Annotated in this window: 93 protein-coding genes, 2 pseudogenes and 1 CRISPR repeat array (1 of these 96 cut by a window edge); of the genes and pseudogenes, 72 read left to right on the plus strand and 23 right to left on the minus strand. The window is 64.1% G+C overall.

Going from position 1 to position 115,343, the window contains the following annotated elements:
• The first annotated feature begins 35 nt into the window (after positions 1-35).
• From HG421_RS19855 to HG421_RS19880, 6 genes are all read left to right on the plus strand, one after another.
• A complete protein-coding gene (locus tag HG421_RS19855) occupies positions 36-374 on the plus strand; it encodes a P-II family nitrogen regulator (RefSeq protein ID WP_002808480.1) in 339 nt (112 codons plus the stop codon).
• A gap of 22 nt (positions 375-396) precedes the next feature.
• Positions 397-1,839: an ammonium transporter gene (locus tag HG421_RS19860; protein WP_169707849.1), complete on the plus strand. Its 1,443-nt coding sequence runs from the start codon at positions 397-399 to the stop codon at positions 1,837-1,839.
• Between the two features lie 268 nt (positions 1,840-2,107).
• Positions 2,108-3,163 carry a two-component system sensor histidine kinase NtrB gene (locus HG421_RS19865; RefSeq protein WP_169707850.1) on the plus strand — a complete coding sequence of 352 codons (1,056 nt, stop codon included), beginning with the start codon at positions 2,108-2,110 and terminating at the stop codon, positions 3,161-3,163.
• Positions 3,156-4,580, plus strand: coding sequence for a nitrogen regulation protein NR(I) (gene ntrC, locus HG421_RS19870; RefSeq protein WP_169707851.1), 1,425 nt, complete (start codon positions 3,156-3,158; stop codon positions 4,578-4,580). Before HG421_RS19865 ends, ntrC begins: the two co-directional genes overlap by 8 nt.
• Positions 4,581-5,580: 1,000 nt before the next feature.
• Positions 5,581-6,180, plus strand: coding sequence for a superoxide dismutase family protein (locus HG421_RS19875; protein ID WP_169707852.1), 600 nt, complete (start codon positions 5,581-5,583; stop codon positions 6,178-6,180).
• A 46-nt stretch (positions 6,181-6,226) separates the two neighbouring features.
• The gene (locus HG421_RS19880; RefSeq protein WP_169707853.1) at positions 6,227-6,874 is read left to right on the plus strand and encodes a superoxide dismutase family protein; all 648 of its coding nucleotides are present in this window, start codon (positions 6,227-6,229) and stop codon (positions 6,872-6,874) included.
• A 126-nt stretch (positions 6,875-7,000) separates the two neighbouring features.
• On the opposite strand, the gene HG421_RS19885 is transcribed toward HG421_RS19880, so the two are convergent.
• Together HG421_RS19885 and HG421_RS19890 are read right to left on the minus strand one after the other, a co-directional pair.
• Positions 7,001-7,396, minus strand: a complete 396-nt coding sequence (locus HG421_RS19885; RefSeq protein WP_429001927.1) for a VOC family protein — start codon at positions 7,394-7,396, stop codon at positions 7,001-7,003.
• Between the two features lie 38 nt (positions 7,397-7,434).
• The gene (locus HG421_RS19890; RefSeq protein WP_169707855.1) at positions 7,435-8,319 is read right to left on the minus strand and encodes a hypothetical protein; all 885 of its coding nucleotides are present in this window, start codon (positions 8,317-8,319) and stop codon (positions 7,435-7,437) included.
• A gap of 88 nt (positions 8,320-8,407) precedes the next feature.
• Between HG421_RS19890 and HG421_RS19895 the strand changes: the two genes are divergently transcribed.
• On the plus strand, positions 8,408-9,703 hold the full coding sequence (locus tag HG421_RS19895; protein ID WP_169707856.1) for an acetyl-CoA C-acetyltransferase: 1,296 nt from the start codon (positions 8,408-8,410) through the stop codon (positions 9,701-9,703).
• Positions 9,704-9,817: 114 nt separating this feature from the next.
• Positions 9,818-10,363 (plus strand): hypothetical protein, encoded by a 546-nt coding sequence (locus HG421_RS19900; protein ID WP_169707857.1) that lies wholly within the window; start codon positions 9,818-9,820, stop codon positions 10,361-10,363.
• A 194-nt stretch (positions 10,364-10,557) separates the two neighbouring features.
• On the opposite strand, the gene HG421_RS19905 is transcribed toward HG421_RS19900, so the two are convergent.
• From HG421_RS19905 to HG421_RS19915, 3 genes are all read right to left on the minus strand, one after another.
• Positions 10,558-11,823, minus strand: coding sequence for a heme biosynthesis protein HemY (locus tag HG421_RS19905; RefSeq protein WP_169707858.1), 1,266 nt, complete (start codon positions 11,821-11,823; stop codon positions 10,558-10,560).
• Positions 11,820-12,797 carry a uroporphyrinogen-III C-methyltransferase gene (locus HG421_RS19910; protein ID WP_169707859.1) on the minus strand — a complete coding sequence of 326 codons (978 nt, stop codon included), beginning with the start codon at positions 12,795-12,797 and terminating at the stop codon, positions 11,820-11,822. Before HG421_RS19910 ends, HG421_RS19905 begins: the two co-directional genes overlap by 4 nt.
• 103 nt (positions 12,798-12,900) lie before the next feature.
• Positions 12,901-13,692 (minus strand): uroporphyrinogen-III synthase, encoded by a 792-nt coding sequence (locus HG421_RS19915; RefSeq protein WP_169707860.1) that lies wholly within the window; start codon positions 13,690-13,692, stop codon positions 12,901-12,903.
• Positions 13,693-13,880: 188 nt separating this feature from the next.
• On the opposite strand from HG421_RS19915, the gene HG421_RS19920 reads away from it, so the two are divergent.
• The 6 genes from HG421_RS19920 to HG421_RS19945 all read left to right on the plus strand — a co-directional run bounded on the left by HG421_RS19920 (position 13,881) and on the right by HG421_RS19945 (position 18,044).
• Complete coding sequence (locus tag HG421_RS19920) at positions 13,881-14,690, plus strand: glycosyltransferase family 25 protein (protein ID WP_169707861.1); 810 nt, start codon at positions 13,881-13,883, stop codon at positions 14,688-14,690.
• 259 nt (positions 14,691-14,949) lie between these two features.
• Entirely contained in the window at positions 14,950-15,420 is a 471-nt protein-coding gene (locus HG421_RS19925; protein WP_169708279.1) for a YiiD C-terminal domain-containing protein, read from the plus strand.
• A gap of 28 nt (positions 15,421-15,448) precedes the next feature.
• Positions 15,449-15,871, plus strand: a complete 423-nt coding sequence (locus HG421_RS19930) for a hypothetical protein (protein WP_169707862.1) — start codon at positions 15,449-15,451, stop codon at positions 15,869-15,871.
• A 75-nt stretch (positions 15,872-15,946) separates the two neighbouring features.
• Positions 15,947-16,381 (plus strand): rhodanese-like domain-containing protein, encoded by a 435-nt coding sequence (locus HG421_RS19935; protein ID WP_064507946.1) that lies wholly within the window; start codon positions 15,947-15,949, stop codon positions 16,379-16,381.
• A gap of 109 nt (positions 16,382-16,490) precedes the next feature.
• The gene (gene secB, locus HG421_RS19940; RefSeq protein WP_010370592.1) at positions 16,491-17,003 is read left to right on the plus strand and encodes a protein-export chaperone SecB; all 513 of its coding nucleotides are present in this window, start codon (positions 16,491-16,493) and stop codon (positions 17,001-17,003) included.
• Between the two features lie 15 nt (positions 17,004-17,018).
• On the plus strand, positions 17,019-18,044 hold the full coding sequence (locus HG421_RS19945; RefSeq protein WP_169707863.1) for an NAD(P)H-dependent glycerol-3-phosphate dehydrogenase: 1,026 nt from the start codon (positions 17,019-17,021) through the stop codon (positions 18,042-18,044).
• 427 nt (positions 18,045-18,471) lie between these two features.
• Here HG421_RS19945 and HG421_RS19950 read toward each other — a convergent pair whose 3' ends face one another.
• A complete protein-coding gene (locus HG421_RS19950; protein WP_064507944.1) occupies positions 18,472-19,068 on the minus strand; it encodes a diffusible signal factor-reguated Ax21 faimly virulence factor in 597 nt (198 codons plus the stop codon).
• A 294-nt stretch (positions 19,069-19,362) separates the two neighbouring features.
• Here HG421_RS19950 and HG421_RS19955 point away from each other — a divergent pair, with 294 nt between their 5' ends.
• From HG421_RS19955 to HG421_RS20145, 38 genes and pseudogenes are all read left to right on the plus strand, one after another.
• Entirely contained in the window at positions 19,363-19,920 is a 558-nt protein-coding gene (locus tag HG421_RS19955) for a tetratricopeptide repeat protein (RefSeq protein WP_248279426.1), read from the plus strand.
• Between the two features lie 5 nt (positions 19,921-19,925).
• Positions 19,926-20,312: a hypothetical protein gene (locus HG421_RS19960; protein ID WP_169707864.1), complete on the plus strand. Its 387-nt coding sequence runs from the start codon at positions 19,926-19,928 to the stop codon at positions 20,310-20,312.
• 6 nt (positions 20,313-20,318) lie between these two features.
• Complete coding sequence (locus HG421_RS19965; RefSeq protein ID WP_248279427.1) at positions 20,319-21,143, plus strand: glycosyltransferase family 9 protein; 825 nt, start codon at positions 20,319-20,321, stop codon at positions 21,141-21,143.
• Positions 21,144-21,238: 95 nt separating this feature from the next.
• Positions 21,239-34,642 carry a LysM peptidoglycan-binding domain-containing protein gene (locus tag HG421_RS19975; RefSeq protein ID WP_211161756.1) on the plus strand — a complete coding sequence of 4,468 codons (13,404 nt, stop codon included), beginning with the start codon at positions 21,239-21,241 and terminating at the stop codon, positions 34,640-34,642.
• A gap of 678 nt (positions 34,643-35,320) precedes the next feature.
• Complete coding sequence (locus HG421_RS19985) at positions 35,321-36,460, plus strand: hypothetical protein (RefSeq protein ID WP_248279428.1); 1,140 nt, start codon at positions 35,321-35,323, stop codon at positions 36,458-36,460.
• 199 nt (positions 36,461-36,659) lie between these two features.
• Positions 36,660-37,310, plus strand: a pseudogene (locus HG421_RS21660) (tetratricopeptide repeat protein); the annotation flags it as partial.
• 3 nt (positions 37,311-37,313) lie between these two features.
• Positions 37,314-37,817 (plus strand): hypothetical protein, encoded by a 504-nt coding sequence (locus HG421_RS21665; protein WP_429001928.1) that lies wholly within the window; start codon positions 37,314-37,316, stop codon positions 37,815-37,817.
• 28 nt (positions 37,818-37,845) lie between these two features.
• Positions 37,846-38,091 carry a flagellar biosynthetic protein FliQ gene (locus HG421_RS19995; RefSeq protein WP_169707866.1) on the plus strand — a complete coding sequence of 82 codons (246 nt, stop codon included), beginning with the start codon at positions 37,846-37,848 and terminating at the stop codon, positions 38,089-38,091.
• 2 nt (positions 38,092-38,093) lie between these two features.
• Positions 38,094-38,864: a flagellar biosynthetic protein FliR gene (locus HG421_RS20000; RefSeq protein WP_169707867.1), complete on the plus strand. Its 771-nt coding sequence runs from the start codon at positions 38,094-38,096 to the stop codon at positions 38,862-38,864.
• Positions 38,864-39,937 carry an EscU/YscU/HrcU family type III secretion system export apparatus switch protein gene (locus HG421_RS20005; protein ID WP_169707868.1) on the plus strand — a complete coding sequence of 358 codons (1,074 nt, stop codon included), beginning with the start codon at positions 38,864-38,866 and terminating at the stop codon, positions 39,935-39,937. Before HG421_RS20000 ends, HG421_RS20005 begins: the two co-directional genes overlap by 1 nt.
• Positions 39,934-41,997: a flagellar biosynthesis protein FlhA gene (locus HG421_RS20010; protein WP_169707869.1), complete on the plus strand. Its 2,064-nt coding sequence runs from the start codon at positions 39,934-39,936 to the stop codon at positions 41,995-41,997. The genes HG421_RS20005 and HG421_RS20010 overlap by 4 nt, the downstream gene beginning before the upstream one ends.
• On the plus strand, positions 41,994-42,665 hold the full coding sequence (locus tag HG421_RS20015) for a flagellar hook basal-body protein (RefSeq protein ID WP_169707870.1): 672 nt from the start codon (positions 41,994-41,996) through the stop codon (positions 42,663-42,665). Before HG421_RS20010 ends, HG421_RS20015 begins: the two co-directional genes overlap by 4 nt.
• A gap of 13 nt (positions 42,666-42,678) precedes the next feature.
• Positions 42,679-43,446 (plus strand): flagellar hook-basal body protein, encoded by a 768-nt coding sequence (locus tag HG421_RS20020; RefSeq protein ID WP_169707871.1) that lies wholly within the window; start codon positions 42,679-42,681, stop codon positions 43,444-43,446.
• Positions 43,446-44,153 (plus strand): flagella basal body P-ring formation protein FlgA, encoded by a 708-nt coding sequence (locus tag HG421_RS20025; RefSeq protein ID WP_169707872.1) that lies wholly within the window; start codon positions 43,446-43,448, stop codon positions 44,151-44,153. The genes HG421_RS20020 and HG421_RS20025 overlap by 1 nt, the downstream gene beginning before the upstream one ends.
• The gene (locus HG421_RS20030) at positions 44,143-44,727 is read left to right on the plus strand and encodes a flagellar basal body L-ring protein FlgH (RefSeq protein ID WP_248279431.1); all 585 of its coding nucleotides are present in this window, start codon (positions 44,143-44,145) and stop codon (positions 44,725-44,727) included. Before HG421_RS20025 ends, HG421_RS20030 begins: the two co-directional genes overlap by 11 nt.
• On the plus strand, positions 44,724-45,839 hold the full coding sequence (locus HG421_RS20035) for a flagellar basal body P-ring protein FlgI (RefSeq protein WP_169707873.1): 1,116 nt from the start codon (positions 44,724-44,726) through the stop codon (positions 45,837-45,839). The genes HG421_RS20030 and HG421_RS20035 overlap by 4 nt, the downstream gene beginning before the upstream one ends.
• Before the next feature lie 7 nt (positions 45,840-45,846).
• Positions 45,847-46,224, plus strand: a complete 378-nt coding sequence (locus HG421_RS20040; protein WP_169707874.1) for a hypothetical protein — start codon at positions 45,847-45,849, stop codon at positions 46,222-46,224.
• On the plus strand, positions 46,221-46,604 hold the full coding sequence (locus tag HG421_RS20045; protein ID WP_169707875.1) for a flagellar basal body rod protein FlgC: 384 nt from the start codon (positions 46,221-46,223) through the stop codon (positions 46,602-46,604). The genes HG421_RS20040 and HG421_RS20045 overlap by 4 nt, the downstream gene beginning before the upstream one ends.
• A complete protein-coding gene (fliE, locus tag HG421_RS20050; RefSeq protein WP_169707876.1) occupies positions 46,604-46,900 on the plus strand; it encodes a flagellar hook-basal body complex protein FliE in 297 nt (98 codons plus the stop codon). Before HG421_RS20045 ends, fliE begins: the two co-directional genes overlap by 1 nt.
• Before the next feature lie 10 nt (positions 46,901-46,910).
• Complete coding sequence (gene fliF / locus HG421_RS20055; RefSeq protein WP_248279432.1) at positions 46,911-48,290, plus strand: flagellar basal-body MS-ring/collar protein FliF; 1,380 nt, start codon at positions 46,911-46,913, stop codon at positions 48,288-48,290.
• A complete protein-coding gene (locus HG421_RS20060; protein ID WP_211161758.1) occupies positions 48,277-48,741 on the plus strand; it encodes a hypothetical protein in 465 nt (154 codons plus the stop codon). The genes fliF and HG421_RS20060 overlap by 14 nt, the downstream gene beginning before the upstream one ends.
• Positions 48,738-49,382 (plus strand): FliH/SctL family protein, encoded by a 645-nt coding sequence (locus HG421_RS20065; RefSeq protein ID WP_169707877.1) that lies wholly within the window; start codon positions 48,738-48,740, stop codon positions 49,380-49,382. The genes HG421_RS20060 and HG421_RS20065 overlap by 4 nt, the downstream gene beginning before the upstream one ends.
• On the plus strand, positions 49,382-50,707 hold the full coding sequence (locus tag HG421_RS20070) for a FliI/YscN family ATPase (protein ID WP_169707878.1): 1,326 nt from the start codon (positions 49,382-49,384) through the stop codon (positions 50,705-50,707). Before HG421_RS20065 ends, HG421_RS20070 begins: the two co-directional genes overlap by 1 nt.
• Entirely contained in the window at positions 50,700-51,161 is a 462-nt protein-coding gene (locus tag HG421_RS20075; protein ID WP_169707879.1) for a hypothetical protein, read from the plus strand. Before HG421_RS20070 ends, HG421_RS20075 begins: the two co-directional genes overlap by 8 nt.
• Positions 51,151-51,894, plus strand: coding sequence for a hypothetical protein (locus HG421_RS20080; protein WP_248279433.1), 744 nt, complete (start codon positions 51,151-51,153; stop codon positions 51,892-51,894). The genes HG421_RS20075 and HG421_RS20080 overlap by 11 nt, the downstream gene beginning before the upstream one ends.
• Positions 51,884-52,300: a flagellar hook assembly protein FlgD gene (locus HG421_RS20085; protein WP_115552603.1), complete on the plus strand. Its 417-nt coding sequence runs from the start codon at positions 51,884-51,886 to the stop codon at positions 52,298-52,300. The genes HG421_RS20080 and HG421_RS20085 overlap by 11 nt, the downstream gene beginning before the upstream one ends.
• Positions 52,301-52,310: 10 nt before the next feature.
• Entirely contained in the window at positions 52,311-53,474 is a 1,164-nt protein-coding gene (locus HG421_RS20090) for a flagellar hook-basal body complex protein (protein WP_169707880.1), read from the plus strand.
• A 3-nt stretch (positions 53,475-53,477) separates the two neighbouring features.
• The gene (locus tag HG421_RS20095) at positions 53,478-54,221 is read left to right on the plus strand and encodes a FliM/FliN family flagellar motor switch protein (protein WP_169707881.1); all 744 of its coding nucleotides are present in this window, start codon (positions 53,478-53,480) and stop codon (positions 54,219-54,221) included.
• Between the two features lie 34 nt (positions 54,222-54,255).
• On the plus strand, positions 54,256-54,504 hold the full coding sequence (locus HG421_RS20100) for a FliM/FliN family flagellar motor switch protein (RefSeq protein ID WP_248279434.1): 249 nt from the start codon (positions 54,256-54,258) through the stop codon (positions 54,502-54,504).
• 8 nt (positions 54,505-54,512) lie between these two features.
• Positions 54,513-54,836, plus strand: a complete 324-nt coding sequence (locus tag HG421_RS20105; RefSeq protein ID WP_169707883.1) for a hypothetical protein — start codon at positions 54,513-54,515, stop codon at positions 54,834-54,836.
• Positions 54,836-55,585, plus strand: a complete 750-nt coding sequence (gene fliP / locus HG421_RS20110) for a flagellar type III secretion system pore protein FliP (protein WP_169707884.1) — start codon at positions 54,836-54,838, stop codon at positions 55,583-55,585. Before HG421_RS20105 ends, fliP begins: the two co-directional genes overlap by 1 nt.
• 6 nt (positions 55,586-55,591) lie before the next feature.
• A complete protein-coding gene (locus HG421_RS20115; protein WP_169707885.1) occupies positions 55,592-56,251 on the plus strand; it encodes a sigma-70 family RNA polymerase sigma factor in 660 nt (219 codons plus the stop codon).
• A gap of 230 nt (positions 56,252-56,481) precedes the next feature.
• A complete protein-coding gene (gene poxB, locus HG421_RS20120) occupies positions 56,482-58,191 on the plus strand; it encodes a ubiquinone-dependent pyruvate dehydrogenase (protein ID WP_211161873.1) in 1,710 nt (569 codons plus the stop codon).
• Between the two features lie 49 nt (positions 58,192-58,240).
• Positions 58,241-59,683, plus strand: a complete 1,443-nt coding sequence (locus HG421_RS20125; RefSeq protein WP_169707887.1) for a sensor histidine kinase — start codon at positions 58,241-58,243, stop codon at positions 59,681-59,683.
• A complete protein-coding gene (locus HG421_RS20130; protein WP_169707888.1) occupies positions 59,668-61,014 on the plus strand; it encodes a sigma-54-dependent transcriptional regulator in 1,347 nt (448 codons plus the stop codon). The genes HG421_RS20125 and HG421_RS20130 overlap by 16 nt, the downstream gene beginning before the upstream one ends.
• A gap of 185 nt (positions 61,015-61,199) precedes the next feature.
• Positions 61,200-61,943 (plus strand): hypothetical protein, encoded by a 744-nt coding sequence (locus tag HG421_RS20135; RefSeq protein ID WP_169707889.1) that lies wholly within the window; start codon positions 61,200-61,202, stop codon positions 61,941-61,943.
• A 98-nt stretch (positions 61,944-62,041) separates the two neighbouring features.
• On the plus strand, positions 62,042-62,656 hold the full coding sequence (locus HG421_RS20140) for a hypothetical protein (protein ID WP_169707890.1): 615 nt from the start codon (positions 62,042-62,044) through the stop codon (positions 62,654-62,656).
• 104 nt (positions 62,657-62,760) lie between these two features.
• Positions 62,761-63,984 (plus strand): MFS transporter, encoded by a 1,224-nt coding sequence (locus tag HG421_RS20145; RefSeq protein WP_169707891.1) that lies wholly within the window; start codon positions 62,761-62,763, stop codon positions 63,982-63,984.
• Between the two features lie 39 nt (positions 63,985-64,023).
• Here the strand turns inward: HG421_RS20145 and HG421_RS20150 are convergent, their stop codons facing one another.
• Complete coding sequence (locus HG421_RS20150) at positions 64,024-64,500, minus strand: tRNA (cytidine(34)-2'-O)-methyltransferase (protein WP_169707892.1); 477 nt, start codon at positions 64,498-64,500, stop codon at positions 64,024-64,026.
• A 26-nt stretch (positions 64,501-64,526) separates the two neighbouring features.
• On the minus strand, positions 64,527-65,000 hold the full coding sequence (locus tag HG421_RS20155) for a hypothetical protein (RefSeq protein ID WP_169707893.1): 474 nt from the start codon (positions 64,998-65,000) through the stop codon (positions 64,527-64,529).
• Between the two features lie 383 nt (positions 65,001-65,383).
• On the opposite strand from HG421_RS20155, the gene HG421_RS20160 reads away from it, so the two are divergent.
• The 4 genes from HG421_RS20160 to HG421_RS20175 all read left to right on the plus strand — a co-directional run bounded on the left by HG421_RS20160 (position 65,384) and on the right by HG421_RS20175 (position 69,092).
• Positions 65,384-65,704 carry a DUF4156 domain-containing protein gene (locus tag HG421_RS20160; protein ID WP_169707894.1) on the plus strand — a complete coding sequence of 107 codons (321 nt, stop codon included), beginning with the start codon at positions 65,384-65,386 and terminating at the stop codon, positions 65,702-65,704.
• 101 nt (positions 65,705-65,805) lie between these two features.
• Positions 65,806-66,822 carry a 3-oxoacyl-ACP synthase III gene (locus HG421_RS20165; RefSeq protein WP_104541163.1) on the plus strand — a complete coding sequence of 339 codons (1,017 nt, stop codon included), beginning with the start codon at positions 65,806-65,808 and terminating at the stop codon, positions 66,820-66,822.
• 83 nt (positions 66,823-66,905) lie between these two features.
• Entirely contained in the window at positions 66,906-68,045 is a 1,140-nt protein-coding gene (gene fic, locus HG421_RS20170; RefSeq protein WP_169707895.1) for a protein adenylyltransferase Fic, read from the plus strand.
• Between the two features lie 144 nt (positions 68,046-68,189).
• Positions 68,190-69,092, plus strand: a complete 903-nt coding sequence (locus HG421_RS20175; RefSeq protein ID WP_169707896.1) for an alpha/beta fold hydrolase — start codon at positions 68,190-68,192, stop codon at positions 69,090-69,092.
• Between the two features lie 245 nt (positions 69,093-69,337).
• Here HG421_RS20175 and HG421_RS20180 read toward each other — a convergent pair whose 3' ends face one another.
• Positions 69,338-69,721: a YkgJ family cysteine cluster protein gene (locus tag HG421_RS20180; protein WP_169707897.1), complete on the minus strand. Its 384-nt coding sequence runs from the start codon at positions 69,719-69,721 to the stop codon at positions 69,338-69,340.
• Positions 69,722-70,027: 306 nt separating this feature from the next.
• Here HG421_RS20180 and oleC point away from each other — a divergent pair, with 306 nt between their 5' ends.
• The 3 genes from oleC to HG421_RS20195 all read left to right on the plus strand — a co-directional run bounded on the left by oleC (position 70,028) and on the right by HG421_RS20195 (position 73,013).
• Positions 70,028-71,680: an olefin beta-lactone synthetase gene (oleC, locus tag HG421_RS20185; RefSeq protein ID WP_169707898.1), complete on the plus strand. Its 1,653-nt coding sequence runs from the start codon at positions 70,028-70,030 to the stop codon at positions 71,678-71,680.
• A 99-nt stretch (positions 71,681-71,779) separates the two neighbouring features.
• Positions 71,780-72,790: a 2-alkyl-3-oxoalkanoate reductase gene (gene oleD / locus HG421_RS20190; protein WP_169707899.1), complete on the plus strand. Its 1,011-nt coding sequence runs from the start codon at positions 71,780-71,782 to the stop codon at positions 72,788-72,790.
• 64 nt (positions 72,791-72,854) lie between these two features.
• The gene (locus HG421_RS20195; protein ID WP_003468167.1) at positions 72,855-73,013 is read left to right on the plus strand and encodes a DUF1328 domain-containing protein; all 159 of its coding nucleotides are present in this window, start codon (positions 72,855-72,857) and stop codon (positions 73,011-73,013) included.
• A gap of 116 nt (positions 73,014-73,129) precedes the next feature.
• Here HG421_RS20195 and HG421_RS21575 read toward each other — a convergent pair whose 3' ends face one another.
• Together HG421_RS21575 and ddlA are read right to left on the minus strand one after the other, a co-directional pair.
• Entirely contained in the window at positions 73,130-73,351 is a 222-nt protein-coding gene (locus tag HG421_RS21575) for a GNAT family N-acetyltransferase (RefSeq protein WP_429001901.1), read from the minus strand.
• A 258-nt stretch (positions 73,352-73,609) separates the two neighbouring features.
• The gene (gene ddlA / locus HG421_RS20205; RefSeq protein ID WP_169707900.1) at positions 73,610-74,716 is read right to left on the minus strand and encodes a D-alanine--D-alanine ligase; all 1,107 of its coding nucleotides are present in this window, start codon (positions 74,714-74,716) and stop codon (positions 73,610-73,612) included.
• Positions 74,717-75,044: 328 nt separating this feature from the next.
• Between ddlA and HG421_RS20210 the strand changes: the two genes are divergently transcribed.
• The 3 genes from HG421_RS20210 (at position 75,045) to HG421_RS20220 (ending at position 78,219) form a co-directional block, all read left to right on the plus strand.
• Entirely contained in the window at positions 75,045-75,689 is a 645-nt protein-coding gene (locus tag HG421_RS20210; protein ID WP_169707901.1) for a ubiquinone biosynthesis accessory factor UbiJ, read from the plus strand.
• A complete protein-coding gene (gene ubiB / locus HG421_RS20215) occupies positions 75,686-77,359 on the plus strand; it encodes a ubiquinone biosynthesis regulatory protein kinase UbiB (RefSeq protein ID WP_169707902.1) in 1,674 nt (557 codons plus the stop codon). Before HG421_RS20210 ends, ubiB begins: the two co-directional genes overlap by 4 nt.
• Before the next feature lie 89 nt (positions 77,360-77,448).
• On the plus strand, positions 77,449-78,219 hold the full coding sequence (locus HG421_RS20220; protein ID WP_169707903.1) for a pseudouridine synthase: 771 nt from the start codon (positions 77,449-77,451) through the stop codon (positions 78,217-78,219).
• Between the two features lie 476 nt (positions 78,220-78,695).
• Here the strand turns inward: HG421_RS20220 and HG421_RS20225 are convergent, their stop codons facing one another.
• Positions 78,696-79,271 (minus strand): DUF2059 domain-containing protein, encoded by a 576-nt coding sequence (locus HG421_RS20225; RefSeq protein WP_169707904.1) that lies wholly within the window; start codon positions 79,269-79,271, stop codon positions 78,696-78,698.
• Positions 79,272-79,325: 54 nt separating this feature from the next.
• Here HG421_RS20225 and arfB point away from each other — a divergent pair, with 54 nt between their 5' ends.
• The 5 genes from arfB (at position 79,326) to dcp (ending at position 84,167) form a co-directional block, all read left to right on the plus strand.
• Positions 79,326-79,757: an alternative ribosome rescue aminoacyl-tRNA hydrolase ArfB gene (gene arfB, locus HG421_RS20230; RefSeq protein ID WP_169707905.1), complete on the plus strand. Its 432-nt coding sequence runs from the start codon at positions 79,326-79,328 to the stop codon at positions 79,755-79,757.
• A 2-nt stretch (positions 79,758-79,759) separates the two neighbouring features.
• Positions 79,760-80,389, plus strand: a complete 630-nt coding sequence (locus HG421_RS20235) for a lysophosphatidylcholine acyltransferase (protein WP_169707906.1) — start codon at positions 79,760-79,762, stop codon at positions 80,387-80,389.
• A 72-nt stretch (positions 80,390-80,461) separates the two neighbouring features.
• Complete coding sequence (locus HG421_RS20240; RefSeq protein ID WP_169707907.1) at positions 80,462-80,740, plus strand: hypothetical protein; 279 nt, start codon at positions 80,462-80,464, stop codon at positions 80,738-80,740.
• 74 nt (positions 80,741-80,814) lie between these two features.
• Positions 80,815-81,825 (plus strand): isoaspartyl peptidase/L-asparaginase family protein, encoded by a 1,011-nt coding sequence (locus tag HG421_RS20245; protein ID WP_169707908.1) that lies wholly within the window; start codon positions 80,815-80,817, stop codon positions 81,823-81,825.
• A 161-nt stretch (positions 81,826-81,986) separates the two neighbouring features.
• Positions 81,987-84,167, plus strand: coding sequence for a peptidyl-dipeptidase Dcp (dcp, locus tag HG421_RS20250; protein ID WP_169707909.1), 2,181 nt, complete (start codon positions 81,987-81,989; stop codon positions 84,165-84,167).
• A gap of 388 nt (positions 84,168-84,555) precedes the next feature.
• Positions 84,556-95,807: a CRISPR direct-repeat array (repeat unit 28 nt; unit sequence TTTCTGAGCTGCCTACGCGGCAGTGAAC).
• 129 nt (positions 95,808-95,936) lie between these two features.
• Here the strand turns inward: dcp and cas6f are convergent.
• The 8 genes from cas6f to HG421_RS20290 all read right to left on the minus strand — a co-directional run bounded on the left by cas6f (position 95,937) and on the right by HG421_RS20290 (position 105,878).
• Positions 95,937-96,503 carry a type I-F CRISPR-associated endoribonuclease Cas6/Csy4 gene (gene cas6f / locus HG421_RS20255; protein WP_169707910.1) on the minus strand — a complete coding sequence of 189 codons (567 nt, stop codon included), beginning with the start codon at positions 96,501-96,503 and terminating at the stop codon, positions 95,937-95,939.
• A gap of 4 nt (positions 96,504-96,507) precedes the next feature.
• Complete coding sequence (gene csy3 / locus HG421_RS20260; RefSeq protein ID WP_169707911.1) at positions 96,508-97,545, minus strand: type I-F CRISPR-associated protein Csy3; 1,038 nt, start codon at positions 97,543-97,545, stop codon at positions 96,508-96,510.
• Positions 97,546-97,571: 26 nt separating this feature from the next.
• Positions 97,572-98,585, minus strand: a complete 1,014-nt coding sequence (gene csy2 / locus HG421_RS20265) for a type I-F CRISPR-associated protein Csy2 (protein WP_169707912.1) — start codon at positions 98,583-98,585, stop codon at positions 97,572-97,574.
• The gene (gene csy1 / locus HG421_RS20270; protein ID WP_169707913.1) at positions 98,582-99,943 is read right to left on the minus strand and encodes a type I-F CRISPR-associated protein Csy1; all 1,362 of its coding nucleotides are present in this window, start codon (positions 99,941-99,943) and stop codon (positions 98,582-98,584) included. The genes csy2 and csy1 overlap by 4 nt, the downstream gene beginning before the upstream one ends.
• A 75-nt stretch (positions 99,944-100,018) precedes the next feature.
• Positions 100,019-103,408 carry a type I-F CRISPR-associated helicase Cas3f gene (cas3f, locus tag HG421_RS20275; RefSeq protein ID WP_169707914.1) on the minus strand — a complete coding sequence of 1,130 codons (3,390 nt, stop codon included), beginning with the start codon at positions 103,406-103,408 and terminating at the stop codon, positions 100,019-100,021.
• Complete coding sequence (gene cas1f, locus HG421_RS20280) at positions 103,405-104,394, minus strand: type I-F CRISPR-associated endonuclease Cas1f (protein WP_169707915.1); 990 nt, start codon at positions 104,392-104,394, stop codon at positions 103,405-103,407. Before cas1f ends, cas3f begins: the two co-directional genes overlap by 4 nt.
• A 198-nt stretch (positions 104,395-104,592) precedes the next feature.
• Positions 104,593-104,814, minus strand: coding sequence for a hypothetical protein (locus tag HG421_RS20285; RefSeq protein WP_169707916.1), 222 nt, complete (start codon positions 104,812-104,814; stop codon positions 104,593-104,595).
• A complete protein-coding gene (locus tag HG421_RS20290; protein ID WP_169707917.1) occupies positions 104,811-105,878 on the minus strand; it encodes an MBL fold metallo-hydrolase in 1,068 nt (355 codons plus the stop codon). The genes HG421_RS20285 and HG421_RS20290 overlap by 4 nt, the downstream gene beginning before the upstream one ends.
• Before the next feature lie 95 nt (positions 105,879-105,973).
• On the opposite strand from HG421_RS20290, the gene HG421_RS20295 reads away from it, so the two are divergent.
• Entirely contained in the window at positions 105,974-106,606 is a 633-nt protein-coding gene (locus HG421_RS20295) for a TetR/AcrR family transcriptional regulator (protein ID WP_169707918.1), read from the plus strand.
• A gap of 27 nt (positions 106,607-106,633) precedes the next feature.
• On the opposite strand, the gene HG421_RS20300 is transcribed toward HG421_RS20295, so the two are convergent.
• From HG421_RS20300 to HG421_RS20310, 3 genes and pseudogenes are all read right to left on the minus strand, one after another.
• Positions 106,634-106,996 (minus strand): VOC family protein, encoded by a 363-nt coding sequence (locus tag HG421_RS20300; protein WP_169707919.1) that lies wholly within the window; start codon positions 106,994-106,996, stop codon positions 106,634-106,636.
• A 73-nt stretch (positions 106,997-107,069) separates the two neighbouring features.
• Positions 107,070-107,796, minus strand: a pseudogene (locus tag HG421_RS20305) (helix-turn-helix domain-containing protein).
• Positions 107,797-107,888: 92 nt separating this feature from the next.
• On the minus strand, positions 107,889-108,845 hold the full coding sequence (locus tag HG421_RS20310; RefSeq protein ID WP_169707920.1) for a LysR family transcriptional regulator: 957 nt from the start codon (positions 108,843-108,845) through the stop codon (positions 107,889-107,891).
• 119 nt (positions 108,846-108,964) lie between these two features.
• Between HG421_RS20310 and aceB the strand changes: the two genes are divergently transcribed.
• From aceB to HG421_RS20330, 4 genes are all read left to right on the plus strand, one after another.
• A complete protein-coding gene (gene aceB, locus HG421_RS20315; RefSeq protein ID WP_169707921.1) occupies positions 108,965-110,581 on the plus strand; it encodes a malate synthase A in 1,617 nt (538 codons plus the stop codon).
• Between the two features lie 161 nt (positions 110,582-110,742).
• Entirely contained in the window at positions 110,743-112,038 is a 1,296-nt protein-coding gene (gene aceA / locus HG421_RS20320; protein WP_169707922.1) for an isocitrate lyase, read from the plus strand.
• 192 nt (positions 112,039-112,230) lie between these two features.
• Entirely contained in the window at positions 112,231-113,307 is a 1,077-nt protein-coding gene (locus HG421_RS20325) for a GGDEF domain-containing protein (RefSeq protein ID WP_169707923.1), read from the plus strand.
• A gap of 3 nt (positions 113,308-113,310) precedes the next feature.
• Positions 113,311-115,343: the 5' portion of a putative peptide modification system cyclase gene (locus tag HG421_RS20330; RefSeq protein WP_169707924.1), read on the plus strand. Its footprint extends 493 nt past the window's final position; 2,033 of the gene's 2,526 nt are visible here — the first part of the coding sequence; the start codon lies at positions 113,311-113,313; the stop codon falls past the right edge of the window.

The raw sequence follows: 115,343 nt of genomic DNA on the forward strand, positions 1-115,343 counted from the left end.
GCCGGCCGGTTCCTTCCACCTTTCGGGGTATGCGCATGAAATTGATCACCGCCATCATCCGGCCGTTCAAGCTCGACGAGGTCCGCGAGGCCCTGTCCGCCGCTGGCGTGTCGGGCATCACCGTCACCGAGGTCAAGGGCTTCGGGCGTCAGAAGGGCCACACCGAGCTGTATCGCGGCGCCGAATACGTCGTGGACTTCCTGCCCAAGATCAAGATCGAGACGGTGGTGACCGACGACCGGCTCGATGCCGTGGTCGAAGCGATCCAGAACGCCGCCGGCACCGGCAAGATCGGCGACGGCAAGATCTTTGTCACTGCGATCGAGCAAGTGGTGCGCATCCGCACCGGCGAGATCGGCGCCGATGCGCTCTGAGTCCACCCCCTCCGGAGTTCGTATGAAGACACCTCTGTTTGCCGGGTGGAAAGCCCGGTTCTATAGCGTGTGCATGCTGATGCTGTTCAGCGCGCTGATGGTGGGCGGCCTGGGCAGCGCGCACGCGCAGTCCACCCCGCAGGTCACTGCGCTCCCGACCGAGCCGGTCACCACCGAGCCGCTGCCGTCAGCGCAACCTGCCCCCGCGCCGGTGGCTGCCGCCGAGGCCGCACCGGTGGTCGACAAGGGCGACGTCGCCTGGATGCTGACCTCCACCCTGCTGGTGCTGATGATGGTGGTGCCGGGCCTGGCGCTGTTCTACGGCGGCATGGTGCGCGCCAAGAATGTGTTGTCGGTGCTGATCCAGGTCGCCACGGTCTTTTCGCTGCTGACCATCCTGTGGGTGCTGTACGGCTACAGCCTGGCGTTCTCCGGCGAAGGCGCGTGGATCGGCAATCTGGACAAGGCGCTGCTCAAGGGCGTAACCATCGAGACCCTGTCGGCCACCTTCACCAAGGGCGTGAGCCTGCCGGAATACGTGTTCGTCGCCTTCCAGGCCACCTTTGCCGGCATCACCGGCGCGCTGATCGTCGGCGCCTTTGCCGAACGCGCCAAGTTCGCCGCGGTGCTGCTGTTCTCGGTGATCTGGTTCACCTTCGGCTACCTGCCGCTGGCGCACATGGTTTGGGCCACCGGTGGCTATCTGTTCGGGCTGGGCGCGCTGGATTTCGCCGGCGGCACGGTGGTGCATATCAACGCCGGTATCGCCGGCCTGGTGGGCGCCTACTTCGTCGGCAAGCGCGCCGGGCTGGGGCGTGAGGCGATCAAGCCGCACAACGTGACCCTGACCTTCGTGGGTGCCTCGTTGCTGTGGGTGGGCTGGTTCGGCTTCAACGCCGGTTCCAACCTGGAAGCCAATGCCGGTGCGGCGCTCGCCTTCCTCAACACCTTGCTGGCCACCGCGGCCGCCATCCTGGGCTGGTCGCTCACCGAGAAGATCATCAAGGGCAAGTCGTCCGCCCTGGGCGTGGCCTCGGGCATGGTCGCCGGCCTGGTCGGCATCACCCCGGCCTGCGGCACCGTGGGTCCGTTCGGTGCGATCTTCATTGGTTTGGCGGCCGGCGTGCTGTGCGTGTGGGGCGTCACCGGTCTGAAGCGCCTGCTCGGTGCCGACGACAGCCTGGACGTGTTCGGCGTGCATGGCCTGGGCGGCATCATCGGCGCGATCCTCACCGGCGTGTTCTCGGCGGCCTCGCTGGGCGGCCAGAAGGGCGGCGATTACGACATCGTGCACCAGGTCGCTATCCAGGCCCTGGGCGTGGGCATCACCGTGGGCTGGATCGGCGTGGTGTCGGTGGTGGGCTTTGTGGTGGCCAAGCTGGTGTTCGGCCTGCGCGTCACCGAAGAAGCCGAGCGCGAGGGGTTGGACATCACCTCGCACGGCGAAGCCGCGTACGAGTCCTGAGCATGCACACCCGCGGCGACATCGCCGCGGGTGGCGTAACGACCGGCCGGCACGGCCTGTGCCGGGTCGGTTTTCTTCCGCGGTCGGTGCTGCCGCGGGTCCACTGCCAAGGTGCCTGCATGACCAGCCCCTCGCCCGTCACTATCGGCGCGGATGCGCGCCCGGTCGGCGCAGTGCACCGCCGACCGGCCTGGCAACCGTCTTCGACGCAAGCTTCGTCTGGCGCGCCAACCGCGCACGCCGATGCTGCTTGCACTAAATTGGTGCAATGCGGATGACGACCTCCATCCCGTCGCTCGACAGCCTGGGCACCCCGGTGGCCTGGGCCGACCGCGAAGGCCGCGTGCTGGGCGTCAATCCGGCCTTCGCGCGCTGGCTCGGCGTCAGTGCCCGGCGACTGGTCGACCAGCCGTTGGCTGCGCTGGAAGTGCAGGGCGATGCGCTGGCGCGGTTCCTGCTCAACGACGAGCGCGACGTGCTGCGCCTGCATCGGCTGGCGCTGGGCCTGCCCAACGACGCCCCGCGGTTTGCCGAAGGCTGGCTGTCGCGGCTGGACGACGGTGGCTGGTTGCTGGAGACCCACCCGGTCGACGAATTTCCTGCGCTCGACCCCACCCATGCCCTGCCCAATGCCCTGAGCGCTGCGCTCAAGGGCCTGGCACACGAACTGCGTAACCCACTGGCCGGCCTGAAGGGTGCCGCGCAGCTGCTGGCGCGCCGCGCGGCCGGGCGCGACGAGGACGAGCGCGAACTGATCGAGCTGATCGGCACCGAGATCGAGCGCCTCAATACCTTGCTCGAACGCCTGCTGTCGCCCTCGCCCCTGCGCCCGCACGATCGCCTCAACATCCATGTGGTGCTCGAACGGGTGCTGCGCCTGGCCGAGGCCGAAGGCGGCTGGTCGGTGCAGGTGCAGCGCGACTACGACCCCAGCATTCCGGACATCCTCGGCGATGTGGACCGGCTCACCCAGGCGGTGTGGAACCTGGTGCGCAACGCCTTCCAGGCCGGCGCCACCCGGGTGACCCTGCGCACCCGCGTCGAACACGGCCAGCGCATCCGCGACCGCGTGCATGCGATGTCGCTGCGGCTGGAGATCATCGACGACGGCGGCGGCGTGCCCGAAGAGCTGGCCGAACACCTGTTCCTGCCGCTGGTCAGCGGCCGCGCCGAAGGCAGCGGGCTGGGCCTGGCGCTGGCCCAGCAGGTCTCGCGCGAACACCACGGCACGCTGACCTACCGCTCGCGTCCGGGCCATACCGTTTTCACCCTGCTGCTGCCCGAGCTGGCCGGCGATCACGACAAGGAGCATCTGCATGGCTGAGGCCGCCGCCGCATCCCACCATATCTGGGTGGTCGACGACGACCGTTCGGTGCGCTTCGTGCTGTCCACTGCGCTGCGCGATGCCGGTTACGCCGTCGATGGTTTCGACAGCGCCGCCGCCGCGCTGCAGGCGCTGTCGATGCGGCCCACGCCGGACCTGCTGTTCACCGATGTACGCATGCCCGGCGAAGACGGCCTGACCCTGCTGGACAAGCTCAAGTCCAGGCACCCGCAGCTGCCGGTGATCGTGATGTCGGCGTACACCGATGTCGCCAGCACTGCCGGCGCCTTCCGCGGCGGCGCGCATGAATTCCTGTCCAAGCCCTTCGACCTGGACGATGCGGTGGCGCTGGCCGCCCGTGCCTTGCCCGATGCCGATGCGGCCGCCGACGACGGCATCATTCCACTGGCCGAAGGCTCGGCCGCATTGATCGGCGACACCCCGGCGATGCGCGCGCTGTTCCGCGCCATCGGCCGGCTGGCGCAGGCGCCGCTGTCGGTTCTGATCAACGGCGAAACCGGCACCGGCAAGGAGCTGGTCGCGCGCGCGCTGCACAACGAATCGCCGCGCGCGCGCAAACCCTTCGTGGCGCTCAACACCGCCGCAATCCCGGCCGAATTGCTGGAAAGCGAGTTGTTCGGGCACGAAACCGGTGCCTTCACCGGCGCCACCAAACGCCATATCGGCCGCTTCGAACAGGCCGACGGCGGCACCTTGTTCCTGGACGAAATCGGCGACATGCCGCTGCCGTTGCAGACGCGCCTGCTGCGCGTGCTGGCAGAGAACGAATTCTTTCGCGTCGGCGGCCGCGAGCTGATCCGCGTCGATGTGCGCGTGATTGCTGCCACCCATCAGGACCTGGAAGCGCTGGTCGAGCAGGGCCGCTTCCGCGCCGACCTGTTGCACCGGCTGGACGTGGTGCGCCTGCAACTGCCGCCGCTGCGCGAGCGTCGCGGCGACATCGCGCAACTGGCGGAGAACTTCCTGGCCATGGCCGGGCGCAAGCTCGACATGCTGCCCAAGCGGCTGTCTTCAGCCGCGCTGGAAGACCTGCGTCAGTACGACTGGCCGGGCAATGTGCGCGAACTGGAAAACGTCTGCTGGCGCCTGGCTGCGCTGGCCACGGCCGACGTCATCGATGTGGTCGACGTGGACGCCGCCCTGGCCCGCGGCCGCCAGCGCGCCGGCCGTAGCAGCGTCGGGCAATGGGACGACATGCTGTCCAGCTGGGCCGCGCAACGCCTGAGCGAAGGTGCCCAGGGTCTGCACGCCGAAGCGCGCGAACGCCTGGACAAGACCCTGCTCGAAGCCGCCCTGCAACTGACCCAGGGCCGCCGCGCCGAAGCCGCCGCGCGCCTGGGGCTGGGCCGCAATACCGTCACCCGCAAGTTGGGGCCGGGGCGCAAACGGCGTTGACTACCCGCATGCGCGGTCGAGCCCCTCTCCCGCCTGCGGGAGAGGGGTTGGGGTGAGGGGGAGTCTGCGAAGATCCGTACTGCCAGGTGTTGGAGCCAGGCAGCGAAACGGCGAGCTTGACGGGCATTCCTGCGGCAAGCGTGCATGAGCCTGCCGTTTTTGCTCGCACGCGCCACTGTGTCGATTATCTGGCGGTGCACGACGCCCCCATCCGCCCTTCGGGCACCTTCCCCCGCACGCGGGAGAAGGCAAGGCAGGCGGGCAAGGCAGACATCAACAGTCGCAGTCGAGCCCCTCTCCCGCCCGCGGGAGAGGGGTTGGGGTGAGGGGCGCCTGCGAAGATCCATCCTGCGCGCGCAGGTGTTGGAACCGGGCAGCGCGTCGGCGAGCATGACAAGCCTGACGACGGTAAGCGTGTTTGCGCCCGCCGCTCTGCGCGCACGCGCCGCCGTCTCGATCATCTGCTGGCGCACGACGCCCCCATCCGCCCTTCGGGCACCTTCCCCCGCACGCGGGAGAAGGCAAGGCAGGCGGGCAAGGCAGGCATCAACAGTCGCAGTCGAGCCCCTCTCCCGCCCGCGGGAGAGGGGTTGGGGTGAGGGGCGCCTGCGAAGATCCGTCCTGCGCGCGCAGGTGTTGGAACCGGGCAGCGCGTCGGCGAGCATGACAAGCCTGACGACGGCAAGCGCGTTTGCGCCCGCCGCTCTGCGCGCACGCGCCGCCGTCTCGATCATCTGGCGGCGCACGACGCCCCCATCCGCCCTTCGGGCACCTTCCCCCGCACGCGGGAGAAGGCAAGGCAGGCGGGCAAGGCAGACATCAACAGTCGCAGTCGAGCCCCTCTCCCGCCTGCGGGAGAGGGGTTGGGGTGAGGGGCGCTTTTTGCACATATCCCGGCTCGCAACACCAGCCCCGTAAACTACTTGGCTGCCCAAGCGCATTTCATGACATGTGAACATGCACCCGCATAGGTTCCCAACCTGATCAGGAGAACAGCTCGATGCGTTATCGGTCGTCCACGATCGTTGCCCTCACCGCTCTGGCGCTTGCCGCCTGCAGCAGCACGCCACCGGCGCCTCCCGCGCCGCCACCGGCTGCGCGTGTCGTGCCGGTGCGCCCGGTGCAACAGGCCGAAGCCGCGCTGGCCTCGGCCTCGGGCAGTCTGGTCAGCGGCCGGGTGGTGCTGGTGCCTGCGTTGCAGGGCATCCGTATCACCGGCACGGTCGGCGGGCTGCGTGCCGGTGCGGTGGCCGGCTTCCATGTCCATGAGCGCGGCGATTGCAGCGCCGCCGATGCCAGCAGCGCCGGGGCGCATTTCAATCCCGCCGGGGCGCCGCACGGGCGGGCCGGCAACGGCGCGCATCACCTGGGCGATATGGACAACCTGCGCGCCGATGCCGACGGCGTCGCGCATCTGGACATGATTCTCTCCGGCATCAGCTTGGGCGACGGCGCGCCCAGCGACGTGGTCGGCAAGGCCCTGGTCGTGCATGCCGATGCCGACGATTACCGCAGCCAGCCCAGCGGCAATGCCGGCGCACGCCTGGCCTGCGGCGTCATTCGCGTCACCCAGTGGCGTTCACCCCCTTCGCAGCCCTGAGTCGGGGCATCCACGGCCGTATCCGCGGTCTCTACAGGAGCTTTCCATGCGCATTCTTCCCACCACGTTGTTTCTGGCCACCGCCCTGGCATTGAGCGCATGCAAGCGCGAGGAGCCCGCACCGGCCGATCCCGCCCCCGCGCCGCAGGCAGGCACGCCGGCGGAAGCGGCGCATGGTGGCGAGCATGCCGCGGCCATGGTCACCGAAGCGGCGGCCACCACCACGGCCACCGCCGAGCTGAAGCCGACCAAGGGCAGCGAGGTCAAGGGCACGGTGACCTTCAAGACCGTGGACGGCGCGCTGCGCGTCACCGGCCAGCTCAGCGGGCTCAAGCCCAACAGCGAACACGGCTTCCATATCCATGAAAAGGGCGACTGCAGCGCGCCGGACGGCAGCAGTGCCGGCGGCCACTTCAATCCGGCCCAGTCCGACCACGGCAACGTCAGTTCCGACCCGCATCACGGCGGCGACATGCCCAACATCACCGCCGACGCGCAAGGCAATGCCAGCATCGACGGGCCGGTATCGAGCAACGTCAATCTCGGCAAGGCCGACCAGTTCGACATCGCCGGCCATGCCGTGATCGTGCATGCCGATGCCGACGACTACAAAACCCAGCCCACTGGCAATGCAGGTGGCCGCCTGGCTTGCGGGGTGATCACCACCGACAACGCGCAGGCCCCCACCAAGTAAGACCGGCCATCGCGCCGCGGCCAGTGCCGCGGCGCGATGGCGACCACCGGTTGCATCGTGCCCGCGCCGCTCGCGTCAGGCGCGAGCAGGAACGTCGGACCCCACGCATCCCCGCAACGCGTGCACTCAGTAATTCGGCCACAAACCCGGCGTCGCCAGTTCGACCAGATGCTGGTCGGGGTCGCGGAAATAGAGGCTTTCACCGCCGCCCGGCCAGTGGGTGCGGCCTTCGATGGTCACCGCGCAGGCCTGCAGATGCGCCTCCCAGGCCGGCAATGCATCGGTAGCGATCGCCAGGGCGAAATGCAGGCGCCCCTGGCCGTCATGCGGTGGAATGGTGCCGCCGGGCAGGGTGACGGTGGTTGCGGTGCTGCCCTGCAGGAACAGCAGCAGGACCTGTCCCGGGGCGATTGCATAGGCAGCCATGCGTGTATCGCGGTGCATGGGCTGCAGGCCAAGCACCCGCGAGTAGAACGCGCAGGCACGCTCCAGATCCGCCACATACACGCCGGTTTCCAGCATGCCCTGCATGGCAGGGGGCGTGGAGTCCGGCGCCTGCGTCATGCGGCCAACGCCTGCCGCGGATCCTGATCCGGCTCCACATGCACGTAGAGCACCGGTAGCCCGTGCGCCTCCAGCACCGCGGCCATCTGCCGCTGGCGCGAGAGGAATTGTTCGTAGACCCCACGCAGGCGCTCGCAGTGTTCGCGGTCGTGGGCGTAGTAATCGCACCAGCCGGCTGGATCGAACAGGGCAATGCGCACTTCGCCATCGACATAGCGCAGGACCGGTTCCGGCGCCTGCTCCAGCCACTCTTCGCTGGTGGGCGCGAGCAGGGCGGCTTCGATCAGCGGCCACAGCGGCGCCAGGCCCTGGTTGTCGTACTGCATCGACATCATCGCCGCCAGATCGTGCGCGGTGAGATACCGGGCATGTTCGATGCGCGCGCCGAAGCTCTCCTGCGCCAGTAGCGCGGTATCGGCCTGGGCCATGCCCTGGGCCAGCAGCACCTCTTCCATCGCCTCGGCCACGGCGGCCACGATCTGTGGGGCGCCGGTGAGCAGGAACGGCAATACGCGCAGCCCGCCACCGGTGAGCTGCGCATCGGCCTGGAACGGCAGCGGAATCCCGCCCTGCGCATCGGCGCCGAAGGCCAGCACCCGCGGGCCCTGGTCGCGGCCCGGGGCGCGGGCATGCAGTTCTTCCAAGCGGCGGTGCAGCGGCCAGCCCGGCCGCAGCACTTCCGCCGGGTCGAAGTGCGCCATGGCCACGCTGAGCTCTAGTTCGCGCACCTCGGGGATCCACTGCGCCAGGTCGCGGCCAATCCGTTCGGCCAGCATGCCGGCTTGCTCGGGCGCCAGGGCGCCGCGCTCGGGGGCGGTGCCGCCGCTCAGTTCCAGCGCCATTACACCCATGGCGGTCACGCCGTGTTCGGTCTTGCTCATGATTCGCGGTTGGCCCATCACGGGGTCGAAGCTACACTGCGGCCATTATGCCTGCCGGCCCTGTGCAGGCCATGTCCCCGAGTCCTCCATGCCAGCTCAACCGATGCCTGCAGCCCGTCCCGTCGCCATTCTGGGCGGCGTTCGTATCCCGTTCTGCCGTCAGAACACCGCATACGCGGACGTGGGCAACCTGGGCATGTCGGTGCGCACGCTGGGCGCGCTGGTCGAGCGCTTCGGCCTGCATGGTCAGCAATTGGGCGAAGTGGCGATGGGGGCAGTGATCAAGCACTCTTCGGACTGGAACCTGGCCCGCGAGGCGGCGCTGTCGTCGGGCCTGTCGCCGCTGACCCCGGGCATCACCCTGCAGCGCGCCTGCGGCACCAGCCTGGATTCGGTGATCACCATCGCCAACAAGATCGCGCTGGGACAGATCGACTCAGGCATCGGCGGCGGCTCGGATACCACCTCCGAAGTGCCGATCGTGTACGGCAAGAAACTGCGCGCACGGCTGCTGGCCGCCAACCGCGCCAAGGCCACCGGCGACAAGCTCAAGACACTGCTGCGCGGCTTCAAGCTGAGCGAACTCAAGCCCGAGTTCCCCGGTGTGGCCGAGCCGCGCACCGGCAAGAGCATGGGCGACCACTGCGAAGACATGGCCAAGGAATGGAACATCTCGCGCGACTCGCAGGACGAATGGGCGGTGGCCTCGCACCACAAGCTGGCCGCTGCCTATGAGCGCGGCTTCTTCGATTCGCTGATCGCCCCGTTCCGCGGCGTGTCGCGCGACAACATCCTGCGCGCGGACACCTCGCTGGAAAAACTCGCCACGCTGCGCCCGGCCTTCGACAAGACCTCCGGCCGCGGCACGCTCACCGCCGCCAATTCCACCCCGCTGACCGATGGCGCCGCCGCGGTGCTGCTGTCCAGCGAGGCCTGGGCGCTGGCGCATGGCCACACGCCGATGGCCTACCTGCGCGATGCGCAGGTGTCGGCGGTGGATTTCGTGCATGGCGAGGGCCTGCTGATGGCGCCGACCATCGCGGTGCCGCAGATGCTGGCGCGCCAGGGCCTGACCCTGCAGGACTTCGACATCTACGAAATCCACGAAGCTTTTGCCGCACAGGTGCTGTGCACGCTGCGCGCCTGGGAAAGCGAGGATTACTGCCGCACCCGGCTGGGCCTGGACGCGCCGCTGGGTCGCATCGATCCGGACAAGATCAACCCCTTGGGCTCGTCGCTGGCCACCGGTCACCCGTTCGCCGCCACCGGCGCGCGCGTGGTGGCCACCGCCGCCAAGCAACTGGAAGAACGCGGCGGCGGCCGCGCGCTGATTTCGATCTGCACTGCCGGCGGCATGGGCGTGGTGGCGATCGTCGAGCGCTAGGCTGCTGCGCAGCCTGGGATTGGGCATTCGGGATTCGGGATTCGCAAAGGCGAAACCCGCTCTTGCCAATCCCCACTGCCGAATCCCGAATCCCCAATCTGCAAGGACGCATGGATGTCGAACGATGTGCAGCACGAGCCACCCAGTCTGTATCTGCCGCCGGCAAACGGCGATGTGTGGCGCGAGGGCGATGAGCTGGTGTGCACGCCGGGCGCCAACCTGCCGCCGCGCTGCGTGAAGTGCAATGCGCCAGCGGATATGCCTCCGCGCCGCTACATCTTTCATTGGCACCACCCGGTGATCTATGCCGCGCTGCTGCTGGGCGTACTGCCGTACCTGATCCTGGCGATCGCGCTGCGCAAGCGCAGCGGGCATGTGCTGACCTTGTGCCGCCTGCATGAGCGCCGTCGGGTGCGCTATGTCGCTGTGGCGCTGGCCTCGGTGCTGGCGCTGCTGGTGTGCGGCCTGTCGCTGCACAGCGAGTTCCGCTGGGTGATCGGCAGTGCGGTGATGGCGGCGATGCTGCTGGTGGGCAGGCTGGGGTCGCGGGTGTTGTCGCCGCGATCGATCGGTGATTGGCAGGTCCGTTATCTTGGGGCCTGCGATGCGTTTCTGCAGGACCTGCCGCCACCACCGCCCGCTGGCTGGCGCGGCAACTGATCGGATCTGGCGTCAGGCACTCCACACCGGTGGCCGGTTGCACACGCCAAGCCGTTCTCCGGCATGCGGCTGCGTGAGTGCTTGTGCAGGATGTTCTCGTAGCGGCCAGGCGAGCGCATGCGTCGACGTATCAGTCATCGCCAACCCGCCAATGCTGTCCTACGCCGCTCCCGGCCGGGAGCGGCGCGCGCCGGTCAAGGCAGGCGATCGTCCGGTGCGAGCGGATCGGACGCAGGCGTGGTGCCGACCGCGACGAGCGGCCCGCGCGGCGACTGCTGTGGCATGCCTTCGATCACCGGCTCGCCGCGCGCCGCGCGCAGCGCATTGGCGTAGCAATGCTGGGCCGACAGCAGATCGCCGGCGGCGGCAAACCCGTGTCCCAACTCTTCCCAGGCATCGCCGCCGGCACCATTGGCAAGCGCGCGATGCAGGAATTCTTCGGCCTGCGACCACTGCTGTTGGTGGCGCGCAAGGCGTGCCAGCGTCAACAGCAAGCCCGGGCTGTCCGGATACTGGGTCAGCCAACGCTGCGCGCTGGCACGGCGCGAATCGTATTTTTCCAGCGGCAGCACCCCGTACAGGCGCACCAGCGATTCGTCCCATTGCGTCTCCAGCGCCTGTTCCAGGCTGTGCACGGCGGCATCGTCCCAATGCAGCACGGCGGCGCGGTGCGCATAGGCGCCGACCACCGCCGGGTGGGTGCGCAGCGACTTGGGCAGCGCTTCCCAACGTTCGGCCAGCGCATTGGCGTCGCCGGCCTGCAGCAGGGCCTGTTCGGCCAATGTGGCCTCCAGCGCGCTGTAGGCTTCCGGCGGCAGCACCGCCTGCTGGCGCAGTGCGCCCAGCTGGCCGTAGGCCTCGTCGGCACGCCCGATCTGGGTCAGCGCATGCGTGCGCAGCAGCAGCCCGCGCGCCGGCAGCGGCTGCGCGCCGGCGGCATCCAGCGCATTGATCGCCTCGATCGGGTGCTGGCGTGCCAGATGGCGCTCCCCCTGCAACAGGGCATGGGCGGTGGGATCGCGCTCGGCCAGCTGTTGGGCCAGCGCATTGGCTGCCGTCTCGTCGCCGCGCGCATCGGCCACCCGCACCGCACTGGCCAGCGCAATGCCGCTGACTTCCTCGTCTTCGCTGGCATTGACCAATAGCCGCTCGGCGCGCTGCCACTGGCCGTGATCGGCGGCGCGCAGGCCTTCGATCAGGCGCGCGCGGCCCTTCTTGCGCCGGTACTTGCCCCACACGCGAAACGGCAGGCTGATCAAGGTCCACAGCAACCACAGCACCAGCAGCGCGATGATCAGGATCAACACCGCCTGCGGCATCGCGGCGCGGTAGTCGTTGCCACCGACGCTGACCACCACGGTGCCCAGGTCGTAACTGGTCTGGTGCGAGAGCCACTGCGCACCCAGCACGCCCAGCGCCACGGCAACCAGCAGGATCAGCACGGTACGCAACACTTTCATTGGGTGGATCTCCCTTCACGCATGGCCTGCAGTTGCAGCAGGGTGGTGCCCAGTTCCGGCAGTTGCGGACGCAGCGGCGCTTGTTGCAAGGCGCGCAGGCGCGATCGCACCTGCGCCCGTTGCGGTGAATCCGGCCATAGCCGGGTGGTCCAGGTGTCCACGCGGCGTAGCGCCTGGGCAAGGCCCTGTGCATCGCCACGCTCGGCGGCGGCGCGGGCCAGGCTGAGTTCGATCTGCAACGCGTCGCCGGCAGCGTGGCGCTCGCCCCCGGTCAGCAGCGCATCGCCGCGGCTGGGGCGGATCTCCACCAGCGGCGCCAGCACTTTCTGCCACCACGGCCGCCCCGCGTCGCTGGCCTGCGCGGTCTGCTCCGGCAGGCGCTGCAGATCGGCGGCAATGCGGTCCAGGGTCTGCCCCAGCTGGGCCTGCGGGCCGGCACCGAGGCGATCCAGCGCGTCGCGTTCTTGCACCAGTGCCTGGCGCAGGTTGAGATAGCCCGGATCATCGATGCCGTTGAGCGCGCCATTGGCCAGCGCGTACGCGCGGCGTGCGCCATCGGCGTCGCCGGCGATGCTGAGCCGCTGCTGGCCCAACCGCAGCAGCAGTTCCACTTCATCCAGCCGCAGTGCCTGGGCGCCGTGGCGGTTGGGATCGGCCAGTTTCTGCACGGTTTCTTCGAGCAGCGCGCTGCGCTGGCTCAGGCCCAGCATCTCGTCGCGCAACACGCGATTGGTGGCGGCCGCGTCCTGCAGGCGCTCGTTGGCCAGCCGTTGATCGCGTCGCAGCGTTTCCAGCAGTTGCTGCGTGCCGTCCCAGCGCTGTTGCTGCGCCTGTGCCGCCTGCAACTGCGCTGCGTGATGGCCCTGCCACGCGCGCCAGCCGAGAAACAGCGCCACGCCCACGGCCAGCACGGCGATCGCCAGCAGCAGCCAGGCCCAGGGAACGCGTCGCGCGGGAGCGGGCATTTCGGTCATTCGCACATCCTCGGATGGTCGCCACTGGCGCGGGCGCCGCAGTCATCGGCCACAGCATGGCGTGCGTCGGCGGACGCCTGCAAGCCGCGCTCGAGTTCGCAGTTCAGCAAGGTCGCGGTGGTGTCATGACGGCGGCGGCGGCCTGAGCCAGTTGCGCCGGCAATGGACCATCGGCGCGCACCACATGATCGAATCCGGCTGCGCGCGCGGATGCGCACATGCGCTCGCTGGAGGCGACGACCGGACGTTGCCGCCACGCGTCGGTCAGCGTGCTTGGCAGTTGCTGCAGGACCAGCGTCAGCGCCTCGCCACTGCTCAGCGCCAGCACGCTGCGCGGCAATGCCGTCACCAGCGCCTGCACCGCCGCGCGGCGCAGAGGCAGCGCAACGCGCTGATACACCTCGGCGCGCAGGATGCGGGCGCCGCGCTGCTCCAGCGCCGGAGCGAGCATGCCGCGGCCCCCGGGTGCGGTGATCAGCCCCACCGTCTGCAGCGGCGGCTGGAACAGCGGCAGGGCGAGCAGGCCTTCGCTGTCCATGCGGGCCGGGCGGGTCACCGCGTCGACGCCACAGGCATGCAGCGCGCGTGCGGTGCCTTCGCCCACGCTGACCCAGTGCGCCTGCGGCGGCCGGCGCAAGGGAGCGAGCCGCTGCGCGGCCTGCACTGCGGCGGGGCTGGTGAATACCACGATGGGTGCCTGCACCGCCTGCTGCAACGCGCTGCGCGCCGGCGCGGTGTCGTTGGTCTGCAGGCGCCATGGCGACAGTGCGAGCACGCGCCCGCCGTGGCGCGCGGCGGCCCGCCGCAACGGCGCATGCTCGCCGCTGGGGCGCAGCGAAATCAGGGTCCAGCTGGCGGTGGCCGTGCGGGTCATGCGGTGATTATGCGAGAGCATCGCCCTCGTGCGCGTCCGGGCGAGGCATCCGCGTGATGGACCAGCCGGGCGCGCACAGGCGGATGGGGTATGCACCGCGGTGCGGCGCCTACAGGGCGTTTGTGAGACCTGAATCTCATTTCGTTCCCTCTTGCAAATCCGCCCGATCGCGCCACGATCGGCCACGACAACCGAGCTGGAGTGGCGCCGTGATCAAGTCCTATCTCATCAACATGCAGCGCAGCGGCGACCGGCTGCAGGCGATGTCGGCGCGGTTCCAGGCGCTGGGCCTGCCGTTCGAGCGTCTACCCGCAGTCGACGGCGCCACCTTGACGCCCGAGCAGATCGCCGCGTTCGTGCGTGAGCGTCCGCTGGAAGGATCCGGCGATGGCTACAGCAGCGGCCCGCGTCGCTGGACCGCCTCCAACATCGGCTGCTTCCTGAGTCACCAGGCGGCCTGGCGCATCGCCGCAGATTCCGACGATGCCTACACCGCCATCTTCGAAGACGATATGCACCTGTCCGATGCATTGCCGGCGCTGTTGCGCAACACCGACTGGCTCCCGCCCGGCAACAGCATCGTGCGGCTGGAGCCGTCCTACAACCGGATCAAGCGCGATGCCAAGGTGACCGAGATCGCCGGCCGCCAATTGCGCCTGGTGCGGCCATCGCGCCACCAGCATTGCTGGCCGGTGTGCGCCGGCGCACTGATCATCAGCCGCGATGCGGCGCGCTTGCTGCTTGCCGCCGATGCGCGCTGGCACACCATGGCCGACATCTTTCTGTTCGGCTGGAACGAGTCGCCGGTGGCGCATCAGCTGGCCACCTACCAGCTCTCCCCGGCGGCCTGCATCCAGGACAAGTTCTTCCATGCAGCGCCGGAGCAGATCGTGTTCACCAGCACCATCGATGCGCCGTTGACCCAGGCACAGAAGCAGCGCAGCGCACAGTGGAAGGCCAAGGCCACCGCACTGCTGCGGGTGGCGCAGGGCTACCGCAAGGTGGTATTTGCCCCCTGAAAACACCGATGCAGCGCGTGCGCGCTGCAAACGCTGGAGTCATCGCGCCTGCGCATGCAGGCCACGCGCGCGGTCAGCGGTGCCCGACCTGCGATTCGCCAGCGACCAGCGCGCGGGTTCGACACGGTCTGGGCACCACCGGTCAGAACGCGATGCTGCACGCGTTCACCATGCGGTACCGCATGTCATCTCCCTGCACAAGACGCTCGCCGGACATTGCGGCATGATGCCGCCCTTCGCCGTCTTCCCGCCTTCGTCGATGATTCCTACGTGCACGCTCGCATCCGCCCTGCAGTCGCTGCAGCAGCAATTCATCGCCATGCCGCCGGTGCTGTCGATGGGCATCGCCGTCGATGGACTGCACGACGGCGCCTTGCGCCTGCGTGCGCCGCTGCAGGCCAACGTCAACGACAAGGCCAATGCGTTCGGTGGCAGCCTGGCGTCGCTGATGACGCTGGCCGGCTGGGGCTGGCTGACGCTGCAGCTGCAACTGGCCGGGCACGACGCCGACGTCTATGTGGCCGATAGCCAGTTGCGTTACGTGGCACCGGTGTACGAAGAACTGGTGGCCGACGCGGCGCCCTCCGAACTGGGCGGCTGGGAGGCGTTTCTGGCCACCTTCCGGCAGCGCGGCAAGGCGCGGATCGGCATGCGCGCGCAGATCGCGCTGGGCTCGGGAACGGCCGCGGCCACCTTGAGCGGGCGTTTCGTGGCGTTCCCGAAACGGTAGGATGCGGGCTGGATCGGGGGAAATGCGGATGCGTGCAGTCATTGGAGCGGTGCTCGTGCTGGGGTTGGCGCTGCTGAGCGGGGTGGCCTCGGCCGGCAGCCGGGCGCAGGCGCGTGCGCTGGAAACCACCCAGGCGGCCTACACGGCCGCGGTGCGCTGGAGCGATTTCGACGCCGCGCAGGGGTTTGTCGAACCGGCCTATGCCCAGGCCCACCCGGTCAGCGACCTGGAACGCTCGCGCTACGAGCAGGTGCAGATTTCCGGCTACCGCGAGCTGCGGACCGGCGATGACGCCAACGGCGACCTGCGCCGCGAGGTGGAGTTGCGGGTGATCAACCGCAATACCCAGGCCGAACGGCTGGTGCGCAGCATCGAGATCTGGCGCTGGGATGCCGAGCACAAACGCTGGTGGCTGGCCAGCGGCCTGCCCGATCTGTGGCAGGGCCAATAGCCCGGCCAGTGTGCGCTGGGCGTCGTGCGTGCCAGCTGTGCGACAATTCCCGCCCGCTCGACTGACCCTGACCCCGTGAATTTCGAAGAGCTGCAGGCCTTTGTCGGCCGCAACCCCATGCTGTCGCTGGCCCTGGTGGGCCTGACCATCGCCCTGATCGTCACCGAGGTTGCGCGCCTGTTCCGCGGCTACCGCGCACTCAAGCCGGCCGAGCTGACCCGCCTGATCAACAGCGAAGACGCGCTGGTGATCGACCTGTCGCCCAGCGCCGATTTCGAGAAGGGCCATATTGCCGGCAGCCGCAACGTGGCGCTGGCCAAGTTCGACCCGGCCAGCAAGCTGCTGACCAACGCCAAGGCATCGCCAGTGGTGGTGGTCTGCCGTAGCGGCAACGCCTCTGCGGGCGCGGCCAAGACGCTGAAGAAGGCCGGCTTCGAGAAGGTGTACTGGCTCGAAGGCGGCGTGGCCGCCTGGCAGATGGCCGAGCTACCACTGATCAAGGGCCGCTGATCCGCCTTGTGCGGCAACCGGCACGCCCCCATTGCTGGCGTGAGAGACTCGCGCTTTCACGTCTGCATCACTCAACGCTGCATCCACCGAACCGTTTCTGGAGTTAGGAATGTCCGACGAAATCCTCAACGGCGCCGCTGCGCCGGCCGACGCCGCTGCTGGTCCCGCCTTCACCATCGAAAAGATTTACGTCAAGGACGTGTCCTTCGAATCGCCGAACGCACCGGCAGTGTTCAATGACGCCAATCAGCCCGAGCTGCAGCTGAACCTCAACCAGAAGGTACAGCGCCTCAACGACAACGCGTTCGAAGTCGTGCTGGCCGTGACCCTGACCTGCACCGCTGGTGGCAAGACCGCCTACGTGGCCGAAGTGCAGCAGGCCGGCGTGTTCGGCCTGGTCGGCCTGGAGCCGCAGGCGATCGACGTGCTGCTCGGCACCCAGTGCCCGAACATCCTGTTCCCGTACGTGCGCACCCTGGTCAGCGACCTGATCCAGGCTGGTGGCTTCCCGCCGTTCTACCTGCAGCCGATCAACTTCGAAGCCCTGTACGCAGAAACCCTGCGTCAGCGTCAGAACGAAGGCACCTCGCTGGCCGATTCCGAGCCGGCTGGCAACGCCTGAGCTGCGGTTGCGCCGATGAGCGATTGGACCCACAAGATCGCCGTTCTCGGCGCCGGTTCCTGGGGCACGGCCCTGGCCGCGCTGCTCGCCAGGCACGGTCATCCGACCGTACTCTGGGGCCGCGATGCGGCGATGGTGGATACCATCGACCTCACCCACGAGAACGTGCGTTACCTGCCCGGCATTGCGCTGCCCGACAGTCTGCGTGCCACCACCGACCTGCAGGCGGCCGTCGCCGACGCCACCTGGATTCTGGTGGTGGTGCCCTCGCATGCCTTCACCGAAACGATCCGGCTGATCGCTCCGTTGCGTCCGGCCAACGCTGGCGTGGCATGGGCGACCAAGGGCTTTGAACCGGGTTCCGGACGCTTCCTGCATGAAGTGGCGCGCGATCTGCTCGGCCCGGCGGTTCCGCTGGCCGTGGTGACCGGGCCGTCCTTCGCCAAGGAAGTCACGCTCGGCCTGCCGACCGCCATCACCGTGCACGGCGACGATGCCGCGTTTGCGCAGGTCGTGGCCGATGCGATGCATGGCCCCACCTTCCGCGCCTACACCGGCGATGACATGGTGGGTGCCGAACTGGGCGGCGCGATGAAGAACGTGCTGGCCGTGGCCACCGGTGTGGCCGACGGCATGCAGCTTGGCCTCAACGCCCGCGCCGGTTTGATCACGCGGGGCTTGAACGAGATGCTGCGTCTGGCCGCGGTGATCGGTGCGCGCCCGGAAACCCTGATGGGGCTGGCCGGGTTGGGCGATCTGGTACTCACCTGCACCGGCGATCTGTCGCGCAACCGACGGCTGGGCCTGGCGTTGGGCCGCGGGCAGAGTTTGAACGATGCGATCCGCGAGATCGGCCAGGTGGTCGAGTCGGTGCAGACCGCCGACGAAGTCATGCGCCAGGCCGAGCAGCACGGCATCGAACTGCCGATCTCCAATGCCGTACGCGCGGTCCTGCATGGCGAGATCACGCCGGAGGCCGGTTTGCAGGGCCTGCTGGCACGCGAGCGCAAGCCCGAGTATCCGCAGACCTTGTTTACCTGATCAGCTGCATGCCGCTGGCGGCACGTGATTGATGTACACAGAACGCCCGGCATTGCCGGGCGTTTTGTTTGGCGTAGCGTAATGGTGTCGATTGCTGCGGCGCGCCCGCAAGGACAGCAGGAGCCCGCCCTGGCGCATTTCCTCGCTGCCTCGGTGGCGAGCGCACATCAGTGATGCCAGCGTGCTGCGTGCCCACGCGCTGCGGGTTGCCGTTTCGCCCCGGGGGCGCGATGGCGCTTCCGCCCGGTTGGCATTGGACATGCCGGCCAGTGGCTAATTGCCGGGAACATAGGCGATGCCGGAGACGCTTAGCCGCCGCGCAGCAAGGCAGCATCGCCACCGATCGCCCAAAAAAGAAGCCCGGTCGGGGGACCGGGCTTCCGATGCAACGCGGGAGAGAGAGTCGCGTTGCAGTCGAACGTACGGCTTACCAGCTGAAGCGCGGGCCAACCGACCATTCCTTGTTGCCGTCGCCATCCATACGGATGTCGCCGTTGATGCCCCAGTTCTGGTTCAACTTCACCTGGGCGCCAAGGCGGCCGTAGAAGTTGTCGCCGATGTCGATGCCACGCTTCTTGGAGAAGTCTTCGTAGCCAGCCAGGGCATAGACTTCGAAGTGTTCGCCGAAGGCGTTACGCAGACCGGCTTCCACGCTGTAGCCGTCGAAGCTGATGTTCGGGGTGTCCAGGTCCAGCTTGCGGTACGCAACGCGCGCAACGAAGTCGGTGCTGGTGGCGATCTCGTGGTTGTAGCCCACACCCACGCCCCACTGCTGGAAGTCGGAGTTGGAGCTTTCGAACACGTTGTCGTTGTCGTCGGCGTTCTGCTTGCTGTAGTCACCGAACACGTGGAAGTTCGGAGCAACGGCGTACGAAGCCTTCAGGCCCCAACCGTCTGCATCGCGACCTTCGGTCGGGGTGCGTACATAGTCGCCTTCGACGAAGTTGTAGGAGAGGTTTTCGGCAGCGGAGGCCGCAAACGGCAGGGCAGCGAGAAGGCCGAGGGCCAGCAGAGAAGTCTTCATGATCGAGGTACCTGTACTTATTGGTTTGGGCCGGCGCTGAGGCGGATGCCGTTCGCTGCCGAGATGTAAATTCTCCGTTATTCGATGGAACGCGACATGAATTCTGGACTGAGCAGTTGATGAATCATCGCGCCAGATTCAGCTGCGCTTTCTTGTGTTGCACCCCAGTAGTGATGGGGCAAAGACCAATTGTGACGAACTTCCCAACACTGGATCCGGAGCCGTACAGCTAAACTCTTTACGCCTAAGCGGGATAGGCAATGTGGGCTGATGACTTCCAGTGAAGGGTGCACGATGACAACGCAAGACACAGCAAAACTACTTGGACACGTCGCGCAGGAGATGCTGGCCGGCAACGATGAAGAGTCGTTTGCAATGCTCCGGGGCTTACTTGAGCAAGACCCGGGGTGCGCCGAAGCCCATTACCTGCTTGGCGCGCAGCATGCGCAGCTGGGCGAGATGGATCTTGCAGAGCAGGCGTTCATGCGCGCCTTGCAGTTATCGCCAGGGCTGACGATGGCTCGTTTCCAGCTGGGCCAGCTGTTGCTGGTCACTGGACGTAACGCCGAAGCCACGCAGCTACTGGCGCCGTTGACCGAATCTGCTGACGCGATAGGTAGTTATGCCACTGGCCTAATCTCCATTGCCAATCAGCAAATTGACCTTGCGATATCGCAATTGCAGATGGGCCTGGCGCAGGCTCAGCCACTTGAAGCGCTGCAGATGGATATGCAGGCTCTGGTACACATGCTGGGGAGCAGCGGAACGGCGCAGGGGGGCAAGCCGGGCGAGGTCGCCGATACCTTGCCGGGCGCATCCATGCTGTTGTCCAACTACAACCGCTACAACTGATCCATATGGAACTGGGACGTCTTTCGCCGACTGCCGCATTGATCGCCGCGATACGCGGTCAGTCAACGCGAGGGGGGCGCGCCATCGTCCAGGCGGACACCGCGGACCGTAAAAAGGATGTCACCAGCGCCGGCCAGATCAGATCGACCGATCAACTCGAGCGTCAGTTGCTGGAGATCGTGCGAGATGTCCGCCATGACGACAAGGCGGAGCTACGTCGCGTGCGCCCGTTGCTGATACGGCAGGTATTGCTCTGGGAATTTGGACAGGCATTTCGCGAGCATCCGGAGTGGGCACCGATCATGCAGCGCATCGAAGCCGCACTTGAGGCGGCCGACCCGGACGGACAGGGATTCGCCGGGCTTGTGCGGTCGATGCAACGCAAGAGCTGACGCCGCGTGCCTGCTCACGATTTGACAGCGGCGCGCATCGCCCCATGGACGGCGCACGGCATTGTCTTTCCGATGGAGGGGGCGCACGCGGGCGACCTGGTGATGGCGCTGCCCGCCATCGGTGCAGCGCTGCAGCTAGGGCCGGTTGCCGTCGTCGGGCTGCGGCCTGCCTATTACCGCGCACTGCGACGGTTGCCAGTTCACTTCCGGTTTCACGCCGACGGTGGTCGGGTGCTCAGGCCGCAATGGCGAGCGAATGTGCACCCCACCGATGTCTGGCTTCAGAGCCTGCCTGGCGATGCGCTGCCGGTGAGGATGGATATTCCTACCGATGATGGCCCATGGGTTTCGCATCTGATGCCGGAAGGAACGTGGGTCATGTTGAGCCCATGGGCAGATTTTGCGCCCAAACGATGGGATCCAGAACGCTGGCGCGCGCTTGCCGACCACGTTGCCAAACGGGGATTTTCAGTTGCGGTGTCTGGTCCGCCACAGGCACAGGCGCTGGCTGACTACATCGCGGGCGATTTGCACGTCAATCTGGTGGGCATGGATACCCCGGACAACTGGCCGGCACTGCTCCGACGCGCTGACCTGGTGGTATCGGTGGACAGCGGCCCGCTGTATTTCTGCGATGCAATGCGCATCCCTGTCGTCGGATTGCATGGGCTGACGCGGTTGAGCGAGGCCGGGCCTTACTGGGACAACAGCTTGTGCGTTGAAGCTGGCGGAATGGACGCAGTCACGCTTGATGCGGTAATTGCCGCCTTCGAGCGCTGGTCAGCGGGTCTGGAACCTGCCTCGACGCCGCCTCAGCCATTGCAGGAATAAATTGCCGCCGGCCCTAAACTAATTTTCGTGGCCCGGGATTGTATGGGAGTAACGGCGCAAGAACGCCGACCGACAATCCATTAGGAGCTAAGGGCATGGTGGCAGTGTTTACGGGCAATGGACTGGGGCTGTTCGATAGCTCTCTGGCTGCCCTTGGGGCGACAACCGGTGGTGCCGCCTCGCTGGGTCAAGGACGTGACCGGCAATACGTCAACGTGGCCCAGGGCAATCTGGTACTCCAGGCGGCTGACGAGCACTTGAATTTTCGCGGTCTGTCGGTTGGATTGAACCGAACCTATAACAGTCTCGGGCAGCTATCGGATGTCGGAGCCGACGGTTGGCTGACAGGGTTCGAGCGCAAGGTCAGCCTGGTCGGCACCCTCAACGCCGCTGGCTCGCGCCTGCGCCTGCAGCAAGGCGACGGCAGCACTACCGAGTTCCAGTACGACACCACCACGCGCCGTTACCTGTCCACAGCCGGTACGGGTGCGCACGACACCCTCTCCTGGGATGGCGAATCCAAAACATGGACCCTCACCGAGGGGAGTACACGCCGCCAGGAAATCTTCGCCGACCATGCCGATGCGCTCGCGCAGGGACGATTGCTGCGCATCATCGCCGGAACGACCGATGGAAGCGCACCCGCCGCCTTCGATGTGGTGTACGACGTGGATGGCCGCATCGGCGCGGTTGTGCAGGCCGATGGAGCCAGTAACAGCGATGCGCTCGTGTTCTCGTACGACGCGCAAGGCCGCCTTGCATCGGTGGGTACGCGCCAGGCAGGCGTCATCCAGCATCAGATCGGGTATGAGTATGATCTCCAGGGGCGCTTGACCGCGGTCGTGACGGATCTGACGCCGCAGGACGATAGCGACAACGTCTGGAACACCACGGACCGCGCGGCCAACGATGGCCACCTGTTCCGTACCGAGTACAGCTATGTCGATGCGACCAGTCTGAAGATCGCATCCGTACGCCAGAGCGATGGCGTTGTTACCCGTTACACCTATCAAGGCGATGGACGTCTGGCAAGCGTCGCCTATGGTGAAGGCGCACAGGCGCAGGCCTATACGCTGACCTACGCCAGCGATCAGCGTCAGACCGACATCACCGATGCAGCAGGGCGCAGCTGGAGCTATCGCTTCGACGCCTCCGGCCAGTTGCTGGAAGTCCTCGCCCCGCCGCTGGGCGGCCAGCGCGACGTCACCAGCTACACCTACGACGCGTCGGGAAATCTGCTTTCGACCCGGCAGGTGCGTGGCAGTGCCGTGCTCACGCAGGTCATTTATATCTACGATGCCAGCGGTAACCTGCTACGCGAGACCAACAAGGCCGGCGAAGTCACGATTCGTGCGTATTCGGCGCAGAACCAGCTGCTTTCCGAAACCCGCTATCTCGCCGGCACGACCAATTTCAGCACCGCCGAGCCCCCCGTCGCGGGAGCGCTACGCACGCGCTACGTCTACGACAGCCAGGATCGTCTTCGCTTCGTCGTCGATGCAGAAGGCCGTGTGAGTGCGTTGGAGTATGCGAGCAGCGGCACAGGAATCGGTCAGTTGGCGAGCAGGCGCAGCTTTGCTGACGCAAGCTACGTCGGCACGGTCTATACCGAGGCAGCGCTGCAGGCCTGGTCGGCGCCCTTGCTCGCAGAGAGCGGCTTGGTGGAATACAGCTACGATCCGAATGGACGCCTGGCGCTCACGGTGGCCTTTGCCCAGGTCGATGCCAGCGGTGCAGGTGTGCGCGATCAAGCCACGCTGACCACATTGTCCACTTACGATGGCCAGGGATTGTTGCTGCGCAAGGCCACCGTGCGCGGCACCACGGACGCTCCGGTGCTGAGCGAGATCGTGGACTACTCCTATGATGGCATGGGCCGTCTACTGGGCACGGTGCAGAGCCCAGGAGCGGGCGCTGGCTCGACTGCTCCAGTAGACCCCGTAGATCCCGCAGATCCGGTTGATCCGCCAATTGCCCCGCCGCTAACCCGCACAACCACGTACCAGTATCTGGATAGTGCGGGACGCATTGCCATCGCGCAGACTGCTGGCGCAACGCAGATCCAGGTGCGAGACAGCGCAGGGCGGATCACGACGACGACGTTGGAAGATCCCACCAGCGTGGACGCCGCGCGCACGCAACGCTACATCTATGATGCTGCAGGCCTGCTGCGTGCATCCGAAGATGCGTTGGGTGGGCGTGTATACCAGTTCTACGATGAAAAGGGCCGGCTGGCGGCGCAAGTCGATGCCACGGGCACCGTCATCGGCTATAGCTACGACGGCGCGGACCGGGTGGTCGCCACCACGACGTACGCAAATCGCGTCACGACCTCAAACTGGCTGGTGGACGGAGCCGTGGTCCCGGCCATGGTGTCGCAGATCGGGCTGCAGACAGACAGCGTCAACGACCGCGTCGCCCGTCGTAGCTACGACGACGCAGGTCGGGTACTGACCGAGACCAGTGCGGTCGGTACGGTGACTCGCTATGCGTACGATGGCGTCGGGCGCCTGATCACCGCCACGATCGGCACCGGGGCCACGGCACGGGTGACACGTAACTTCTACGATGCTTCGGGCCTGCTCACAGCGACGCTGGATGCCGAAGGCTTCCTGGTCGAACGCGGCTACGACAAGGCGGGAAGGCTGATTCGCACCATCGCCTATGCAACAGCCACAACGGCTAGCCTGCGCGCCGCCGGCACGCTACAGCAGCTACGTCCAGCAGCCGCAGACGGGGATCAGACCACTCGCCTGTTCTATGACGGACTCGGGAATCTGGTCGGCCAGCTCGATCCGGAAGGCTACGTCACCGAGTACGTCTTTGACGAGGATGGCAATAGTCGTGCGACGTTGTCGTACTACAAGCAGGTACCGGAGGCGTCCCGCACGGGCGACTGGGCAAGCATTCGCGGGCAGGTTGCCGCGGTAGCGGATGAAGCTGCCTATCGGCAGCAGCGTCGGCAGTTCAATGGCATGGGTCAGCTGGAGACCGAGGTCTCCACTAGTGGTCTGGTGACGCGCTACACGTACGATGCGGCGGGTCGTCTGGCGCAGGCCATCAGTGAAGACCGCCGTACAAGCGAGTGGGGATGGGAGATCGTCAAGACGCGGGAAAATAACCGCTTCTATAACGCGTTTGGTGAGTTGGTCACTGAGCTCGATGGTGCTGGCTCGGAGAGACTGGTCGATGCGCAGTCAGAACAGGAGCGTCAGGAGCTGATTGCCCGTTACGCAACGCATTATCAGTACGATGCGCTGGGTCGCATGATCCGCAGCACCAATCCCAACGGGGTCGCGACATGGTTTGTCCATGATGCCGAGGGGCGCCTGCGCTACACCGCGCAGGGCATGTCCAGTGCGGAAGGCATCAAGAACGCACAGGCCGAAGTCACCGAGTGGCGTTACAACGCTTTTGGTGATCAGACGGAGCAGATCCGCTATGTCGGCCGCCTGCAGTTGGCCGTGCCCGACAGCCGTCAGAGCCTCCTGGATGCACTCGGTACACTATCTTTCACGGCCGCAAACGACGCGCGCCAACAATTTACCTATAACGCAAACGGTCAGGTCATCACGGCGACCGACACGCTCGGTGTACGCACGCTGCAGACCTACAACGTGTTTGGTCAACTGGAGCGGATCGAGCGCGCAGCCGGCACGCCGCGTGGCACGGTCACGACCTACAGCTACGATCGTCGCGGTCTGCAGTTGCAGACTGTGCAGGACGCTGGAACGCGACGGCTCAACTTGACGCAGAGCGTTCGCTACGACGCGTTTGGACGCGCCGTCAGCCAAACCGACGAGCGTGGTGGTATCAGTAGCTTTGCATACGACAGGAACGGCAGGCTCATCCAGACATCCCGCCAGGTAGGGGGGCGCGATGAAACCACGACCACTCGCTATGACGCGTTTGCGCGCGCGTTGGAGATTACCGACGCAACCGGCAACACAGCACGCTTCACCTACGACGATGCGGCGCTGGAAGTAAAGATGACATCCGCATTGGGTGTGGTCACCCGATCGCATTACACCAAGTTTGGCGAGCTGCGGCAGGTGGGTGGTGCCAAGCCGGCGAGTTACGACTACGACGCGAATGGCAGGCTGGCTTCCTGGCGAGATGGCTCAATTTACAAGAGTCGGGAATACGACGATGCCGGTAGGCTTATTTCTACCGAAGAAGGAGACAAGCACTTCGCTTATAAATATGACGATGCTGGACGGCAGGTCGAGAGTGTGGGGACGGACTGGGCCTATAATCCGGACGTCGGCTATAGTGAGCTCCTGCCGATCGACCCTCCGACCCGCTACACATATGATGCGCTGGGACGCCAGCTTCGCGTGGTGGATGCCAGGGGGACGATCACCGACTTCCGCTACGACCTTTCGGGTCAGTTGCTGGAATCGATCGTCGATCCAGGTGGACTTGCGATCAAGACCACATACGTTTGGGACGAACTCGGCCGGCAGATCTCTGTCGTCGAGGCGGCAGGCACGACCGCGGCGCGGACCACTCTCTACACCTACGACACCGCCGGCAGGCGTGTCAGGGAAGTAGTTGACCCGACCAAGCTCGCATTGACGACGACCTATACCTACGATGCCAACAGCAATCTCGTTGCGCGTCAGGATGCCGGCGGCAGCCTGACACGTTATACCTACGACGAAGCCAATCGTCTGAGGTTCCAGATCGATGGAATCGGCGCTGTCACTGAACGGCATTACGATGCGGCGGGTCGGGTCGTGGCGACGAGGACGTACGTTGAGCCAGTCACGCTAAGCAGCACTACGCTTCAGGCAACAAGCGCACAGGTGCAGGCATTGGTTGTGCGTAACGATGCGCGCGACCAACAACAGTATTTCGTCTTCAATGCCGACGGCCAGGTTTCGCTCACGATCGACGGTTCGGGTGCGACGTCTTCGTACCGGTACGATGCCAAGGGGCGCCAGGTCAAAACGACTCGGCACGTGTGGCCAATCGCACTAGATAGCACGAAGCGACTGGCCCTCGAGAGCGGTGAATCGAGCATGGACAGCGTCGAGGTAGAGCTGAACGGGCGCGATGCTGTCGAGTGGAAAGCCTACTACGCCAGTGGCGCCATCGCGGCGACAGTGGATGGTTCCGGTGCGGTCACGGAATTTTTCTACGATCGATCCGGATTACTCTCGGGGCGTAGAGACTATTCCCAGAGAATAGATCTCAATCAGTACACGAACCAAGATATCGATCAAAGCGTAAGCGAACGGCTCGATCTCGGCGAGTATGAGGCGGACGATACAGGCGGAGAATATACGGAGTCGACGCTCGGCCTGGCGAACGACCAGGATTACGCTTATCGCGAATTTGGATACATCCGCGACAGTGCAGGCCGGGTCATCTACGAGCTGCAAACAATCAACGAGTATCGCTTCGGTTATCGGGATAGCGGCAAGCTATCGGTGAAGCAATATGTATACACGGCTGCAGGCGATCTGTCGTCAGAAACGGTGTATGGAGTGGGCATCCGAGTGCCGGGCGACGGCGGCAAGCCGATTCTCGGGAATTCATGGATCGATGTCGGGCAGCGGCTGGAAAGCGAGTTGGCTGAGCTCGACCAGAACGAAAGCAGGCAAAGCCTGATCCGTACCCGCACTTATTACTACGATGCGGCAGGTCGGCAGCGCTTCGCGATCGACGCGAGCGGGGCAGTGACAGAGCAGAAGTACGATGCGATGGGCCGGGTTATCGACAAGCGCAGCTACGGCGCGCTGCTGACCAACGTACCGACCACCCTGGCCGAGGTCGAGTCCGGGGTCGCCACCGACACGAATTACCAGGGCGGCTTGTTCCGCTACGATGGCGCTGGCCGTGTGACTTCCCAGGTAGATCGATTGGGGAAGGTAGACGCCTTCGGTTATGACGGCGCGGGCCGCATGATTCGCCACCAGGACCGCAACGGTGCGGTGTGGACCTACACCTACGACGCTGCCGGCAACAAAACCGCGCAGGTCAGCCCAAGCGTTACGATCGCAGCGGCCGATGCTTCCGGCGTCGTCACCAGTACGCAGCGCAGCGTCGTCACACGGTATACCTACGACGGGCAGGGCAATGTCACCTCGATGATCGAGGATGCCGATGGTGGGCGGCCTCGCGTCACGAGCTATGAGTACGACAATCGCGGCAATCAGATCCGTACCATCTTTCCCGATGCTGGCCGTCTGGATGCGACTGGTCAGCTGATTGCATCCGGCGAGCGCGCGACCGTCGAAGTCACCTATGACGCGTTCGGCAACGCGATCATGCAGAAGGACGTGCGCGGCAGGTACAGCTACAAGGCCTACGACACTCAGGGAAGGCTGGCCTATGACGTGGATGCCGAAGGCTATGTCACCAGTTACGGGTATAACGCGTTCGGCGAGCAGTCGCGGCTGACGCGACACGTCTACAAGGCGGATATCCCCACCGATAGTCCCGCTGAGTATCCGGAAACGATCGATCGCTACCTGCAGTGGATGGACTCATCTGAGGATCGAACGGTCTATACGTTCTATGATCGCGCGGGCCGCAAGTCCAGTGTCGGCACGATGCCGCCTCCCGTGCCGCCAGCACTGACAAGAGCGTCCGGCGAGATGCAAGCAACCTACTGGGATCAAGAGCCAGTCGAGCGTGATCTGGACTGGAACGCCACTTCGCGAACAACGTTCTACTACGATGCGTTTGGAAATGTGAGGAAAGAAGTAGTTCTGCTCGACCGGGATCATTGGGGAACCTATACCGATCTCGGATATGGAACGTTCGCAATGACGTACCACGTCTACGATGCGAATGGTCGTGAAATCCGAAAGACGGATGCGGAGGGGTATGTCACCGCTTACGAGTACACGGCGACAGGTCAGCTCGCCAAGCAGACCGAGTATGCCTCACCGATCACGTGGGCAAATCCTGAGGACGTCAATTACATCAGTCCATCCGGTAATGATAGAAGCACGACTTACGCTTATGACGCACTGGGAAGGAAAGTCTCGGAAACGGTAACCCGTCGGGCGCAGGACAGATTCGGCGCCGAAAGTGTCGGCTCTGTGGTCAATACCTACGCCTACGACAGCGAGGGTCGCCTCACTCAGTCACGCATCAAAGACCAGATCGTCAGTATGGCCTACGATGCGCTAGGCCGTATGGTGCTGACACGAGAGGCTGTGCGCGGCGTAGTCAGCGCCACCGCGCCTGGGTTGCTGGCGAGCGGGCAGGTCTCCGGCATCGACGATCCAAAGCTGTACCAAGACGTGCTTCCGACCACCACGATGCGCTATGACGCGTTTGGCAACTTGGTCGAGCAATCCAGTGGCGCCGATGGTGCAGAGTGGGTCACCCAAACCTTCCGCTACGACTGGCAAGGCCGCAATGTCTGGCAACGCGATGTGCTGGGTAACGAACTGACGCGTACCTTCGACGCCGCCGACCGTGTTCTGGAAGAGCGACGCAAGGTCAACTATGCAACGTTCTCGCAGTCCGAGAGCGGCAAGTTCAGTTACACCTGGCAGGCGGCGGCGGAGCTGGGCGAGTGGGCATGGTTCAGCACGCGCTATAGCTACGACAACATCGGGCGCCAGCTCGGCAAGCAGTCGTTCCGCGAGAGCTTCGTCGGTAACCAGAGCTTGGGCGAGGTCGTCGAGGCCAGTGAGCGCGTGGGCTACAACGCGTTCGGCGAGATTGCTGTAAAGGACATGCATACCGCCGGTGCGGAAGTGGACCAGACGATCCAATATCAGTACGACGATCGTGGGAATGTCGTTTGGGCCAATGCCGATGGCGTAGCGCGACGCTTTACCTACGACGCTGGGAATCGCCAGATCTCCGAGTCGCATCAGGTGGATGGCTCCAACGGTGACTCCTGGGATGGCTGGTATGTACAAAATTCGCTTGAGCTTGATCGCCTTGGCCGAGTGCTCAGGCGCACGCGTATGGCTTACGGCCAGGATGGCAACGCGGCTGATACGGTTACCCAGCACACTTACGACCGCTGGGGTAACCAGACTTGGGTAAGGGATGCCAAGGGCAATGAAACCTCGTTTGCATACAACGACGCCAATCAGCTGATCTCGCAGACGGCGCCGGAGGTCAAAGTCGTATCGGCGGCCGGCGTGACGACCTACGAGCGCCCGGTGATGCGCTGGTTCTATGACGCAATGGGCCAGCTGGTGGGGACGCGAGATGCCAACGGCAACGGCCGTCGTTACCAGTACGACCCCCGCGGCCGGCTGCTGAGCGAAGAAGATGCCGCCGGCGGCATCAAGCGGTATCGCTACGACGCACTGGGTCGCCAGACACTCACGTCCGATGCAGATGGCACCATGACCCTCAAGCAGGTGGATGCTGCTGGGCGCGTGGTCTCCGTGTGGGCCGACAACGGCAATAAAGCCGATGGCAGCCGCAGCTGGCAGGAGATGGAACGTTATGTGCTGGACCAGGATGGCAATCGCCTGGTCAGCATCGACAGCAATGGCAAGGTGACCAAGGCCTCCTACGATAGTCAGGGCCGGATGATCCGTTCGGAGAGCGCCACCGGCGTGGTGGTGGAGTACGCCTACGATCTCCGCGGCAACAAAGTACGTGAGCGCAATGCACTGGCGCGATCCAACCGCGAGAATGCTGCAGAGGGCTGGAACTGGAGGGTCGATCGTGATGGCGAGCAAGTCTACTTCGATGAGAAGACCTGGAAGTACGATGCCTTCAATCATGTCATCGACCACAACGATCTGAGTGGTCTGGATTACGACTACATCTATAGCGGGAACTCGGGCCAGCTGCTGTCGGTATCGATCAGCAATCAGGAATGGAAACTTGCGGAATTCCGTGCATCGGCGCAGATGGAACAAGACCCCGAGTTCCCCGAAGAGCCGGGCGAGCCAGCCCCGCCGACGCCACCGCTGGTAGCGAGCCAACGCAACTACTTCTACAACGCCGATGGCCTGATCGCGCGTGTCGAAGAGCCGAGCACCTCTCGCGATCCCGCCACCGGCATGCGAAGGACCAACACCACCCGTTACGAGTACGACGCCAACGGCAACCGTACGCTGGAAGAAACCACCAGCTACGACGCCAACAACCAGTTGCTCCAGGTTGCCACCCGGACCAGTTACGACGCCCACAACCGCATCGAGCGGGTGATCCAGGACGATCTGGTGGCGCAGCGCCGCCTGCTGGATGTGCGCTATTCGTACGATGCTGTTGGCAACCGCCGTCTAGTTGAAATGGGCAGCGCCTTCAACCCGGCGGGCGAGCAGCCGTCCAATGCGAGCTTCGAGGACGGCAATCGCGGCTGGACGTCTGGCGAAGGCTGGGTGATCAGCCAGCGCGGCGCTGGCGGTGCGGCGAACACCGGCACCTGGGGCGCTGAGTTCAAGGGCTCCAACAAGGGGCCGCAAAGCATCACCAACAACAAGCGGGTGGCTGTATCGGCTGGTCAGACCATCACTGCCAGCGCCATGATCCAGCAGGGTGCTTCGGCGGCAGGTGCTGCTAACGCGCGCGTGCTGGTGATCTGGTACGACGCGGCTGGAAACATGTTGCCAGGTGGTGATGGCAAGTCCTGGACTGGGGGCAATCTCATCACCGGCGGCTCCAATGGTGAGTGGGGCAAGTCGCAAGTCACCACCACCGTACCACCGGGCGCTGCGTTCATGGCGATCGGAGGCAGTGCCATCAAGGGCGTCAACGCCAATTCGCTCTGGATGGACGATTTCCAATGGACCATTGGACCGATTCCTAACCCGGCCCCGATCAACGCCGGGATGGAGCAGGGCAGCACCAACTGGGACCTGGGCGAAGGCTGGACCATCGGTCGGGAAGGCGCGAATGGCGATGCGTTCACCGGCACCTTCAGCGCGCAGTTCAACGGCTCGAACAGCGGGCCCAAGAGCATCACCAACCAGGAGCGCGTACCGGTCGTGCCGGGCAAGAGTGTCACCGCCAGTGTGATGGTGCAGCAAGGCGCCTCGGATGCCGGCGACGCCTCCGCGCAGGTGCTGATCGTCTGGTACGACGCCGCTGGCAACATGCTGCCGGGTGGGCTGGGCTCTTCGTGGTCCTCGGGCAACGTGGTGGACAGCGGCTCCGGTGGCGCCTGGCACAAGTCCTCGGTCACCGCCACGGTGCCGCCGGGTGCGGCCTTCATGACCATCGGTGCCAGCGCCAACAAGCGCGCCGGCGGCGATCCGTTGTGGGTGGACGACTTCCAGTGGACCTATACGCCGGTCGAATCGGGCATCAAGGAGTTGCCGGTCGACAAGGCGTACTGGTTCGACTACGACAAGGAAAACCGCGTCACCGTCAGCAATGGTGTGCTGCAGGCCGGCAAGATCGTCATCGCCAACGACGACACCAGCTCGCTGCAGAGCTACGACAAGGACGGCAAGGTCACCCTGCGCCAGTCCTACGACAACGGGGTGCTCAAGCGCCAGCAGTTGTTCTACGACGACCAGGGCCGGGTGGTGCGCATCGTGCAGACGCTGCCGGACAACGTCACCCGTTTGCTGGAGACCAGCCGCTACGACGTCTCCGGGCGCCTGCTGGAGCGCCGCCAGTACGCCGATGACGGCTCGGCCAAGCGCATCGATGTCAGCAGCTACGACGCCGATGGCCGGCTGATCAGCCAGAGCGCCTACGGCATCCCGATGGGCGGGGTGTATCAGCCGGTGGACGAGGACGGCAACCCGCTGCCGCTGCCCGACGACGGGTTGGAAGGGCTGCAGCTGCTCAGCGTGGTCAACTACCAGGACGGCACGCCGGCCACCGGTTACGACGCGGCCGGCCGCCTGCGTGGCTACCGCTACTCGCTGGTGCGTAACGAGCAAGGCAGTGGCATGACCACGCCCGAAGGTTACACCCACACCTACCGCTACACCTACCAGGGCGCAGAGACCTACCTCACCCAACAGGTGACCGGCACCAGTACGCACCGCGATTTCAAGACCAGCAACAGCACCAGCACCTTTGACGCCTGGGGCAAGCTGCTGTCGGTGCGCGAGAACACGCCCGGTGGCAAGGTCGATGACCGGCTGCGGTATTTCACGATGGATGCGGAGGGCAACATCCTGCGCCGCACCGAGGGCACGTTCAAGAACGGCGTGTTCGAGCAGGACGATGCCGAGCGCCTGCGCACCGAGCAGTACGCGTTCGCCAATGGGCAATACGTGGCGGCGGGCCGCTTCGACGGCAAGACCGACGTGCTGGGGCAGATGAACGCCTATGCCAGCACCGACGTGGGCACCTACAAGGTGACGGTACAGGCCGGCGACACGCTACGCGGCCTGGCGCAACGGCTCTACGGCAACAGCAACCTGTGGTACGTGCTGGCCGAAGCCAACGCCATCGACGACGACAGCGGCCTGGTGGCCGGTGCGACGTTGAACGTGCCGGATGTCAAGGCCAATACCAACGACGCCACGACGTTCAAGCCGTTCAATGCCAGTGACGCGATCGGCTCGACGACGCCATCGCTGCCGTACATTCCCAAGCCGCCGGAAAGTGGGTGTGGCACGTTGGGGATGATCATCATGGTCGTCGTTGCGATTGTGGTGACGATCTATACGGCCGGTGCGGCATCCGGACTGGTAAGTGCGGCGGCTGCCGGTGCGACGACCGCCGCAGGCGGCACGATCGGCGCAACGATGGCGACCGGTGCCGCGGCGCTTGGTGGAACATTTGGTGCCACCGCAGCAGTGGTGGGCGGTGCAGCCGGCGCATTTGCCGGCAGTCTCGCCAGTCAAACCGTGGGCAGCGCAATGGGGCAGACCAGCTTCAGCTGGCGCAACGTGGCGGCCAGTACGGTGGCCGGCGCAGCGACGGCAGGGTTTGGCACATTGGTCAGCGGCGCACCGGCAGTGGTCGCCGCAGTCGCCACTGCGGCGGTGGGCAATGTCAGTAGCTATGTGGCCAACAAGCTTGTCGGCAACGAGGCGAGTTTCAGTTGGAAGAGCGTCGCCGCCAGCGCGGTAGCCGCAGGCATCACACAGCAATTGGCGCCGACGATCGCCCGCTCCATCGGTGTGGATGCAACGCAGTACGGGCAAGCCATCACCTCAGGCATTACCGGCGGCATCGTCAGTGCGCATGTACGGCAAGGCATCGTGGGAGGGGCGATCGACTATCAGGACGTGTTCGTAGACGCGTTCGGGAATGCGGTCAATGGTGCGTTGATGCAGCGTGGGCAGGCAGCCTTGGCTGCTAGGTTGCAAAGCGATGGCCCCTCGCTATTGGCATCGATTGGTGGTGCTGGCGCGTTGACCAACCCGAACTATCGGGCCGATTGGCTTTACGGCAATAGAGCTGCAAGCAGCCCAGCAGGCGCTGGTGCCGGTCTGGTGGAAATCGAGGCGATGCAACGCGTGGTCCGGGAGCGTAGCGGCCTGTTACCAACGAACCCCGTCGATGCGCAGGGCCAGCCGGTTGGCTACTACGTTCCGCGTAACGCCGATATCGATGACATCACTGGCAACCAGCTGATCCTTGATACGTTGGAGTACAATCGTGGATTGGCAGCACAAGGGATCTCCATGCCTGTGCTGTTGCCATCGGTCAATGCACCGTACGCAGATTGGGTGTCTGCAAATCACGAATTGCAGGAATGGATCTACGGCCAAGAATCGTCAGTGCTCTCCATCACTGATCCTGCCAATGCAATCGATGCAGTGCCGTGGTCGATCAATGAAGGCATGCAGAGCACACGTGCCGACATCAAGGACTACACCCTCAATGCACCCAATGCGGCAATGGCCGCAGTTGGTGCCGGCACGTATGCGGTAGTGAGTCTTGCAGGAACGCTGACCGAAGGTGTCACGAGTGGGATACGCCTTGCCACCAACACGCAGATGCGCAAGCAGGCGATTCTTGGCGCAGCGCATGCGGTGACTCACCCCGGCGAGACGGCACGAGCTGCGGCAAACGGCTGGATGAACATGTCCGACGAGCAGCGGCTGTTGACCGGCGGAAGCATGCTGGTCGGAATGGCGCCGGTCTCGCGGTTGGGTGCGTTGGCTGAGGCGAGAGGAACCGTGGGCGGCTTGTCTTCGCGGATTAATTCGTGGGAGGATTTGGGGGTTCCGAACAGCGCAGGCTTTACTGAGAGAGCCGCAAATTCAATGAATAGCTCCAACCTCGGTTTGGGTGTAGAAAAGGCATCTCCCGAGCTAATTGATAGTATTGCAAGTCGGCGCACTGTCGTTTTTGCCCAGGAAGGTAGCGAAGATATGGCTTATTTGGATTGGATGCAGGCAGAGGCAAATGTGGGTGGGCCGGACTACACGCATATTCTGCTCCGCAACGATCCGAGCAAGGCAGCCGTGTTAGAAGAGTTCCTGCACGGCACCCAATCGAGATTGGGTATCGTCGATCGACTTGGGCCGCAGGGATTTGGCAGTGCGGAAACTCACGTGAAAGACTTCATGATCCGCCATCAATCGATGCTTGGCTTGAGCAGTGAGGATGTTCAGATTCTTCGGCAGCTTCGAGACGCTGGTTTGTAATGGTGAAAGCGATGAAATTTGAAATGAAGGTCATGAATGTTTTTCGCCTATCAAACGGTCGAACGGTTCTGGCTGGGCTGATTGATGGGCACCCGGAATTGATTAGGTCATGCACATGTGAGCTTCAGTTGGACGGCGGAGTGCACCAAAGATTCGAATGTGAGGGCGAGCAAATCGTCAAAAAGCACTCGGAAAATGATCTGCGCGCGGTAGCCACAGTTGCCGATGTCTCATTGACATCAGAAGACGCGAAGTCTGGCAATTGGATGCTCGTTTGCGTTGGATAGCTAAACGCCTGCCTTGCGTGGGCGTTGTTCCTTATGATGGCTTTCGGCTTATCGGCGGAGTGTTCCGTGGCTATCGTTGATGATCTATGTGTTAGACGTGACCTGCAGGCCGAGGCGATACCGGGCGACCGCGACCAAGTGTTGGCTACTCGGATGATTCGCTGTACATAGGCGATTTGCTGAGATGGGACGGTGCCCATAGAGAAGTGGCGTATGTCTGTGACCAAGCCGGCCGGCTTAGGGATGGTCTGATCAACGAGGCCGGAAAGCGAAGCAAACCACTGGCCGCGAGGGCGCTGGCGGCGATGCCTACACCGGCAGCTACAGCGCCCAGTTCAACGGCTCGAACAGCGGGCCCAAGAGCATCACCAACCAGGAGCGCGTACCGGTCGTGCCGGGCAAGAGCGTCACCGCCAGTGTGATGGTGCAGCAAGGCGCCTCGGATGCCGGCGACGCCTCCGCGCAGGTGCTGATCGTCTGGTACGACGCCGCTGGCAACATGCTGCCGGGTGGGCTGGGCTCTTCGTGGTCCTCGGGCAACGTGGTGGACAGCGGCTCCGGTGGCGCCTGGCACAAGTCCTCGGTCACCGCCACGGTGCCGCCGGGTGCGGCCTTCATGACCATCGGTGCCAGCGCCAACAAGCGCGCCGGCGGCGATCCGTTGTGGGTGGACGACTTCCAGTGGACCTATACGCCGGTCGAATCGGGCATCAAGGAGTTGCCGGTCGACAAGGCGTACTGGTTCGACTACGACAAGGAAAACCGCGTCACCGTCAGCAATGGTGTGCTGCAGGCCGGCAAGATCGTCATCGCCAACGACGACACCAGCTCGCTGCAGAGCTACGACAAGGACGGCAAGGTCACCCTGCGCCAGTCCTACGACAACGGGGTGCTCAAGCGCCAGCAGTTGTTCTACGACGACCAGGGCCGGGTGGTGCGCATCGTGCAGACGCTGCCGGACAACGTCACCCGTTTGCTGGAGACCAGCCGCTACGACGTCTCCGGGCGCCTGCTGGAGCGCCGCCAGTACGCCGATGACGGCTCGGCCAAGCGCATCGATGTCAGCAGCTACGACGCCGATGGCCGGCTGATCAGCCAGAGCGCCTACGGCATCCCGATGGGCGGGGTGTATCAGCCGGTGGACGAGGACGGCAACCCGCTGCCGCTGCCCGACGACGGGCTGGAAGGGCTGCAGCTGCTCAGCGTGGTCAACTACCAGGACGGCACGCCGGCCACCGGTTACGACGCGGCCGGCCGCCTGCGTGGCTACCGCTACTCGCTGGTGCGTAACGAGCAAGGCAGTGGCATGACCACGCCCGAAGGTTACACCCACACCTACCGCTACACCTACCAGGGCGCGGAGACCTACCTCACCCAGCATGTGACCGGCACCAGCACGCACCCGGGCGATTTCAAGACCAGCTACACAACTACTGAGAAAAGGTTGGCGAGCTCATCAATAGCCTGGATCTCTCGAATTGTGAGCTGTGCACTGGAAAAATATTTCAATAGACCTTTGATCGGCGCTTGACAGCCTATGGGGGAGGCGCTTTAAAGTTCACACCGTCATCACAGGGGGATGCGGCGGGCTCGCTTTGGGCATCTGTGCTTACCAGGACCGGTAGCACGAACAACAGCGCTGAACGACGTGTCCAAACGTATTTAGGGTTCACCCATCTTCTCTAGGTCTTACGGCCTGGCATGATGGTCTGCGTCTCATGGATGTGGCGATGCCGTCTGTCGATAAACTTACTGCCTACTTGGCAAAAGATCCGGCCAATCCGGAGCTTGCCTGCCAGCTGTGCGACGCTCTGATCGAAACAGGTCAGGTGGTGCGTGCCGAAGCGGTGATCGCCGCTCTGCCAGGCGATATCGCGCAGCTTGCAGGAGTGCAGTTCCGCGCCGCGCGACTGGATCTGCTGACGGGCCGTTACGCAGATGCCGAGACGCGATTGCAGCCGCTTGCCGCACGCCATCCAGCCCCTGCCCTGGATCACGATATCGCCTTTGCACAGCTGTGCCAGCAAGATCTGGACGGCGCGACACGGACGCTGGAGGTGGCGCGAGCACGTTACGGCGATAGCCCCGAATTTGCCGTGCTTGCCGCGCGGGTTGCATTGATGCGAACGGACTACGCGGCCGCCGATGCCGCACTTTCCGCCGCCTTGACGTTGGCCCCGCAACATCCAACGGCGCTGGGTCTGAGTGCGCTGTGTGCACTGGATGCCGGTGATGGAACACGCGCCGCACATCAGGCACAGCGCTCGCTGGATCTGCTTCCGGACCAGCACGAAGCGCTGCTCACCGTTGGCGCGCTGGCGCTCTATGCCCAAGACGGCACTGGTGCTGCCGAGCATTTCGAGCGGGCGCTTGGACGCTCTCCGATGTCTGGGCGCGCACTGTCCGGGCTAGGCCAGGCCCGCATGCTGCAGGGCGCATTGGGGCCGGCCAAGACGCTGCTGACACAAGCGACCCAGGCCATGCCGGCGCATATCGGAACCTGGCACGCATTGGGTTGGCTGCACCTGCTGGATGGCGAGCGCTCTGCAGCAGAGGCCTGCTACCACCGTGCCTATGCGCTGGACCGCACCTTCGCTGAATCGCACGGTGGTCTTGCGGTGGTTGCACTGCTGGATGGGAAGCAGGAAGAAGGCGAAGCGCATCTACGCAGGGCGATCAAGCTCGATCCCAACAGTATCAGCGGCCGCTACGCGCAATCTCTGCTGCTGGCAGATCGCGGCGACAAGGCGCAATCGGATGCGGTCTTTGCTGCTCTGATGCGTGATGGCGCGTTGGCCGGCGCGCAGGCGCTTGGCGCGCGAACACCCTCCGAGATGGCGTTTCGCCTACGGGCACGGCTGTCATCCAACACCGCTACAGCGCATTGACGGCCCTGCAGTGGACGCCGATACCGCCATGCATCTGCTGGCTGAGACGCTGCTGGCCTCAGCCAAGATTTCTGCGCCAATCCTGCTGATCACGCTGGTGGTCGGCCTGGTGATTTCGGTGCTGCAAGTCGTTACCCAGATCCAGGAAATGACGTTGACCTTCATTCCGAAGTTGATCGCGGTGGGTGCGGTGACCGTGGTGCTCGGAAGCTGGATGCTGCTGACGGCAGTGGAACTGGCCAAGCGTATGTTCGACTTCGCGGCAGGGCTGTGACGATGGAAGCGCTCACAGGCTTCGCTCTGTTATTTGGCTACGCGTCCTTACGCTATCTACCGGTCATGGTGTTGCCCGGGATGTCCCCACTGGCATGGGCGCCGTTGCTGGTGCGTGTGATCACGATGCTCGCTTTTGCCTGGTTGACGCTGTCGGCCTTGCCAGACGGCTACGCCATGCCGAGGACTGGTCAGCCTGTCGCACTCCTGTTGGCAGCAGCAGGCGAGTTGATGATTGGCGGAATCTTTGGGCTGGCCTTCCTGATTCCAAACGCGGCGCTACATAGCAGTGGCTGGCTGATGGACATGCAAGCTGGCCTGGGTGCCGCGGCACTGCTCAATCCGGCCAGCGCGGATACACAGGAATCGCTACTCGGGCACGCGCTGATGCTGGCCGCCACGGTGCTGTTCTTTTCGCTGGATCTGCATGTGCTGTTGTTCAAAGGGCTTGTGGCCAGCACTGCGATCGTGCCGCTGGGCCGCATGAGCCACCCTATTGATGCGGAAGCGTTCTTTGCATTGCTTGGCAGTAGCTTCGTCGTTGCCTTGATGGTGGTCATGCCGGTGGTGCTCGGCTTGTTCATGGTCGATGTGGCGGTGGGTTACGCCTCGCGCTCGATGCCACAGGCCAACGTGTATTTTCTGGCACTGCCGCTCAAGGTTGCAGTCGCACTTGGATTGCTCGCATTGTCGTTAGCCTATGCACCCGCGTTGATCGGTCGGTTGTTTGTCAATGCGGTGAACCAGGTGCCGCAACTGTTGGGAGCGCCCTGATGGCCGATGCCGACCAGGACAAGACCGAGCAGCCGACGCAGTCGCGTCTGGAAGACGCGCGTCGTAAAGGTGAAGTCGCAAAAAGTCCCGACCTGACATCCGTGCTGATGTTGGGGATTTTCGTAGTGGTCACGATGCTAACCGGGCGCGATGTCGCTGTGGCGCTGACCAATGCGACTCGTAATACCGTGCAATTGGCGGGGGTCAAGCCACGCATCGGAGCCGATCTGGTCGCCTGGCTCATCAATACCTATGGTGGCCTGCTGCAGGCGATGATGCCCTTGATCCTTGCACTTGTGGTTGCTGCGGTGGTTGCCAATCTCGGGCAGACCGGGCCCATCTTCAGCACCCATGCGCTTGCACCCAGCCTGCAGCGCATGCATCCCATGAACGCAATCAAGCGCCTGTTCTCCATGCGCGGCCTGTGGGAGCTGGGCAAGCTGTTCCTCAAGCTGGCCACGCTTGGTCTGCTTGCCTATATCGCTGCCGGCCATGCGCCCTCGTTTGTTGGAGAAATTGCGTTGTCGTCGCCAGCGCAACTTGTCGAGAAATTACGCTCCGGGTTCTGGACCGCCTCGGTCTATGTGTTGCTGGTATTGCTGGTCGTTGCGGTGGCGGATTTCGCTTTCATGCGTAAGGATCATGGCAAGAAAATGCGCATGAGCCGGCGCGAGGTGCGCGACGACGCCAAACGCCGCGATGGCGATCCAGAGGTCAAATCCAGGCAGCGCAAGCAGATCCGTGACCTGCTCAAGACAGTGCGCTCGTTGCCGCGCGTGGCCGATGCCGATGTCATTCTGACCAACCCCACCCATTACGCGGTTGCTGTGCAGTACCGGCCGCGCACCATGCGTGCGCCGATTGTGCTGAGCAAGGGGCGTGGCCTATTGGCGGCGCGTGTCCGCCGCGCAGCGCAACGAGCAGGGGTACCGGTGGTGCGGATGCCGGCCTTGGCGCGTGCGCTGTACCGCGACTGTGCGATCGATACTCCGGTTCCGGAAGATCTGTTCGATGCATTGGCGCCGGTGTACCGCCGCCTCTATGCAAATCGCAGCCATGGAGTTGCCGCATGAAAGGAATGCTGGCGGCATTTCTGCAGGACAAGCGCGACCTGGCTTTGGTCGGGCTGGTCGTTGGCATCTTGATGGTCTTGTTCGTGCCGGTGCCGTCGGCCCTGCTTGACCTGCTGTTGATCATCAATATCAGCCTTGCGCTGCTGATCCTGCTGGTGACCTTCTTCACCGAGTCACCACTGAATTTTTCGACCTTTCCGACTCTTCTGCTGATCGCCACCATGTTCCGGCTGGCATTGAACGTTTCGGCGACCCGACTGATTCTCGATGGGGCCGATGCCGGGCGCGTTATCGGTGCGATCGGGACCTTTGTGATTCGTGGAAACTACGTGGTCGGGATCGTGGTCTTCCTGATCCTGGTCGTGGTGCAGTATGTGGTGGTCACCACCGGCGCCCAGCGCGTGGCAGAAGTGGCTGCGCGTTTCACGCTGGATAGCATGCCCGGCAAGCAGATGAGTATCGATGCCGACATGAACATGGGGTTGATCGACGAGCATGAAGCGCGCCGTCGCCGCAAGCAGATCGAGAAGGAAGCCAACTTCTACGGCGCAATGGATGGTGCGACCAAGTTCGTCAAGGGCGACGCAATTGCCGGCATCGTGATCGTGCTGATCAATATCATCGGTGGGCTCGCCATCGGTATCGCACAGATGGGCATGCCGTGGACCGAGGCGGTGCAGCGGTTTACGTTGCTGACCGTCGGCGATGGCATCGTGACCCAGATCCCCTCGCTGGTGATCGCCGTGGCAACCGGCATCATCATCACGCGCGCCGCAGCGGATGCCCGCCTGGGAGCCGAGATTCCGCGTCAGATTCTATCCAACCCACGCGCTCTTGCGGTTGTGGCAGTCGCGTTGTTGCTGATGCTGACGTTGCCTGGATTCCCCAAGCTGCCGGTCATTGCCGCGCTGGTCGGTGTTGCGGTAATGGTGCGCTACAGCTTGATCAAACGCGAGCCGACAGAGCCCACGAGCGACGAAGACGCATCCCATGGCCCTACGGTGCAGGAAGAGTTGCAGCAGGCCATGCGGGTCGAGCCGATCGAGATACGCATGGGAGCGGCACTGCACGAGCTCCTGCTCGGGCCATCCGGGGACTTCGCCCTGCGCATCGTCAACCTGCGCAAACAGGTCGCAGGCGAACTGGGTTTTGTCATTCCCAAAGTGCAAAGCAGCCTGCGGACGGACCTGGACCGTCATCATTACGAATTGTTGGTTGAAGGTAACCGCGTCGGCCAGGGAGAGATTCATCCGGACCGCCTGCTTGCGATCAATCCAGGTGGAACGCGCATGAAACTGGAAGGACTGGAGACCCGAGATCCTGCCTATGGGTTGCCGGCGCAATGGATCGTGCCCGAATCACGGCAGGCGGCACGTGCAGGCGGCTACACACTGGTGGAGCCCGACACGGTGCTTGTCACGCATCTGAACGAGCTGGTCAAGCGGCATGGGCCGGACTTGTTGAGCCGTAGCGAGACAGAGCGGCTGCTATCGCGCCTGGACGAACTCCGAGCCCCGCTTGTCGCCGAGCTGGTTCCCAATGTACTCACGTACTCAGACGTCCAGAAAACACTGCAGATCCTCCTGCGCGAGCAGGTCAGCATTCGCAATCTCGAAGCCATTGTTGAAGTGCTGCTGGACGCGGGGCGCACCCAGAAGCAGCCCGATGAACTTGCCGAGCGCGTGCGTGAACGACTGGGGGCAACGATCTGCCAGCGCTTTCAGGACGCGCGAGGCGAGTTGCATGTGCTGACCCTGGAGCCAGGAATCGAGCGGACCCTGATGGGCCAGCAGCGCAGTGGCGAAGGCCGTGGCGCGTTGTTCACCGATATGGCGCAGTTGGACGGCTTCATTCGGCAACTCGCCAACCAGGCCGAGGCTATGATGGGGCAGAACCGCCTGCCGGTGTTGTTGTGCCCCTCGCCGTTACGTCGGGCCCTTCGTGGACTGATTCAGCGATCCCTGCCTCATGTCGCCGTGCTGGCGCTCAATGAGGTGCCTTCCACCGCCCTTGTCCGCTCGTTCGCTGTGGTGGGCATGCCGATGCAGGTTGCAGCATGAGCGAGACCATCCAGGCCATCAGCCGCAGTTTGAACGCCGATATTCAGGCGTTGACCGCGGTCAGCCAGAACGTGGCGAATCTCAATACGCCCGGGTACCAGAGCGTGCGTGCACGGAGTGACTTCGCTGTGGCCAGTGGCGCCTCTTCAATGGCCGTGCAGCGTGGAGACGGTGCGCTGCGGGAAACTGGACGTGGTCTGGATCTCGCTCTGCGCGGGAACGGCTTCTTCGTGAGCCAGCAGGATGGTCAGCAGCGGTTGCTACGCATGGGCAGTTTCGTCCGCGGTGCCGACGGCAGCCTGCGCACCCGCGAGGGGGCCGCAGTCTTGACCGATGCTGGCGTGCTGACCTTGCCCCTTTCCGATATCCGCATTGACAACCAAGGCGGCATCTGGGACGGCGAATCGCTGCTGGCGCACCTGAGTATCGTTGAGGTGGCTGACCCGGCTCGGTTGATTCCCAGCGAAGGGGGATACCGCTATGACGGTGCGCTGACGCAATGGAAAGGAACCGTGCAGCAAGGCAGCGTCGAACAATCCAATGTCGATGCAGCTGCCGAAACCATGCAGCTCATCGAACTGTCGCGCCATGCCGAATCGGTACAGCGTGTCATCTCCCTTTACGACCGAGCGATGGATACGGGCATCAACCGTATCGGCGACAACTGACAGGATAGCCGCAATGATCGATGCGCTTTATATCTCATCCACCGGCCTGCGCGGTCAGCAGCAGCAGATCGATGTGATCTCCAACAACGTGGCCAATATGCAGACGCCCGGCTTCAAGCGTGGCCGTGTCAACTTTGCCGAGATCGCCAACGCTCCGCTGCCCGGTCAGGAGATTGGTCAAGCCACCAATGTGCACGGCGGCGGCATCCGTGTGAGTTCCACATCGGTGGAATTCGGCGCGGGCGCCTTGCAGCCCACGCGTAATCCGTTGGATCTTGCGATCGACGGTGACGGTTTCTTCGAAATTGAAAACGCCAATGGCGAGCAGTTCTATACGCGGTCGGGGCGTTTCCATGTTGATACCGAGGGCTATCTCGCAATTTCCAATGGCATGCGCTTGTCTGCGGGAATCCAGGTCCCGCAGGGCGCTGCGGACGTGCTGATCTCCTCTTCGGGCGAGGTGAGCGCCAAGCTCGATGGCAGCGAGGAGCGCTCGGTGCTTGGCAGCATTGGTCTGGTCAGCTTTGTCTCCACAGAAGGCCTGGAGTCACGCGGGGAAAACGTGTTTCAGGCCGCCGGCCGCTCCGGTGAGTCGATTCCGCTGGCGGCAGGCAGCAATGGCGCCGGGAAGTTGCAGCAAGGCTATCTGGAAGCGGCCAACGTCGACATGATCGACGAAATGACCGGCCTGGTGTTGGCGCAGCGTGCGTATCAGCTCAACGCACGCGTACTGCAGGCTTCCGACCAGATCCTCGAAACCATCAACAATTTGCGCCGCTGATGATCAGGACGTTCACCCTGCTGTTGATGGTCTCTTGCGCCAGTGCGCAGGCCAGCAGCATTTCGCCCGATCGATTGATCGCGACGGCGCGCGCGTCGTTGGATGGATTGTCCAGCACCCTTCCCGGCGAACTGGTGTTTACTCCCGCCGCACTGCCTGCGTCTCAATTGAAGGTGGAGTCCGATGCCGCACAGGTAACGCTGCAGGCCGCGCCGATCGACGGCAGCTGGCCGCGTAAGCGGGTCGGAGTGCCCGTCCATGTTTTGGTTGACGGTGTACCCAGCCAGACCAGGATGGTCTGGTTCACGGTGCAATGGTGGATGGAGCGACCCACCTACGGACGCGCATTCGCAGACGGCACCCCGAGTGGACAGCTTGCGTTGGTGACCAAGCGCATGGATGTGGCTGGTGTGCTCACTGTCGGCGAAGCGTCGTTAGAAAGGAATGTGCCCGTAGCAGGCCGGCTGATTCACGCAGTACGCGCAGGTGATCTGGTGCAGGCGCGTGACTTCGCTGCTGCGCCGACCATTGCGCGCCACGATCCGGTGACCTTGCGCGTTCGTCGTGGTGCTGTGGAGCTGCGCATGCCAGCGGTAGCCACTGCGGATGGTCAACCAGGGGACGCAATTGCGGTTCTGCCGCAGGGCACACGCACACCGGTGCGGGCGCGTGTCATTGCCAGTGGAGAGGTGTCCATTGAACAGTAAGGATCTGGCTGTGGCCGGGGCAGTGCTGATGGCGATTGCGAGCCACGGCGTGAGTGCACAAGAGAGCCTCATTAATCCGGGTACCTATCGGGGCATTGCGGCAGACCGACGCGCGTATCGCGTGGGTGATGTGCTGACGGTGAATGTATTGGAGGCCGCCAGGGCGCGCTCCGGTGCGGCGACCGATGCAGGGTCGGATGTTCGCCTGAGTGGCACCGCCGGCAATAACGCCTATCGTGGCAGTTTTGATGCGGGGTTGTCTGGCGCTACCAAAGGCAGCGCAGAGACCTCTCGGGTGGGCGAACTGCGCACGCAGTTGTCGGTGCAGGTCAAGGACGTTCTGAGCGATGGATCGCTGGTGGTCGAAGGCGAGCAATCGCTATTGATCAACAAGGAAGACCAGCGCATCACGCTGAGTGGCATCGTGCGGCCTGACGATATCCTGGCCGATAACACCGTCTGGTCGCACCGGCTCGCCAATGCGCGCGTCGAATTCAATGGCAAGGGGGTCGTTGCCGAGTCGCAGCGTCAAAGCGTGGCCTACCGGCTGCTCAAGTGGCTGAGGGTGCTATGAACCTGCGTTTGCTGGTACTGCTACTTGCCACGGCTGTTGCTCCGGCGCATGCCGCTGCCGTCTCCGAGGTCAGGATCAAGGACATCGCCCGTATTGCCGGTGTGCGCGAGAACCCGCTGACCGGGTACGGACTGGTGTTCGGTCTCTCCGGCACCGGCGATTCGGCGCGTAACCGCGCGACCGTGCAATCGGTCGGCAACACGCTGCGCAACTTCGGCGTCAGCGTCGAGCTGGGCGACCTGTCTAGTCGCAACGTCGCAGCCGTGCTGGTGACTGCGAAACTTCCAGCGTTCGCTGAGCCTGGTCAGCCGCTCGATGTCCAAGTGGCCTCGGCGGGCGATGCGCGGAGCCTGACCGGCGGCACGCTGATGCTGGCGCCGCTGAGCGGACCTGATGGCAAGATCTACGCCATTGCACAGGGCGCGATCTCGGTCGGTGGATATCAATTCGAGGCAATCACTGCCTCGGTGCAGAAGAATCATCCAACGGTGGGTTGGATTCCTTCCGGCGCCACCGTCGAGCGCGCTGCTGCCCTGGATGTTGCCGGTGAGCCTGGGACCTTGAGCATCCTGCTGGATGAGGCGGACTTCACTACCGCCAACAGGATTGCGCAAGCGGTAAGCGCCAGCCTGCCGGGCGTGACCGCTGAAGCGGAACATGCCGGTAAGGTGGTTGTTCACTATCGGGACAATCCTAGCCGCGTGGCACGCATTTCGCAGATCGAGAACGTGCGGGTGACGCGTGAACGCCCTGCCCGCGTGATCATCAACGAGCGCACTGGCACGGTGGTGGCAGGGGCCAATATCCGGCTGGGCCAGGTCAGCATTTCGCATGGCGATCTGCGCGTGGAGATTTCAACGCGGTACAGCGTCTCGCAGCCTGATGGGTTGCTAGTGCGTCCCGGTGCCGGTGTGCGCAGCGTATTGGTGCCGGAGAGCACCATCACGACGGAGGAGCCGATCGCTCCCCTGGTCTCGGTTGCGGAAGGTGCCACCGTGGCGGACCTCATCTCCGCATTGCGTACCGCCAAGCTGACCACGCGCGACGTCATCGCCGTACTGCAATCCGTCAAATCCGCAGGCGCCCTCGATGGCGACCTGATCATCCAGTAGGTCACTCATGTCTCAAGATCTCACCGTTGACGCCGTGCGCATGGCTCTGAGCCTCAACAAGCTCAAGGCCGAAGTGACCAGTTGGAACATCGCCAATGCGTCGAGTCCCGATGCGCCGGTGTTCGTCATCGATCAAAGCCGTACCGATCGCGTGTTGAACGCCGCCGCTGGTGGCAGCCCCAACGATGTCGCCGCACTGTTGCACAGTCCCGATTCGCCCACGCTGGCGATTGTAGATCAGCGTTACGACACCCAGCGCGCCAGTCTCGACGACCTGGTTGCCGAGTCGGTCTCGGCAGGCCTGAACTACCAGGCATTGACCGAGTCGCTGAGCCGACACTTCGGTCTGATGCGTCTTGCGGTTACCGGCAGGAGTGGCGCATGAGCATTGATGCAATTCTCGACGCGAGCCGCGCAGGCATGCAGAACGAGCGTTTACGTATGGATTTGGCCGGTCGGCATATTGCCGTTGCCAATCAGCCGATTGATCCCCGCCAACTCGCCGCATCGGCGGCTGGTTCGTTTGCCGAAGCGGTCGGCGTCAACGATGGCATGGATGCCGTGCGTAGCCTCGGAACACGCATGGTGCTTGATCCGAAAAACCCCATGGCCGACGCGCAGGGACAGGTGCACTACCCGGCAGTGGATATGGTGAGCGAGATGACCAGCCTGATGACGGCCAGCCGTGGTTACGAGGCCAACGTGCGTTCATTCAATGTGTTGCGCAGCATGGTGTTGCGTGCTTTCGAAATTGGAGCCAAGTGATGGCGATCGAAGCGATTGGTGCGATTGGCCCGGCGCAGGTGGAAGCACTTGGCGCTCCAGCCGCTGCCATCGAGGGAGTGAACTTCGCAGATGTGGTGGCACGTGGCATATCAGGTGCAGATGGCGCCATCCAGACCGCCGATCAGCAGATACGCGCGATGGCTGCAGGCCAGGAAGTGGCTCCACACGATCTGATGATCTCGCTGGAGGAGGCGCGCATGCATCTCACCTTGCTGGCCGAGGTACGTAACAAGCTGGTCGAGGGGTACCAGGAACTTTCGCGCATGCAACTCTAAGGACAACGGCGTGATTTCCTCTTTTAAGACGACATATACAGCACTGACGCCTGCTCGAAAGGTGGGTCTGTTCATTGCTGTGGGTAGTTTGCTGCTACTGACTGCTGCGGCGATCTGGTGGGCGTTGGTTCCACGCGAGGCGCTGCTGCTTGGCGAGCTCAAGCAGACTGACGCCGCCGAGATCTCGGCGGCCTTGGACGAGTGGAAAGTTCCGCATAGCTACACCGCGGATGGCAGCGGCATTCTGGTCGAACAAAACCAGGTGCACCCGCTGCGGATGCGTCTGGTCTCTGCCGGCGTTCCGAAAGGTGGCCACGTCGGATTCGAACTATTCGACACCAATGAGTTCGGTGTCACCGAGTTCGCCCAGCGCATTAACTACCAGCGCGCACTGCAGGGTGAGATCGAACGGACCATTGCCACCATTCCCGGTGTCGACGCGGTACGCGTGCACCTATCGATCCGCAGGCCGGGGGTGTTCCTGGCCGAAGACAGTCAGTCAAAGGCATCGGTGGCGGTGTCGCTTGTCCCGGGGGCGGCGCTAACAGCCAAGCAAGTCAGCGGTATTCGTGACCTGGTCGCTTCGGCAGTGGATGGGCTGACGCCCGAGGCGGTCGTTGTGGTCGGGCCAACCGGCCTGCAGCTCGGCGGAAGCGCCAATGATGCCGCAGGCGGTGCGCAAGGCGATCTGGCGCGTCAACTGGGTGCGGATTACGAGCGTGATATCCGCAAGATCCTGGAGGCCCAGCCGTCGACGGCTGGTGCCTCCATCTCTGTCAACGTCGCGCTCAATTTCGATAAGGTCCGCACCACTAGCGAGCGCATGCTGGTGGCGCCTGGTCAGGACCACGGTACGTTGGTGCGGCGTAGTTCCAGCTCCGATCGCGCCGCGGATGGCGGAAGTGGGGCGGTTCTAAACGAGCAGGTGGAATATGCGCACGGCACCGAGAAGCAGGAAGTCACGCGCGCCACTGGGCGGGTGGAGCGGATCAGTGTGGCCATTGCCGTGCATCAGCCGTTGACCGACGTCGAGCAGCAACGTTTGCAGCGGCTAGTCATGGCAGCCATCGGTGGAAATGCCGGGCGCGGCGATGTCGTCGAGATCGGCGTCGCTTCAGCTGCGCTTGCCAGCCAGCGACCAGATTCATCGCCATCGATCGCGCGTCATGCCGATCAGCCGGCCGTAGGCAGTGGCAGCGTGGGTTTTGCACGGGGTACAGGCACTGTGTTCTGGCTCCTGGCGGCCGTTGTGATCAGCCTGATCAGCGGGTTACTGATCGGCAAGGTTGTCACGCAATCACGCCATAAACGTCTGAGCCGCGAACAAAGCGAGCAGGCAGCACAACAAATCAAGGCGTGGCTGGTAGGGCCTGCACATGAGCGTCTCTGAGGTCTTGCGCAGGTCGGCACTTCTGGCAAGCGTGATGCACGCTGGTGAGCGTCGACGTCTGCTCGCATCGTTGCCGGCAGACATCGCCCTGCAATTGCGCGCGCAGATCGCGGTCGTCCGTCGCCACAGGTGGGATGACCCCGCCCTGGTCGAGCCAATGTTGCGGGCATCAGATGTGCGCCGAGATCAGCCCGATGGCCAGTTGGGCCTGGAAGAGATCGTGCAACTGTCGCGCACCTTGGGGGCTGCTACCTTGAGCCGGGTGATCATGGCGACCTCGCCAGGAGATGCATCCTTCATCCTTGCCGCGCTTGAGCCAGCAACCGCCAAAGCGGTCAGTGCCGAACTCGTATCGAGCAGGCCGCTTCCGCCCGCGTTGGCCGCGTCTGTAAGGAACGCTGCGCACGTGCATTCCACGATCGCTGATCCAGCCCTGAGGGCGCTGCCATGAAACGTCTGGCCGGGTCGGATGACTGTCGTCCATGGTACGCACCGGTACAGCACGGCACCGACAACGCAATGCCTGCCATCACGCAGGAGCAACGCGTGTTGGAGGAGGCGCACGCGAAGGGCTATCAGGAAGGGTTGGCACGCGCACATGAAGAGGCCGCAACGTTGGCGCAGCGTGAGCTAGCGCAACGGACAGACGCCTTGCAGGCGGAGGCGCGTGCCGCACGGGAAACGATCGAGCGCCTGCATGCACAGATGCAGACGTTGATTGCGGGGCTGACAGAAGCCGTCGAGGAACAGGCGCAGCGCAGCCATGAGGTTGCTGTGGAGGTTGCGTTCCAGGCAGTCACACAGATTGTCGGCAGTGCCTATGCGCAATCTCACTTGCTGCCTGATCTATGTCTGCGTGCGGTGCGTGAGGCTGGACATCAAGCTGTCGCACTGCATCTGTCCGAACAGGACCTGGCGCTCTGTTCCAACATCACTGCCCTGCCTGTCCTGTGCGATATGACGCTACAGCCCGGTCAGTGCATTCTGGAAACGCGTGCCGGTCGCACCGAGTTCGGCCTGGACGTACGACTCGCGGCGCTGCGGACGGCGTTGCTGGATGGCCTCTCCACCTACCAGCATGTGCCACGGTGATGAGTCTCAGCCTGCATCTGACCACTGCGATCCAGTCAGCCTGCTATGTTCGCCGCTATGGCCGTGTCTGTGCATTCAATGGTCTGGTGATCGAGGCCGATGGACCCGAGGCGCGCGTGGGAGACCTCTGCGAAGTGGTCCTGACGCCGGAGGGGCGCCGCGTGGATGCGCAGGTGGTGGGGCTCAAGGACGGTCGGCTGCTCCTGATGCCCTACGGAGACATCACAGGCCTGGCACCCGGCGCGCGGGTGGAAACGACGGCAAGGTCGTTGGATGTGCCGGTGGGGAACGCATTGCTGGGACGCGTGGTGGACGCCTTCAGCCGTCCTCTGGATGCGGCAGGCCCCTGCATCCTTGAGCAACGCTATCCGTTGCATGCGGCTCCGCCCAATCCATTGGAACGACGGGATATTACTCAGATTCTGGAAACCGGAGTGCATGCGGTGGATAGCCTGTTGACGTTGGGGAAGGGCCAGCGCGTTGGCATCTTTGCCGGCAGCGGGGTGGGTAAAAGCACGTTGCTGGGCATGTTCGTCCGCCATGTCAAAGCAGATGTGATCGTGCTTGCATTGATTGGCGAGCGTGGCCGCGAAGTTGGCGATTTTGTACGCCATACGCTTGGTCCGGACGCAATGACCCGCTGCGTGGTCATGGCCGCCACTGCCGATCAGCCGGCACTGGTGCGTACCCATGCGGTACACGCCGCTCATGCGGTCGCGGAATTCTTCAGAGACCAGGGTAAATCGGTACTGCTGGTGGTGGACTCGATGACTCGGTTCGCCATGGCACACCGCGAAATCGGCCTGGCCAGTGGCGAGCCGCCCACCTTTCGCGGCTATACCCCATCGGTTTTCTCGTGGTTGCCACGGATCGCCGAACGTTGCGGAAACTTATCAGGGGGGGCGATTACCGCCATTTATAGCGTGCTGGTGGAAGGCGACGACCTCAATGAGCCGATCACCGACCATATGCGCGCCATCCTGGATGGACACATCGTGCTGGACCGCCACTTGGCCGCAAAGGGCCACTATCCGGCAATCAATGTCTTAGCCAGCGTCAGTCGCCTGCTCAATCAGCTGGCCGCACGTGAGGATGTCGAGTTGGCAGCGCACGTGCGTCGTGTGCTTGCCGTCCTGGAAGATTCCCGTGATCTGGTCGAGCTCGGCGCGTATCAGCGGGGTGCCAACCCAGTACTTGATCAAGCGCTGGAGGCATGGCCGCAGCTGGAAGCAGTTCTAAAGCAGGCACATCTTGCGCCGATGGCGCGGCTTGATTGCTTGCGCGCGTTACAGCGCGCGCTGTCATCGGGAGCTGCACATGTCTGACGAGAACGCCGGTCAGAAACTCCCGCGACTTGCCGTGCTGGTGCGCATACGCGATCTGCAGGCACGCAAGGCGTCGCTGGCGCTACGAGGCAGGCTGCTTGATGTGCGCGCAGCGCAGGCCCACGTGGAGCTTTGCGATCAACGCGTTGATGCTGTCGTCGCCTGGAAGCATCGTGCGGACAATGGTCTTTTGCAGCTGGGCAGTTATCAACTGGCCTTGGACATCGAATCTGTTGCTCACGTAGAGCAGATGCAAGCATCGCTCGACGCCAGTGCGTGCGAGCAACGACTGAATGCCGCGCGAGTGACGTACCGCGATGCCTGCGCGGAGCAGCGCGCTGTCGATGAACGTCACCAGCGTCTGGCAGAGCAAGCCTTGCGAGACCACGAACGGAGCGAGTCCGATGCCGCCGCAGAGTTGTGGCTAGCCCGGAGAACATTCGATGGCCATTGAAACAGGAATGGCCTCCCCGGCCTCAGTTCCGGTCAAGCCCAGGGCAGAGCCGCGCGAAGATCGTCCATCGAAGGATGCCGCGGCTTTCGAGCGCTGGCTGACATCAGAGCGTTCTCCCGCCAACTCAATGACCGCAGCGCCCGAGCAGGCTGTACAAGCCGGCACCCTCTCTGCCACGCATGCAGGACATGATGCCGATCCGATGATGGCGCTGGATTCCATGGTCTTTGAGTGGACGGCAACGGCTACGTACCTGATGTCGTATGTGGATCGCCCGGGACATGGTCACGACGTCATGGCGCTCAATCTCGCGCGGGCGGACAGCAACACGATTGACCATGCGTTGCCTAAAGCTGCTGTCAGCATGTCCGATCTGCAAGCTGCGATCGGTCGTAGATCCGGTGTGCTTGGACCGCATGCCGGCGTTACGGGATTGTCGGCGACATCCATCGCGCATGCCGACCCTGACGCCGAACAGCCACTGCGCGAGTCGTCCTCGGCCAGTCTTGGCGCATTGGCCGAATGGATGTCGCGGTCGATGAAGCACATTACTGGTGCGGACGGGCGCTCCACCTGGTGGGTGCGCGACTATCAACTTTCCGGCGCGCACGTGCCGGCGCTTCTCGATGCATTGCTGCAGTCCGGCCAGGCCTTGCCGGACCGCATCATGCTTAACGGCGCGCTCGTCTGGCAACGCTCCTCTCTTAGTCAAGGTGTCAACAATGGCGATTGATTCGATCGGTGCGATCGTAAACAACGGTAGCGCAAGCGCGCAGTCGAACAACACGATCGACCAGGACGGCTTCATCAAGCTGTTCCTGTCGCAATTGCAGTTTCAAGATCCCCTGGAACCAGTGGACAATCGCGAGTTTCTTGCCCAGCTTGCACAGTTCAGCAATCTGGAGCAGTCGCGTCAGCTCAGTCTCAATTCCGAAGGAATGTTGAGCATGAACGCCACGAGCCAGAGTTTGAGCTTGTTGAATCGTCGTATCGAAGTCACGCAGGCCTCTGGCAGCACTGCTACCGGCTTGGTCAAGGCTATCGAGTTCAGTGCCTCCGGTCCGCTGTTGACTGTCGAGACCAGTGCCGGTGTGCTGACCGGTATTCGTCTGCCGCAGATCACGCTGGTTCAGCAGTAAGGGACATCCTATGTTTCAAGCACTCTACAACTCGCTTTCCGGCCTCTTCAGCTTTTCCAAAAGCCTGGATACGGTGAGTAATAACGTCGCGAATATGAACACACCTGGCTTCCGCGGGAGTGACTCATTCTTCGAAAATCTGGGCGGGGAACACGGGACGCGGATTGTTGGTGCCGGACTGCGCACCACGGCTGGCGATCTGCGACAAACCGGCAATGCAACGGATGTCGCGGTGGACGGTGCAGGTTACTTTGTTCTGCGCGATTCCAGCGGAGCTCTGCATTACACGCGCGCGGGTCAATTTATCTTCGATGACCGCGGCGTCCTGGTGGACAGCGTCAGCCGCTATGAGGTCATGTCCATCAATAGCACCGGTCAGCTGTCGCAGCTCAATCTGGATGGTCTGCGTACCCTTGATGCAAGGCCTACGACAAGCGTCAGGTTGAGCGGCAATCTGTCTCCAACCTCTACCGGCAGTTCGGTCAGTGATATCAAGGTTTACGATGCAGCCGGTACGGTCCATACACTCAGGATCAATACCAGTGCACCAGTAGCAGCGGTCGGATCGGGTCGCAGCTATCGCGTCACCGTCACCGACGAAACGGGCGCGCAGGTAGGCAGTGGTGATCTGCGTTTCAGTACCAGTGGCATGCTTGAAACAGGTTCGGGTAGCATCGAAGTCACGCTCTCGGCAGCAGCAAACAGCCAGAAGGTCACGCTTGGATTTGGTACACCGGGCACATTCACCGGAACGACGAGTCTGTCCGGTTTGACCGATAGCTTGACCGCCACCGTGGAGAACGGCAGCCCGGTGCTGGGAATCAATGCTTTGGCATTCGATAGTAAGGGTGTGTTGCAGGTCACCTACAGCTCTACCGAGAAGCGCCAGGGTGCGCAGCTCGCATTGGCAGCTTTTCAGAGTGAAAGTACCCTGGAACTTTCCAGTGGTCGAATGCTGTCGGATGTCGAAAGTCAGCGCAGTGAACTCGGGCGTGCTGGTTCCACTGTCTTTGGGAACATTCAGGGCGGTAGCCTGGAGATGTCCAATATCGATCTGACTCAGGAGTTTGCGGACATGTTGATCATCCAGCGAGGCTATCAAGCCAGTTCGCGTGTGATGACTGTCAGCAACGAAATGATCGAGCAGCTCTACAACAGCACACGGGGCGGCTAAGGAATGAAACGTCTTGGTTGGCTTCCTCCTGCAAATGCACGAACGCTTTGCGACACCTTGCAGTCGCGCTATGACGCATGGCTTGACCAGTGGTCGGTATCGCATGGCCAGGACGGTCAGTACCCGCGTGTGTCGATTGCACAGCTACCCGAACAGTCGTGCGATTTCTCCGATTGGTACATCGATGATGCGGGTACGGGCGGCGCCTTCGGCCTTCGCTTGAGTAACGCATCGCATTCTGAAATTGGTGCGGGACTGTTGAAATTGTCTGGTGCTGCGGACGTGCAGATCTGTGGAAAGGTGGGCGAAGACGCACTGAAGGCGCTATTGACGTCCCTGTCAGGCAAGTTGCGTCACGAAGCCTGCCAAAGAGACCAATCTCCCCATAATGACAGATTCCTGCTGCGGCACGGGGCACTTCATGCCACTGCGCAATGGGAGGAGTTCGAAATTGAGCTGGTAGCCGATGCAGTCTGGTGCGCGTCGCAGGGCAGCGTCCTTCACGAAGCGCAGCTGCCTGCGTTGACCCCGCGCACGGCTGCGTTGCGCTGCCAACCTGTCTGCTTGCGTGCTCAACTGACACTCGGCGAGATGGAGTTGGCCGAGATTTCCACGCTACGTGTTGGTGAGGTTCTGGTCGTCGATAGCGACACGCAAACGGCGCTTCAGTTGATGAACGGAACACATGCTCTTGCAGCCGCAGGCTTGGTTGTTTTTGACGGCCGCCGCGCGCTTGAGCTGCGTTGATTCATACACTTAATTCAGGGTCACGATGATGAAAATGGAAACGGCCACCGTAACACGCGATGTGTCGATCTTTGGACATGTCAAGGCCAAGTTGGTAGCGCATGTCGGACAAGTAGAGATGAGTGTCGACGAGATCATGGCGCTGAAGCAGGGTGATACCGTCGCGCTGGATGAATCGTGTGAGGCCTTGGTGACACTGATGCTCAATGGCAAAGCAGTTGCGAGAGGTGAATTGATGGCGGTTGGCGACAAGCTGGGCGTTCGAATTCAAGAGCTGCTCTGAGCACAAACATGCCGTCCTCCATCCCATACCGTAGCGATGCGGTGTTGAGCGCCACCACGCTCAATCCCGTCCTGGCCTGGACATGCGTTGTCCTGGTGGCGTTTGTCGTTATATTGCTCTTGCTCAAGAAGAAGGGGTTGATCGCCCGCTGGCAAGGCGGCGTACCCCTACCGATAGCGACCGGCGTCATCATCAAGCGCGCCGAGTATCGCCTCAGCCGCTCCACGGTTGTGTATCTATTGGAGGTCGAAGGCGAGAATGTCGTTATTGCCGAATCCAAGGGGCAGCTCAGTGTGCAACGCCTGGGTCAAACGACCGGAGTCTCTGAGTAATGCGTGCCCATACAAAGCGTAGCGTGCTTGCTGGGTTGGCCGCAGTGAGTTTCGGGTTGCTAGCCACATCAGCATGCGCGGATCCATTGGGTGAGGCATTGAGTGTCGCTGGGAAGCAGGAGTTCTCTTCTACGCTCCGTGTCTTCGTCCTGATGACGATGCTCTCATTTATTCCTGTCATGTTGATTGGAATGACGTGTTTCACACGCATTATCGTCGTCCTCGCTTTGTTGCGACATGCTTTGGGAATGCCGCAGACACCGCCGAACAGTGTGCTGATCACCTTGGCGATGCTGTTGACATTGTTTTCAATGGGGCCGGTGCTGGAAAAGGTTCAGCGCGATGCACTTTCGCCCTATTTGGCAGATCAGATCAGCGCCACCGAGGCAGTCTCACGTGCGACGCCATCACTGCGCGACTTCATGGTCCGGCAAACGCGTGAGTCCGACTTGCTCGCGGTGAGCGAAATGGCACGTGTGACGCCACCAAGAACGGTTGAAGAGATCCGCTTCACGCACCTTGCGGCTGCTTTTATCTTGAGCGAGCTCAAGACGGCCTTCCAGATGGGATTTGTCATTTTTCTTCCATTCTTAATGATTGATCTGGTGGTTTCGGCGGTGCTGATGGCGCTCGGCATCATCATGCTGCCTCCGGCCACAGTCAGTCTTCCGCTGAAGCTGTTGTTGTTTATCCTGATCGATGGATGGGTGCTGGTTTCCAGGACGCTGCTAGGCAGTATTTGGTCCTGATCGCAGATGGACAGGGATGCGCTGGTTACTGAGCTCTGGAGACGCTTCAAGGCCGACGACGATCTGCAGGCGAGAGACTTTCTGGTGACGGAGTATTCGCCATGGACGCGAATGGTGGCTGCCGATGTCTACCGGCGGATCGGTCGTCGCGACCTGGACTGGGCAGATCATCTGCAGAATGCGCACGTAGGCCTGCTGGAGGCGCTGAATCGATACGATCCAGCGCGTGCAATCCCTTTCACTCTTTACGCAAAGCGTCGGGTACGCGGCGCTGTGTTCAATGGGGTTCGGCAGCAAAAGCGTTCCAGCCGTCTTGAAGATCCCATTGAGATCGTCGTGGATGATGGCGGCAGTCTCGATGGCTTCATCAACACCGTTTTGCAGATTGCGACTCAACATCTGGTCGAGCAGGCGGCCGACGCGTGGCCGGGGCAGGGCATCGCCGCGGAACAGTCTCGACATATTTTAGCGCAGGCCATGCTGCAGCTTGCGCCGCGGACTCGGAGCATCTTCATGTCTTACTACTACCTGCATAAGCCGTTCGTGCAAATCGCGGGTGAATTGGGGGTGACCAAGGGCAGAATTTCGCAGCTGCACTCGGAGGGTCTGGAATGCCTGCGACGGCACCTGGGGCAGGGTTATTTTCAGAAAGGCGATTTCTTTTGATCTCTTGCCGTCAAGGTCGGTTTCCGTAATCGTCTGAAGCGTCTCGGTAGGGCTGCGTCCCAGTCCGGATCCCTTCTGATCGCCATCTGATGGAAGACGGCTCCATAGCTCAACCACGGATGGGATCAGTGCACGGGTTGGGCCGCCGGCTAGACGCAGGGCATACATCTAGGCTGCCAAGCTGTCCGCTCAAAGACTGGCGGAGCTGCATCGTGGGCAAGAAGAAGACGTTGGCGCGGTTCCTGGCCGAGACGCTGGAGAGCGCGGGTGTGGAGCGGATCTGGGGCGTGACCGGCGACAGCCTCAATGGGTTGACCGATGCCTTGCGTCAGATGCAGACGATCGAGTGGATGCATGTGCGCCACGAAGAAGTGGCCGCCTTCGCCGCAGGCGCCGAAGCGGCGGTGACGAGCAAACTGGCGGTGTGTGCGGGCAGTTGCGGGCCGGGCAATCTGCATCTGATCAACGGGCTCTTCGACTGTCATCGCAGCCGGCAACCGGTGCTGGCGATCGCCGCGCATATTCCCTCGTCCGAGATCGGCCTGAGTTATTTCCAGGAAACCCATCCGCAGGAATTGTTCCGCGAGTGCAGCCACTTCGTCGAGCTGGTGACCAACCCGGCGCAGCTGCCGGAAGTGCTGCACCGGGCGATGCGCACGGCCATCCTGCAGCAAGGCGTGGCGGTGGTGGTGATTCCCGGCGATATCGCGTTGCTGGAAGTGGACAAGCATCTGTCGAGCGCATGGCCAGCGCTGCGCGCACCGCGCGTGCTGCCGGCTGCCGAGGATGTGCAGCAGCTGGCCGCGCTGCTGCAGCAGAGCAAGGCGGTCACCCTGCTATGCGGCAGCGGGTGCGCCGGTGCGCACGATGCGGTCGTGGCCCTGGCCGATACGCTGGGCGCGCCGATCGTGCATGCGCTGCGCGGCAAGGAATACGTGGAGTGGGAAAACCCGTTCGATGTGGGCATGACCGGCTTGATCGGTTTCAGTTCCGGCTACCACGCGATGCTCAACTGCGACACCTTGATCATGTTGGGCACGGACTTCCCGTATCGGCAGTTCTACCCGAAGGACGCGACCATCGTGCAGGTGGACCGCGACCCGGGCGCGCTGGGGCGGCGCACGCCGCTGCAATTAGGCATTGCGGCGGATGTGGGCGAAACCATCGCGGCTCTACTGCCGCAATTGCAGCGCCGGGAAGATCGCCGCTTTCTTGAAAAATCGTTGGAGCACTATCGCACCGCGCGCGAGGGGCTGGATGATCTGGCGGTGCCCGCCGATCCGGGCGAGCCGCTGCATCCGCAGTTCGTTACCCGGCTGATCAGCCAGATTGCCGATCAGGATGCGGTGTTCACCTGCGATGTCGGCACGCCCACGGTGTGGGCGGCGCGCTACCTGCGCATGAACGGCAAGCGCCGTTTGCTGGGGTCGTTCAATCATGGCTCGATGGCCAATGCCATGCCGCAGGCGCTGGGCGCACAGGCGGCGTTTCCTGGGCGTCAGGTGATCTCGCTGTCTGGCGATGGCGGCTTTGCAATGTTGATGGGCGATTTCATTTCGCTGGCGCAATTGAATCTGCCGGTGAAGATCGTGGTGTTCAACAATGCCTCGCTGGGCTTTGTGGCGATGGAGATGAAGGCAGCCGGTTACCTGGACACCGGTACCGAACTGCGCAACCCGGATTTCGCCGCGATGAGCAATGCGGTGGGCATCCTGGGCATCCGTGTCGATGAGTCCTCGCAGCTGGAGCGCGCGTTGCGGCAGGCATTTGCGCATTCCGGTCCGGCGCTGGTGGATGTGCGCATTGCCACCCAGGAGCTGGCGGTGCCGCCGGCAATCAAGCTCGAACAGGCCAAGGGCATGGGCCTGTACATGCTCAAGGCGGTGATGAGCGGGCGCGGTGATGAGGTGTTGCAGCTGGTCAAGACCAATCTGCGCTGAGGCAGCGGCCACGCTGCACGCTACCGCCTGATCTTCCTGGGATCGTTCGATGCCTCGTTCGCTGCTGCGGCAATTGCTGTTGATCTGGGTGGTCATCGTGGCCGCCTGTGTGGGCGTGGCCACGATGTTGTACGGCTTGTATCGGCAGACCGAGGGCGTGCGGCTGGAGGAGGCGCGCCAGCAATTGAGCGCGCAATGCACACGCATCGTGCAACGGTATGCCGGGGCCAGCGAGGCGGCGCGCACCGGCGACGATGGAATCGGCCTGGCAGCGGTGGTGGTGCAGCTGGTGCTGGCCGACGCACCCGGTGTCGAAGGTGGCGTCTGGGATCTACACCGGGGCTTCATTGCCTATGCGTACCCCACCTACGACGGGAGCGATCATAAGACCGATATCCCCGCGGCCGAATGGACCACCATCGTGGGCACGGCGCAGCAGGCGGTGAAGGACAACACTGCCGTGCACTACCGTCGGGACGGTCGCCGCGAAGTGCTGCTGATCAGCGCCTGTCCGCTGGTGTCGGGCAGTGCGGCCTGGACGATGACGCGGGTACCCGCCAGCAAGGCCGACGCCTGGCGCCCCCTGGTCGTCGGCATGCTGTTGATCTTCGCGATGGTGGCGGTCTCGGCGATTGCGCTGGGGGTGGTGGTGCGGCGCTGGAGCCAGCGCTTGCATCGCATCCAGCAGGCATTGGCTGCCGACACGCAGACACCGCACATACCGCCGACCGGCACGCCGGAGCTGGATCGGCTGGGCGCGGCGGTCAACGACTACGCACAACGCAACGCACAGGCGCTGGCGCAGACGCGTCGCCTCGCCGATGAGCTGTCGCGGCACGAACGTCTGGCCGCGCTTGGCCGGATGACGGCCACGGTGGCGCACGAGATCCGCAATCCGATCGCCACGATGCGGCTGGCGGTGGAAAACGAGATCGCCCAGCGTGATGCCACACCCGACGCGGCGGCCCACGCCGGGATCATGCTGGCGCAGATCCAGCGCCTGGATGGGGTGGTCGAGAGCCTGCTCGGCATGGTGCAGCCGATCCGTCTGCAACGGGAGACGGTGGACGTGCAGGCCTGGTTGGGCGCGCTGCTGGCGCCGGAGCTGTTGCCACCGGGCATGCCACCGCCCCACCTGCAGATGCCGGCGGCGCCGTTGCGCTGGACATTGGATCCGCAGCAACTCGGGCGCGCGGTGCACAACCTGTTGCGCAATGCCGTACAGCACGCCGAGCCGGGCAGCGAGGTGACGCTGCAGGCGGCAGAAGCCGATGGCATGCTGCAGTTGCGGGTGTCCAACCATGGCGCGGCGATCGCCGCGCCGATCGCCGCGCAGCTGTTCGAGCCGTTCGTCAGCGGGCGCAGCGACGGCAACGGGCTCGGGCTGGCGCTGGTACGCGAGATCGTGCGCGCGCACGGCGGGCAGGTGCGCTACGCACACGCCGACGGGCTGACCGATTTCATCGTGGAGCTGCCATGGCGCGCATCCTGATCATCGACGACGACGCGCCGTTTCGTACGACCTTGCAGGCCACCTTGCGCTCGCTCGGCCACGCCGTGGTCGCCGCCGACAATGGGCCGGGCGGGCTGGCGCGGCTGAGCGAAGGCGGCATCGACATGGCGTTCGTGGATTTCCGCATGCCCGGCATGGATGGCATCGAAGTCCTGCGTGCGCGCCTGGGCGATGCGCAGGCGCGCCAGGTGCCGCTGGTGATGCTCACCGCGCACGTGTCCAGCGGCAACACCATCGAGGCGATGACGCTGGGGGCCTTCGATCATCTGGTCAAGCCGGTGGGGCGCGCGGACATCGTCGAGGTAGTGCAGCGCGCGCTGGCGAGCCGCGTGCACGACACGGCCGCCGAGATCGATGCGACCAGCGAGCCGGCCGAAGAAGACGATGCACTGGTCGGGCACAGCCCGGCGATGCGCACCGTGCACAAGCGCATCGGGCTGGCAGCCGCCTCCGATCTGCCGGTACTGATCACCGGCGAAACCGGCACCGGCAAGGAGTTGGCCGCGCGTGCGCTGCATCGTGCCAGTACGCGCGCCAACGCACCGTTCGTTGCGGTCAATTGCGCGGCCATCCCGCTGGAGTTGATGGAAAGCGAGTTGTTCGGCCATCGCAAGGGCGCGTTTTCCGGCGCAAGCAGCGACCGGCTCGGGCTGATCCGCGAAGCCGATGGTGGCACCTTGTTTCTGGACGAAATCGGCGACATGCCGCTGCCGATGCAGGCCAAGCTGCTGCGCTTCCTGCAGGAAGGCGAGGTGACGCCGTTGGGGGGCAGTGGCCCGCAGAAGGTGGACGTGCGGGTGTTGGCTGCCACCCACCGCGATCTGGCGGCCTGCGTGGCCGACGGGAGGTTTCGTAGCGACCTGCGCTATCGCCTGAACGTGGTGCCGATCGAACTGCCGCCGTTGCGCGAGCGGGGCCAGGACATCCTGCTGCTGGCGCAGCACTTCCTGCGCGGCGGCACTGGACGGGCGCAGGGGCTGTCGCCGGCGGCGCAGGAACGGCTGCTGGCGCACCGCTGGCCCGGCAACGTGCGCGAACTGCGCAATGTCATGCAGCGCAGCCAGGTGCTGGGTCGCGGTACCAGCATCGATGCGCCCGATCTGGACGAGGCGCTGGCCGACGCCGGCGAGCCAGCGCCACCGTTGAGCTCGGCGCCGGTCGGAAGCCTGCCCGAGGCGGTAGCGCGCCTGGAGCGCGAGATGATCCAGGCGGCGCTGGCGCAGAGCCAGGGCAACCGGGCCGAGGCGGCGCGCCGGCTGGGCATCCACCGGCAGCTGCTCTATCGCAAGCTGGAGGAATACGGGTTGTGACGCCTGCGCACGCGCCACCGTCGATCCACGGGTGTCCCGAAATCGGACAGGGTGGATGAAACCAGGACGTCTCGGCGCGTTGGTCTGTGCCGTGATTTTCTTATAAAACAATGCTTTATCGGTTGGCACGATTGCTGCGTTGGTCTTGGCACGCGGCCCCTTTCCGCCGCGCTGGAGACATTCCCATGCTGCGTCAGACCGTTCTTGCAATCGCCCTGGCCTGCACCATCGGCGCCGCTGCCGCCCAGGTCGGCGCGCCGCCGCCGCCGCCGGCTCCCAATGGCCCGATCGGTGGCCCGCCGGCCCCGCCGACCCCTGTCGCTGCCACGCCGGTGCGCGTGAGCGGCAGCGTCGAGCGCTTCATGCTCAATCCCAACGGCGACGTCGACGGCCTATGGCTGCGCGACGGGACCCAGGTGGGCTTCCCGCCGCACCTGTCCACCGAGGTGAAGACTGCCGTGCGCGCCGGCGACAGCGTCGTCGTGCAGGGCTTCCGGCTGGGCAACTTGCCGGTGCTGCAGGCCAGCTCGATCCGCTCCAGCCGTAGCGGCCGCGAGGTGGTCGATCGCCAGCCTACGGTCGGCGCGCCGCCACCGCCGCCGCCGACTCCCGGCCAACTGACCCCGCTGCAGTCCGACGGCACCATCCAGCGCCTGGTGTACGGGCCTGCCGGCGAGGTCAATGGCGCGCTGGTCAGCGATGGCACCGTGGTCCGGATGCCGCCGCACCTGGCACTGCAGTTCACCGACCTGCTGCGCGTGGGTGCGCCGCTGAGCGCCAACGGTTTCGGCGTGGCCACCCCCCACGGCCGCGCGATCGAAGCCACCCAGTTGGGCCGTGACCGCGCCTCGCTGCGCGCGTTGTTCAGCGCGCCGCGTCCGGACGGTCCGCTGCCGCCTGGCGCTCCGCTGCCGCCTGCCGGTCGCTGAGCCGGCAGGGCCCTCGTTCGTTCGTCTATCCGCTGGCCACGCAGCCGCGCGGCCAGCGGCTCGACCGGTACTGCCGGTCACTTTCTTCGGAGTACTCCATGCATTGGGTCGATCCTGATTTCCTTCCTGAAACCCGCGGCACCCTGGCGCGTTTTCTGCTCAATCCCAAGGCCGATATCGATGGCCTGTTGCTAACCGACGGCACCGAAGTGCACACCCCGCCGCACCTGTCGGCGGCCCTGCTGAAGGCGCTCAAACCGGGCAGCGCGCTGTCCGTGCGTGGCCTCAAGCCGCGCGATGTCGACATGCTGGTGGCGCTGGCGATCGACCCGGAGGGCGGCAAGCGCATCGTCGATGAGGGCCCGCACGGGCCGCACGCCAAACCCAAGCCCAAGCCGCCGGCCGGCAAGCCGCCCAAGCCGCAGCTCACCCAGCACGCCGGCACCATCGCGCGGCTGCTGCACGGCCCGCACGGCCAGGTACATGGCGTGTTGCTCGATGACGAGGTGACGGTGCGGTTTCCGCCGCATGCTGGCGCGCAGTTCGCCAGGCAATTGGTGGTCGGCAAGCCATTGGTTGCCGAGGGCGATACGAGGGCAACCCCGCACGGCCTGCTGATCCATGCCCATGCCTTGGGCGGCAAGGCGGCGACGTTGAAGCACATCGCGCATCCGCCGCACGGCCCTGGACACAAACCCAAGCCCAAGCATTAGGAGCCGGACATGCAGCCACCGTGCGCGGTTGAGATGGTTGCGCTCCGGTCTGTCACGCACGCCGGCCTGTGTGCCGGCGCTGCATCGCATGGCGGAGCACTGCCATGCCGATGACCCAGGCCAGGCCGCGTGGTACGCGCGCACTGGAAGCGCTGCATTTCAGCGTGGCCGATGTGCAGGACGGGCTTGGGCCGTTTCTCGGCGTGTTTCTGCAGTCCAAGGGATGGTCGGTGGCGGCGATCGGCACGGTGATGAGCGTGGGCGGCATCGCCGGCATGCTCGCCACCACGCCGGCCGGCGCGCTGGTCGATGCCACCCGGCGCAAGCGCGCAGTGGTGGTGGTCGGCTGTCTGGCGATCCTGCTGGCCACCGCGTTGATCTGGCTGCGGCCCACCTCATCTGCTGTGGTCGCCGCGCAGATCGCCTCGGCGCTTGCGGCGGCCGGCGTCGGCCCGGCATTGACCGGGATCACCTTGGGATTGGTGCACGCGCGCGGGTTCGACCATCAGCTGGCACGCAACCAGGTCGCCAACCATACCGGCAACATGCTGGCCGCGGTGCTGGCCGGCTGGTTGGGATGGCGCTACGGATTTGGCGCGATCTTCGCGCTCACCGCGGTGTTCGGCGTGTTGGCGCTGGCGGCCGTGCTGTCGATTCCGGCAGCCGCCATCGACCATCGCGCTGCACGCGGCCTGGGTCATGCCGACGGCGCGGACGCACTGAGCGCCTGGCGGGTCTTGCTGACCTGCCGCCCGTTGGTGCTGCTGGCCGTCACGCTGGGGCTGTTCCATCTGGGCAACGCCGCGATGCTGCCGCTGTACGGCATGGCGATCGTGGCGGCGCACGCCGGCGACCCGAGCGCGCTGACCGCCACCACGATCGTGGTGGCGCAGGCCACGATGGTGGTGGTGGCCTTGCTGGCGATGCGCTGGATCCGGGTGCACGGGCATTGGTGGGTGTTGTTGGTCGCCTTCATGGCCTTGCCGCTGCGCGCGCTGGTGGCCGCCTCGGTGATCCATGGCTGGGGCGTGTTTCCGGTACAGGTGCTCGATGGCCTGGGCGCCGGGCTGCAAAGCGTGGTGGTGCCAGCCCTGGTGGCGCGTCTGCTGCAAGGCACCGGACGGGTCAATGTCGGCCAGGGCGCGGTGATGACGGTGCAGGGGATTGGCGCGGCGCTGAGCCCGGCGTTCGGTGGCTGGCTGGCACATGCCTTCGGGTATCGCATCGCGTTCCTGACCCTGGGCGCGATCGCGTTGCTGGCGGTGGCGCTATGGGGCGGCTGCCGCGGTATGTTGCAGGCGGCCAGCGCGGTGCAGACCACGTCGTGATCGGCACGCAGTCGTTTTGTTGGCTGCTCTTGATCGCGGTTACCGACCGCCGGCAAAGTTCCACTGCCGCCAGGCTTCGAACACCATCACCGCCACGGTGTTGGAGAGGTTCAAGCTGCGGTTGTCCGGGCGCATCGGCAGGCGTAGCCGGTGCTGCGGCGGGATCGACTCCAGCACCTCGGCCGGCAGGCCGCGGGTTTCCGGACCGAACAGGAACGCATCGCCATCGGCGAACTCTGGTGTGTCGTAGCGCACCGTGCTGCGGGTGCTCAGTGCAAACACGCGCTTGGGCGCGATTGCGGCCAGTGCGCCGGGTAGATCGGCATGCACCTTGAGCGGCGCGTATTCGTGGTAGTCCAGGCCGGCGCGCTTGAGCTGCTTGTCGCTGAGGTCGAAGCCAAGCGGCTCGATCAAGTGCAGGCGCGCGCCGGTATTGGCGCACAAGCGGATCACATTGCCCGTGTTGGGCGGAATTTCCGGTTGAAACAGGATGACATCGAGGACGGGTGCTGGCATGCGCGCAAGTGTAGCTGCGCGCGTGCTCAGAGGTTGATGGCGGCGCTGACCAGTGCTTCCAGTTCGGCCGGCGACGGCTGCAGCTGCGGCACCGGCAGGTTGACGATGACCTGGCCCATCAGCGCACCGATCGCGGCCGCTGCCTGACCGGAGGCGGCCTGGGCGGTCGCTGCCGTGCTGCGCACGACCAGCTCGGCGCGCTGTTCGGCCGACGGGCGCACCTGCACCGCAGCGAGGGTGACGACACGCGGCCCGGCCTGTTCGGCTGCCAGGGCGGCCAGTTGTTCGGCCGACGGGCGTACCTGCACGGCGGACAGGGTGCGGATGTCGCTGTTGCGTTCCAGCGTCTGCTGGGCGATCTGGTCGGCCGACGGGCGCACCTGCACGGTGTCCAGCGTGGTCAGGCTGGCAGCCTGGGCGAAACCGGCGAAGGTGGTGCCGGCCAGCAGAGCGGCGGAGAGGGCGGCGGAGAGGGCGATGCGCAGGGTCTGGGTGTTCATGGCAAGGTCTCTTGGTGTGGGTGATCAGTGGTGTGGTAGCAATGTAGTACACCAGTTTGGTAAGCGCAAGAACTTTCGCGTTTGCTTTTTATTTGTTCAGCAAAAATTCATTTCATAAACCGATTCGGGCATCGCCCCAGAACAACAGCAAACAGCGTGCCATTCACATGTTTTTGTTATTAAAGGATTTTTGAAAAAAGACGGCGTCCGTGTCCGGACACCCGGACGCTGCATGGAGCAGCGGACAGCGCAAGGCTGGAGGCGCGCGACGCAGGTCGCCGCGTTCGAGGGCGCTGAATGCGGTGTATGGCCTGCGCCCGGCACGCGTTTCGTAGCCGGGCAACTGCGGCACAATCCGGCTTTGCCCTCAGGTGTGACGACTTATGCGCGTGTTGATGCTGTCTGTTCTGGTTGCCACCACCGCCGCGGCATGCACCTGGGTGCCGATCGAGCAGAGCGGCAAAGGCGTGCAGGTGCTGCCCGCAGGCCCGGTGCCGGCAGGCTGCCAGCAGCAGGGCGAGGTAGTGGTGTCGGTCAAGAGCAAGGTCGGCTTCTACAACCGCAACCCGCTGCGCGTGCAGGAAGAACTGGAAACGCTAGCGCGCAACGAGGCCCCGGGCGCCAACGCCAATGCCGTGCAGGCGCAGGGCCAGCCGGCCGAGGGCAGCCAGCGTTTCAGCGCGTTCCGTTGCCCGCCGCGCTGAACCGTTGGGCTGGGGCGCAGTCCGTTGAAATGTAAAGATGCGGTAAAACCGGCCAGCGGCTAGACTAACGCCCCCTCGCCTGACGCCATGGCGCTACTTCGATGCTCTTCCAGAATGTCTCCATCGCGGGACTGGCGCATATTGATGCGCCGCACACGCTGACTTCCAAGGAAATCAACGAGCGCCTGCAACCGACCTACGACCGCCTCGGGATCAAGACCGACGTGTTGGGCGACGTTGCCGGCATCCATGCACGGCGGCTGTGGGACCAGGATGTCCAGGCATCCGACGCCGCCACCCAGGCCGCGCGCAAGGCGCTGGTCGATGCCGGCATCGGCATCGAGAAGATCGGCCTGCTGGTCAACACCTCGGTGAGCCGCGACTACCTGGAGCCGTCCACGGCGTCCATCGTGTCCGGCAACCTGGGCGTGGGCGACCACTGCATGACGTTCGATGTCGCCAACGCCTGCCTGGCCTTCATCAATGGCATGGACATCGCCGCGCGCATGCTCGAGCGTGGCGAAATCGACTACGCCCTGGTCGTCGACGGCGAGACCGCGAACCTGGTCTATGAAAAGACCCTGGAGCGCATGACCTCCCCGGATGTCACCGAAGAGGAATTCCGCAACGAACTGGCCGCATTGACCCTGGGCTGCGGCGCCGCTGCCATGGTGATGGCGCGCTCGGAGCTGGTGCCGGACGCACCGCGCTACAAGGGCGGCGTGACCCGCTCGGCCACCGAGTGGAACAAGCTGTGCCGGGGCAACCTGGACCGCATGGTCACCGACACCCGCCTGCTGCTGATCGAAGGCATCAAGCTGGCGCAGAAGACCTTCCTGGCCGCCAAGCAGGTGCTGGGCTGGGCAGTGGACGAAGTGGACCAGTTCGTGATCCACCAGGTCAGCCGCCCGCACACCGCCTCGTTCGTGAAGTCGTTCGGTATCGACCCGGCCAAGGTCATGACCATCTTCGGCGAGCACGGCAACATCGGTCCGGCCTCGGTGCCGATCGTGTTGAGCAAGCTCAAGGAACTGGGCCGCCTGAAGAAGGGCGACCGTATCGCCCTGATGGGGATTGGTTCTGGCCTGAACTGCTCGATGGCGGAAGTGGTTTGGTGAATGCTGTAGGGACGTGTTAAAAAAAATGGATTTTTAGTACACGTTTCCGCATCATGTTCGTTCTCGCAACATGAGCAGGTGACATGGACGACACATCCGCTTTCGATCCGACCAAGCCCCACAATGCGCTTCCGCCGCTGCCGCCGGCGGGAGACATCGAAACCCGCAGCCTGCTCAAGGCCTGCATCGTTGCCCGTACCGCCCTGGCCGAGTTGAAGCAGGCCACGGCGTTGTTGCCTAACCCGGCGGTGTTGATCAACACGATTCCGGTCCTGGAAGCGCAAGCCAGTTCGGAGATCGAAAACATCGTCACGACCACTGACGAATTATTTCGGTACGCAGACGATCAGGAGCGCGCCCAAAATCCCGCGACCAAAGAAGCGCTGCGTTACCGCAGTGCGCTGTACGAAGGATTTCAATCGCTTCAGCAGCGGCCGCTGTGTACCGACACTGCAGTAGTGGTGTGCAGCCGTATCAAGGCGGTGCAAATGCAGATTCGTCGGGTACCGGGTACTGCGCTGGCCAACGACCAGATTCAGCAGATCATCTATACCCCGCCGGTGGGCGAAACGCTGCTGCGCGACAAACTCGCGAACTGGGAGCGCTTCATCCACGACCACACCGAGGTTGATCCCCTGATCCGGATGGCAGTGGCGCATTACCAATTCGAAGCAATCCATCCATTTACCGATGGCAACGGTCGCACCGGGCGGGTATTGAATCTGCTGATGCTGATCGAACAGGGGTTGCTCGATGTTCCGGTGCTGTATCTGTCGCGCTACATCATCCGCCACCGCAGCGATTATTACCGCCTCCTGCTGGACGTGACGCGGCACGGGCACTGGGCCGAGTGGATCCATTACATGCTTGCTGCCGTCGCGGAGACCGCTGCCTGGACAACCGCAAAAATTCAGGCGATCCGCGGCCTGGAGGCGCAGGCGCGCGATCACGTTCGCCTTCTTGCACCCAGGGCATATAGCCGCGAGCTTGTCGATGTGATTTTCAATCAACCGTATTGCCGCATTCAAAACGTGGTGGATGCGCTCAGCGTGACGCGCCAGACCGCCGCGCGTCATCTCAAGGAGTTGGTGGAGATCGGCGTGCTCAAGGAGCAGCGCTTGGGCAAGGAGAAGCTATTCCTGCATCCGGCCTTCCTGCAATTACTCTCTGCTGACGGTCATCAACTGCCGCCTTACCGTGCACGTCCGCAAGAAGCACCATGATTTTTACGATTCCTGCAAATGTGTGCCGAGCGCTGCCGTTTGATGTGGCGGGGTACGCGATTGATGCAGGATTTCTTATCCGCATCGTCCAGGCCAATGCCTGCGCGATCTAGCTCTTCTCGAAACAAACCGGATCCTTTTGGCATGAACTACCCCGGCTATCCCTTCATTCCCAAGCGCCTTGAGGTGCGTCCCGGCATTGCGATGTCGTATCTGGACGAAGGCCCGCGCGATGGCGAGGTAGTGGTGATGCTGCACGGCAACCCGTCGTGGAGCTATCTGTGGCGGCATCTGGTGAGCGGCTTGTCCGATCGCTACCGCTGCATCGTGCCCGACCATATCGGCATGGGCCTGTCCGACAAGCCCGACGATGCGCCCGACGCGCAGCCGCGCTACGACTACACCCTGCAGTCGCGCGTGGACGACCTGGACACGCTGCTGCGGCACCTGGGCATCGCCGGGCCGATCACGCTGGCAGTGCACGACTGGGGCGGCATGATCGGGTTCGGCTGGGCGCTGTCGCACCATGCGCAGGTCAAACGGCTGGTGATCACCAATACCGCGGCCTTCCCGCTGCCGCCGGAAAAGCCGATGCCCTGGCAGATCGCGATGGGACGCCATTGGCGGCCGGGCGAATGGTTCATCCGCACCTTCAACGCGTTTTCGTCCGGCGCATCCTGGTTCGGCGTATCGCGGCGGATGCCGGCCGCCGTGCGCCGCGCCTATGTGGCGCCGTACAACACTTGGCGCAACCGCATCTCCACCATCCGCTTCATGCAGGACATTCCACTGTCGCCGGCCGACAAGGGCTGGTCGTTGCTGGAGCGCTCGGCGCAGGCACTACCATCGTTCGCCGATCGCCCAGCCTTTATCGCCTGGGGTCTGCGCGACATCTGCTTCGACAAGCACTTTCTGGCGGGGTTTCGCCGCGCACTGCCGAACGCAGAAGTGACCGCATTCGACGATGCCAATCACTACGTGCTGGAAGACAAGCATGAGGTACTGGTGCCGGCGATTCGTACGTTCCTGGAGCGCAATCCGCTCTAGCGCGGCAGTACACCGCATGCCGTGTGCGTCGAGGGTGCGACGAACCGTTGCTTGCGACGCCACCACTGGCCACGCCGTGCGTTACTCGGCGTGGCCCCGGTCCGTCCATGAGCTGGATGGCCGCATCGCCGCCGGGCGCAGCGCCGTACCGCATTGCCAAGCAGCCAAGGCGCGCCGCCGTGGCAATGCCTGCAGGGCGCCGGTCTTACCGCTGAGCGAGCGTGTGCACGCGCCGCGCTTAAACCTTACGGCGTCGGCAACGGATTGCGTTGTGCGTCGTCCACACCGACCCAGTCGGCTTCGGTCAACGCTTGCAGGCCATGCGCCAGGCGCGATTTGTCGCACTGCACGCTGCGTTGGCCAAATTCCAGCGAGGCGGGCACCGCTGCGCAGGAGGACGGGCGGCGGTCGTGGATGCTGCAGCGGCTGTAGCGGCCGATGTCGGCATCCAATGCGATACACCTTGGCTGGGATTGCGAGGTCCCCCGCATCACCCGTTCGTGGGTGCGCAGCGCTTCGGTCAACTCGATCGGTACCCTGCCGCCCAGGGCGGGCTCGGCTTCGCTCCAGTGGAAACTGACGCGGAAATAGGCGCAGCAGGCGCCGCAGGTAAGGCAGGGGTGTGCCATGGCATGCCGGGCCTTGCGCGGCAAAACAGCGTGGAGAGCGCGGCATTTTGACCGAAACACGGCACGAAACAAGGGGTGGACGAGGCTGACCGGTGAGTGATTCAGATGTGCTGTGCATCGCACGGACTGGCCACGGCCAGCGGGTGAGGTCAGGCAGTGCATGCGGTGCGTGCACGCGCCGATAGCGGGTGCAGCGTCAAGGCGATATGGACCTGGGCGGCTTGCGCGATCGCCTTGCATTCTCGCAATTGCTGCAAGCAGCCGGCAAGCGGCCGGTGCCATTGGCGCATGGGTGATAATGCGCAGATGACGACTCTCTGCAATATCGCCGCCACCTTGCCGCAGCTGGCGCGCGAGCGCCCCGACCAGATCGCCATCCGTTGCCCGGGGCGCCGCGGCGCAAATGGGTTTGCGGCCTATGACGTGACCCTGAGCTATGCCGAACTGGACGCGCGCAGCGATGCGATTGCGGCCGGCCTGGCGCTGCACGGTATCGGCCGTGGTGCGCGTGCGGTGGTGATGGTGCGGCCGTCGCCGGAATTCTTCCTGCTGATGTTCGCGTTGTTCAAGGCCGGTGCGGTGCCGGTGCTGGTAGACCCGGGCATCGACAAGCGCGCGCTCAAACAGTGTCTGGACGAAGCGCAGCCGCAGGCGTTTATCGGCATTCCGCTCGCGCAACTGGCACGCCGGTTGCTGCGCTGGGCGCGCTCTGCCGGGCAGATCGTCACCGTTGGCGGGCGCTACGGCTGGGGTGGGGTGACGCTGGCGCGCGCCGAGCGCGATGGTGCTGGCGCCGGCAGCCAGTTGGCCGAGACCGCACCGGACGATGTCGCGGCGATCCTGTTCACCAGCGGCTCCACCGGCGTGCCCAAGGGCGTGGTCTACCGGCACCGGCATTTCGTTGGGCAGATCGAATTGCTGCGCAATGCCTTCGGGATGCAGCCCGGCGGCGTGGACCTGCCCACGTTCCCACCGTTTGCCTTGTTCGATCCGGCACTGGGGCTGACCTCGGTGATCCCGGACATGGATCCGACCCGTCCGGCCACGGCCGATCCGCGCAAGCTGCACGATGCATTCAATCGCTTCGGCGTGACGCAGTTGTTCGGCTCGCCGGCGTTGATGCGCGTGCTGGCCGACCATGGGCAGCCGCTGCCCAACGTGCGCCTGGCCACCTCGGCCGGTGCGCCGGTGCCGCCGGATGTGGTGGCCAAGATCCGCGCGCTGCTGCCGGCCGATGCGCAGTTCTGGACCCCGTACGGCGCCACCGAGTGCCTGCCGGTGGCGGCGATCGAAGGCCGCACCCTGGAAGCGACGCGCGCTGCCACCGAAACCGGTGCCGGCACCTGCGTGGGTCATGTCGTGCCGCCCAACCAGGTGCGCATCATTGCGATCGACGATGCGGCCATTGCCGACTGGAGCGGCGTGCGCGAGCTGGCGACGGGCGAGGTCGGCGAGATCACCGTTGCCGGCCCCACCACCACCGACACCTATTTCAACCGCGATGCGGCCACGCGCATCGCCAAGATTCGAGAGCGCCGTAGCGATGGCAGCGAGCGCATCGTGCACCGCATGGGCGATGTGGGTTACTTCGATGCCGAAGGGCGCCTGTGGTTTTGCGGGCGCAAGACCCATCGCGTGGAAACGGCCAGCGGTCCGTTGTACACAGAGCAGGTGGAGCCGGTGTTCAACGTGCATCCGCAGGTGCGCCGCACGGCGTTGGTCGGTGTGGGCGCACCTGGGCAACAGCAGCCGGTGCTGTGCGTGGAGTTGCAGCAGGGCGTGTCGGCATCGGCCTTTGCGGACGTGCAAACCGCATTGCGTGCGCTGGGCGCGTCGCATTCGCATACTTGCGGCATCGCGCGTTTCCTGCGCCATCCGGGCTTTCCGGTCGACATTCGCCACAATGCCAAGATCGGCCGCGAGACGTTGGCAGTGTGGGTGGCACAACAACGTGGATAACGGTCTGCAGCAAATCAATCAGGTGCGTGTCGAACGGTCATTCGCCAATGCGATGGCGCCCGGCTATGGTGTGCTCCCTCGAATCAACGGTGCGGTGCAATGAAGGTATTGGTAACCGGCGGTGGCGGCTTCCTGGGCCAGGCGTTGTGCCGTGGCCTGCGCGCGCGCGGGCATGAGGTGGTGAGCTTCCAGCGCGGCGATTACCCGGTGCTGCAGACGTTGGGCGTGGGCCAGATCCGTGGCGACCTGGCCGACCCGCAGGCGGTGCAGCATGCCTTCAGCGGGATCGATGCGGTGTTTCACAATGCGGCCAAGGCCGGTGCCTGGGGCAGCTATGACAGCTACCACCAGGCCAACGTGGTGGGCACGCAGAACGTGCTCGATGCCTGCCGCGCCAATGGTGTGCCGCGGCTGATCTATACCTCCACGCCCAGCGTCACCCATCGCGCCACCAACCCGGTGGAGGGGCTGGGTGCCGACGAAGTGCCGTATGGACAAGACCTGCGCGCCGCGTACGCCGCCACCAAGGCGATCGCCGAGCGTGCGGTGCTGGCGGCCAACGATGCGCAGCTGGCGACGGTGGCGTTGCGCCCGCGGCTGATCTGGGGGCCAGGCGACAATCATCTGCTTCCGCGTCTGGCCGCGCGCGCACGTGCCGGGCGGTTACGCATGGTGGGTGATGGCAGCAACCTGGTGGACAGCACCTACATCGACAACGCGGCGCAGGCGCATTTCGATGCGTTCGAGCATCTGGCGCCGGGCGCTGCCTGCGCCGGCAAGGCGTACTTCATTTCCAACGGCGAGCCGCTGCCGATGCGCGAGTTGCTCAACCGCCTGCTGGCTGCCGTGGACGCACCGGCGGTGACGCGTTCGTTGTCATTCAAGACCGCGTACCGCATCGGTGCCGTGTGCGAAACGCTGTGGCCAATGTTGCGTCTGCCAGGCGAAGTGCCGCTGACGCGGTTTTTGGTAGAACAGTTGTGCACGCCGCATTGGTACAGCATGGAACCTGCGCGCCGCGACTTCGGCTATGTGCCGCGGATCAGCATCGAAGAAGGGCTCAACCGGCTGCGATCCTCATCTTCCAACGACATTGCCATCACCCGATAAAGACCGGCACATCCACAAGATACGTCTGCGCCGATTCGGCACGACAACTTCTGGAACCATTGCCATGCTGCATTACGCCATCATCTTCTTCGTCATCGCCATCATTGCCGCTGTGCTGGGCTTCAGCGGTATCGCCGGTGCGGCGACCAACATCGCCTGGATCCTGTTCGTGGTGTTCCTGATCCTGGCTGTGATCTCGATGTTCCGTCGCGGCAAGGTATAACGCCTCACGCACGATACGTCCCGGCAGCGGCGCTGCCGGTCGGCGCGCAGATGGCCCGCTTCCGCAAGGAGGCGGGCCATCTGCGTTATGGCGCTTTGCGCGGCACCAAATGCGCGCTACAGGCGTTTTTCCAGATAGACCACGTGCTTACCGCCAGCCAGTGATGCTTCGCCGATAGGAGCAAATCCCAGCTGCCGATGGAAGGCGAGCGAAGCTGGATTGGGCGGCACGCGATGTACCTCGCAGACCACGCGCGGTTGCGCTGCTGCATGCGCGGTGCGGATGAGGTCGTTGTGCAACCGCGTCGCCAGGCCGCGCCGCTGCGCATGTGCAGCCACCACGATCCGGGTCGATTTACACGAAGCGTGCAAAACGTTCGGCCAGCCAGGCGAAATGGCATTGGCATAGGCCGCATCCTGATCCAGTGCGATCAGCCTGCCGCCGGCCGCGCCTGCGCAACGCGCATGCCAGCCCATCTGCAGTAACGCGGCCGGCCGGTCGGCATCCAGCAGCGATCACGCCGTGGCGTGCATCGTGGTGAGCGCCAGCAGGCCCGCGTGGTCGTGCGGGCAGAGTGCGCGAAGCGGCGGCTGCACTCAGCGCGTCGTGTCCACTGCGCTGCGTAGCAATTGATCGTCGCCATGTCGCTCCAGCGCCAGCTCGATCAACCGGGTGATCAGGCTCCGGTAGTCCAGCCCGCTTGCCTCCCACAGCTTCGGATACATGCTGATGCGGGTGAAGCCGGGCAAGGTGTTGACCTCGTTGATCACGATGCGCCCGTCTGCACACAGGAACACGTCCACCCGCGCCATGCCGGCGCAGTTCAGTGCCTGATACGCCTGCACAGCGATCTGCTGGATGCGGTGCTGGGTGGGCGCATCGATGTCGGCCGGAATCACCAGATCGGCGCCGTGCGCGCTGATGTATTTGGTCTGGTACGAATAGAACGCATCGTGCACCACCACCTCGCCGCACACGCTTGCCTGCGCGACGGCATTGCCGAGCACGGCGCATTCGATCTCGCGGCCGACCACGGCCGCTTCCACCAGCACCTTGTGGTCGTAGGACAGTGCCAGCGCCACTGCCGCGGCAAACGCGTCTGCGCTGCGCACCTGGCTGACCCCGACCGACGAGCCCTGGTTGGCCGGTTTGACGAACAGCGGCAATCCCAACTGTGCGATCAGCGCCTGCGCATCGGCATGCTTGGCGGAGTGGCGGGTGAGGCAGACACCTGGCGCCACCGCCAGCCCGGCCTCGCGCAGCACGCGCTTGGCCATGTCCTTGTCCATCGCCACCGCCGAACCGAGCACGCCGGAGCCGACGAAGGGCAGGTTGGCCATGCGCAGCAATCCCTGCAGCGAGCCGTCTTCGCCCAGGGTGCCGTGCACGATCGGAAACACCACATCGATCTGTGCCAGTGCCTGTTCGGGATCCACCGGACGCAGCTGCGCAGTGTCGGCGCCCGGCAGCACGGCCACCGCGCGTCCACTGCGGTGCAGCGCGATCTTGCCCGGGTCGTCTGCATCGAGCAGAAAGCCGTCCGGCGCGCTCAGATGCCACTGGCCCTGCTTGTCGATGCCGATCAGCACCGGGTCGAAGCGCTGCGGGTCCAGCGCCTGCAGGATGTTGCGCGCCGATTGCAGCGAGACCTCGTGCTCGGCCGATTTGCCGCCGAAGATGAGACCGATCCGGATCTTGCGCATTGCCTGTTCCTGCCAACCGTTCGAGAAAGGCGCCAGCATGCCCGTGACCGGCCGGCCGAAGGAAGTCGGCAGATCGTGCAGCCAGCAATTCCACACGGACGCTGCACTCCTCGCCGCAGGGCGCGATGGCCGCCCGTACAGCGCAGCGAGCGCAGCCTCTCCACGCGCCACCGCACAGCGCCGGCCGGCTGGGGCCTCCAGGCAACGCCGCTGCATCGATCGCGCCACTCCCAAACAAGCGCCTGTCGTGGCCACCGCGGCAGCCTTCGGTGCGCAGCGCCCACCATCGTCAGCCAGCTGCGACATGCGGGGGCGGTAGAATGCGCCCATGCCCGGATCACTCTTCGACTCACTCAAGCCGCTCGCCGGCCAGGCCCTGCAGGCCGCGCTCAACCGCGCGCTGGCGCTGGACCCGGACACCCGCGACGCCCTGCTGCCCCTGGAAGGCCAGCGCATCGCGCTGACCCTGGACGCGCCGGCCCTGGCCCTGCAGATCCGCGTGCACGAACGCCGGCTGCTGGTGGGGCCGGTGGACCCGGCGCAGGAACCGGACCTGGCGGTGCGCAGCAGCCTGGCCGGCCTGCTCGGGCAACTGCCGCTGCTGGCCAATGCGCGCCGCAGCGGTGCGCCGGCGGGGCGGCTCAAGGTGTCCGGCGACGCCGAACTGGCGCGCCAGCTGCAGCAGCTGGCCGGCCGCTTCGATCCGGATTGGCAGCTGCCGTTCGTGGCGGTGTTCGGGCAGATCCTGGGCGTGCAGATCGCCGGTGCGGTCCGCACGGCGCTGCAGCAGGCGCGCCGCAGCGCATCGGATCTGGCGCATAGCGCGGCCGAATTCGTCACCGAAGAATCGCGCGATGTGGTGCCACGTGCCGAGCTGGAAGCCTTCCACGATGACGTGGACGAGCTGCGCGACGCTGTCGAACGCCTGGCTGCACGCGTCACCCGCCTGCGCGCCGCCGGAGGCGCGGCATGAAGGCGATCCTGCGGGCCAGCCGCATCGGCCGGGTGATCCTGCGCTACCGGTTGGATGCCTTGCTCGAAGGCACCCCGGCCGAGCGCTGGCTGCGCCTGGCCAAACCGTTCGTGCCGCGTGCCAGCGCCGAAATCGCCGTGCAATCGCGCGGTGCGCGGCTGCGCTTGGCCTTGCAGGAGCTTGGCCCGATCTTCGTCAAGTTCGGGCAGATCCTGTCGACCCGGCGCGATCTGATTCCGGCCGACGTGGCCGAAGAACTCACCTTGCTGCAGGACCGGGTCAAGCCGTTCGATGGCGAGGCCGCGCGCCTGATCGTCGAAGCCGCACTCGGCCTGCCGGTCAGCGTGGCGTTCGCCAGCTTCGATACCGTGCCGCTGGCATCTGCCTCCATCGCGCAGGTGCATGCGGCCACGTTGCCGCCCGATGCCAACGGCGTGCGCCGCGAAGTGGTGGTCAAGGTGCTGCGCCCGGATATCGAGCGCCAGATCGATGCCGATATCGCGTTGCTGCACTCGCTGGCCACGCTGGTCGAACGCACTCACCCACGCGCCGAGAAGATCCGTCCGCGCGAAGTGGTGGCCGAGATCGAAGCCACCCTGGCCGCCGAACTGGACCTGCAGCGCGAAGGCGCCAACGCCAGCGTGCTGCGCCGGTTCTGGGAAGGCTCGGACGATCTGTACGTGCCGGACGTGATCTGGTCGCACACCGCCGAGCGTGCGCTCACGCTGGAGCGCGTGTACGGCATTCCCTCCGACGACATCGCCAAGCTCGATGCCGCCGGCATCGATCGCAAGGCGCTCGCGGCCAAGGGCGTACGGGTGTTCTACACCCAGGTGTTCCGCGACAACTTCTTCCACGCCGATGCGCACGCCGGCAACATCTGGGTCGATTCGGACCCGCAGCGCCGCCTCAATCCGCGCTTCATCGCGCTGGATTTCGGCATCATGGGCCAGCTCTCGCAGGAAGATCAGTATTACCTGGCCGAGAACTTCATGGCGATCTTCCACAAGGATTACCGCCGCATGGCCGAGCTGCACGTGGAGGCGGGCTGGATGCCCTCGAACGTGCGTATCGACGAGCTGGAAGCGGCCGCGCGCTCGGTATGCGAGCCGTACTTTACCCGTCCGTTGTCGGAAATCTCGCTGGCGCAGGTGTTGATCAAGCTGTTCCGCGTGGCGCAGCGCTATGAACTGACCCTGCAGCCGCAGCTGATCCTGCTGCAGAAGACCCTGCTCAACATCGAAGGCGTAGGCCGTCAGCTGGACCCCAAGCTGGATATCTGGGCGGTGGCGCGCCCGGTGCTCGAACGCATCCTGCGCGAGCGCTACAGCCCGCGCCGTGCGTTGCGCGAGCTGGGCAAGCGGCTGCCGGAGATCATGACCCATGCGCCGGACATGCCACGCCTGGTGCACAGCTGGTTGAAGCAGCAGGTGGAAGGCCGCCATCAGCTGGAGATCCGCTCCACCGAGCTGCGTGCGCTGGAACTGAGCCTGCGCAAGCTGCAGACCCGCGTGGTCACCGCCATCACCGGCAGCGGGCTGCTGGTGGTCGCCGCGGTGCTGTATGGCCTGCATCCGGATGGCTGGTACCTGGGTACCGTGCCGGTATGGAGCTGGATCAGCGGGGGCGCCGGCACCGCTGCGCTGCTGGTGGCCTGGCTGCGTCGCTAGGCGGTGGGTTGCCTACGCCGCGCACGCCCATGGGGTGTGCGGCGCCAGTGCGCTGCAGATAGCGGCATGGGCAGGGCAGTGCTGACGAAGTGGCACGCGCTGCCAGCGACGCGGATAATCCGCCGGTGAGCACATCCCCCAAGCATCTGCAGATTCTCTACCAGGACGAGGTCCTGGCCGTCGTCGACAAACCCGCGGGCCTGATGGTCCACGACAGCAAGCTGGCGCGCGGGGAAGACGACTTCCTGGCCGACCGCCTGCGCGAACAGCTGGGCAGGCCGATCTTCCTGGTGCACCGGCTCGACCGTGCCACCAGCGGCTGCCTGCTGCTGGCCTTCGACCGCGACAGCGCCAGTGCGCTGGGCAAGGCGCTGATGGCCGGCGAGGTGGACAAGCACTACCTGACGGTGTGCCGCGGCTGGCCGGCCGAGGAGCAGTTCGTCGTCGACCACGACCTGGACGGTGGCCCCGGCAAACCGGTGAAAAAGCCGGCAGTGACGCACTTCCAGCGCCTGGCCACCGGCGAGCTGGACATCCCGTCCACCGGCTTTGCCACCTCCCGTTATGCGTTGCTGCGCTGCCAGCCGCAGACCGGCCGCTTCCGTCAGATCCGCCGTCACATGAAGCACCTGTCGCATCACATGATCGGCGACACCAGCCATGGCGATGGCCGCCACAACCGCAGCTTCCGCATGCTCGGCATCCACCGCATGCTGCTGCATGCCGAACGCCTGGAATTTCCGCATCCGGCCGACGGCAGGCGCATCAGCGTCACCGCACCGCTGGATGTGGAATTCGCCAAGGCCTGCGCGTTGTTCGGCTGGGACATGGCGGGGTTGGGAGTCATGCAGCCTGCGTGATGTGGCATGCCCGGCTCGGAGATCGAGACGTCCACTCAGTTCGCTGGACATCCGCGCAAGCCTCCCTCACCCCAACCCCTCTCCCGCGGGCGGGCGAGGGGCTCAAGCGCGCAGGCGGGCGAGGGAGGCTCAGGCGCGTAGCCGGGCGAGGGGCTCAAGCGCGCAGCGGGCGAGGGAGGTTCAGGCGCGCAGCCGCGGGCGAGGGGCTCAAGCGCGCAGCCGGGCGAGGGGCTCAAGCGCGACGTCCATGCTCGCCTCCCGCGTGTTGCTTCCTTCCCCCGCCTGCGGGGGAAGGTGCCCGAAGGGCGGATGGGGGGCGTGCTTGCTCGCGACGGGAGAAGGACACACCGTGCTCTTCCGTCACCAAAAAGGTAAAGCACCGCCGTCACCAACAACGCAGTCCACTCCCACACCCGACCCCGTCGCAGCGATCACGCGGTTCCCACTCCCCAATCTCGATTCTCCAATCCCGCCCCTCAGGGCTTCTGCGCCGGGGCAGGCGTATTGACGATCTTCTCCAGATCCTTCTGCAGGTCGGCAAACAACGGCAGCATCTTCTGCTGGATGGCGCCCATCAGGTTCTGGGTCAGGGCGGGGGTCTTGTCCAGCAGGCTCTGGCCGGCCGAGCTCTCGTAGAACTCGGCCATGGCCAGCACATCCTCGCGCGAGAACGAGCGCTTGTAGATGTCCACGTACATCGGGCGCAGCTCCGACCACGACAGCGCCTTGCGCACGGTCTGGCGGGTGCGCTCCTGGATGCGCTGCAGCTGCGCCTGCTGATCGGCGTCGAGCTTGCGCTGCGCGGTGAGCTGGGCGAACTGCTGCTGCTGCATCGCTTCGATCTGCGGCAGCATGGTGTCCAGCATGGTCTGCGCGCGCGAGGCGGCCAGCAGGCGGTTGACGTCGGCATCGGTCGGTGCCTGCGCCAGCGCGGTGGGGGCGGCCATGGCCAGCAGGGCCAGCAGTACCAGGCGGCGGGCAAGCACGCCGGCGGCGGCAAGCGATTCGGGTGTCATTGGAGCATCCTGCAATGGGGGAACCGGCCGCAGCATACGGGAAGCCGGCGTTAGCGCGCATGCGTGCCGCTGCCGATACAATCGGCGCGTATGGCCAGCGACCCGATCCAGATCACCCCCAGCCTGACGATTCCGCCCAGCGAACTCGTCGAACGCTTCGTGCGCGCCAGCGGCGCCGGCGGGCAGAACGTCAACAAGGTGTCCACTGCGGTGGAGCTGCGCTTCGACGTGGCCGGATCGCCATCGCTGCCCGAGCCGTTGCGCGCGCGGTTGCTGTCGCGGCGCGACCGCCGCATGACCGCCGAGGGCGTGCTGGTGATCGACGCGCAGCGCTTCCGCACCCAGGACCGCAACCGCGACGATGCGCGCGCGCGGCTGGCCGAGATCATCAGTGCGTGCCTGTCGGTGCCCAAGCGCCGGGTCGCCACCAAACCGAGTCATGGTGCCAAGCTGCGGCGGCTGGATGCCAAGCGTGAGCGCAGCCATATCAAGCGTGGACGCTCTGCGTCCCACTGGGAGTAAGCGTGAGTCAACCCGACCCGTCGTTGCCACCGGTAACGCAGGCCAACATCCTGCTGCAGCCATCCCCGCCCAGAATGCCGCGCGCGCACGGCCGCTTCGGCCGCTGGCTGGGGCGCACGGCGCTGCGTCTGACCGGTTGGCGCCTGCTCGGGCGGCTGCCCGACGAGCCCAAGCTGGTGATGATCGTGGCGCCGCATTCCTCCAACTGGGACGGCTTTTTGGGCTTTGCCGCCAAGTTCGCGCTGGGCTTCGAAGTGCGCGTGCTGGGCAAGGCGCAGCTGTTCTGGTGGCCGCTGGGCCCGCTGCTGCGCAAGCTCGGCGGCATCCCGCTGGATCGCAGCTCGCCGCAGGGCACCATCGGCCAGGCGGTGCGGCTGATCCGCAATTCCGAGCAGATGTGGTACGTGATCACTCCCGAAGGCACGCGCAAGCGGGTGGAGCAGTGGAAGGCCGGCTTCTGGAAGATCGCCTCCGATGCCAAGGTGCCGATCCTGCCGGTGTATTTCGACTATCCCAGCAAGACGGTGGGCATCGGCGAGCCGTTCTGGACCGGAACCGACATGGCTGCCGACATCGCCGCCATCCGCAACTGGTACCGGCCATGGCGCGGCAAGCACCGCGATACGTTGTAGAGGCATTTGGAAGGTGCGTATGCGCCTCCCAGCAGCTGACCGGCGTCACCCAACGCGCGAGAAAACGCACGCATGCAACTCACCAACTTCTTCGTCATGGACTTCAACGGCGACGTGATCGAGGCCGATGCCACCGGCCACCACGTGGCGTTCTGCTGCTTCAACTGCTTTCATCCCTTCATCGCCAATGCACTGGAAGGCCAGCGCGGAAGCGATGAGGAGCATCTTGCATTCTGTAAAGGTTGCAACACCGGCTACTTCCTGGACGTTCGCCCGGCCACGGAGAAGCTCTACGTCCATAATGCAGACAACATTGGCACTTCATTCGACCTGAGCGCGCTCGATCCATGAGCTGAAGACGCGTTCGCGCCTGCCCTATCGTCCGGCAGCGCCGGTCCACTGAAGAGTTGCAGTGAGGAAACATCATGATCGCTTCGTCCACCCGCGCGTTATTGCTGTCCTTGCTGCTGTGTACCGGCCCGGCGCTGTCGGCCACGCCGATGCTGGTGATCCACGGCGGTGCGGGCGTGGAGAAATCCAGCCTTTCGCCCGACGAACAAGCCCAGGCACGTGAAGCGATGCAACGCGCGCTGCGTGCCGGGCATGCGGTGTTGAACCGCGGCGGCAGCGCGGTGGAGGCGGTGGCGGCCACCATCACCGTGCTGGAGGACGCGCCGCAGTTCAATGCGGGGCGTGGTGCGGTGTTCACCCACGACGGCAAGAACGCGCTGGACGCGGCCATCATGGATGGCGCCAGCGGCAAGGCCGGGGCGATTGCCGGCGTGCATACGGTCAAGAACCCGATCCAGCTGGCACGCCGCGTCATGGATCGCTCCAGGCACGTGATGCTGGTCGGCGACGGCGCCGAGCAATTCGCGCGCGAGCAGGGGGTCACCGTGGTGGACCCGAGCTACTTCCGCACCGACAAGCGCTGGCAGCAACTGCAGAAGGCGCTCAAGGCCGAAGCCGGCGACCGCCAGGCCCAGGCCGCGCTGGACCTGGAAACCGCCAGGCATTTCGGCACCGTGGGCGCGCTGGCGCTGGACCGCGACGGCCATCTGGCCGCTGGCACCTCCACCGGCGGCATGACCAACAAGCGCTACGGCCGCGTGGGCGATGCGCCCATCATCGGCGCCGGCACCTATGCCAATGCGCAGTGCGCCGTCTCCGGCACCGGCTGGGGCGAGTTCTACATCCGCGCGGTGGCAGCCTACGACATCTGCGCACGCATGAAATACGCCGGGCAGTCGTTGCAGCAGGCTGCCGAGACGGTGATCGACCAGGAGATTCCCACCGCCGGCGGCGATGGCGGCGCCATTGCGCTGGACGCGCAGGGCAACGTGGCGTTTCCGTTCAATACCGAAGGCATGTACCGCGGCTGGATCGGTGCGGACGGCGCCCCGCATGTGGCCATCTTCAAGGACGAGACGCTGTAAGGACGCCTGCGTGGGCATTGCCTTCTCCCGTACGCGGGAGAAGGTGCCCGAAGGGCGGATGAGGGCGCCGTTCAGCGGCCCCAGCCAACGGCACATGCCACCGCCGCGCAAACCCGCTAGCGTTGCCGGCTGCCGTACCAACCACTCAGGAATCACACGCCATGTCGCGTACCGTCGTTCTGGCCGCTGCCATCACCCTGGCGCTGGCCGCATGTTCTGGAAAAGAGCCGTCCGGTAAGGAGTCCACCCCCGTGTCCGAGAAGACCGCCACCCCCGCCGCCGATGCTGCGCCGAACCCGCTGCTGACTGCCAGCACGCTGCCGTTCCAGGCGCCGCCGTTCGACAAGATCAAGGACGCCGATTACCTGCCGGCCTTCGAGGAGGGCATGCGCCAGCACCTGGCCGACATGCGCAAGATTGCCGACAACAGTGAGCCGCCCACCTTCGACAACACCATCGAGGCAATGGAGCGCAGCGGCGAAACGCTTACGCGCGTCTCGCGCATCTTCTTCGGGCTGGTCCAGGCCGACACCAGCGACGCACGCCAGAAGATCCAGGAAGAGATCGCGCCCAAGCTGGCCGCGCACCAGGATGAGATCAATCTCGATCCCAAGCTGTTCGCACGCGTCAAGACCCTCTACGACCAGCGCGACACGTTGAACCTGGAGCCGGAACAGAAGCGCCTGCTCGAGCGCGATTACGAAAAACTGGTACGCGCCGGTGCGCAGCTGTCCGATGCCGACAAGGACAGCCTGCGCAAGCTCAATATCGAAGAAACCACGCTGTCCACCCAGTTCCATACCCGCCTGGTCGCCGCCTCGGCCGCCGCTGCGGTGGTGGTGGACGACAAAGCCAGGCTCGATGGCCTGAGCGAAGGCGATATCGCCGCCGCCGCCGATGCCGCCAAGGCGCGCAAGCTCGACGGCAAGTATCTGCTCACCCTGCAAAACACCACCCAGCAGCCGGTACTTGCCTCGTTGAAGGACCGCCAGCTGCGCGCCGACGTGCTCAAGGCCTCGGAAACGCGTGCGGAAAAGGGCGATGCCAACGACACCCGCCAGACCATCCAGCGCCTGGCCCAGCTGCGCGCGCAAAAAGCCAAGTTGCTGGGCTTCGACAACTACGCCGCCTACAGCCTGGGCGACCAGATGGCCAAGACCCCGGGCGCGGCGCTCAAGCTGCTGACCGACACCGTGCCGGCCGCCACCGCCAAGGCGCGCCGCGAAGTGGCCGAAATGCAGAAGGTGATCGATGCGCAGAGTGCTGATGCAAAGACCGGAGATTTCAAACTGGCCGCGTCCGATTGGGACTTCTACGCCGAGCAGGTGCGCAAGGCCAAGTACGACCTGGACGAATCGCAGATCAAGCCGTACTTCGAGCTGGACAACGTGCTGCAGAACGGCGTGTTTTATGCGGCCACGCAGTTGTATGGCATCACCTTCAAGCAGCGCACCGATATCCCGACCTACCACGCCGACATGAAGGTGTATGAAGTCTTCGATGCCGATGGCACCTCGATGGCGCTGTTCTACACCGACTACTTCAAGCGCGACAGCAAGTCCGGCGGTGCCTGGATGGACGTGTTCGTCGAACAGGACGGCCTCACCGGCGCCAAGCCGGTGGTCTACAACGTGTGCAACTTCACCAAGCCCGCTGCCGGCCAGCCGGCGTTGCTGAGTTTCGACGATGTCACCACGCTGTTCCACGAGTTCGGCCACGCGCTGCATGGCATGTTCTCCAAGGTGAAATACCCATCGATCGCCGGCACCAGCACCTCGCGCGATTTTGTGGAATTCCCCTCGCAGTTCAACGAGCACTGGGCCTCCGATCCCAAGGTCTTCGCCAACTACGCCAAGCACTACCAGACCGGCGCACCGATGCCGGCCGAGCTGGTGGAAAAGATCAAGAAGGCCAAGACCTTCAACAGCGGCTACGCCACCACCGAATACCTGTCGGCCGCGTTGCTGGATCTGGCCTGGCACACCCAGCCGGCCGATGCGCCGCTGCAGGATGTAAGCAAGTACGAAGCCGATGCGCTCAAGCGCTTCAAGGTAGACCTGGCCGAAGTGCCGCCGCGTTACCGCAGCACCTATTTCGACCACATCTGGGGCGGCGGCTACTCGGCCGGTTACTACGCGTACTTCTGGTCGGAAGTGCTCGATGACGATGCGTTCGAATGGTTCAAGGAAAACGGCGGCCTGACCCGCAAGAACGGCGACACCTTCCGCGCCAAGATCCTCTCGCGCGGCAACACGGTCGACCTGGCCACGCTGTACCGCGATTTCCGCGGCAAGGATCCCAGCGTCAAGGCGCTGCTGGAAAACCGTGGGTTGACCGAGTGATCTTCCAGAAGCAATAGCCGAGCAGTCACGACGGGGTAGCCAATCGGCTATCCCGTTTTGCTGATGGAGTCGATTATGGATTCGCCTGCATCGCTAGCTTCGCTATCTGCACAGCTGCGCTCTTTATGTCTGCTGGTCAATATCCTGATTTGCCTTTCTGCATGGTCTACACCGCTTAACTACGTCAATCCGCAACGCCTACCAATTCGGCTCTCAAGCTATCTGCACGAAGTGAAATACGATGCATCGAGCAATGCCTGCGGGGCAGATTTCTGGTCTGCCTGCACGGCAGTAAGTCTGTCCCACCCGCGCCCGCTGCTGTACCGGTTTTCTAAGCTGCCTATACGACAGTAGACCTGGTCGGTCAGGTCGGCGGCTACGCGGTGATTTTTTGAGCTGCCTGCGCGGCAGTGAACGCCTGGGCCGCCCACTCTCAACCGTGGTTGTGTTTCTGAGCTGCCTACGGGGCAGTGAACGCAGATCCTGGGCGAAACCGATGTCCTTGTACTTTTCTGAGCTGCCTACGCGGCAGTGAACGAACCCGGCGTGCATCTGCTGCTCGGCATCAATTTCTGAGCTGCCTACGCGGCAGTGAACTTCGCACTCACGCCCGGTCGCGCATTGCGCGTTTTCTGAGCTGCCTACGCGGCAGTGAACGTGCTCCACGTTGGCGGGTGGCGAAACGCCATTTTCTGAGCTGCCTACGCGGCAGTGAACTGCGCCACCGATTCCAGACCCTCGGCCAGCTCTTTCTGAGCTGCCTACGCGGCAGTGAACAGGGTGTCCGCAAGCAATTTGCGCTTCTTCAGTTTCTGAGCTGCCTACGCGGCAGTGAACGAAGTTCCAACTGGTGCCGGCGATGCGGATGTTTTTCTGAGCTGCCTACGCGGCAGTGAACGCCAACGTGCGATACCTCGGCTCTGGCCGGGTTTTCTGAGCTGCCTACGCGGCAGTGAACAGGATTGTATCTGCGGCCGGCACCGCGCCGTATTTCTGAGCTGCCTACGCGGCAGTGAACCTGATGAACCGCTCGATCACGATGGTGCAACATTTCTGAGCTGCCTACGCGGCAGTGAACGCGCTGCATGTCCTCGGGCGTCGGCTCGGTCTTTTCTGAGCTGCCTACGCGGCAGTGAACAGAAAGCCATGGCTGCGCGCGCTGCGCGGGTATTTCTGAGCTGCCTACGCGGCAGTGAACTGGTGGCCGATGCTACGATGACCGACGCAGACTTTCTGAGCTGCCTACGCGGCAGTGAACATGCGACTTGCCAACGTGATCCACTACTAGAATTTCTGAGCTGCCTACGCGGCAGTGAACATCGGATTCCAGCTCGGTCTTGCGCTGGATCATTTCTGAGCTGGCTACGCGGCAGTGAACAGGTCGAAGCGGATGATGGCGAACTGGTACATTTTCTGAGCTGCCTACGCGGCAGTGAACCATAACCGCCTGAGCGCTCTCGTTCGCCCGCTTTTCTGAGCTGCCTACGCGGCAGTGAACAGGCGCACGACCCAGATGCCCGGTACGGGCCTTTTCTGAGCTGCCTACGCGGCAGTGAACCTGGCGGGCGTGATAGCGGGTACACCGTCGTCTTTCTGAGCTGCCTACGCGGCAGTGAACTCATGCTTCCGCGATTGGGCGGCCGAGACGCATTTCTGAGCTGCCTACGCGGCAGTGAACCGACATCGCGAACGGAGGCAGCTTGCGGTCCATTTCTGAGCTGCCTACGCGGCAGTGAACTGGATTATCAATAAGCACCAGCGCATTCTGGTTTTCTGAGCTGCCTACGCGGCAGTGAACCTCGGCGAGCGCGAAGTCGCTGCATCCCCCTCTTTCTGAGCTGCCTACGCGGCAGTGAACCGTGGGGCGCGCCGGCCCCGGCGCCCGCGATTTTTCTGAGCTGCCTACGCGGCAGTGAACTTTCCATTGCAAACCACGGAATGCCACGTACTTTTCTGAGCTGCCTACGCGGCAGTGAACATCGCGCCACTCTGGCCCCGGCGGCAACTGGTTTTCTGAGCTGCCTACGCGGCAGTGAACAAGGTGATTGGTTATCGCTACTTCGTGGGCAATTTCTGAGCTGCCTACGCGGCAGTGAACTGCGCGCCGCACGGAACCGATTGTCCCCTTTTTTTCTGAGCTGCCTACGCGGCAGTGAACAGTGCCAGTGCAGCTGCTCCCGTTCCTGGCTTTTTCTGAGCTGCCTACGCGGCAGTGAACTACCGGCTCACGGCCAAGATCGTCGCAAGCCTTTTCTGAGCTGCCTACGCGGCAGTGAACGTGTCTCTGTTCGGCTTCGAAGGCCGCCGGCTTTTCTGAGCTGCCTACGCGGCAGTGAACACGGGTCCTTCCCGATGGGGTGCGGCGTGCGGTTTCTGAGCTGCCTACGCGGCAGTGAACTGGAATCACGATTGGGACGATCAGCGCGGCGTTTTCTGAGCTGCCTACGCGGCAGTGAACACGGGTCCTTCCCGATGGGGTGCGGCGTGCGGTTTCTGAGCTGCCTACGCGGCAGTGAACACGCGGGGCCAAGATGGCCGCTCACCCCGCGTTTTCTGAGCTGCCTACGCGGCAGTGAACACGCGCAGAATTCGTGCGCGCGGCAAGAAAAATTTCTGAGCTGCCTACGCGGCAGTGAACTCCATGATTGGAGCGAGCTCAGCCTGATCGTATTTCTGAGCTGCCTACGCGGCAGTGAACGTGTCTCTGTTCGGCTTCGAAGGCCGCCGGCTTTTCTGAGCTGCCTACGCGGCAGTGAACTCGATCAAGGCCCCTCGCGGGGTGCGCAGCGTTTTCTGAGCTGCCTACGCGGCAGTGAACACGCGGGGCCAAGATGGCCGCTCACCCCGCGTTTTCTGAGCTGCCTACGCGGCAGTGAACGGTTTCGCGCCGCGCAGGCTGTCGGGGAGTTGTTTCTGAGCTGCCTACGCGGCAGTGAACATGCGGAATTTCACAGCATCCGCACGTTTCGCTTTCTGAGCTGCCTACGCGGCAGTGAACGTTTTCGTCCGCAGTGGCGTCGATATTCTCGCTTTCTGAGCTGCCTACGCGGCAGTGAACTCGCCAGCGGCCTGCCCTTGCCATCCACCATCTTTCTGAGCTGCCTACGCGGCAGTGAACAGAATTTTGCCGCTATCATCCTGGACCACGCTTTTCTGAGCTGCCTACGCGGCAGTGAACTCAACCGGCAGTTTCGCTGCACCGACGCGCCGTTTCTGAGCTGCCTACGCGGCAGTGAACAATCTAATCCACGACGGAAGCGACGAGGTACTTTTCTGAGCTGCCTACGCGGCAGTGAACATCCTTGACCTTGCCAAGCCACTTCCAACACTTTTCTGAGCTGCCTACGCGGCAGTGAACGGTCTTCCCGGCCGCGGTCCGCGCCTTGGACTTTTCTGAGCTGCCTACGCGGCAGTGAACACGCTGCCGTTGAGCGAGATTCCGCCCATCAATTTCTGAGCTGCCTACGCGGCAGTGAACGCGAACCGTGTTGTTGGGACCGGCCACCAGCTTTTCTGAGCTGCCTACGCGGCAGTGAACGTGATCGACTACATCGAAGAGCAGGCCAAGCCTTTCTGAGCTGCCTACGCGGCAGTGAACATCATGTGGGCGCGTGCCGCCGAGGTGTTCGATTTCTGAGCTGCCTACGCGGCAGTGAACGGCACATGCACCAGGATCGACATTGAAACCGCTTTCTGAGCTGCCTACGCGGCAGTGAACGGTGTCGTCTCGCTTGCCGCCGGCAATGTGGTTTTCTGAGCTGCCTACGCGGCAGTGAACAGTGGTCAGCCTCCCGCGCCAGCACGATCATGTTTCTGAGCTGCCTACGCGGCAGTGAACACGCGCAGAATTCGTGCGCGCGGCAAGAAAAATTTCTGAGCTGCCTACGCGGCAGTGAACTCCATGATTGGAGCGAGCTCAGCCTGATCGTATTTCTGAGCTGCCTACGCGGCAGTGAACCTTGGCGTAGTAAGCACCAGAGACTGCGGTCATTTCTGAGCTGCCTACGCGGCAGTGAACTCGTACAGAAGTGCGATGAAGCGTTCGGCCTTTTTCTGAGCTGCCTACGCGGCAGTGAACTTTAGGAATTCATGGCCACAGGCTCGCCAAAATTTCTGAGCTGCCTACGCGGCAGTGAACGGCAAATGTCATCGGCGGAACCAACGCGGTCATTTCTGAGCTGCCTACGCGGCAGTGAACACCTTTAGGAACGAGTATTGCGCGACCTCGCGTTTCTGAGCTGCCTACGCGGCAGTGAACAAGCACAGTGCCGCCAGCCGGCGTTACCAGGCTTTCTGAGCTGCCTACGCGGCAGTGAACATCATGCGGTGGTCTACGCCTCGGCGTCCGATTTTCCGAGCTGCCTACGCGGCAGTGAACGACGGATCGAAAGCGACAGTCTCATTGCCGCATTTCTGAGCTGCCTACGCGGCAGTGAACGGCCGGCCAGTTGAAGGCCTCTGGCTGCGGCATTTCTGAGCTGCCTACGCGGCAGTGAACACCCTTTAGCGTCGGCGTGCTGATTTCTATCATTTCTGAGCTGCCTACGCGGCAGTGAACTGCGTGCGCAGCCAACGCGCCATTTTTCCGTATTTCTGAGCTGCCTACGCGGCAGTGAACCGGGCGGCTCATGCCGTGCGCGGGCGCCTGGTTTTCTGAGCTGCCTACGCGGCAGTGAACGGCTTTGCCCGCGTTCGCCCACCGACCGCCCTTTTCTGAGCTGCCTACGCGGCAGTGAACGACCAGGCGCGCAAGGCCGCCGGCGTGGACAATTTCTGAGCTGCCTACGCGGCAGTGAACTCCTTCAGCTGTATAGAGCGGACGCAGTTCGCTTTCTGAGCTGCCTACGCGGCAGTGAACGGTTTTAACTGCCTTTGGACCTGACCCCTCGTTTTCTGAGCTGCCTACGCGGCAGTGAACCAACACGTAATTGTAAAAATATTCTCAGTTAATTTCTGAGCTGCCTACGCGGCAGTGAACTCGCGGATCTGGGACTTCTCGCGGCGCGACAGTTTCTGAGCTGCCTACGCGGCAGTGAACCCTTTGCCATCTGACGGCACTGCGGCGCGATATTTCTGAGCTGCCTACGCGGCAGTGAACAGATGCGCACAATGCCTGCGGTTTCTCACACGTTTCTGAGCTGCCTACGCGGCAGTGAACTTGGATGCGCAGCGAATCGGCGCTTCCCCACCTTTCTGAGCTGCCTACGCGGCAGTGAACGGTCCCGCGCCAATCCAGGGAGCCACGCCTGATTTCTGAGCTGCCTACGCGGCAGTGAACGTCTGGGTGATCATGCCCGGCCGGCCGATGTATTTCTGAGCTGCCTACGCGGCAGTGAACCCGATGCCGGATCACATCTGGGCGTACTTCCTTTTCTGAGCTGCCTACGCGGCAGTGAACCGCGATGCGGCATGGGCGTGGATGGCGGCTGTTTTCTGAGCTGCCTACGCGGCAGTGAACGCGACCGGTGATCCACATTCCCCCTTGCACCTTTTCTGAGCTGCCTACGCGGCAGTGAACCTCGCGCGGATGGCTGGCGGCAAGACTGGCCCTTTCTGAGCTGCCTACGCGGCAGTGAACGGCACGAACAGTGTCCAACCGTTTCCGGAATGTTTCTGAGCTGCCTACGCGGCAGTGAACTTGGAGGCAGAGTGAGGGTAGGCGACTAGCATTTTCTGAGCTGCCTACGCGGCAGTGAACCAAGACGCACGTGCTGGTGGGCGTCAATGTCTTTTCTGAGCTGCCTACGCGGCAGTGAACGCAACCCCAACAAGAGATGGCAATGACCACGTTTTCTGAGCTGCCTACGCGGCAGTGAACGTCGAAGGTTTCGGTGGCGAAATCATCCACTTTTTCTGAGCTGCCTACGCGGCAGTGAACCAGCGAAGAACCCATCACGGCAGGCAGCCCTGTTTCTGAGCTGCCTACGCGGCAGTGAACGCACGAACAGTGCCCAAACGTTTCCGGAATGTTTTCTGAGCTGCCTACGCGGCAGTGAACGATTCGAATTTTGATTGGGTCACGTATTCGCTTTTCTGAGCTGCCTACGCGGCAGTGAACCAGTGGGTGGCGCTTCGGGCTCGATTGCTGCCTTTCTGAGCTGCCTACGCGGCAGTGAACAGGATTGATCGACTGAACTGACAGGGAGTTTTTTTCTGAGCTGCCTACGCGGCAGTGAACGACGTGCTGTGGCGCCGTGTGCGCGACACCACTTTCTGAGCTGCCTACGCGGCAGTGAACAAACGACGAGGTTGCTCATGTAGGCCTCAGGATTTCTGAGCTGCCTACGCGGCAGTGAACCAACCTACAGCTGCCGGACGCGAGGCCAAGATTTTCTGAGCTGCCTACGCGGCAGTGAACCTTGTTCTTGAGGTGGCAGTGGATTGGGTGGTTTTCTGAGCTGCCTACGCGGCAGTGAACTCGAATCGAGCTAATATGCGTATCAACAGCACTTTCTGAGCTGCCTACGCGGCAGTGAACCCGGCCGGCAGCGGCGAAGGATGGTGCGTGATTTTCTGAGCTGCCTACGCGGCAGTGAACATGCACGCAAGACGATCGGCGACATGCTTAGCTTTCTGAGCTGCCTACGCGGCAGTGAACTAAGCCCCTGCACATCCGGAAGTATTTGGATTTTTCTGAGCTGCCTACGCGGCAGTGAACTGCGTGAGCGACCGACTTGTCACTGACGACCATTTCTGAGCTGCCTACGCGGCAGTGAACTCGCCACCCACCCCCAGCCGGCAGCGGCGGGATTTCTGAGCTGCCTACGCGGCAGTGAACGGTGGTATCGGCCTTTTCCAGCATGTTTGCACTTTCTGAGCTGCCTACGCGGCAGTGAACGATGATGCCGGCACAGGTTCGTGAGCGCTCAATTTCTGAGCTGCCTACGCGGCAGTGAACCTTTACGTTTGGGATTGTGTGGTTTCGATAATTTTCTGAGCTGCCTACGCGGCAGTGAACGGTCAGGCCCTTGCCGCGCGCCCAGTTCCAAATTTCTGAGCTGCCTACGCGGCAGTGAACTTCTCACCCTTGCCAGTCTCCAACCACTGCAATTTCTGAGCTGCCTACGCGGCAGTGAACGGCGCTCATCACGCCGCCCTCTTCCGCTTCTTTTTCTGAGCTGCCTACGCGGCAGTGAACAACGATCATTCGTCAGAACGGTTTTCGCCTGTTTTCTGAGCTGCCTACGCGGCAGTGAACGTAAGTCCACAACGATTTCGCGTCCTCCCACTTTTCTGAGCTGCCTACGCGGCAGTGAACCAGTCTCCCGCGGTTCTGCACGCCCTGCTGTTTTTCTGAGCTGCCTACGCGGCAGTGAACCCATTCGAAGCTGCAATGACCGCTATCATGAATTTCTGAGCTGCCTACGCGGCAGTGAACGGGGGCCATGATCCAGGAACGCGAATGCATGTTTTCTGAGCTGCCTACGCGGCAGTGAACACGGATTTCGTTCTGGATCGTGTGTTCAAACTTTTCTGAGCTGCCTACGCGGCAGTGAACGGAACAACTGACCGCGACTTCGCGCTCATGATTTTCTGAGCTGCCTACGCGGCAGTGAACCGCGTCACCGACGGATGGACCGAGGTGTCGGATTTCTGAGCTGCCTACGCGGCAGTGAACAACCGGCTGAGCAAGGACGACTGGCGGCACATTTTCTGAGCTGCCTACGCGGCAGTGAACGTAGTAGTGAACCACGCCCGACTTCTGCTTGCGTTTCTGAGCTGCCTACGCGGCAGTGAACTGTGCAGCGGCTTGATCGCCTCGAACGGCGCGTTTCTGAGCTGCCTACGCGGCAGTGAACTGCGATATCTCCCCAAACCCCCGGAGGCGGCCTTTCTGAGCTGCCTACGCGGCAGTGAACCAGGAAGCCGCTCAGTGGGCGCTGGAGCGCGATTTCTGAGCTGCCTACGCGGCAGTGAACAAGGCGCGGAACTTGTTCGGCAGCGCCAGGAATTTCTGAGCTGCCTACGCGGCAGTGAACGATGAACGACGCGCTGTGGCAGACATCGTTGATTTCTGAGCTGCCTACGCGGCAGTGAACAGAAATCGGCGGGGCGCAGGCGGTGGGGCCGTTTTCTGAGCTGCCTACGCGGCAGTGAACGAAATCCCCGGCCCGCCGTGGTACTCGGCGCTTTTCTGAGCTGCCTACGCGGCAGTGAACATGACGCACACGCCCTCAATTCGTTCGATGTGTTTCTGAGCTGCCTACGCGGCAGTGAACCGGACGCGGGGCCGTTGGCCGCTCACCCGCGTTTTCTGAGCTGCCTACGCGGCAGTGAACAAGGCGCGCCGCTCCAGATCGCGCTGGATGTTTTTCTGAGCTGCCTACGCGGCAGTGAACGTGATTCGTGCGCCGTTGCGTCCGAAGTCGTCTTTCTGAGCTGCCTACGCGGCAGTGAACCTCACTTCGTTCATCCCGCCCACGGCCTCGGTTTTCTGAGCTGCCTACGCGGCAGTGAACTCGTATGCCCAGACAATGCGGGCTTCCTCAGCTTTCTGAGCTGCCTACGCGGCAGTGAACCTGGCATTGCTGGTGTGCGTGTTCTTGCCGCTTTTCTGAGCTGCCTACGCGGCAGTGAACGCGGAGCGTCCCGGCATGACCAGCGCGGAGCTTTTCTGAGCTGCCTACGCGGCAGTGAACACATCACCATCCGCATTAGACTTTTTCGACAGTTTCTGAGCTGCCTACGCGGCAGTGAACTTCAGTGCGCCCGCTTGGCATTCGGGTTCGTTTTTCTGAGCTGCCTACGCGGCAGTGAACTCCAGATATACCTGGACGATATCGACGCCGTTTTTCTGAGCTGCCTACGCGGCAGTGAACTGCGGCCCAGGTGATTCGACAGGCTGCCTGCATTTCTGAGCTGCCTACGCGGCAGTGAACTCGACCGAGGCGTCGGACAGCGTGGGCAGGATTTTCTGAGCTGCCTACGCGGCAGTGAACCTGCAATGGCGCGCGGTGCTGGCGGCCAGCTTTTTCTGAGCTGCCTACGCGGCAGTGAACCAGGCCATGGCCAAGGGCAACTTGATCCAACTTTTCTGAGCTGCCTCCGCGGCAGTGAACGGCGTCTGTGGTCCCGATTGAGGGACTGAAAATTTCTGAGCTGCCTACGCGGCAGTGAACGGGGTGACCCAGACAATGCGGGCTTCCTCAGCTTTCTGAGCTGCCTACGCGGCAGTGAACGGTGGTCAGCGGCGACATGTTGCTGATCTGCATTTCTGAGCTGCCTACGCGGCAGTGAACGCGGCAATCGCCGCCCTCGCAACCCACCAGTCTTTCTGAGCTGCCTACGCGGCAGTGAACGTCTAAGAGCGACCCCTTACATTTTTTCCGGTTTTCTGAGCTGCCTACGCGGCAGTGAACGCGCACATAACGCGAGATTCCACGCAGTGGCCTTTCTGAGCTGCCTACGCGGCAGTGAACCTGGTGATGGCTGGTCTGACGCTTTGGGCGATTTTCTGAGCTGCCTACGCGGCAGTGAACCTCGCCATCGACAGTGATGGTGACCATGTGTTTTTCTGAGCTGCCTACGCGGCAGTGAACTTTTTGTGCCGCCGACCTGGTGCCGGCATCGATTTCTGAGCTGCCTACGCGGCAGTGAACCTGTCGCGTGTGGCATTGGGGGCAAGCGCCGATTTCTGAGCTGCCTACGCGGCAGTGAACAGCACCCCGGCACTGGCCAGGGCGGCGAGCGTTTTCTGAGCTGCCTACGCGGCAGTGAACGCAGTACCAAGCATTCACGGGAATTTTGGAATTTTCTGAGCTGCCTACGCGGCAGTGAACCTCCCGCCCGATCCAATCTGGCCATACCCGTTTTTCTGAGCTGCCTACGCGGCAGTGAACCGAAAGCCGGGGGTTTTGCTTTTGCGGGGTATTTTCTGAGCTGCCTACGCGGCAGTGAACCATGTCTCTGAGGTTATCTGCCTGCGTGCCAATTTCTGAGCTGCCTACGCGGCAGTGAACAGGCAGCAGCTCGGCCAAGCTCTCGTCTTTGTTTTCTGAGCTGCCTACGCGGCAGTGAACGAGGCCGGTGTAGAAGCGGGTGCGCGCACCCATTTCTGAGCTGCCTACGCGGCAGTGAACGCGCTGGAATTGGCCCGGGGCGACCAAGCAGTTTTCTGAGCTGCCTACGCGGCAGTGAACCCAATACTGCGCCTTGTAGATGGCGATCGCCTTTTCTGAGCTGCCTACGCGGCAGTGAACAGGGCCATGCGGGCGCGCCACCGCGCGATGGGTTTCTGAGCTGCCTACGCGGCAGTGAACGGCCGTCAGCTCAAAGCCGTCCGGCACCTCACTTTCTGAGCTGCCTACGCGGCAGTGAACAGGCCTACGTCGAACGTGTCCTCGCCCATGAGTTTCTGAGCTGCCTACGCGGCAGTGAACCCTGCAGACGTTGCCAACACCATCCTCAAGATTTTCTGAGCTGCCTACGCGGCAGTGAACATGGCCATGCCGTAGAGGAACAGGATCAAGATTTTCTGAGCTGCCTACGCGGCAGTGAACCAAGCCCGATCAACTCGCAGATTTCGCAGCATTTTCTGAGCTGCCTACGCGGCAGTGAACCGAGATGCGCCGCGCAACTATGGCGGCGGACTTTTCTGAGCTGCCTACGCGGCAGTGAACTTGAAGTCCGTGACCAGAGCGCGCTTCTCGTTTTTCTGAGCTGCCTACGCGGCAGTGAACGGCCGGCCTTACGCGGCGCAGGGCCGAGGAAATTTCTGAGCTGCCTACGCGGCAGTGAACCCGCAGAATTTCCGCAAGTACACTGCACGCGATTTCTGAGCTGCCTACGCGGCAGTGAACAAGTTCGGCATCGAGGGCGTAGACGCGTTCAATTTCTGAGCTGCCTACGCGGCAGTGAACAAGCCACGACATTGCGACCACCGGCCTGCTCTTTTCTGAGCTGCCTACGCGGCAGTGAACCGCGTCACCGACAGATGGACCGAGGCGTCGGATTTCTGAGCTGCCTACGCGGCAGTGAACCCAGCGACGGCGCTGAACCTGGTGCGCGGCATTTTCTGAGCTGCCTACGCGGCAGTGAACGTTCTGAAATGCACTACTACCAGCGCCACCTTTTTCTGAGCTGCCTACGCGGCAGTGAACGTGATAGCTGCGCGCTTGGCCTTGCGCAGCTTTTTCTGAGCTGCCTACGCGGCAGTGAACCTCCTATGCCGATCGCCGGCTTGCGTTTATGCTTTCTGAGCTGCCTACGCGGCAGTGAACTGATGGATGCGCAGCAGGGCCGTTTCGCGGCATTTCTGAGCTGCCTACGCGGCAGTGAACTTGCGCATGCCGGCGCGCTCTGCAGCCATCCATTTCTGAGCTGCCTACGCGGCAGTGAACCCGGTCAACGCACTGCCGGCCGGCTACGCGATCTTTCTGAGCTGCCTACGCGGCAGTGAACTGCCATGTTGCCCTCCTGGGCGATGATGATGTTTTCTGAGCTGCCTACGCGGCAGTGAACTGCGCATTTACGCGGCGAGCAAACGCGCCAGTTTTCTGAGCTGCCTACGCGGCAGTGAACCCCTTAGGCGATCAACGATATAATCAGTGTCATTTCTGAGCTGCCTACGCGGCAGTGAACGGCAGCTCGCCGCCAGCCATCACATGCTCCCTTTTCTGAGCTGCCTACGCGGCAGTGAACAAGACAAAAAGTCACTCAACCCGTTGAAGTTACAGGAAAAGCGCGTCTCAAAAAGAACGGGCCCCTTTTTTCAGGAGGCCCGCCAAGTCGTTGATTTTAAGGAAAAGCGTGGTGCTCTTGGAAAAAGGGTCAGAACCAGGGGATGGTGGCGTCCTGGCTCAGGCCGTAGCTGTTGAAGCTGCCCGGTAGTGCGGTAGACGACAGTGGACCCTGCCGGATGAAGAGTGGGAACGACGGTTGCCCCGTGCTGCGGCTGCCCAGGACCACGAAGGGCAGTTGCAGCTGTTCGGCGGCCGAATCCGGGATGCGCTGTAGCGCCGCTTCCGCATCCAGTCCGTGACGCCGCATCGCCCGGCGGCGCAGGCGCGACGGGCTGCTTTTGGCCTGTACCCGAGTCACTTGTCGATGCTGTGCGTCAGCGGGCACCGCGTTGATGTCCGATACTGCCAGATGATCGTTCATGCCTTGCAACCAAGGCAGGGCCATCACTGTATCTAACGAAGCACGCAATCCATGCAAGCGCACGTGGGTACCCAGGGTGGGCTTGCGCAAATCGTAGCGGGGGAAGCTGACGCCGATGTCCTGCCGCCCATGCTGCGCGAGCATCCGGTGCAGCCGGACATACAGGCCGCTGAGCAGTTGATGCGGCGCAAGCTCCGGGTCGGGGCGAAGTTGGATATCCACATAGTGGTCCATGGCGTCAGCCCGCGTCGCCGAAGACGCCGCCCCGGATCAGCGTAGCGATCACGAAGTGCTGTTGGTCCTGTTCCGGCAGCTTGTCCTTGATCACCCAGCCGTCGAGCAGATTGTAGAAATCCAGCTTGGCCTTGGGCTGCCGGTAGGCCTTGCCTTGCGTGGTGACCGAGCCATACGGTTCGACCGCAATCGGGCCATTCTCCTCCGCCTCCGGGTACCAGGTGTCGATGGTGCGCAACGCGTTGCCGATCTTCTGCGAATGGATGGCGGCCACCGCGTTGTCGCCCTCGCCGACGTGGTAAAGGGTCTTGCTCTTCTTGCTGCTGCCCTTGTCCAGGATCAGCTCCTGGGAAGGGAACACCTCCTGGCCCGCGCCCACGCGGACGAAGGCGGTGACCTGCAACAGCACGTGCGTGGTGCCCGCCAGAGCGGAGGCGATCAGGGTGGACAATGCGGCCAGATCCGCGGTTTCGGCCGCTGGCGCCTGCAGGCTGCGCAAGGAGTGTGCGTGTGCCTGGAACGTCCACTGCGCGGCGGGCGTCCCGTTCTTCAGGTGCGCTACCTGCACTTCCACCTGTTCTGCGCCGATGCGATTACGCCAGAGGAAGCGTCCATTGGCGAGATTGGCCGCATAGCGCTGCGCGAGGGCGTCGAAGCCGTGTTGTTGCACGTAGCCGGCAACCGTGGCGGCAAGTTTCTTGCGGTAGTCGGCATCGTTGCAGGCCGAGGGCATGCCGGTGCCACCGAGCACGCGCAAGGTGAATTGTACCTTCAGCGTGTCGGCCTCCAGCGGCAAGGCGGCCACGTCCACGGTCTGAAGGTTGGGGTTCTCGATCGCCGCATCGAGCTTGGCCGGATCCTGGTCCTTGGTCTTGAGCCGGTTGGAGATAGTGCCGCGCACGGATTTCTCGCGCAGCTTGACGGGTTGCCAATCAGCGGATGCTGCGCGCGCGGCCCAACTGCCGGAAAACAACAATGCGTCGGACGGGTCGAGTTTGCGCTCGAAGGCGAGAACAGAGGCGGTCTTGAGTTCGGTTGCCATGTTGGAATTCCTTGTCGTGAGGTTGGTCAGTCGAGAGCGAAATTGAAATCTTCGTGCGGTTCGGACACGGTTATTGCAGTGGCAAAGTCATTGCGGCAACGGTATAGCCCCCGGTCCGGAGAGTTGCTCGCGTACCAGAGCAGCTGTTGCGGGGTATCCAGGCGGTGCGGACTGATCCACTGGCCGAGCGAATACAGGCTTTCGACGAAACGGAACGGTGTGCTGGCGTCGCGCGCGTTGGCCACGCTGCCGGCCGCGTGCACATCGCCCAGCGCGCCGTAGCCCACCGGAATCGGTACGATCCAGCCGCGTCCGCTGCGGTCGTTGTTCCATGCGCCGTCGTCTTTCGGGTGCTCGCCTGCGTGGTGGCGCCAATTGATGCGCGACAGCGATAGCCAGGCATCGAGCCGGGTGGCGGCGGGGTCGATGGCCTGCAGTTCGGCGGCACGGGTGTCGAGCAGGTCGCCGCGCTCCACCAGCGCGAAACCGGGCAGCAGCCGCATGCGCGTCTTGCGGAATTGCGCGGTACGGTCGTCTTCGGTGCCGGTCAGGTTCAGCGTCCATGGCTGGTAGCGGTGCCGCGATGGCTGCGCCGGTGGCCGTACGCTACCGCCGGCGATGCGCATGCCGGAGAGCAATTCGGCCACCGTGGCCGTGTCGCCCTGGGGAGCATGCGGGTCGTCCATCCAGCGCTTGCTTCGCACGCCAAGCAACAGGCTCAATTCCAAATGGATACGGCCTTCCTCGACGATGGCAGCGGTCTTGCCGTCCTTGCCGACCGGGTTGCGCGTCAGATGGAATGCCTTGACGAAGCCGCCCTGCGTCACGTGTTCCTGATGGTCGTGGCAAACGGCGCCAATCGCGCAGAACTCCAGATCCAGCCCGGCGGCATGGGTCTTGCGTTGCAGCGCCCACATCGCCCCCAGCAGCGCTGTCATCGATGGAAAGCCATGCGTCAGCGGGCTGGAAACGGCGTTGGCGTTGTGCACCTGCAGGCGGGGCAACACCAGCAGATGACTGAAAGCAGGACAGGCGTTCATGGGTGACTCCCCGCATGCGCGCGCCGTTGCAGCGGCACAGGCCATGCCGCGTCGACGATCGCCTGCCGGGCCCAGTGGCGGTGTTCGCTGTCGCCCACGCTGGTCAGCCCGGCTGCGTGCAGCTGCGCATTGACCCAATTGGCGAAGTGATCGGCGACCGCGTCCGGCCAGTCGCCGAAGCTGTATGCAGCGTTGAAGGCTTCATCGTCCTGGGTCCATTCGGGGTGTTGTGGATCGATACGAACGGGCAGTTCGGCTCGCTCCGGGTCCAGCCATAGCCGTTCGTACAGCGGAAGCTGGCAGTCAGCATCGCGGGTCCAGCCGGGTGGGAAGCGGGCGTGGGTTTCGGCGGCGAACAGTGCCAGCTGCGCGCCAAGTTCCTGCTCGATCCGTTCACGGGTATCGCGCGTCTGCTGGTTGGACGGCGGTTCGGTCAGCAGGAAATCGGAGAGCTGCTTCACCATGGCGCGAACGCCGTTGAAATAGCCGAGCCGGTCGATGGCCGAACCGATCTTCAGCAGGTTGCGTGGCCGATCCTGCGTCCAGGTCGGTGGTAGCGACGCCAGCAGATAGTTCACGCCGCCACGCTCGCTGTTGAGCTGGGAAATGTTCTGCGGCTTGGTGCCGCCGAGCTTGCGTGCCACCAGATTGCGGTAATCGCGGTAGCTGCCGGCATGCGGCTCCCTGGCGCGCCATGCTTGGCGCGCCAGCTTGTTCGTCTCGCCGAAGCGGGCATCCTGGATGTCCGCGTGCACCGCATGCGCCAGTGTGCTGGAGAACATCGGTTGCAGCAGGTGGTACTGCGTCTCGTCGGTCGGCTGGTCGCCGAGTAGCCAATAGACCTGCTTGGCCTGCGCGTGCGAGACCGGTTGCGGATCGCTGCGCACCAGCGTGCCGAATGCCTGCATCCAGCCGTCGGCGACCTCGGCGTCGGCATGCAGGGCGGCGCGCAGGTCGCTGTCGCCGGCCAGCATCCAGTCCAGCAGCCGTCGTCCCTCGACCTCGATCTTGAGGAACTTGAACACATCCAGCGCGGCGGCATTGCCGACCACGTCCTGCGCATAGTCATCGCCCAGGAGGTGGCTGCCGATCTCGGCATGCCGCGGCAGGTCGCCGGGCGGTACGTGCAGGCTGCTGCCGCGCGCATCGGGATGGGTGGCCTTGAGCACATGGGTGACGGCCTGGATCTGGCCCACCCGGCGCGCGGCGTCGGCCAGCCAGGTCCCGTAGTCGTATTTCGACGCCGTTCCGGTGGTGTCTTCGCCTTCGTCGTCCTTCAGCTTGGCCTGCCGTCGTGCTTCGATGAAGTCGGAGATGGCTGCGTGGAAAATTTCTGCTCTTTCGGTCAGTTCTGCCATCAATGGTCTCCCTGTTGATCCTTCAGCGTTTCATTTGATAGCCGCATGTAATCTCCTAGACTGAGATTGCCTGCTTCATCCTCCTTTGAATTTTGCAAACCCCAACCACGGGTGATACCGCCAACCCTGGTCATTGGCCGGCACCTTCACCGTGGCCAGCTTCTTTGCGCAGTCATCCAATGACAGATCGAGGTACTCGGCCTGCTCGGCGAGCAGGCTTGCCAGATCGAAGCTGCCCCATGGGCCGATGCCGGGGGCGGGAGTCAGTACGATCTCGCGCCGTTGGCTCTGCTCGATGCGCACATAGAGATCGGTGCCGCGACCACCTGGCGATTGTTCGATCCGGTGCAGGCGCGGTGCCTCGTCCTCGTCCGGCAGGAACACCAACGTGGTGCTGGGTTGGCTATCGTGGCGGAACGGTTGTTGCTGAGGCAGCATGCCGGTCAGGGCGGCCTGCGGGTATTTCCAGGCGACGGCCGCCTGGTCGGATTCCAGCGGGGCGGACAGGCCGCTGGATGCGTCGGCCGCCAGGTCTTTCAGCATGCAGGTGGCGATGCGGGCCTGTTCCAGGTCGACGAAGCTGCTGGACGGCTGCCACTGCGCGTTCGGCCGTGGCCGGATGCGTGGCAAGGCCGTGAGCGTGCGGTATTCGTCCGCGAGCAGGGAATCGTGCAGCCATGGGCTGGTCAGTTGGAAACGCTTTGCGGATTTACCCGTTCCTTCCTTCTCGAACCCAGGTCTGAGATAGATCCGGCAGTCCTGGCTGCCAACTTGAAAGTGCCGCAGGTTGGTGTCGAAGATCAGCACGTTCGGCGCGTCGCCGGTGATGCCGCGATGGCGTTGCACGCGCCCGGCGAGCTGGATCAGCGAGCGCATCGACGAAGGTTCGGCCACTGCCCAATCGGCGTCCCAGTCGCGACCGACCTCGCACACCGGGGATGCCAGCACCACGAACATCTGCTCGCGTTGCGGGTGGGCGTCGATCAGCGCACGGATGGCCGGCAGGCCGTAGACGCGCTTGCCATCGCCACGCCGATCGAAGGCCGCGTCGAGCTGGTGCTCGATGGCCGAGCGTTGCACCAGTGGAAAGCGGGCGTGATAGACGCACAGGTGGATCTGCGTGTCCTGCGGCGCCCCAGCGGCATACAAGGCCTGCGCGACACCGAACAGGGGGTCGATGTTGGCCATGCGCACCAGGCCAAAACTGATGCGCTTGCCGCTGACAGGATCGTGTTCCGCATGCGCGCCATGCAAGCGCAGGCAGGCATCGCGGACATGCGCGGCGAATGCGGCATGCAGTGACGCATCCTGCAGATGAGGCGGCAGGTCCAGCGGCAGCAGTTCGCCGCGTCGCAATGGCGTGGCCTTGGCGAGCCTCGTGGCGCGCTTGTCGACGAACTGCGTGTGCTGGTCGAGGAAACTGCTGCCGCCTGCGCATGCGGCGACCTGCACGCCGAACTCGTCGCTCCACAGGCAAGGGACCGCCAGCGCCGCGTCGGGCCGGCCGCCGTCTTCTCCACGGTTGCGCCGGTAGTGCTGGCGTCCCGCGCGGTAAGCCTGGTACATGCCGGTAACCAAGGACGGCGGCAGCGTGGCCGAGGACAGCACGACGCGCGTGCCGAGCATGCCGGCCCAGTGCACCAGCCTGGTCAATGCGGGCAGGTCGTCGAGGTCGTAGTCGTCCAGTTCGTCGAGGATCAGGTCCGCGCTCATCAAGCGCAGCATCGGCGCGATCTGGCGGCCAGCGCGCAGCGACTCGGTGGCCGGCACCATGTGGTCCACCGTGCAGACCAACATGGGCGCGGACAGCAGTTTGCCGATCTCCGGGTCGTGCAGCGCACGCGACAGCAAGGGGTGATCGGTGGTGACGCCTTCGTACAGGACGTGGCTGTCTTCCTCGATCAAGCCCTGCACGGAGGCCGAGCCATGCGCTTCGGCCTTGTGTTCGTAGAACGCGAACAAGGCGCGGCTGGCCGAGCCGCCCACGCGGATCGCCAGTTCGTCCTCGTCCAGGTGCAGATCGGTGCGGAAGCTGCGGCCGGTCTGCAAGGTCAGCGTGCGCAGGCCCAGGGCATACGTGGCGCGCAACCCATGCTGGGGATCGGCCAGGGCGTAGAGGATGCGCGCGTTGGCGAGCGTCTTGCCGCAACCGGTCGAGGCCATGTTGACGATGAAGGCACCCTGGTCGCGCGCCGTCTCGCGCAACGAGGCGGCCGCATCGAATGCCTTGTCCTGCCAGGAAAAGCGTGGATCGGCGCTGCGTTTGCGCAATCCACGGTGATTGGCCAGCCTTGGCAAATGGCGTTCGAAGCCCGGCAGCGCATGGGCGATCAGGCCGGCATCGCGGGCGACCCCGAGCAGGTGCTCGTCCAGCGGTTGCTTCAGGTCGCCGTGGTAGTCGGTATTGGCATACAGCTGGGTGCGGCCGTCGCCCTGCAAGCGCTGCGGCGAGCCCTTGGGCAGAGCCGAATAATGGTGGTCGGCCAGCATCAGGCTGAGCCTGGCCAGATGCATGACGTAGGGATTGTCGAGCCAGTTGTCCGCGCGGCCCGCACGTCGTTCCAGCAGGCGTTTGGCCAGGCGCGCGGCCTGTGCGCGCCACTTCGTCTCCATCACCGGGAGTGTGCCTGCGGGTGTCCAGTACGACTGGATCCTGTTGATGTCGGCCGGTTGACGGATTTCGTTCCAGTCGTGCGCCAGCAGCGACAACGGCGTCTCCAGCCATGCGGAATGGAAGGCGCGCGCGCGCTTGCCCAGCCGGGCCTGCGCACCGTCGTCCTGGATGACCGGTACGACCGGAAGCCGGTGATGGGTGAGCACAAGCCACGCCACGGCCGCCGCAATCGGTGGCAGCTCGCGGAAGGGAAAGTGGGACGCCGCGTTGACGCCGTCGCGCTGGTAGCGCGTGTCGGCCAACCAGTCGGCTTCGTCGTAAGCGTCCGGGTCGGCCAGTCGTTGCAGCCACCGTGCATCGTCGTCGTTGCCGACGAAGGCCTGAAACAAGCGCAGCGATACCCATTCGTGGCGATAGAGGTTGCGCTCCTGCAGCTGCCCGCACAGCCGTGCCTGGAAGGCGATGCTGGCCTTGCCCATGTCGTGCAGCAGGGCCGCCAGTTGCGCGAGCAGGCGGATATCCTCGGCGGTGTGCCAGTCGTTTTCGTCTTCGCGCCGCAGCACGTTGCGCGTGGTGGTGTTGGTGGGCACCGCGCCTTCGGCATTGAAGCGGCGGGCGTCTCCCACGATCCACAGCAGTTCGGAGTGGTCGCGGCCGCGGATCCAGTGGCAGGCGACGGCGCTGTTCTTGCGCGCGGTCTTGCGCAGCAGTCTGCGCAATGTCGTCAGGCCGGCTTCGGTGATCGGCGTCTGCCAGGTGCGGTCACCACGCCGCTCGGCGAATTGATCGAGAATGCGCCGGGTTTCGGTCAGCGCACGCTTGTCGCACTGCGAGATCAGCAGGATGTTCACCGCGCAGGCTCCGCGCTCTTCGCTGCCGCGGTCTGCAGTGCGACGGCCTTGAGCGTGTCCAGCATGAAGTCCAGGGATTCGCTGCGGGTCAGGGCTTCGATGCAGTTGCGACGGAAGGCCTGTTCGTCGTCTCCGCGCATCGCCGACAGGAATGCCTGCGGCAGGATGCTGGCGTCCTTCACCAAGTCCGCGATGTCGAACACCAGGCCGCCGCGCCGGGTCTTGCCGTGTAGTACCGCCAGGCCGTGCGGCAGGCCCAGCACCCAGCTGGCGGTCGCGCCCAGGCCATAGGCCAGGTAGTTACCGTGATCGAGAAAACGGTTGGCCGGATCGGTTCCGCTGCCGCGCTTGGCGCGGGTGAAGTCGCCATAGCCAACGGTGTCGACGGCGAGTTTGAACAATGCCTTGGTCAGCCTGGCCTCTTCGGTCAGCAACGCGGTGCTGTCCTGGGCCTGCTCAATGGTGCGGCGGGTTTTCGCCAGCAGTGCATCCAGTCTGGCGCCATCCGGCGCGAAGCCCGCTTCCTTGAGCGCGCGCTGTTGCCATTGTTCGCCGATACGCAGCGCACGTGCGTGTTGGAATGCCTTGGCGGCCATCAGCCGCAAGTCGTCCTCGAACCAGAAAGACACCCAGGCCTGCAGATACTCGGTGGGCCGATACTCGCTCTGCGGCGAGAACCAGGCAACCTCCACATCCATTTCGTTGGCCGAGAACAGCGGCGTGCCGCCGCCACCGCAAAAGCCCACGAGCACGCCTGCCTTGGCCAGTTCACGCATCGCCGCCTGTGTGACGGACGTGCCGGTGCCTAGCAAGACCGTGGTGGTATTGGCGATCGGGATGTTCCAGTACAGCGAGCGCTTGCCTGCGTCGGTGACGTATTCGACCCGGCCACCGTTGACGAGGACGCGGCAGTGCTGCAGGTAGTAGATGTTCGCGCGCTTGGAATGCAGGATGGTCTTGAGGTCCGATGCCGACAGTTCTTCCATGTGCGGACCTCTCCTTGAGTAGGCGGCTTGCCGGCAGCCTTCCGCCCTCGATACTAGGGTGTATCAAGCGGGCTTGGCAAGCTGGCTCCCCGTCTCAGCGGACTGGCATTTTTCGGCCATGGTGAGGCGATGGAACGCGTCTGTTTTCAAGGCGATGTGCGGTGTGCAGTGATGCAGGACGCATACCGTGGACGTCCCTCATACCGTTGACCACTCGACGCGCATGCCGGCATCCGCATACCTGGCAAACAGCGCTTGCTGCGCCGCTTCGCGCTGGTCGAGGTTGCACGCAATCAGCACAAGGTTGGCTCCGGCACTGGCTAGCGCGTTGTCGTAATCCAGCCCGCCGGGGCTGGCGCCGGTGATCGCGGCCACCGGCGCCCGCTGCAGCGGCAGGTCGGCCAGAGTCCAGCCGCTCATTGCGCCAGCGCCTGCGTTTTGGGCAGCGTGCGCCACCAGCGCTCGCCGGTGGCCGGCTGGCGCAGGTCCACCCGCTCGCCCATCTGCGGCGTGGTCAGCGGCACGTTGGCGGCCGCCGCCAGCGCGACGATGCGCTCGAACGGTTCGGACCAGGCATGCATGGCCAGATCGAAGGTGCCGTTGTGGATCGGCAGCAGGGTGCGGCCGCCGATGTCGATGCAGGCCTGCAGGCTCTGCTCCGGCTGCATGTGCACATCCGGCCACAGTGGGTCGTAGGCGCCGTTTTCGATCAGCGCCACATCGAACGGCCCCAGGCGTCGGCCGATCTCCTTGAAATGCGGGCCGTAACCACCGTCGCCGCTGAAGAACACGCGCAGGTCGGCATCCTGGATCGCCCACGAGCACCACAGCGTGCGGTCGCGATCGAACAGGCCGCGGCCGGAGAAATGCCGCGACGGCGTGGCGGTGAGCGTCAGGCCATCGACCTGCACCGACTGCCACCAGTCCAGCTGCTGCACCTTGGTCGGATCCACGCCCCAGCGCACCAGCAGATCGCCCACGCCCAGCGGCGCGACGAACACGCCAACGCGGTCGGCCAACGCACGGATGGTGGCGCGGTCCAGATGGTCGTAATGGTTGTGCGACAGGATCACCCCGGCCAGCGGCGGCAACGCATCCAGGGCGATCGGCGGCGCGTGGAAGCGCTTGGGCCCTGCGAACGCAAACGGCGAGGCGCGCTTGGAAAACACCGGGTCGGTCAGCCACAGGCCGCCACGCAGCTTCATCAGCACAGTGGAGTGACCCAGCCGGAACAGGCTGTGATCCGGCGCCGCCTGCAGCTGCGCCGCAGTCAACGGCGTGACCGGCAGCGCCTGCGACGGCACCGTGTGGGCCGGCTTGTTGAACAACACCTCCCACAGCAAGCGCAGCCCGCCCAGAACCCCGGGGGTGCTCAGCGAGGTCGGCAGTGTGTTGCGAAAGCGCCCATTGCGAAATTGCGGCGAAGCGGCGTGCGATGCGGCGTGGGGCAGCTGACGGGACTGGGTGAGCACGACAGGATCCATCGTTGGGAAGGGGCGAACACGGCAGTGGTAATGAACTTACACTGCACAGTGTAGTTTTATTCGGAAATGTAAACTGACGGGTGTAACATGCAGCCATGTCCAGTTCATCCGATCCGGCCCCGGCGCCGCAGCGGCTCACCGACCGCAAGCGCCACGCCATTGTCGAGGCGGCCATCGCACAGTTCCGCCAGCACGGGTTCGAGGCCACCAGCATGGATCGGGTCGCCGCCGCCGCTGGTGTCTCCAAGCGCACCGTCTACAACCATTTCCCCAGCAAGGACGCCTTGTTCGGCGAGATCCTGCGCGGGCTATGGCAACGCAGTGCCGAGGCGGTGAGCCTGGCCTATCGCCCAGACCAATCATTGCGCATGCAGTTGACGCAATTGCTGCAGCAGAAGCTGCGCCTGCTCGACGATGCGGCCTTCATCGATCTCTCGCGCGTGGCCATTGCCGAAGGCATCCACTCGCCGGAGCGCGCACGCGCGCTGCTGGCGCAGCTGGGCAGCAAGGAAGAGGGCACCACCACCTGGCTGCGCGCTGCGCAGGCCGATGGCCGCCTGGCGCCGGTGGACCCGGAATTCGCCTCGCAACAGCTGCAGTCGCTGATCAAGGGCTTTGCGTTCTGGCCGCAGCTGGCGCTGGGACAGCCGCCGCTGTCGGCCGACCAGCAGACCCAGGTGGCCGAGTCGGCGGTGGCGATGTTCCTGGCGCTGTACGGGCGCACGTAAGCGCCGCTTGCAACATGGCGGCCCCGCTCACGCGCCAGCAGCATCCTGGGTCCACACCGCCAGCGCGTAGCCGTGCGGGTCGGTGAAGTGGAAACGTCGCCCGCCCGGGAATGCGAACACCGGGCGGGTAATGGCGCCGCCAGCAGCTTCGATGCGTGCCTGGGAGGCCGCCAGATCGTCCGAGGCCAGGACCACCAGGGCGCCACCTGGTTGCGGGGCGCCATGGAAGAAGCCGCCGCTCAGGCGGCCATCGCGGAACTCGCAATAGTCCTGGCCATAGTCCTGGAACGTCCAGTCGAACGCCGCAGCGTAGAACGCCTTGGCGGTGGCGATGGAGGTCACGGCAAATTCCAGATAGTCGATACGGTGATGCTGTGCGCTGTGTTGCATGGCGATGTCCTCGCGGTCGGTGGTTGCACAGCGTGCCCTGCGCAGCGACCTGGCGGCTTGGCGAAAACGGCCATCACTGCGCGTGCTGCTGCACCAGCTCGCGCGGACTCAAACCGGCGAGCTGGCGCGCATCGCGCACCAGATGCGGCGCATCGCCATACCCGGCCTCCAGCGCAGCGGCGGTCAGCGTGGGGCTGGCTGGCTGCCAGCCGCAGGAAACGCTGCAGCCGCAAGATCCGCTCCAGCGTCTTGGGCCCATAGCCGAACGCGGCGTGGCAGCGCCGCCGCAGCTGACGCTCGCTGATCCCCAGGCTTGCGCACAGCGCAGCCAGGCGTGGCGCCGCTGCTCCGGCCAGCTGGGCGAAGGTGAACGCCATCTGCCGATCCACTGGCGCTGCGTGCTGCCGACACAGCGCGTGCAATGTCTGCACCACGTCGGCGCCATCGCACAGCTTCTGTTGCCAGTCGCCCGCACCGCGTCCCCACAGCGCATCCAGTGCCACGCGCTGGTCGGCGATGTGGTGCAGCGGAAGGCCGAGCACACCGGCGGCCGCGCCTGCCGTCAATCGTACGCCGGTGAGCACGTTGCCGGCGTCCACGCAGGCCATGGTCGCGGCGTGGTCGGGGCCGGCGACGAACAGGCAAGCGCCATCCCAGATCAGGTCGACACAGCCGTCGGGCAACACCCGTACCGGCGCACTGGCCGCACCTTGCCGATAGCGCCAGCTGCAACGCAGCTGGGTGCGCAACTCCGGCGGCGGCGGCAATTTCGTGTAGCGGGATTGGGTGTGCGAGGACATGGCGGCAGTCTGCGGCAAAACGTGTCGACGCATCTGGACGACGAAGGTGTCCAGATGTGCTGCGCTGGTCGCGCCACTGCAGCGCCATTGCCTCAACGCTCCGAATCACCGCCTTCGTCGTAGCCGCGCGGGGTGAACAGATCCGGCTGGATCAGTTCGATGAAGGCGCGCGCCTGCGGTGACAGGTACTTGCCCTTGCGCACCACCACGCCATAGCTGCGGGTGGGGAAAAAATCCTTCAGCGAGCGCGTGGCAAGCCGGTCGCGATCGGCCTCGGTCACACAGATCGCGGTGACGATGGAAATGCCCATGCCCATCGCCACGTATTGCTTGATCACCTCCCAGCCGCCCACCTCCAGCGCCACCGTGTACGGCACGCGGGCCTGCTGGAAGATCAGGTCGACCAGGCGGTAGGTGACCTGCCGGCGCGGCGGCAGGATCAGCGGATACGGCGACAGATCCTGCAGCGTCACGCTGGCCTTGCGCGCCAACGGATGATCGGGCGGGGTGATCAGCAATTGCTCGAAGCGATACACCGGCGCGTAGGACAGGTCGGCCGGTACATCCAGCATCGAGCCGACCGCCAGGTCCACCGCATCCTCGCGCAACAGGTCGGTGCCGTCGGCGCTGATGGCGTTGTGCAGGGTCAGCCGCACATCCGGGTGGCGCGCGCGGAAGTTCTCCACGATGCGCGGCAGCAGGTACAGGATGGTGGAACTGTTGGCGGCAATGGTGAGTTCGCCGGCATCCAGCCCACGCACCTTCTCCCGAAAGCTGGCTTCCAGACCGTCCAGGCTCTCCACCAGCGGCAGCGCCATGTCGTACAGCAGCTGGCCCTCGCGGCTGGGCGCCAGGCGTCGCCCGGAGCGCTCGAACAAGGGCACCCCCAGATCGCGCTCCAGCGCCTGCAGCTGCAGCGTCACCGCCGGCTGACTGACGTAGAGCGCCTCAGCCGCCCGTGAGACAGACCCCAGGCGCACCGTCTGGCAGAACGCACGCAGGGGCTTGAGCCGGTCCGATTTGTAGGAAAAACGCGGAGTTGGCGCCATCGGACAGCGGCCAATGAGTCAAGTATAAGTTGAGCTTATTTACAGCATTGATAAAACTGCTTTGTCAAATACTGGCTGGCGGCGCACGGTGCAGGTCCGGACGCACAAGGATCTCCCACATGTCTGCCACCGCTTTTGCCTCACGCCCCACCGACCGCGCCACGCCCGGCCTGTCGCTGACCACTCAGGTTGCAGGCCAGGCCGAGCTGCTGCCGCCGGCCGCGCTGGCCCTGCTGGTGTCGTTGCACCGCGCCATCGAACCAGGCCGGCAGCAGCGCCTGGCACAGCGGCGCGCGCGCCAGGCCGCGTTCGATGCCGGCCAGTTGCCCGACTTCCGCGACGATACCCGCGCCATCCGCGCCGGCGACTGGCGCGTGGCTCCGCTGCCGGCGGCGCTGCAGGACCGCCGTGTGGAGATCACCGGCCCGACCGACCCCAAGATGGTCATCAACGCATTGAACTCCGGCGCCAAGGTGTTCATGGCCGACTTCGAGGACTCCACCGCACCCACCTGGCGCAACCTGCTGGCCGGCCAGCGCACCCTGGCCGCCGCCGTGCGCGGCGATCTGAGCTTCGATGCCCCCAATGGCAAGCATTACGCGTTGCGCCCGGAAGCCGAGCGTGCCGTGTTGATCGTGCGCCCGCGCGGCTGGCACCTGGACGAAAAGCACGTCCACATCGACGGCCAGCCGCTGGCCGGCAGCCTGTTCGACGCGGCGTTGTTCGCCTTCCACAACGCCCGCACGCTGCTGGCCAAGGACCGCGGCCCCTACCTGTACCTGCCCAAGCTGCAGAGCATGGAAGAGGCCGCGCTGTGGGAGACCGCGCTGTCGCACATCGAAGCGATGCTGGGCCTGCCGCACGGCCAGATCAAGGTCACCGTGCTGATCGAAACGCTGCCGGCGGTGTTCGAGATGGACGAGATCCTGCACGCGCTGCGCGAGCGCATCGTCGGGCTCAATTGCGGGCGCTGGGACTACATCTTTTCGTATCTGAAGACCTTCCGGTCGCACCGCGACCGCGTGCTGCCCGAGCGCGGCCAGGTCACCATGACCCAGCCATTCCTGAAGGCCTATTCGGAGCTGCTGATCAAGACCTGCCACCGTCGCGGTGCGCATGCGATGGGCGGCATGGCCGCGCAGATCCCGATCAACCACGACGAAGCCGCCAACGAACAGGCCATGGCCCGCGTGCGTGCCGACAAGCTGCGCGAAGTCAGCGCCGGCCACGACGGCACCTGGGTGGCGCATCCAGCGCTGATTCCGGTGGCGATGAAGCTGTTCGACGAACACATGCCCACCGCGCACCAGCAACACGTGCTGCGCAACGATGTGCAGGTGACGCGCGACATGCTGATCGCCCCGTCCCCCGGCACCATCACCCGCGCCGGTTTCGAAGGCAATGTCGAAGTCTGCGTGCGGTATCTGGCCGCGTGGCTGGATGGCAACGGCTGCGTGCCCATCCACAACCTCATGGAAGACGCCGCCACCGCCGAAATCAGCCGCGCGCAGCTGTGGCAGTGGCTGCATCACGGCCAGCACCTGGACGATGGCACCGCCATCGATCAGCCACTGTTGCAGGCCAGCCTGCGCGCGCTGCCGGCCCGGCTGGGAGCCGCCAGCACGCTGCCCGGCGCCGCGCGCATCGATGAGGCGATCGCGCTGCTGGAAGAACTCAGCCGCGCCGACGAGCTGGCCGACTTCCTCACCGTGCCGGCCTATCGCCTGATCGACTGATCGCCTCGCTGCAGCGGCCCTGGCGCTGCAGCGCTCACCGTAACGCTCCACCCCGCCCGTTGCGCGCACATGCGCAACGACGGCCTCGCCATGCCGCGCGCATCGCCTGCGCGCCGTTCCTTCCTCGTTCCATCCGTCGTCCCTTGTCAGGAGAACGCAAGATGAGCACCACACTGCAAAGCGCCGAACACCTGCAGCAGGACTGGGCCAGCAACCCGCGCTGGGCCGGCATCACCCGCAACTACACCGCCGCCGACGTGGTGCGCCTGCGCGGCACCGTGCATGTGGAGCACTCGCTGGCACGATTGGGTGCCAACAAGCTGTGGACCTCGTTGCATGCCACCCCGTTCATCAACGCGCTGGGCGCGTTGACCGGCAACCAGGCCATGCAACAGGTCAAGGCCGGCCTGAAGGCGATCTACCTGTCCGGCTGGCAGGTGGCGGCCGATGCCAATCTGGCCGGGCAGATGTATCCGGACCAATCGCTGTACCCGGCCGACTCGGTGCCGGCGGTGGTCAAGCGCATCAACAACACCTTGCTGCGCGCAGATCAGCTGCACCATGCCGAAGGCAACGACGCCATCGACTTCCTGCAGCCCATCGTGGCCGACGCCGAAGCCGGTTTCGGTGGCGTACTCAACGCCTTCGAACTGATGAAGGCGATGATCGAAGCCGGTGCGGCCGGCGTGCATTTCGAAGATCAGCTGGCCTCGGTCAAGAAGTGCGGGCACATGGGCGGCAAGGTGCTGGTGCCCACCCGCGAGGCGATCGAGAAGTTGAACGCCGCGCGCCTGGCCGCCGACGTGCTGGGCGTGCCGACCGTGCTGATCGCACGTACCGATGCCGAAGCGGCCGACCTGATCACCAGCGACGTGGACGCCAACGATCGCGCGTTCACCACCGGCGAGCGCACCGTCGAAGGCTTCTTCAAGACCCGCAACGGTTTGGATCAAGCGATCAGCCGGGGCCTGGCGTATGCACCCTATGCCGACCTGATCTGGTGCGAGACCGGCAAGCCGGACCTGGACTTCGCGCGCGCCTTCGCGCAGGCCATCCACGCCAGGTTCCCCGGCAAACTGCTGGCCTACAACTGCTCGCCGAGCTTCAACTGGAAGAAGAACCTGGACGACGCCACCATCGCCAGGTTCCAGACCGAGCTGGCCAGCTACGGCTACAAGTTCCAGTTCATCACCCTGGCCGGCTTCCATGCGTTGAACCACAGCATGTTCCAGTTGGCGCATGGCTATGCACGCCGCCAGATGAGTGCCTTCGTCGAACTGCAACAGGCCGAATTCGAAGCGGCCGAGATGGGCTTTACCGCCGTCAAGCACCAGCGCGAAGTCGGCACCGGCTACTTCGATGCGGTGACCCAGGCAATCCAGCAGGGCCAGTCGTCCACCACCGCATTGCGCGGCTCCACCGAAGAAGAGCAGTTCCACGGCGAGAAGGCGGCCTAGCCTGCAGCGGGTCGCCGCATGTCGCCACCCCGGGAGGGGGAGGGGCTCGGGAAACCGAGCCCTTTTTTTTGTACCCAATACCCGTCATTTTGTCTCTTTCTTGATGAGAACGACTGTGATGTGGTGCTGAACAGACGGCTACGGTAGGATTTGCGCACGGGCTAACGTTGCAGGCCGGCCTAAGGAAGAGGGATGACTTGCCATAACACCGCAGGTGCGGTCGAACCGACGGGAAGCGTTGCCAAGACGTTGTCCGACGGGCTACATGCGTCGATGACCGCCGACGAGCTGGCGTTTTTCGCCCGTTTTGGCCGTACCCGCGACATCGCGGCAGGCCAGGCCTTGTTCGAACGCGGTGCGGTGGGCACGCAGATGTTCATCGTGATCAGCGGCCAGATCGACCTGGATTTCGGCGAAGACCTGATGCTCAAGCATCTGGGGCCTGGCGAATTCTTCGGCGAACTTGGCTTGCTGATCGGCGACCACGCGCGCAGCGCCGGTGCCAGCGCGTCGATGGACAGCCGCCTGATCGAACTGGCACACGCCGACTTCGAACGGCTCGTTGACCACGACCCGTCGATGGTGGCGCATTTCCTGCGTCGCTCGATCGTGCGCGTGGTCAACAACGAGCAATTGCTGATCCGTCAGCTGCGCCGTCGCAACCACGATCTGGAAGCGGCGCTGGACAATCTCTATGTCACCTCGCACCAGCTCAACCAAACCGAAGAGCTGAGCCGCACCGATGAGTTGACCGGCCTGCACAACCGGCGCGGTTTGGCGCTGTATCTGCAGGAATGCCGGCGTGCCGGCAACGTCCCCGGCGTGGGGCTGATCCTGATCGATTGCGATCGCTTCAAGCGCATCAACGACGAATTCGGCCATCTGGCCGGCGACCGCGTGCTGCAGAACGTGGCACATGCCCTGCGTTCGGTGATCGCCGAAGGCGACCTGGCCTGCCGCCTGGGTGGCGACGAATTCTGCGTGCTGGTTGCGCAAGGAGCCCCGGAGTTGGTGCACCACATCGGCGAGTGCATCGTGCGTGCGGTGGAAGCGCGCCTGTGCAACGGCCAGAGCGAGCAGGGCTGCTCGGTCAGCGTCGGGCTGTGCATGATCGACGCGGACGCGGCCTGGAACGACTGGTACACACTTGCCGACAGCGCCTTGTACGAAGCAAAGCGACAAGGCGGCAACGTGCTGTGCATGCACGACACGCTCGCCGTGGCCACCGCACCGCTTCCCGGCATCGCGCCCGAACCGGATACCCGCTGAGCAATGAGCGCCCGCACCCACGCACGCAAGGACGTGTCGTCGGAAGCGATCCAGGCGCCGCGTTTGCGCACCTTGTTGCTGACCGACCTGTGCGATTCGACCGCGCTGGTCGAACGCATCGGCGACAACGCCGCCGCCGCGCTGTTCCGCGAGCATGACCGCCTGGTGGTCAAGCTGCAGCAGCAGTGGCGCGGCCGCCTGATCGACCGCTCCGATGGCCTGTTGCTGCTGTTCGACCGCCCCATCGACGGGCTGGGCTTTGCGCTGGACTACGCGCGTGGGCTCAAGGCGATGAGCGATTCCCACGCGCTGACCTTGTGCGCACGCCAAGGCCTGCACGTCGGCGAAGTGCTGACCTGGCGCAACAGCGACGAGGCGGTGAGCATCGGCGCCAAGCCGCTGGAAGTGGAGGGGCTGGCCAAGCCCGCCGCCGCACGGCTGATGTCGATGGCGCGGCCGGGGCAGATCCTGATCTCGGCCGTCGCCGAATCGTTGACGCATCGCGCCGCACGCGAACTGGGCGACCGCGCCGAACGCATCCTGTGGAAATCGCACGGCCGCTGGCGCTTCAAGGGCGTGCCCACGCCGATGGAGATCTACGAAGTCGGCGAAGTCGGCCTGACCCCGCTGCGCGTGCCGAAGAACTCGGCCAAGGCCTGGCGCGACGTGCCGCTCTGGCGCCGGCCTACCGCGCTGGTAGCCGAGGTTTGCGTCGTCCTGGCAGTCGGCATCGCCGTCTGGTTCTTTGTCCGTCCACAACCGGCGATCGCGTTTGCCGAACGTGATTGGGTGGTGGTCGGTGATCTGAGCAATCTGACGGGGGACGCATTGATGGATGGTTCCTTGGATCAGGCGTTTCGGATCAGCCTCGAGCAATCTCGTTACGTCAATGTGCTCGGCGATGATCGAGTGCTGAAAGCTCTGGAGATGATGCGTAGAAACCCTGAAACGAACCGTCTGGATCGCGCCACCGCTTCGGAAGTTGCCGTTCGTCTTGGTGTAAAGGCGGTCTTGCTACCGTCCATCGCTTCTGTCGGTGGGCGAACGCGTTTCGCCGTTGAGGTCGTAGAGCCGCAAAGTCAGCAAACCCTGGCGGTGAGCACTGCATTTGGCTCCGGTGCCAGCGTGTTGTCAGCTGTCGACCAAGTGGCAAAGGACTTGCGCGACCGTCTCGGTGAAGATGCAAAGACAATCCAGGCACAAAGTCAGCCACTTCCCGAAGTCACTACATCAAGTCTGGACGCCTTACGCGCATACGCGCTTGGGCAAAAACGATATGCAAAGGGGGACTACAAAAACGCTCTGGGCTTCTATCGCAAGGCGACCGATATCGATCCACAATTTGCGCTTGCATGGCTTGGGCAGACCCGTGCTTACTTTGTTACTGTCGACTACGCCAACGCATCTATCACACTAGCCCACGCCAAATCGCTGATAGGCAGGCTCCCGGCGAGAGAGGCGATGTATCTGGAGAACTGGGAGACTCAGGTCTCTAACCCACCCGGTGCTACCGATGGCTGGATCAGGATGGCTGAGCTTTACCCTGACTATGCGCCGGCCTCGCACAATGCAGCAATTGGGTTGTACGCGGACAACCGGTTCAATGAGGCACTGCCCTACGCGCGTCGTGTTGCAGAGAGCAAGGTGGACCTGACCAATGTCGGGCTGGATCAGTACGGTCGCATCCTGCTTGCCCTGGGAGATTACAAAACCGCCGATTACGTGCTCGGAAGGGCTGTCAAGGCCGGTTGGAGCGGGGCGTTGCGTCGGCAGGCGTCGGTCGCCGCGGCGCAGAGAGAGTTCGCCAAGGCAAAACGACTGCTCGATCGGTTGCCAGCAAGTAACTATCATGCCGACATAGAGAGGGTATCGGTCGCTTTGGATTCTGATGATACCGCTGAAGCAATTGCGCGCGCAGAAGCAGGGTTGAAACGAGGCGAGCAGCAGGCCGGCGCTGATCGGCGGATCTTCCACGTGCCAGCAGCAACAGCGAATTTGATAGGGGGAAACGTTGGAGAAGCAATCTCTCACGCGCG

Origin of the sequence: Xanthomonas campestris pv. badrii (assembly GCF_012848175.1) — a bacterium.
Taxonomy (GTDB): Bacteria; Pseudomonadota; Gammaproteobacteria; order Xanthomonadales; family Xanthomonadaceae; genus Xanthomonas; species Xanthomonas campestris_C.

Bases quoted from the DNA above. Each gene is read 5' to 3' on its own strand.
- HG421_RS20035 (WP_169707873.1), top strand. From the start codon at position 44,724: ATGAACCTGCGTTTGCTGGTACTGCTACTTGCCACGGCTGTTGCTCCG.
- arfB (WP_169707905.1), top strand. From the start codon at position 79,326: ATGGCCAGCGACCCGATCCAGATCACCCCCAGCCTGACGATTCCGCCC.
- HG421_RS20130 (WP_169707888.1), top strand. From the start codon at position 59,668: ATGGCGCGCATCCTGATCATCGACGACGACGCGCCGTTTCGTACGACC.
- HG421_RS20085 (WP_115552603.1), top strand. From the start codon at position 51,884: ATGGCGATTGATTCGATCGGTGCGATCGTAAACAACGGTAGCGCAAGC.
- HG421_RS20295 (WP_169707918.1), top strand. From the start codon at position 105,974: ATGTCCAGTTCATCCGATCCGGCCCCGGCGCCGCAGCGGCTCACCGAC.
- HG421_RS20065 (WP_169707877.1), top strand. From the start codon at position 48,738: ATGAAACGTCTGGCCGGGTCGGATGACTGTCGTCCATGGTACGCACCG.
- ddlA (WP_169707900.1), bottom strand. From the start codon at position 74,716: ATGCGCAAGATCCGGATCGGTCTCATCTTCGGCGGCAAATCGGCCGAG.
- aceB (WP_169707921.1), top strand. From the start codon at position 108,965: ATGTCTGCCACCGCTTTTGCCTCACGCCCCACCGACCGCGCCACGCCC.
- HG421_RS19950 (WP_064507944.1), bottom strand. From the start codon at position 19,068: ATGAAGACTTCTCTGCTGGCCCTCGGCCTTCTCGCTGCCCTGCCGTTT.
- HG421_RS20040 (WP_169707874.1), top strand. From the start codon at position 45,847: ATGTCTCAAGATCTCACCGTTGACGCCGTGCGCATGGCTCTGAGCCTC.
- oleD (WP_169707899.1), top strand. From the start codon at position 71,780: ATGAAGGTATTGGTAACCGGCGGTGGCGGCTTCCTGGGCCAGGCGTTG.
- HG421_RS20045 (WP_169707875.1), top strand. From the start codon at position 46,221: ATGAGCATTGATGCAATTCTCGACGCGAGCCGCGCAGGCATGCAGAAC.
- cas6f (WP_169707910.1), bottom strand. From the start codon at position 96,503: ATGGACCACTATGTGGATATCCAACTTCGCCCCGACCCGGAGCTTGCG.
- HG421_RS20300 (WP_169707919.1), bottom strand. From the start codon at position 106,996: ATGCAACACAGCGCACAGCATCACCGTATCGACTATCTGGAATTTGCC.
- HG421_RS20020 (WP_169707871.1), top strand. From the start codon at position 42,679: ATGATCGATGCGCTTTATATCTCATCCACCGGCCTGCGCGGTCAGCAG.
- HG421_RS19930 (WP_169707862.1), top strand. From the start codon at position 15,449: ATGCGTGCAGTCATTGGAGCGGTGCTCGTGCTGGGGTTGGCGCTGCTG.
- fic (WP_169707895.1), top strand. From the start codon at position 66,906: ATGGACGACACATCCGCTTTCGATCCGACCAAGCCCCACAATGCGCTT.
- HG421_RS20310 (WP_169707920.1), bottom strand. From the start codon at position 108,845: ATGGCGCCAACTCCGCGTTTTTCCTACAAATCGGACCGGCTCAAGCCC.
- HG421_RS21665 (WP_429001928.1), top strand. From the start codon at position 37,314: ATGTCTGGGCGCGCACTGTCCGGGCTAGGCCAGGCCCGCATGCTGCAG.
- HG421_RS19905 (WP_169707858.1), bottom strand. From the start codon at position 11,823: ATGAAAGTGTTGCGTACCGTGCTGATCCTGCTGGTTGCCGTGGCGCTG.
- HG421_RS19945 (WP_169707863.1), top strand. From the start codon at position 17,019: ATGAGCGATTGGACCCACAAGATCGCCGTTCTCGGCGCCGGTTCCTGG.
- HG421_RS20080 (WP_248279433.1), top strand. From the start codon at position 51,151: ATGGCCATTGAAACAGGAATGGCCTCCCCGGCCTCAGTTCCGGTCAAG.
- HG421_RS20145 (WP_169707891.1), top strand. From the start codon at position 62,761: ATGCCGATGACCCAGGCCAGGCCGCGTGGTACGCGCGCACTGGAAGCG.
- HG421_RS20285 (WP_169707916.1), bottom strand. From the start codon at position 104,814: ATGAGCGGCTGGACTCTGGCCGACCTGCCGCTGCAGCGGGCGCCGGTG.
- oleC (WP_169707898.1), top strand. From the start codon at position 70,028: ATGACGACTCTCTGCAATATCGCCGCCACCTTGCCGCAGCTGGCGCGC.
- HG421_RS19900 (WP_169707857.1), top strand. From the start codon at position 9,818: ATGTCGAACGATGTGCAGCACGAGCCACCCAGTCTGTATCTGCCGCCG.
- HG421_RS20240 (WP_169707907.1), top strand. From the start codon at position 80,462: ATGCAACTCACCAACTTCTTCGTCATGGACTTCAACGGCGACGTGATC.
- HG421_RS20290 (WP_169707917.1), bottom strand. From the start codon at position 105,878: ATGGATCCTGTCGTGCTCACCCAGTCCCGTCAGCTGCCCCACGCCGCA.
- HG421_RS20070 (WP_169707878.1), top strand. From the start codon at position 49,382: ATGAGTCTCAGCCTGCATCTGACCACTGCGATCCAGTCAGCCTGCTAT.
- aceA (WP_169707922.1), top strand. From the start codon at position 110,743: ATGAGCACCACACTGCAAAGCGCCGAACACCTGCAGCAGGACTGGGCC.
- secB (WP_010370592.1), top strand. From the start codon at position 16,491: ATGTCCGACGAAATCCTCAACGGCGCCGCTGCGCCGGCCGACGCCGCT.
- HG421_RS20225 (WP_169707904.1), bottom strand. From the start codon at position 79,271: ATGCTGCGGCCGGTTCCCCCATTGCAGGATGCTCCAATGACACCCGAA.
- HG421_RS20105 (WP_169707883.1), top strand. From the start codon at position 54,513: ATGCCGTCCTCCATCCCATACCGTAGCGATGCGGTGTTGAGCGCCACC.
- HG421_RS20245 (WP_169707908.1), top strand. From the start codon at position 80,815: ATGATCGCTTCGTCCACCCGCGCGTTATTGCTGTCCTTGCTGCTGTGT.
- dcp (WP_169707909.1), top strand. From the start codon at position 81,987: ATGTCGCGTACCGTCGTTCTGGCCGCTGCCATCACCCTGGCGCTGGCC.
- HG421_RS20025 (WP_169707872.1), top strand. From the start codon at position 43,446: ATGATCAGGACGTTCACCCTGCTGTTGATGGTCTCTTGCGCCAGTGCG.
- HG421_RS20115 (WP_169707885.1), top strand. From the start codon at position 55,592: ATGGACAGGGATGCGCTGGTTACTGAGCTCTGGAGACGCTTCAAGGCC.
- HG421_RS20140 (WP_169707890.1), top strand. From the start codon at position 62,042: ATGCATTGGGTCGATCCTGATTTCCTTCCTGAAACCCGCGGCACCCTG.
- ntrC (WP_169707851.1), top strand. From the start codon at position 3,156: ATGGCTGAGGCCGCCGCCGCATCCCACCATATCTGGGTGGTCGACGAC.
- HG421_RS19960 (WP_169707864.1), top strand. From the start codon at position 19,926: ATGGAACTGGGACGTCTTTCGCCGACTGCCGCATTGATCGCCGCGATA.
- HG421_RS20155 (WP_169707893.1), bottom strand. From the start codon at position 65,000: ATGAACACCCAGACCCTGCGCATCGCCCTCTCCGCCGCCCTCTCCGCC.
- HG421_RS20135 (WP_169707889.1), top strand. From the start codon at position 61,200: ATGCTGCGTCAGACCGTTCTTGCAATCGCCCTGGCCTGCACCATCGGC.
- HG421_RS19995 (WP_169707866.1), top strand. From the start codon at position 37,846: ATGCATCTGCTGGCTGAGACGCTGCTGGCCTCAGCCAAGATTTCTGCG.
- HG421_RS20000 (WP_169707867.1), top strand. From the start codon at position 38,094: ATGGAAGCGCTCACAGGCTTCGCTCTGTTATTTGGCTACGCGTCCTTA.
- HG421_RS19895 (WP_169707856.1), top strand. From the start codon at position 8,408: ATGCCAGCTCAACCGATGCCTGCAGCCCGTCCCGTCGCCATTCTGGGC.
- cas1f (WP_169707915.1), bottom strand. From the start codon at position 104,394: ATGGAAGAACTGTCGGCATCGGACCTCAAGACCATCCTGCATTCCAAG.
- HG421_RS19925 (WP_169708279.1), top strand. From the start codon at position 14,950: ATGATTCCTACGTGCACGCTCGCATCCGCCCTGCAGTCGCTGCAGCAG.
- csy2 (WP_169707912.1), bottom strand. From the start codon at position 98,585: ATGAACGCCTGTCCTGCTTTCAGTCATCTGCTGGTGTTGCCCCGCCTG.
- HG421_RS19875 (WP_169707852.1), top strand. From the start codon at position 5,581: ATGCGTTATCGGTCGTCCACGATCGTTGCCCTCACCGCTCTGGCGCTT.
- HG421_RS20005 (WP_169707868.1), top strand. From the start codon at position 38,864: ATGGCCGATGCCGACCAGGACAAGACCGAGCAGCCGACGCAGTCGCGT.
- HG421_RS19890 (WP_169707855.1), bottom strand. From the start codon at position 8,319: ATGAGCAAGACCGAACACGGCGTGACCGCCATGGGTGTAATGGCGCTG.
- HG421_RS20010 (WP_169707869.1), top strand. From the start codon at position 39,934: ATGAAAGGAATGCTGGCGGCATTTCTGCAGGACAAGCGCGACCTGGCT.
- HG421_RS19880 (WP_169707853.1), top strand. From the start codon at position 6,227: ATGCGCATTCTTCCCACCACGTTGTTTCTGGCCACCGCCCTGGCATTG.
- csy3 (WP_169707911.1), bottom strand. From the start codon at position 97,545: ATGGCAACCGAACTCAAGACCGCCTCTGTTCTCGCCTTCGAGCGCAAA.
- HG421_RS20060 (WP_211161758.1), top strand. From the start codon at position 48,277: ATGAGCGTCTCTGAGGTCTTGCGCAGGTCGGCACTTCTGGCAAGCGTG.
- HG421_RS20100 (WP_248279434.1), top strand. From the start codon at position 54,256: ATGGAAACGGCCACCGTAACACGCGATGTGTCGATCTTTGGACATGTC.
- fliE (WP_169707876.1), top strand. From the start codon at position 46,604: ATGGCGATCGAAGCGATTGGTGCGATTGGCCCGGCGCAGGTGGAAGCA.
- HG421_RS19885 (WP_429001927.1), bottom strand. From the start codon at position 7,396: ATGCTGGAAACCGGCGTGTATGTGGCGGATCTGGAGCGTGCCTGCGCG.
- HG421_RS20175 (WP_169707896.1), top strand. From the start codon at position 68,190: ATGAACTACCCCGGCTATCCCTTCATTCCCAAGCGCCTTGAGGTGCGT.
- HG421_RS20090 (WP_169707880.1), top strand. From the start codon at position 52,311: ATGTTTCAAGCACTCTACAACTCGCTTTCCGGCCTCTTCAGCTTTTCC.
- HG421_RS19910 (WP_169707859.1), bottom strand. From the start codon at position 12,797: ATGACCGAAATGCCCGCTCCCGCGCGACGCGTTCCCTGGGCCTGGCTG.
- HG421_RS19865 (WP_169707850.1), top strand. From the start codon at position 2,108: ATGCGGATGACGACCTCCATCCCGTCGCTCGACAGCCTGGGCACCCCG.
- HG421_RS20210 (WP_169707901.1), top strand. From the start codon at position 75,045: ATGCCCGGATCACTCTTCGACTCACTCAAGCCGCTCGCCGGCCAGGCC.
- HG421_RS20195 (WP_003468167.1), top strand. From the start codon at position 72,855: ATGCTGCATTACGCCATCATCTTCTTCGTCATCGCCATCATTGCCGCT.
- HG421_RS20325 (WP_169707923.1), top strand. From the start codon at position 112,231: ATGACTTGCCATAACACCGCAGGTGCGGTCGAACCGACGGGAAGCGTT.
- csy1 (WP_169707913.1), bottom strand. From the start codon at position 99,943: ATGGCAGAACTGACCGAAAGAGCAGAAATTTTCCACGCAGCCATCTCC.
- HG421_RS20095 (WP_169707881.1), top strand. From the start codon at position 53,478: ATGAAACGTCTTGGTTGGCTTCCTCCTGCAAATGCACGAACGCTTTGC.
- HG421_RS20180 (WP_169707897.1), bottom strand. From the start codon at position 69,721: ATGGCACACCCCTGCCTTACCTGCGGCGCCTGCTGCGCCTATTTCCGC.
- HG421_RS20075 (WP_169707879.1), top strand. From the start codon at position 50,700: ATGTCTGACGAGAACGCCGGTCAGAAACTCCCGCGACTTGCCGTGCTG.
- ubiB (WP_169707902.1), top strand. From the start codon at position 75,686: ATGAAGGCGATCCTGCGGGCCAGCCGCATCGGCCGGGTGATCCTGCGC.
- HG421_RS20165 (WP_104541163.1), top strand. From the start codon at position 65,806: ATGCTCTTCCAGAATGTCTCCATCGCGGGACTGGCGCATATTGATGCG.
- HG421_RS20150 (WP_169707892.1), bottom strand. From the start codon at position 64,500: ATGCCAGCACCCGTCCTCGATGTCATCCTGTTTCAACCGGAAATTCCG.
- fliP (WP_169707884.1), top strand. From the start codon at position 54,836: ATGCGTGCCCATACAAAGCGTAGCGTGCTTGCTGGGTTGGCCGCAGTG.
- HG421_RS20125 (WP_169707887.1), top strand. From the start codon at position 58,241: ATGCCTCGTTCGCTGCTGCGGCAATTGCTGTTGATCTGGGTGGTCATC.
- HG421_RS20160 (WP_169707894.1), top strand. From the start codon at position 65,384: ATGCGCGTGTTGATGCTGTCTGTTCTGGTTGCCACCACCGCCGCGGCA.
- HG421_RS19855 (WP_002808480.1), top strand. From the start codon at position 36: ATGAAATTGATCACCGCCATCATCCGGCCGTTCAAGCTCGACGAGGTC.
- HG421_RS20015 (WP_169707870.1), top strand. From the start codon at position 41,994: ATGAGCGAGACCATCCAGGCCATCAGCCGCAGTTTGAACGCCGATATT.
- HG421_RS19860 (WP_169707849.1), top strand. From the start codon at position 397: ATGAAGACACCTCTGTTTGCCGGGTGGAAAGCCCGGTTCTATAGCGTG.
- HG421_RS19975 (WP_211161756.1), top strand. From the start codon at position 21,239: ATGGTGGCAGTGTTTACGGGCAATGGACTGGGGCTGTTCGATAGCTCT.
- HG421_RS19915 (WP_169707860.1), bottom strand. From the start codon at position 13,692: ATGCTCTCGCATAATCACCGCATGACCCGCACGGCCACCGCCAGCTGG.
- HG421_RS19955 (WP_248279426.1), top strand. From the start codon at position 19,363: ATGACAACGCAAGACACAGCAAAACTACTTGGACACGTCGCGCAGGAG.